76 protein-coding genes and 6 pseudogenes (1 of these 82 only partly in view) are annotated in these 115,343 nt (G+C 73.1%); 41 read left to right on the forward strand and 41 right to left on the reverse strand.

The features are described from left to right. Together IE313_RS20265 and IE313_RS20270 are read right to left on the reverse strand one after the other, a co-directional pair. Positions 1 to 673 carry the 5' portion of a phosphoenolpyruvate hydrolase family protein gene (locus IE313_RS20265; protein ID WP_189934228.1) on the reverse strand. It extends 155 nt beyond the left edge of the window, so the window shows 673 of its 828 coding nt (coding positions 1–673); its start codon is at positions 671 to 673; the stop codon falls past the left edge of the window. A gap of 172 nt (positions 674 to 845) precedes the next feature. After that, positions 846 to 2,069 (reverse strand): Tm-1-like ATP-binding domain-containing protein, encoded by a 1,224-nt coding sequence (locus IE313_RS20270; protein WP_189934230.1) that lies wholly within the window; start codon positions 2,067 to 2,069, stop codon positions 846 to 848. A 115-nt stretch (positions 2,070 to 2,184) separates the two neighbouring features. Between IE313_RS20270 and IE313_RS20275 the strand changes: the two genes are divergently transcribed. The 5 genes from IE313_RS20275 to IE313_RS20295 all read left to right on the forward strand — a co-directional run bounded on the left by IE313_RS20275 (position 2,185) and on the right by IE313_RS20295 (position 7,621). Next, on the forward strand, positions 2,185 to 3,570 hold the full coding sequence (locus IE313_RS20275; protein WP_189934232.1) for an aminotransferase-like domain-containing protein: 1,386 nt from the start codon (positions 2,185 to 2,187) through the stop codon (positions 3,568 to 3,570). Between the two features lie 133 nt (positions 3,571 to 3,703). Then, positions 3,704 to 4,522, forward strand: a complete 819-nt coding sequence (locus IE313_RS20280) for a DUF1028 domain-containing protein (RefSeq protein WP_189934234.1) — start codon at positions 3,704 to 3,706, stop codon at positions 4,520 to 4,522. A 576-nt stretch (positions 4,523 to 5,098) separates the two neighbouring features. Continuing rightward, the gene (locus tag IE313_RS20285) at positions 5,099 to 5,692 is read left to right on the forward strand and encodes a carbonic anhydrase (RefSeq protein ID WP_189934236.1); all 594 of its coding nucleotides are present in this window, start codon (positions 5,099 to 5,101) and stop codon (positions 5,690 to 5,692) included. A gap of 73 nt (positions 5,693 to 5,765) precedes the next feature. After that, complete coding sequence (locus IE313_RS20290; RefSeq protein WP_189934238.1) at positions 5,766 to 7,223, forward strand: SulP family inorganic anion transporter; 1,458 nt, start codon at positions 5,766 to 5,768, stop codon at positions 7,221 to 7,223. Between the two features lie 197 nt (positions 7,224 to 7,420). Next, positions 7,421 to 7,621, forward strand: a complete 201-nt coding sequence (locus tag IE313_RS20295; RefSeq protein WP_189934240.1) for a hypothetical protein — start codon at positions 7,421 to 7,423, stop codon at positions 7,619 to 7,621. Positions 7,622 to 7,799: 178 nt separating this feature from the next. Here the strand turns inward: IE313_RS20295 and IE313_RS20300 are convergent, their stop codons facing one another. Further along, positions 7,800 to 8,180: an antibiotic biosynthesis monooxygenase family protein gene (locus IE313_RS20300; protein ID WP_189934242.1), complete on the reverse strand. Its 381-nt coding sequence runs from the start codon at positions 8,178 to 8,180 to the stop codon at positions 7,800 to 7,802. 287 nt (positions 8,181 to 8,467) lie between these two features. After that, positions 8,468 to 8,944 carry a MarR family winged helix-turn-helix transcriptional regulator gene (locus IE313_RS20305; protein ID WP_189934244.1) on the reverse strand — a complete coding sequence of 159 codons (477 nt, stop codon included), beginning with the start codon at positions 8,942 to 8,944 and terminating at the stop codon, positions 8,468 to 8,470. A 67-nt stretch (positions 8,945 to 9,011) separates the two neighbouring features. Here IE313_RS20305 and IE313_RS20310 point away from each other — a divergent pair, with 67 nt between their 5' ends. Then, positions 9,012 to 9,935: an alpha/beta hydrolase gene (locus IE313_RS20310; protein WP_189934246.1), complete on the forward strand. Its 924-nt coding sequence runs from the start codon at positions 9,012 to 9,014 to the stop codon at positions 9,933 to 9,935. A 69-nt stretch (positions 9,936 to 10,004) separates the two neighbouring features. Here the strand turns inward: IE313_RS20310 and IE313_RS20315 are convergent, their stop codons facing one another. Together IE313_RS20315 and IE313_RS20320 are read right to left on the reverse strand one after the other, a co-directional pair. Then, positions 10,005 to 11,357 (reverse strand): MFS transporter, encoded by a 1,353-nt coding sequence (locus IE313_RS20315; RefSeq protein ID WP_189934248.1) that lies wholly within the window; start codon positions 11,355 to 11,357, stop codon positions 10,005 to 10,007. 124 nt (positions 11,358 to 11,481) lie between these two features. Beyond that, positions 11,482 to 12,234: an IclR family transcriptional regulator gene (locus IE313_RS20320; RefSeq protein WP_229924802.1), complete on the reverse strand. Its 753-nt coding sequence runs from the start codon at positions 12,232 to 12,234 to the stop codon at positions 11,482 to 11,484. Between the two features lie 89 nt (positions 12,235 to 12,323). Between IE313_RS20320 and IE313_RS20325 the strand changes: the two genes are divergently transcribed. The 5 genes and pseudogenes from IE313_RS20325 to IE313_RS20345 all read left to right on the forward strand — a co-directional run. Further along, a complete protein-coding gene (locus tag IE313_RS20325; protein ID WP_189934250.1) occupies positions 12,324 to 13,391 on the forward strand; it encodes a cupin domain-containing protein in 1,068 nt (355 codons plus the stop codon). Beyond that, complete coding sequence (locus IE313_RS20330) at positions 13,388 to 14,239, forward strand: fumarylacetoacetate hydrolase family protein (protein WP_189934252.1); 852 nt, start codon at positions 13,388 to 13,390, stop codon at positions 14,237 to 14,239. The genes IE313_RS20325 and IE313_RS20330 overlap by 4 nt, the downstream gene beginning before the upstream one ends. Further along, complete coding sequence (locus IE313_RS20335; protein ID WP_189934254.1) at positions 14,239 to 14,976, forward strand: maleylpyruvate isomerase family mycothiol-dependent enzyme; 738 nt, start codon at positions 14,239 to 14,241, stop codon at positions 14,974 to 14,976. Before IE313_RS20330 ends, IE313_RS20335 begins: the two co-directional genes overlap by 1 nt. Before the next feature lie 160 nt (positions 14,977 to 15,136). Then, positions 15,137 to 16,381 carry a flavin-dependent oxidoreductase gene (locus IE313_RS20340; RefSeq protein WP_189934256.1) on the forward strand — a complete coding sequence of 415 codons (1,245 nt, stop codon included), beginning with the start codon at positions 15,137 to 15,139 and terminating at the stop codon, positions 16,379 to 16,381. A 295-nt stretch (positions 16,382 to 16,676) separates the two neighbouring features. Then, positions 16,677 to 16,904 (forward strand): annotated as a pseudogene (locus IE313_RS20345) (MFS transporter); the annotation flags it as partial. A 269-nt stretch (positions 16,905 to 17,173) separates the two neighbouring features. Here the strand turns inward: IE313_RS20345 and IE313_RS20350 are convergent. Next, the gene (locus tag IE313_RS20350) at positions 17,174 to 18,076 is read right to left on the reverse strand and encodes a YceI family protein (RefSeq protein ID WP_189934258.1); all 903 of its coding nucleotides are present in this window, start codon (positions 18,074 to 18,076) and stop codon (positions 17,174 to 17,176) included. Between the two features lie 1,013 nt (positions 18,077 to 19,089). Here IE313_RS20350 and IE313_RS20355 point away from each other — a divergent pair. From IE313_RS20355 to IE313_RS20365, 3 genes are all read left to right on the forward strand, one after another. Continuing rightward, complete coding sequence (locus IE313_RS20355) at positions 19,090 to 19,638, forward strand: YkgB family protein (RefSeq protein ID WP_229924803.1); 549 nt, start codon at positions 19,090 to 19,092, stop codon at positions 19,636 to 19,638. Positions 19,639 to 19,832: 194 nt separating this feature from the next. Then, on the forward strand, positions 19,833 to 20,204 hold the full coding sequence (locus IE313_RS20360; RefSeq protein WP_189934260.1) for a hypothetical protein: 372 nt from the start codon (positions 19,833 to 19,835) through the stop codon (positions 20,202 to 20,204). 94 nt (positions 20,205 to 20,298) lie between these two features. Beyond that, entirely contained in the window at positions 20,299 to 23,028 is a 2,730-nt protein-coding gene (locus IE313_RS20365; protein WP_189934262.1) for an ATP-binding protein, read from the forward strand. Positions 23,029 to 23,417: 389 nt separating this feature from the next. Here IE313_RS20365 and IE313_RS20370 read toward each other — a convergent pair whose 3' ends face one another. Beyond that, positions 23,418 to 24,068, reverse strand: a complete 651-nt coding sequence (locus IE313_RS20370) for a class I SAM-dependent methyltransferase (protein WP_189934264.1) — start codon at positions 24,066 to 24,068, stop codon at positions 23,418 to 23,420. Positions 24,069 to 24,399: 331 nt separating this feature from the next. After that, the gene (locus IE313_RS20375) at positions 24,400 to 25,332 is read right to left on the reverse strand and encodes a LysR family transcriptional regulator (RefSeq protein WP_189934266.1); all 933 of its coding nucleotides are present in this window, start codon (positions 25,330 to 25,332) and stop codon (positions 24,400 to 24,402) included. A 70-nt stretch (positions 25,333 to 25,402) separates the two neighbouring features. Between IE313_RS20375 and IE313_RS20380 the strand changes: the two genes are divergently transcribed. Next, positions 25,403 to 26,578: a TDT family transporter gene (locus tag IE313_RS20380; RefSeq protein ID WP_189934268.1), complete on the forward strand. Its 1,176-nt coding sequence runs from the start codon at positions 25,403 to 25,405 to the stop codon at positions 26,576 to 26,578. A 69-nt stretch (positions 26,579 to 26,647) separates the two neighbouring features. Here the strand turns inward: IE313_RS20380 and IE313_RS20385 are convergent, their stop codons facing one another. The 3 genes from IE313_RS20385 to IE313_RS20395 all read right to left on the reverse strand — a co-directional run bounded on the left by IE313_RS20385 (position 26,648) and on the right by IE313_RS20395 (position 29,217). Further along, on the reverse strand, positions 26,648 to 27,076 hold the full coding sequence (locus IE313_RS20385) for an organic hydroperoxide resistance protein (protein ID WP_189934270.1): 429 nt from the start codon (positions 27,074 to 27,076) through the stop codon (positions 26,648 to 26,650). Positions 27,077 to 27,634: 558 nt separating this feature from the next. Next, on the reverse strand, positions 27,635 to 28,435 hold the full coding sequence (locus tag IE313_RS20390) for a S1 family peptidase (protein WP_189934272.1): 801 nt from the start codon (positions 28,433 to 28,435) through the stop codon (positions 27,635 to 27,637). A 377-nt stretch (positions 28,436 to 28,812) separates the two neighbouring features. Continuing rightward, positions 28,813 to 29,217 carry a DUF2255 family protein gene (locus IE313_RS20395; RefSeq protein ID WP_189934274.1) on the reverse strand — a complete coding sequence of 135 codons (405 nt, stop codon included), beginning with the start codon at positions 29,215 to 29,217 and terminating at the stop codon, positions 28,813 to 28,815. Between the two features lie 186 nt (positions 29,218 to 29,403). On the opposite strand from IE313_RS20395, the gene IE313_RS20400 reads away from it, so the two are divergent. Further along, positions 29,404 to 29,817: a RidA family protein gene (locus IE313_RS20400; protein ID WP_189934276.1), complete on the forward strand. Its 414-nt coding sequence runs from the start codon at positions 29,404 to 29,406 to the stop codon at positions 29,815 to 29,817. 163 nt (positions 29,818 to 29,980) lie between these two features. Here IE313_RS20400 and IE313_RS20405 read toward each other — a convergent pair whose 3' ends face one another. Next, on the reverse strand, positions 29,981 to 33,310 hold the full coding sequence (locus IE313_RS20405; protein ID WP_229924815.1) for a GH92 family glycosyl hydrolase: 3,330 nt from the start codon (positions 33,308 to 33,310) through the stop codon (positions 29,981 to 29,983). Positions 33,311 to 33,817: 507 nt separating this feature from the next. Between IE313_RS20405 and IE313_RS20410 the strand changes: the two genes are divergently transcribed. Next, positions 33,818 to 34,381: an aldehyde dehydrogenase family protein gene (locus IE313_RS20410; RefSeq protein WP_189934280.1), complete on the forward strand. Its 564-nt coding sequence runs from the start codon at positions 33,818 to 33,820 to the stop codon at positions 34,379 to 34,381. A gap of 48 nt (positions 34,382 to 34,429) precedes the next feature. On the opposite strand, the gene IE313_RS20415 is transcribed toward IE313_RS20410, so the two are convergent. Together IE313_RS20415 and IE313_RS20420 are read right to left on the reverse strand one after the other, a co-directional pair. Beyond that, positions 34,430 to 36,190, reverse strand: coding sequence for a serine hydrolase domain-containing protein (locus tag IE313_RS20415; RefSeq protein ID WP_189934282.1), 1,761 nt, complete (start codon positions 36,188 to 36,190; stop codon positions 34,430 to 34,432). A 296-nt stretch (positions 36,191 to 36,486) separates the two neighbouring features. After that, positions 36,487 to 37,629: a glycoside hydrolase family 3 N-terminal domain-containing protein gene (locus IE313_RS20420; protein WP_189934284.1), complete on the reverse strand. Its 1,143-nt coding sequence runs from the start codon at positions 37,627 to 37,629 to the stop codon at positions 36,487 to 36,489. Between the two features lie 1,012 nt (positions 37,630 to 38,641). On the opposite strand from IE313_RS20420, the gene IE313_RS35330 reads away from it, so the two are divergent. Next, a complete protein-coding gene (locus IE313_RS35330; protein WP_229924804.1) occupies positions 38,642 to 41,986 on the forward strand; it encodes a glycoside hydrolase family 172 protein in 3,345 nt (1,114 codons plus the stop codon). Between the two features lie 237 nt (positions 41,987 to 42,223). Beyond that, a complete protein-coding gene (locus IE313_RS20435) occupies positions 42,224 to 43,027 on the forward strand; it encodes a DUF427 domain-containing protein (protein WP_189934286.1) in 804 nt (267 codons plus the stop codon). Between the two features lie 48 nt (positions 43,028 to 43,075). Here the strand turns inward: IE313_RS20435 and IE313_RS20440 are convergent, their stop codons facing one another. From IE313_RS20440 to IE313_RS20450, 3 genes are all read right to left on the reverse strand, one after another. Then, positions 43,076 to 44,275 (reverse strand): PP2C family protein-serine/threonine phosphatase, encoded by a 1,200-nt coding sequence (locus IE313_RS20440; RefSeq protein WP_189934288.1) that lies wholly within the window; start codon positions 44,273 to 44,275, stop codon positions 43,076 to 43,078. Positions 44,276 to 44,482: 207 nt separating this feature from the next. Beyond that, on the reverse strand, positions 44,483 to 46,873 hold the full coding sequence (locus IE313_RS20445) for an RICIN domain-containing protein (protein ID WP_189934290.1): 2,391 nt from the start codon (positions 46,871 to 46,873) through the stop codon (positions 44,483 to 44,485). Between the two features lie 265 nt (positions 46,874 to 47,138). Then, on the reverse strand, positions 47,139 to 49,718 hold the full coding sequence (locus IE313_RS20450) for a PA14 domain-containing protein (protein ID WP_373317031.1): 2,580 nt from the start codon (positions 49,716 to 49,718) through the stop codon (positions 47,139 to 47,141). 206 nt (positions 49,719 to 49,924) lie between these two features. On the opposite strand from IE313_RS20450, the gene IE313_RS20455 reads away from it, so the two are divergent. Next, a complete protein-coding gene (locus tag IE313_RS20455) occupies positions 49,925 to 50,956 on the forward strand; it encodes a LacI family DNA-binding transcriptional regulator (RefSeq protein ID WP_189934292.1) in 1,032 nt (343 codons plus the stop codon). A 397-nt stretch (positions 50,957 to 51,353) separates the two neighbouring features. Continuing rightward, complete coding sequence (locus IE313_RS20460) at positions 51,354 to 52,949, forward strand: flavin monoamine oxidase family protein (protein ID WP_189934293.1); 1,596 nt, start codon at positions 51,354 to 51,356, stop codon at positions 52,947 to 52,949. A gap of 149 nt (positions 52,950 to 53,098) precedes the next feature. On the opposite strand, the gene IE313_RS20465 is transcribed toward IE313_RS20460, so the two are convergent. From IE313_RS20465 to IE313_RS20475, 3 genes are all read right to left on the reverse strand, one after another. Beyond that, complete coding sequence (locus tag IE313_RS20465) at positions 53,099 to 53,707, reverse strand: nitrile hydratase subunit alpha (RefSeq protein WP_189934295.1); 609 nt, start codon at positions 53,705 to 53,707, stop codon at positions 53,099 to 53,101. Then, positions 53,704 to 54,405: an SH3-like domain-containing protein gene (locus IE313_RS20470; RefSeq protein ID WP_189934297.1), complete on the reverse strand. Its 702-nt coding sequence runs from the start codon at positions 54,403 to 54,405 to the stop codon at positions 53,704 to 53,706. The genes IE313_RS20465 and IE313_RS20470 overlap by 4 nt, the downstream gene beginning before the upstream one ends. 514 nt (positions 54,406 to 54,919) lie before the next feature. After that, a complete protein-coding gene (locus IE313_RS20475; protein ID WP_189934299.1) occupies positions 54,920 to 56,974 on the reverse strand; it encodes a glycogen debranching N-terminal domain-containing protein in 2,055 nt (684 codons plus the stop codon). A 440-nt stretch (positions 56,975 to 57,414) separates the two neighbouring features. Here IE313_RS20475 and IE313_RS20480 point away from each other — a divergent pair, with 440 nt between their 5' ends. Further along, positions 57,415 to 58,503, forward strand: coding sequence for a LacI family DNA-binding transcriptional regulator (locus IE313_RS20480; RefSeq protein WP_189934301.1), 1,089 nt, complete (start codon positions 57,415 to 57,417; stop codon positions 58,501 to 58,503). A 226-nt stretch (positions 58,504 to 58,729) separates the two neighbouring features. Here the strand turns inward: IE313_RS20480 and IE313_RS20485 are convergent, their stop codons facing one another. From IE313_RS20485 to IE313_RS20505, 5 genes are all read right to left on the reverse strand, one after another. Beyond that, positions 58,730 to 58,897 carry a hypothetical protein gene (locus IE313_RS20485; RefSeq protein WP_189934303.1) on the reverse strand — a complete coding sequence of 56 codons (168 nt, stop codon included), beginning with the start codon at positions 58,895 to 58,897 and terminating at the stop codon, positions 58,730 to 58,732. Beyond that, on the reverse strand, positions 58,894 to 60,867 hold the full coding sequence (locus IE313_RS20490) for an amidase (protein WP_189934305.1): 1,974 nt from the start codon (positions 60,865 to 60,867) through the stop codon (positions 58,894 to 58,896). Before IE313_RS20490 ends, IE313_RS20485 begins: the two co-directional genes overlap by 4 nt. Positions 60,868 to 61,173: 306 nt before the next feature. Next, complete coding sequence (locus tag IE313_RS20495) at positions 61,174 to 62,613, reverse strand: MFS transporter (protein WP_229924805.1); 1,440 nt, start codon at positions 62,611 to 62,613, stop codon at positions 61,174 to 61,176. 441 nt (positions 62,614 to 63,054) lie between these two features. Next, a complete protein-coding gene (gene crcB / locus IE313_RS20500) occupies positions 63,055 to 63,429 on the reverse strand; it encodes a fluoride efflux transporter CrcB (RefSeq protein ID WP_189934310.1) in 375 nt (124 codons plus the stop codon). A 58-nt stretch (positions 63,430 to 63,487) separates the two neighbouring features. Next, on the reverse strand, positions 63,488 to 63,973 hold the full coding sequence (locus tag IE313_RS20505) for a fluoride efflux transporter FluC (protein WP_189934312.1): 486 nt from the start codon (positions 63,971 to 63,973) through the stop codon (positions 63,488 to 63,490). A gap of 431 nt (positions 63,974 to 64,404) precedes the next feature. Between IE313_RS20505 and IE313_RS20510 the strand changes: the two genes are divergently transcribed. The 5 genes and pseudogenes from IE313_RS20510 to IE313_RS20530 form a co-directional block, all read left to right on the forward strand. Then, positions 64,405 to 66,372 carry a serine/threonine-protein kinase gene (locus IE313_RS20510; protein ID WP_229924806.1) on the forward strand — a complete coding sequence of 656 codons (1,968 nt, stop codon included), beginning with the start codon at positions 64,405 to 64,407 and terminating at the stop codon, positions 66,370 to 66,372. A 495-nt stretch (positions 66,373 to 66,867) separates the two neighbouring features. Further along, positions 66,868 to 67,200 carry a hypothetical protein gene (locus IE313_RS20515; protein ID WP_189934316.1) on the forward strand — a complete coding sequence of 111 codons (333 nt, stop codon included), beginning with the start codon at positions 66,868 to 66,870 and terminating at the stop codon, positions 67,198 to 67,200. A 706-nt stretch (positions 67,201 to 67,906) separates the two neighbouring features. Next, positions 67,907 to 69,592, forward strand: a complete 1,686-nt coding sequence (locus IE313_RS20520; RefSeq protein WP_229924817.1) for an IlvD/Edd family dehydratase — start codon at positions 67,907 to 67,909, stop codon at positions 69,590 to 69,592. A 1,134-nt stretch (positions 69,593 to 70,726) separates the two neighbouring features. Continuing rightward, positions 70,727 to 71,770, forward strand: a complete 1,044-nt coding sequence (locus tag IE313_RS20525) for a hypothetical protein (RefSeq protein ID WP_189934320.1) — start codon at positions 70,727 to 70,729, stop codon at positions 71,768 to 71,770. Between the two features lie 411 nt (positions 71,771 to 72,181). Beyond that, positions 72,182 to 72,901, forward strand: a pseudogene (locus IE313_RS20530) (lytic polysaccharide monooxygenase auxiliary activity family 9 protein); the annotation flags it as partial. A 909-nt stretch (positions 72,902 to 73,810) separates the two neighbouring features. Here IE313_RS20530 and IE313_RS20535 read toward each other — a convergent pair. The 3 genes from IE313_RS20535 to IE313_RS20545 all read right to left on the reverse strand — a co-directional run bounded on the left by IE313_RS20535 (position 73,811) and on the right by IE313_RS20545 (position 77,661). Continuing rightward, complete coding sequence (locus IE313_RS20535) at positions 73,811 to 74,248, reverse strand: DoxX family protein (protein ID WP_189934479.1); 438 nt, start codon at positions 74,246 to 74,248, stop codon at positions 73,811 to 73,813. Between the two features lie 270 nt (positions 74,249 to 74,518). Continuing rightward, a complete protein-coding gene (locus IE313_RS20540; RefSeq protein ID WP_189934324.1) occupies positions 74,519 to 75,520 on the reverse strand; it encodes a glycoside hydrolase family 6 protein in 1,002 nt (333 codons plus the stop codon). Between the two features lie 230 nt (positions 75,521 to 75,750). Continuing rightward, a complete protein-coding gene (locus IE313_RS20545; protein WP_189934326.1) occupies positions 75,751 to 77,661 on the reverse strand; it encodes a glycoside hydrolase family 44 protein in 1,911 nt (636 codons plus the stop codon). Positions 77,662 to 78,136: 475 nt separating this feature from the next. On the opposite strand from IE313_RS20545, the gene IE313_RS20550 reads away from it, so the two are divergent. Beyond that, positions 78,137 to 78,625: an ATP-binding protein gene (locus IE313_RS20550; RefSeq protein WP_189934328.1), complete on the forward strand. Its 489-nt coding sequence runs from the start codon at positions 78,137 to 78,139 to the stop codon at positions 78,623 to 78,625. Between the two features lie 576 nt (positions 78,626 to 79,201). Here IE313_RS20550 and IE313_RS20555 read toward each other — a convergent pair. After that, positions 79,202 to 80,572: a glycoside hydrolase family 6 protein gene (locus tag IE313_RS20555; RefSeq protein WP_189934330.1), complete on the reverse strand. Its 1,371-nt coding sequence runs from the start codon at positions 80,570 to 80,572 to the stop codon at positions 79,202 to 79,204. Between the two features lie 476 nt (positions 80,573 to 81,048). Between IE313_RS20555 and map the strand changes: the two are divergent. From map to IE313_RS20575, 4 genes and pseudogenes are all read left to right on the forward strand, one after another. Beyond that, a pseudogene (gene map, locus IE313_RS20560) lies at positions 81,049 to 81,811 on the forward strand (type I methionyl aminopeptidase). A 991-nt stretch (positions 81,812 to 82,802) separates the two neighbouring features. Next, entirely contained in the window at positions 82,803 to 85,424 is a 2,622-nt protein-coding gene (locus IE313_RS20565; protein WP_229924807.1) for a glycoside hydrolase family 48 protein, read from the forward strand. A gap of 31 nt (positions 85,425 to 85,455) precedes the next feature. Next, a complete protein-coding gene (locus IE313_RS20570) occupies positions 85,456 to 86,694 on the forward strand; it encodes a glycoside hydrolase family 5 protein (protein WP_189934333.1) in 1,239 nt (412 codons plus the stop codon). A 236-nt stretch (positions 86,695 to 86,930) separates the two neighbouring features. Continuing rightward, entirely contained in the window at positions 86,931 to 87,746 is an 816-nt protein-coding gene (locus IE313_RS20575; protein ID WP_189934335.1) for a hydrolase, read from the forward strand. A 135-nt stretch (positions 87,747 to 87,881) separates the two neighbouring features. Here IE313_RS20575 and IE313_RS20580 read toward each other — a convergent pair whose 3' ends face one another. The 8 genes and pseudogenes from IE313_RS20580 to IE313_RS20615 form a co-directional block, all read right to left on the reverse strand. Further along, entirely contained in the window at positions 87,882 to 88,499 is a 618-nt protein-coding gene (locus IE313_RS20580; protein ID WP_189934337.1) for a cellulose binding domain-containing protein, read from the reverse strand. A 332-nt stretch (positions 88,500 to 88,831) separates the two neighbouring features. Further along, on the reverse strand, positions 88,832 to 89,863 hold the full coding sequence (locus tag IE313_RS20585) for a LacI family DNA-binding transcriptional regulator (RefSeq protein ID WP_189934339.1): 1,032 nt from the start codon (positions 89,861 to 89,863) through the stop codon (positions 88,832 to 88,834). Between the two features lie 430 nt (positions 89,864 to 90,293). After that, complete coding sequence (locus tag IE313_RS20590) at positions 90,294 to 93,284, reverse strand: NHLP bacteriocin export ABC transporter permease/ATPase subunit (protein WP_229924808.1); 2,991 nt, start codon at positions 93,282 to 93,284, stop codon at positions 90,294 to 90,296. Beyond that, complete coding sequence (locus IE313_RS20595; RefSeq protein ID WP_189934341.1) at positions 93,285 to 95,570, reverse strand: NHLP family bacteriocin export ABC transporter peptidase/permease/ATPase subunit; 2,286 nt, start codon at positions 95,568 to 95,570, stop codon at positions 93,285 to 93,287. Further along, positions 95,567 to 96,373, reverse strand: coding sequence for an HlyD family efflux transporter periplasmic adaptor subunit (locus IE313_RS20600; protein WP_189934343.1), 807 nt, complete (start codon positions 96,371 to 96,373; stop codon positions 95,567 to 95,569). The genes IE313_RS20595 and IE313_RS20600 overlap by 4 nt, the downstream gene beginning before the upstream one ends. A gap of 118 nt (positions 96,374 to 96,491) precedes the next feature. Beyond that, positions 96,492 to 96,710, reverse strand: coding sequence for a type A2 lantipeptide (locus tag IE313_RS20605; RefSeq protein ID WP_189934345.1), 219 nt, complete (start codon positions 96,708 to 96,710; stop codon positions 96,492 to 96,494). A 585-nt stretch (positions 96,711 to 97,295) separates the two neighbouring features. Further along, positions 97,296 to 97,562, reverse strand: coding sequence for a hypothetical protein (locus tag IE313_RS20610; RefSeq protein ID WP_189934347.1), 267 nt, complete (start codon positions 97,560 to 97,562; stop codon positions 97,296 to 97,298). Between the two features lie 282 nt (positions 97,563 to 97,844). Beyond that, a pseudogene (locus IE313_RS20615) lies at positions 97,845 to 98,492 on the reverse strand (helix-turn-helix domain-containing protein); the annotation flags it as partial. A gap of 318 nt (positions 98,493 to 98,810) precedes the next feature. On the opposite strand from IE313_RS20615, the gene IE313_RS20620 reads away from it, so the two are divergent. The 7 genes and pseudogenes from IE313_RS20620 to IE313_RS20650 all read left to right on the forward strand — a co-directional run. Next, positions 98,811 to 99,482, forward strand: a complete 672-nt coding sequence (locus tag IE313_RS20620) for an MmyB family transcriptional regulator (protein WP_189934351.1) — start codon at positions 98,811 to 98,813, stop codon at positions 99,480 to 99,482. Between the two features lie 206 nt (positions 99,483 to 99,688). Continuing rightward, positions 99,689 to 100,696, forward strand: a complete 1,008-nt coding sequence (locus IE313_RS20625; protein WP_189934353.1) for a LacI family DNA-binding transcriptional regulator — start codon at positions 99,689 to 99,691, stop codon at positions 100,694 to 100,696. A gap of 372 nt (positions 100,697 to 101,068) precedes the next feature. Next, positions 101,069 to 102,391: an ABC transporter substrate-binding protein gene (locus IE313_RS20630; protein ID WP_189934355.1), complete on the forward strand. Its 1,323-nt coding sequence runs from the start codon at positions 101,069 to 101,071 to the stop codon at positions 102,389 to 102,391. 10 nt (positions 102,392 to 102,401) lie between these two features. After that, positions 102,402 to 103,382, forward strand: a complete 981-nt coding sequence (locus IE313_RS20635; RefSeq protein WP_189934358.1) for a carbohydrate ABC transporter permease — start codon at positions 102,402 to 102,404, stop codon at positions 103,380 to 103,382. Continuing rightward, entirely contained in the window at positions 103,379 to 104,272 is an 894-nt protein-coding gene (locus tag IE313_RS20640; RefSeq protein ID WP_189934360.1) for a carbohydrate ABC transporter permease, read from the forward strand. Before IE313_RS20635 ends, IE313_RS20640 begins: the two co-directional genes overlap by 4 nt. A 59-nt stretch (positions 104,273 to 104,331) precedes the next feature. Beyond that, positions 104,332 to 105,951, forward strand: coding sequence for a glycoside hydrolase family 13 protein (locus tag IE313_RS20645; RefSeq protein ID WP_189934362.1), 1,620 nt, complete (start codon positions 104,332 to 104,334; stop codon positions 105,949 to 105,951). Positions 105,952 to 106,008: 57 nt separating this feature from the next. Beyond that, a pseudogene (locus tag IE313_RS20650) lies at positions 106,009 to 107,736 on the forward strand (glycosyl hydrolase family 28-related protein); the annotation flags it as partial. 88 nt (positions 107,737 to 107,824) lie between these two features. Here IE313_RS20650 and IE313_RS20655 read toward each other — a convergent pair. Further along, positions 107,825 to 109,096: an MFS transporter gene (locus IE313_RS20655; protein ID WP_189934366.1), complete on the reverse strand. Its 1,272-nt coding sequence runs from the start codon at positions 109,094 to 109,096 to the stop codon at positions 107,825 to 107,827. 486 nt (positions 109,097 to 109,582) lie between these two features. Between IE313_RS20655 and IE313_RS20660 the strand changes: the two genes are divergently transcribed. Beyond that, positions 109,583 to 110,488 carry an LURP-one-related family protein gene (locus tag IE313_RS20660; RefSeq protein WP_189934368.1) on the forward strand — a complete coding sequence of 302 codons (906 nt, stop codon included), beginning with the start codon at positions 109,583 to 109,585 and terminating at the stop codon, positions 110,486 to 110,488. A 74-nt stretch (positions 110,489 to 110,562) separates the two neighbouring features. On the opposite strand, the gene IE313_RS20665 is transcribed toward IE313_RS20660, so the two are convergent. After that, the gene (locus IE313_RS20665; RefSeq protein WP_189934370.1) at positions 110,563 to 111,510 is read right to left on the reverse strand and encodes a DUF2510 domain-containing protein; all 948 of its coding nucleotides are present in this window, start codon (positions 111,508 to 111,510) and stop codon (positions 110,563 to 110,565) included. A 238-nt stretch (positions 111,511 to 111,748) separates the two neighbouring features. On the opposite strand from IE313_RS20665, the pseudogene IE313_RS20670 reads away from it, so the two are divergent. After that, a pseudogene (locus IE313_RS20670) lies at positions 111,749 to 114,419 on the forward strand (ATP-binding protein). 28 nt (positions 114,420 to 114,447) lie between these two features. Here the strand turns inward: IE313_RS20670 and IE313_RS20675 are convergent. Beyond that, a complete protein-coding gene (locus tag IE313_RS20675) occupies positions 114,448 to 115,251 on the reverse strand; it encodes an SDR family NAD(P)-dependent oxidoreductase (protein WP_189934372.1) in 804 nt (267 codons plus the stop codon). Positions 115,252 to 115,343 lie beyond the last annotated feature (92 nt).

Consider the following 115,343-nt stretch of genomic DNA (forward strand, 5'->3'; position numbering starts at 1 on the left):
CGCCGTGGCACAGGACCAGGATGTCGGGGTTGACCGCGGCGGCGGCGTCCCGCATGGCCTGGACGCGTGCGACGCACTCGTCGAGCGAGAGGGCGGTGCTCGCGCCGATGGTGCCCTTGGTGGTCAGGCCCATGTGCGGGACGATGACGTCGGCGCCGGCCTCGGCCATGGCGGTCGCCTGCGCGGTGTCGAACACGTACGGCGAGGTGAGCAGCCCGCGCTCGTGCGCCGCCGCGATCATCTCGACCTCCAGCTCGAAGCCCATCCCGGTCTCCTCCAGGTTCTGCCGGAAGACACCGTCGATCAGCCCGACCGTCGGGAAGTTCTGCACACCGGCGAATCCGGCGTCCCTGACCTGGTCGAGGAAGCGGCCCATCACCCGGAACGGGTCCGTCCCGTTGACGCCCGCGAGCACGGGCGTGTCCTTGACCACGGGCAGCACCTCGTCGGCCATCTCCATCACGATCGCGTTCGCGTCACCGTAGGCCAGCAGGCCCGCCAGCGATCCCCGGCCGGCCATCCGGTAGCGGCCGGAGTTGTAGACGATGAGCAGGTCGATGCCGCCGGCCTCGGCCGACTTGGCGGAGATGCCCGTTCCCGCGCCGCCGCCGATGACCGGGCGTCCCGCCGCCACCGTCGCCCTGAGCCGTTCGAGTGCCGTGTTCCGGTCCATGATCGCCTTCCCTTCCGCCCACACCGTGTGGGCGCCCGCTGCTGAGGCCCCGCCGGGCCAGGCCCGCCGCACCGGCTTTCCCGGCCGCACCGGTCCGGTCGGCCGCACCGGCCCCGATGCCTGTACCAGCCTGGCCGCGCTCCCACGGCCTCGCCCGCTCGCGGCCGCCGCCTCAGCGCGCCGAGGTGATGAGCCGGTGCAGGCGTTGTGCGGCATCGCGCCCGAATCCGGGGTCGTTGATGTGCGCGTCCACCTCGACGGTCCGGGCCGGCGATCCGGAGAGGGCACCGTGCAGCGCGGCGAAGAGCTCACCGTCCGCCGCGGCGTCCCGGAACGGGCCGCCCTCCTTGTCGATGCCGCTCACACCGCGCAGCGGGAGGAGCACGGTGACCGGGCCGCGGGCCCGGGCCAGCTTCGTGCCGATGCGCCGGCCGAGCTCGGCGTTCTCCTGCGGCGTGGTGCGCATCAGCGTGACGGTCGGGTTGTGGATCACGAAGGTCCGGTCGGCGAAGCCGGCGGGCACGGTCTCGCGCGGGCCGAAGTTGGCCATGTCGAGTGCGCCGAGCGAGACCACCTGCGGGATCCCCCGCTCGCCGGCCGCCTCCAGCCGGTGCGGACCCGCGCTCAGCACACCTCCGACGAGGTCGTCGGCGAGTTCGGTGGTGGTTAGGTCGAGCACCCCGGCGAGACGGCCGTCACGCGCGAGTTTCTCCAGCGCGCGCCCGCCGGCACCGGTGGCGTGGAAGACGAGTGGTTCGTAGCCGAGGCTCACCAGCTCCGCCCTCGCCTCGTCGACGGCCGGGGTGGTCAGACCGAACATCGACAGACCGACGAGCGGTCGCCGCTCGCAGGCCGGAGCCGTGCGGCGGGCCTCATGCTCCGCCGCCATCGCGGCGATCGCCGCGGCGGCGTTGCCGAAGATCTGCGCCGAGACCGAGTTGATCCCGGCGACGTCGACCACCGAGTGCATGAGCGTCACGTCGGCCTCGCCGACGTAGGGCGAGACATCGCCCGAGGCCATCGTGGAGACCAGCAGTTTCGGGACCCCGACCGGCAGGGCGCGCATGGCGCGGGAGGCGACCGACGAACCTCCGGAGCCGCCGACGGCCAGCACGGCGTCGAGCCTGCCCTCGGCGTGCAGCGCGAGGACCACCGCCTCGGCCCCGGCGGCCATCGCCTCCATGGCCGCGCCGCGGTCGTCCGCCCGGCGAAGGGCCGCGAGGTCGGCGCCCCGCGCGCGGGCGACCTCGGCGGGACCGACGTCCGCGTCCGAGGCCGAGAACGGGCCGACGTCGACCGTGACGGTGTCCGCCCCGTGCGCGCGTACCCGCTCGGCGATCCAGGCGTACTCCTCGCCCTTGGTGTCCATCGTGCCGATGAGAACGACCGTGGCCATCCTTCCCGCCTCCTGCTCTTCCGCGCGCTTCGTGCTTCGCATTCTCGGCGTGGCGGGGGGACCCCGCGTGGTCCACTTGGGGCCGAGTGGACCACGGTCGAAGGGCGGGCGAGCGGTGCGGACGAACGCGGACACCGAGCGTGTGGCCCGGCTGCTGGGCGCGTGGCGCCGGAGCGGGGCACCGGTGGGCGTGGCACTGCGGGACGCGCTCGCGGAGCTGATCGACGGCTCGTACCTGCCCACCGGGCGGCGCATGCCCGGCCAGCGCGACCTGGCGGCCGTGCTCGGGGTGGCCAGGGGCACGGTGGTCAGGGCCTACACGGAACTGGCCGCGAGCGGCCGCCTGGCGTCCCGGCGCGGCTCGGGCACCTATGTGCGCGGCGCGGCGGGCCCGGCCCGGCCGGCAGAGGGGCGGCTGAGCTCGTTCGGCGGCGGACGGGACGTCGTCGACCTCTCCTCCGGGGCGCTGCCGGGTTCGGAACTGGTGGGCCGGGTGATGCAGCAGGTCGGCCGGCAGTTGCGCGCACACCACCTCCAGGGGACGGGCTACCACCCCGCCGGGCTCGCGGAGTTGCGGGCGGCGCTCGCCGCCCGGTGCACGGAGCGCGGCCTGCCCACGCGTGCGGACCAGGTGATGGTCACCGCCGGTTCCCAGCAGGCCGTCTGGCTGATCGCGACCGCCCTCGCAGGGCCCGGTACGTCGACCCTCGTCGAGGAGCCCAGCTACCGGGGCGCGCTGGAGGCCCTGGCGGCCGCCGGCGGCCGTGTGCGGGGCGTCCCGTGCACCCCGGCCGGCATCGACCTGGACCTGCTCCAGGCCGCGGTCGCCGACGCCGACCTGCTCTACGTGCAGACCGCGCTGCACAACCCGACCGGCGTCCACACGCCCCAGCCGCAGCGCAGGCAGCTCGCCGAGACAGCGGCCAGGCACGGCACCCTCGTGATCGACGACCAGTCACAGGCCGACCTCGCCTGGTTCCGGTCGGAACCGCTGCCGGGGCTCGAAAGGATGGCCGACCCCGATCGTCTGCTGATCGTGGGAACGCTGTCGAAGCTCTTCTGGGGCGGGCTGCGGGTCGGGTGGGTCCGCGGGCCCCGGGAGATCGTCGGGCGGCTGGCGGAGCTGCGCGGCAGCGTGGACCTCGGCGGCCCGGTCACCGACCAACTGGCGGCGCTCCACCTGTTGCCGCACGCGGACCGGCAGCGGGAGCTGCGCCGCGCGTTCCTCCTGCGGCAGTTCGAGGACACCCGCGAGATCCTGCGCACCGTGCTGCCCGGGTGGCGCTGGGACACCCCCGCCGGAGGGTCGGGCATCTGGACCGACACCGGCCGGGACGCGGTCGTGCTCGCGCAACGGGCCCTGGCGCGGGGCATCCGGCTCACCGCCGGCCCCGCGTTCTCCCCGCACGGCGGTCACCGCACCTTCGTACGGCTGCCCGTGTGGCAACCGCAGGGCAGGTTCGCCGGCGCGGCCAGGGTCATCGCCGATCTCGCCGGGTAGGGTTCCCGTCCCGTCCGCATCCCGTCGGCGCTCTCGTGCGAATCCCGTCGGCGCTCCCGTGCGCGAGGGGCCGGGAGCGTCGTCGGCCGCGACCGCTGGTGCGGATGATCGGACCGCTCTACTGTCGGTGCCCATGACGTTCTCGATCGTGGCACGGTCCGGTCCGGCCTTCGGTGTGGCGGTGGCGAGCAAGTTCCTGGCGGTCGGCGCCGTGGTGCCGGCGGCGGAGGCCGGCGTCGGCGCGGTGGCCACCCAGGCGGCCGCCAACCTGCGCTACCGGCCCCAGGGGCTCGCGCTGCTGCGCACGGGCGTGCAGCCCGCGGACGTGGTCGCGGCTCTCGTGGCAGCGGACCGGGAGCACGCACACCGCCAACTGGGGGTCGTCGGCCCGGAGGGCCCCGGAGCCACCTTCACCGGCGGAGAGTGTCTGGAGTGGGCCGGTGGAAGGGCCGGCGACGGCTACGCGGTCCAGGGCAACATCCTCACCGGACCGGAAGTGGTCGAGGCCATGGAGCGGGCCTGGCTGTCCTCGCCGGAGCAGCCGCTCGACCGGCGGCTGGCCGCCGCGCTGGCGGCCGGCGACGCAGCGGGCGGTGACCGCCGCGGCCGCCAGAGCGCGGCGCTGTACGTGCTCTCCCCGGGCGCCGGGTACGGCGGCGGCAGCGACGTTGCCTGCGACCTCCGGGTGGACGACCACCCCGACCCCGTCGGCGAGCTGAGGCGCCTGCTGGACGTCCACGAGCTGCTGTTCGGCACGCCCGACCCGGACGCCCTGCTCGATCTGACGGGTGAGCTGGAAAAGGAGGTCGAGGGACTGGTGGCCGCGCGTGGACATGTCTCGCTGGAGACATGGGCCGGTGTGCAGAATCTGGAGAACCGGCTGGTTCCCGGCAAGATCGACCCGGTGGTTCTGGCCAGTCTGCGGAACGGGGACGTCCGCGAGGAGGCGTGAGGCGCGACGAGAGGGGTCCGTTACCGCTGATGCCAGGTCAGCGGTGTCGCGGCCGGCGCGAGGTGCGGCCCACCCCGCTTTGCTCTGTCCACGGGGCGTACGCCTGGGCGCACGGCAGTCGGTAATGCGCCAATCACCCGTACGAGGTACCACTTTACCGTGGCTTGACCTCCGGCCGTGAGGTAATCTCCAGGCAAAGAGGTGTTCGTGGTAACACCAAAAGGGACTGCCTCGCCGCGTTGACGTGGTGACACGCGTGTGGTCCGGTCGACGGTCACATGTGTGCGGGGGAGACGTGCTGGTGGAGTGGCGGCGGAACACACCCCGTTCCGTACCCCGATCGGCACTGCTGCCCCGGGTTGCAGGCGTTCCCGCTCCCACCGTCATGCGGTGGTGACACGCTCCGTGTCATAGGCGCGAGCGCCGTCTCCCACCTCGGACCACCTCTTCGCGTCGACGATGACGCCGAAAACACCGGTTGCCATGTCCTTCGGGCACGCCGGCACACGTCCCTTCCACTGATGACCTGAACACACCGTGCCCGCACACGCTTGCGGGCGCAGGAGAAAGGCCACCATGAAGTCCCTGGTTGACAACGCACGTTCCTTCACGGCGCACGTGAGGGAGCGTGCCGAGGAGTTCCGCGCCCTTGAGGCCGGTCAGCGCCCCGATGCGCTGTTCATCACCTGTTCCGACTCGCGCGTGGTGCCCTGCCTGATCACCGGCGCGCGGCCGGGCGAACTGTTCGAGCTACGGACGGCGGGCAACATCGTGCCCGAGTACCGCAGCGACCACCCCACCGGCGAGACGGCCACCATCGAGTACGCGGTACGGGTACTGGGAGTCCGCGACGTCATCGTGTGCGGGCACTCCCACTGCGGCGCGGTCAGCGCCCTGGTGAGCGGGGACGACCTCTCCGGCGTGCCCGCCGTACAGGGCTGGCTGGAGCGTGCGGCGTCCCGGCCCGAGACGACCGGCCCGTGCGCGCCGGACCTCGCCGAGGCCGTGCAGCGGCACGCGATCGCCCAACTGGAGAAGCTGCGCACCCACCCCTGCATCGCGGAGCGGGTCGAGGAGGGCGCCTTGGCGGTGCACGCCTGGTACTACGAGGTGCACACCGGAGTCGTGAAGGAGTACGGGGCGGACGGCACCTCGTTCCGGCCGCTGTGACCCGCAACCGCCCGCTGCGCGGGCAGCCGCGTTCCCCCTCCCTTCCGCTTCCGCCGTGCGAGGAAGTCCACTGATGCTCTCCGTGTTCAAGAAGCCCGCAGACCTGCGGCGCGATGTCCTGGCCTCCCTGGTCGTCTTCCTGGTCGCTCTGCCCCTGTGCGTGGGAGTGGCCGTGGCCTCGGGGGTGCCCGCCGAACTCGGCCTGATCACCGGCATCGTCGGTGGCCTGGTCGTGGGCTGCCTGCCCGGCAGCACCCTCCAGGTCAGCGGTCCGGCGGCCGGCCTGACCGTCCTGGTGTTCGAGGCCGTGCAGGAACTGGGCCTCGGTGCCCTGGGCGCCGTCGTCCTGGGCGCCGGTCTTGTCCAAGTCGCCCTGGGCGCACTGGGATTCGGCCGCCTCTTCCGTGCGATAACGGTGGCCGTGGTGCACGGCATGCTCGCCGGGATCGGGCTCGTCCTGATCTTCGGTCAGCTCTACACCATGGCCGACGTCGAGCAGCCGCGCTCCGGGATCGACAAGATCGCGGGGCTGCCCCACCTGGTCGGCGAGATCGCCACGTCGAGCGGCGCCCTGACCGCGTTCGCCGTCGGGGCGGCCACCATCGCCGTCCTCGTCCTGTGGCGGAAACTCCCGGCCCGGGCCCAACTGGTCCCCGCGCCGCTCGCCGCCGTCGCCCTCGCCACGGCCGCGACCGCGGTCGCCGGCTGGTCCGTCCCCCGTGTCGAGGTGCAGGGGCTCCTGTCGGCCGTCCAGCCGCCCGGCGGGGCCGACTTCGCCTCGCTGGGCAGCCTCGCCGCCCTCGGCACCGTGGTCGCCTTCGCCCTCATCGCCTCGGCGGAGAGCCTCTTCAGCGCCGCCGCCGTCGACCGCATGCACGACGGCGCGCGCACCGACTACAACAAGGAGCTGATGGCCCAGGGCGTGGGCAACACCATCTGCGGCATGCTCGGCGCCCTTCCCCTGACCGCCGTCATCGTGCGCAGCTCCGCCAACATCCAGGCCGGAGCCAGGACGAAGCTCTCGCGCATCCTGCACGGACTGTGGCTCGTGCTCTTCGCCGCGCTCCTGCCGGCCGCGATCGGCGTCATCCCCCTGGCCGCACTGGCCGGGGTCCTCGTGCACGCCGGCTGCAAGCTCATCCCCGTCAAGGAGCTCCGGCCCCTGTGGCGGGCGCACCGCGGCGAGGCACTCGTCCTCGCCGCCACCGCGACGGCCATCATCACCACCAACATGTTCGAAGGCGTCCTCCTCGGCATCCTGCTCGCCGTGGTCAAATCCGCCTGGGAGACCTCCCACATCCACCTCGACGTCCACGAGACCACCGACGGCCGTCTCATCGTCACGATCACCGGTTCCGCCACCTTCCTCCGCCTGCCCCGGATGCTTGAAACCCTAGAAGCGCTCCCCGGCGACCGCCCGGTCGAACTCGACCTCTCCGAGCTGCGTCACCTCGACCACGCCTGCCGCACCACCCTGGAGAACTGGGCGCACCAGCGGGGGACCACGATCGGCTCGTTCGCGAGAGCCTGACCGGCCGCCCGCCAGGTGCGTGTGCCCGGGAGCGCCCCGCTCGCGGCGCGCACGCGGGACCGCCCGCGACCACCACCCCCTTGCTCCTTCACCGCAGCTCCTCCGCGCCGTCCTCGTCCGACACCGGGCGGGGGCGGCGGCGGAGGACCGGAAGTCCCGCAGCATCCGCGACCGCACCGAGCTCACAGGAGGCAACGGTGTTCGATCTCAGGGCAGAGGCAGAAATGCGGCTGTACTCGGAGAAGCTGGCCAAGGAACTCGCCCTGAAGAGGCAGTGTGCGCAGGGCGGTGGGCACACCGCCGACCTCCGGGAAACACCTTCGGCCGGCGAACAGCTCGCCACCCCCGAGGACGCCGACTCCGGCCGGGGCACGAGCGATTCCCCGCCCAGGCCGTAGGCGGTGACGGGTGCCGGACCCCGTGCCGCCGGGCGCGGGTCGCCCGCCGGCGGGGTCTCGACTCCCGACCGGGGTCCCGGTGCCTCCCGCCGCGCCCGGTCCACCATCGCCCGGGTGGGGCCGGAGGTCGAGCGGGCCGAACATCCGAACGGCGCGTCACCTCACCACGGGGCACAGATCATCCTGCTGTCGGGTCCTGCGGGACCTGCCTTCGCTTGAACCCGTGGCTCCGCTCCACTTTCGCCACATGCAGTGTGTAGCTCCGGTACCACTCGGCTCGCCCGCGCTCTTGAGCCGCGCGGTGCTCGGCGTTGTTCCGCCACTGGGCGAGGGCGTCGGCGTCGCGGAAGTACCCGACGGTGATGCCCAGCCCGCCAGGAGTCTGCGCGTGGTCCATCCCCAGGAACCCGGGGACGTCCTTCACCAGGTCCTCCATGCGTGCGTTGGTCTCGCTGTAGCCGCTCTGGTCCTGGGTGCGCACCGTGGTGAAGACGGCCACGTAGTAGGGGGGTTCAAAGGCTTCGACAGGTGGGACAGGCCCTTGCGAGCGATCGCTCATGGCGCCACCGTAAAGCGCGGTGCGGCCAACGATCCAGCGTCTGCCCTGAACGGGACACACGACGGACTTCGCTCCTGACCGAAGCTGTCTGCGCTCTCCTCCCGCTCCCGGAGACGGCCACTCGCCGGCCGGCTCACTGAAGGCGCGAGGAGCGGGGGACACCGGGGTGAACACTGCCTGACACGGCACCTGGGCGCGTATCGACTCCTGATGAGTCTGAGGAATTCGCCTCGCGGCAAAGGCTGATCGCACGGCTGGCGGGCGATCGCACCGGACGCACATACCGGTCAGCCCGTGGGCAGGCCGATCCCGTCGCGTTCGAGTACGGAGCGGAGCTCCGAAAGGACCTGTACGGCGGCCGGCCCCGAGGGGCCGCCGAGGACGCCTGCGGTCAGCTCGGTCAGCGTCTCGGTGCAGGTCGCCTCCGCCGCCTCGACGAGTCGCAGGCCGTCATCGGTCAGGTCCAGCAGTGATGAGCGGCGATCCGATGGATTGGTTCGCCGAATGACCCAGGCCCGCTTCTCCAGACGGTCGGTGCCCTTGCTGGTCGCACCGATCCCGATGGCGAACTCGGCGGCGAGGTCCGCCACCCGGGACCCGGGGTGGTCGCGCAGGAAGCGCAGGAACTCGAACTGCGAGGTGACGATTCCGTGCCGTTGGCGAAGACGGTCGTTCAGCGCGTTGTAGAGGCGCGTCTCACAGCGGACGAGATCGGCGAAGAAGTCCTGGAGGTCGACCCGGCCACCGCTTGACTTGGATGCCATGGCATATATCCTAACCTACATGCCTAGGAATATAGTTCCTTGGCATGTAACTGCTGTGGAGGCGGCAATGAGCAGGCAACAGCGCGCGGAGATCGACGCGATGGTCCGGCGGCCCCAGCCCGAGGGCCCGCGGTCGGTGGAGGAGCTCCGTGCCGGGTTCAGGGCGATGATGGCCGAAATGATCGTCCCGGCTGGGATCCGCACCCGGAATGCGACGCTCGGCGACCGGCCCGCGGTGCTCGTCGAACCGGCCGGCTCTGCGAAGGCCGGGACGATCCTGTACTTTCACGGCGGCTCCTACGTGGTCGGCTCACCGGAGACGGCGATGTCGCTGACGGGGAACCTGGTGACCAGAACAGGGTTCAGGGCGTTCTCGCTGGATTACCGGCTTGCCCCTGAGCACCCGTTCCCGGCCGCGATCGAGGACGGGCTGAGTGCCTACCGCGCACTTCTCGACAGCGGCGAGGACCCTTCGGCGATTGCGTTCGCCGGGGACTCCGCAGGTGGTGGCCTCACTGTCGCCACCTGCCTCGCCGCACGCGGCGCGGGCCTGCCCGTGCCCGCCGCGATCGTGGCGTTCTCCCCCGGACTCGACATGACCCGGACGGGCGGGAGCATGGACCGCAAGGCGGGCGTCGACCCGTTCTTCACGCGTGAGGGCCTGGCCCGCACCGGGGCCATGTACCTTGCGGGACAGGACCCGCGCCAACCCATGCTCAGCCCCGCCACCCTCGCCGACCTGACCGGTTTCCCCCCGATACTTCTGCAGGCGGGCACCAACGAAGTACTCCTGGACGACTCCACACGCATGGCCACGCGCGCGCGGGAAGCCGGTGTGGACGTCGTCCTGGACATCACCGCTGACGTCCCCCACGTCTTCCAGGCGTTCGCCGGCGTCCTGGACGAGGCCGACGAGGCACTGGAGCGCGCCGCTCTCTTTCTCAGCCAGCGCATCCGCACGGGGGGCACGGCACACACGCCGGCAAGCTGAAGGCGGCAGACGAACTCATCCGGGTTCTGCCGCGACGAGCGGCGCGGGGGGTGGCGCCGGAGGCGTGCCTCAGGGCGTCGGCACCGTGTCCGGCAGTCCCGCCGCCGCGGGCACCGCGTCCGCGCGGCCCGTCACCGGCGAGGTGGTGGCGACCGCGAGCAGTGACGCCACCGCCACCGCCACGAACAGCACCCGCGTCCCGCCGAACCCGTCGAGCAGCCAGCCGCCGATGTACGGGCCGAGGATGCCGCCGACGCGCCCGAAGCCGAGCATGAAGCCCGCGCCCGTGCCGCGCGCCTGGACCGGGTAGGTCACCGCACAGACGTTGTTGAGCAGGAACTGCCCGCCGATGATGAACAGGCCCGCCGCCCCGACACCGATCATGTTGCCCGCCGTCGTCGCGGTGAACGCCACGGCCAGTGTCGAGATCGCGCCGAGTCCGCACCACACCATCAGAGCGCGGCGCACGCCGAGGTACCGGTCCGCGACGAGGCCGCCCACCACGGCGCCCACGATCGACATGCCCTGGAGTACGGCGCCGAAGACGTATCCGGTGGCGAAGCCCTCACCGCGGTCGATCATCAGCTCCGGAGTCCACGACGAGAGGCCGTACACGCTGAACAGCAGGAGGAACGAGGACGCCCACAGCGCGATGGTCCGCTTGCGGAAGGCCGGGGCGAGCACGAGGCGCCAGTTGGCCTTCTCCGCCTTGGCCACGACGAGGTCCGCCGTCCGGTAGAACGCGGCACGGTCGGGCCGCACCCTGGACATCAGGCGCGCCGCCTCCGCGGAGCGCCCGCGCGCCACGAGGAACTCGGCCGACTCGGGGAAGACCGCAAGGTACACGAGGCCGAGCACGGCGGCGCCGCCCCCCAGGTAGAACAGCACGTGCCAGTTCCCGTCCGAGGTCAGGTTGACCCCGGTGATCGCGGCGAGCACACCGCCGAGGCCGAAGCCGCCGCCGCCGAGCACCGCGAGCCTGTGGTGGACCCGGTCGGGCAGGTACTCGTTGATGTACGCCGTCCCGAGGGGCAGCAGGACCCCGAGGCCGAGGCCGGTGAGCGCCCGCAGTGTGATGAACGAGGCGAACGAGGTGCCCCAGAGCGCGGTCAGCACACTGAACACACCGGACACCAGCAGGCCCGCGATCAGGGTCGGACGGCGGCCGATCCGGTCAGCCACCACACCGTGCACCAGCGAGCCCACCGCGAACCCGATGAGCCCGGACGACACCAGGAAGCCCGCGGAGCTGGAAGACAGGTGCCAGGGCTTCACCACGAAATGGATCACATATGAGGGGATGAGGGTGTCATAACCGTCGAAGAGGGTCGCGAGCGCGACCAGTCCCACCAACATCCAGTGGAAGGGGCGCAGCGGAGCCTCGCCCAGTTCTTCACGCACATCTGCCGTCGCCAGTGACACAGAGTACCTCCATGGGTGCGCCCGACCGGCTCGTCCAGCAGCGGGGCTGCCTCACCGTAGGCACGGCATCCGGCATGGGGAACGACGGTGTGAAGAAATTCTGCTCTACGCAACACCCAGGCGTTCACAGGGTCGCGGAGGCCGCCCGGGCGGCGTCGAGAACCTCCCTGGCCAGCTCGGGAACCCGGGACCGCGGGCAGCGCGCGCTCGGCGCGGCCACCGCGATACCGGCGACCGCACGGCCCGAGCCGTCCCTGATGCAGGCGCCGACGGCGACGATCCCGCGCTCGCTCTCCTCCAGGTTCGTCGCGTAGCCCTTGCGCCTGACCGTGGCCAACTGGCGACGGACGGTGATCCTGTCGACCGCGGGCCCGCCCGCGGAGGCCGGCAGGTTCCGCGGGTACAGGTCGCCGAGTTCCTCCGTGGACAGCTCGGCGAGCAGTGCCTTGCCGCCGGAGGTGACATGGGCGGGCAGCAGCATGCCCACCCGGGTGCCGACCCGCAGCACGTGGGTGGATTCCGCGCAGTCGATGAACCGGGCGCCGTTGCCCTCGAGCACCATCAGGTGACAGGTCTCACCGACCTTCCGGTGCAGCTCCACCACATGCTCGTGCAGCTTGGCGCGCAGGTCCTGCGTGGTGGGACCGGTGCGGACGATCCGCTCGAAGGCGGGACCCGGGCGGTAGGCCCGGTGCGCGTCCTGCGTCGCGAAGTCCCGAGCGCCGAGTGTGCGCAGCAGCCGGTGTGCCGTGGACCGGGCGACGCCCAGGTGCTCGGCCGCTTCGCTCACCCGCACCCGCTGACGTTCCGAGAGGAGCAGGAGCAGGCGCAGGACGTTGTCGGCCGACTCCACGGGGTACCAGGAATTGTTTCGCACAGAGGAATTGTACGGCCACATGATTCTGATCAGCGGGTCTTCGTGCCTACCGTGAGGCAACGCCCCACACAGCACCAGGGAGCTTTCGCATGACCCCCTCGGAAACAGCGCTCAAGCAGCTCTACGAGGACTTCGCCGAAGCGGGACTGCTCCCGCTGTGGACCCAGCGCGAGGACCTCATGCCGATGACCCCGCAGCCCGCGGCGCACGCGCACGTGTGGCACTGGCGGGACCTCTACCCGATCGCGCAGCGCGCCGGTGAGCTCGTCCCGGTCGGCCGCGGCGGCGAGCGCAGGGCCATCGCCCTCGCCAACCCGGGCCTGCCCGGGGAGCCCTACGCGACCCCGACGCTCTGGGCCGCCGTCCAGTACCTCGGCCCCCGCGAGGTCGCCCCCTCCCACCGGCATTCCCAGGGAGCCTTCCGCTTCGTCCTGGAGGGCGAGGGAGTGTGGACCGTCGTGGACGGCGACCCCGTCGCCATGCGCCGCGGAGACCTGCTGCTCACCCCGGGCTGGGCGTTCCACGAGCACCACAACCCCACCGACCGGCCGATGGCCTGGCTCGACGGACTGGACATCCCGCTGGTGTCCGGACTCGATGCCGGCTTCTTCGAGTTCGGACCCGACAGGCTCGCCGACAGCTCGACACCCGATCGCTCCCGCGCCGAACGCCTGTGGGCGCACCCGGGTCTCAGGCCGCTGTCCGGAGTCGGCGCCCCGGCGGCCAACTCCCCGCTGGCGGCCTACCGCTGGCAGCACACCGACGCGGCACTCAGCGCCCAACTGGAGCTGGAGAGCGAGGGCCACCCCGGTACCGCGGGCGAGGGCCACGCGGCGGTCCGCTTCACCAACCCCACCTCGGGCGGCGACGCGCTCGCCACCCTGCGCACCGAGATGCACCGGCTGCGCGCGGGCAGCGCCTTGCCCGTCACCCGCGTCGTGGGCTCCGCCGTGTGGCAGGTGTTCTCCGGCACGGGCACCGTCCGCATCGGCGACAGGACCGTCCGTCTCGCCACCGGCGACCTCGTCGCCGTGCCCTCCTGGCAGCCGTTCTCCGTCGAGGCCGACACCGACCTCGACCTGTTCACCTTCAGCGACGCGCCCGTGTACGAGGCGCTGAACCTGTACCGCACCAAGATCGGAGCCGACGCGTCGTGAGGCTTTCCACCGTCCGTACCCCAAAGGGCACCCGTGCCGTCCGCGTCGAGCACGACCATGCGGTCGACCTCGGCCTGCCCGACCTCGGTGCGCTGCTCGCCCTGCCCGACTGGCGTACCAGGGCCGCCGCCGCGGGACCCGAGATCCCGGGCGCCGACCTGGACTTCGCACCGGTGGTGCCCAAGCCCGAGAAGATCGTCTGCGTCGGCGTCAACTACCGCGCCCACATCGCCGAGATGGGCCGGGACGTGCCCCCGCACCCGACACTGTTTGCGAAGTTCCCGCCCGCGCTGATCGGCGCGTACGACGACGTGGTCCTGCCCGCGGGCTCGGACGCGGTGGACTGGGAGGCCGAACTCGCCCTCGTCATCGGCGAGACCGTACGCCACGCCGACCATGCGCAGGCCACGCGCGCCATCGCCGGTTACACCGTCCTCAACGACGTGACCGCGCGCGACTGGCAGTACCGCACCCTGCAGTGGCTCCAGGGCAAGACGTTCGCCGACACCACGCCGGTCGGCCCCCACCTGGTCGTCCCCGACGACGAGACGGCCGCCGCGGAGCCCGACGTGCGGCTCAGTTGCGTCGTGGACGGCGAGGAGGTGCAGTCCGCCGCCACCTCGGACCTGGTCTTCGGGCCCGTGGAGCTGGTCCGCTACATCTCCACGATCATGCCGCTCTCACCCGGCGACATCATCGCCACCGGGACCCCCGGCGGCGTCGGCCACGCGCGCACCCCCAAGCGCTACCTCACCGACGGCACCGTGCTCACCACCCGCATCGAAGGCATCGGCGAGTGCCGCAACGTCTGCCGCGCGGAGAAGACCCCGGCCGCCGGAGCAGCCTGATGCCCGCCGCCGAAACCCCGCTGGACCGCTCCCTGGGATGGCAGCGCGAGGGCACCGCGCGCTTCGAGGCGGCCGTCGCCGCACTCGGCGACGCGGACCTCGCCGCGCCCTCCGCGCTGCCTGGCTGGAGCCGCGCCCACGTGGTCGCCCATCTGGCCCGCAACGCCGATGCGCTGGCCAACCTGCTCGACTGGGCGCGCACCGGGATCGAGAACCCCATGTACCACGCTCCGGGGCAGCGGGAGAGGGACATCGAGGCGAGTGCCCGGCAGGAGCCGGAGAGCCTGCGTGCCGACCTGGCGGCCGCCGACCTGCGCCTGGCCACCGCCACCGCCTCCCACCCGGCGGTTGCCTGGCAGGCGCGGGTGCGCAGTGCGCTGGGCAGGAGCATCCCCGCATCCGAAGTGCCCTGGCTCAGGACCCGCGAGGTGTGGGTGCACCTGGTCGACCTCGATGCGGGGGTCTCGTTCGACGCCCTGCCAGCCGACCTCGTGCGTGCCCTGCTCGACGACATCACGCAGACGGTGAGCCGCCGCGGGGGAGCACCTGACCTGGTCCTGGAGGCAACCGACGACCCGGGCCCCGTCTGGACGATCGCGGACGGTTCGGCGCCCGGTGCCCGGAGGGTTTCGGGTCGCGCGGCCGACCTGCTGCGCTGGGCCGCGGGCCGGCCGCTGCCCGGGCCCGGCGGGCTCGCCACCGAAGGGCCCCTCCCCGTGCTGCCGCGCTGGCTGTGACAGCGGTCGCGGCGGCACCCGGCCCACCGGAAGCGCCGGCGGGGTACCGCACGCGGCAGGGCCGGGCGACGGAACTGCCGCAGCGACGGACCGGACCCGGACGAGCCCGGCCGTCACCACGCGCCGGCGGCACCACGCCGGCGGCAAAGAACGGAGTCTCATGAACGCGCAACCCCGAGTGGCGATCATCGGCGCCGGCATCGGCGGCCTCACCGCGGCGCTCGAACTGCACGCCGCCGGCATCCCGTGCCAGGTGTACGAGGGCGTCGCCGAGCTGTCCGCCATCGGCGTGGGCATCAACATCCTGCCGCACGCCACCCGAAGGCTGAGCCGCCTCGGCCTGCAGGACGAACTCGCCGCCGTCGCCGTGACGACACGGGAGTCCCTGTACTTCAACCGGTTCGGCCAGCGCATATACACCGAGCCCGCCGGCCTCGCCGCGGGCTACGCATGGCCGCAGTTCTCCATCCACCGGGGCGACCTGCAGAGCGTCCTCGCCCGCGCGGTCCGCGAGCGCCTCGGCGAGGACGCACTCGCCACCGGACACCGCTGCACCTCGGTCGAGCAGGACGACACCGGGGTCACCGTCCACCTCGGTCACCCGGACGGCAGCAGCAGCACCGCGCGGGCCGACGCCGTGGTGGCCTGCGACGGCGTCCACTCGGTGATCCGCAGGCAGTTGCACCCCGACGAGGGCAGGCCCGTCTACTCCGGCTACAACATGTGGCGCGGCGTCGCTCCCTGGCCGAAGATCCTCGGTGGCGCGGGCATGATCAGGGCCGGCTGGCTCGCCACCGGCAAGCTCGTCGTGTACCCGATTCGCGACGACATCGACGACCAGGGGCGCCAGCTCGTCAACTGGGTCGTGGAGATCGAGACCCCCCACCACGCGGATCGGGACTGGAACCGCGCCGGGCGCGTCGAGGACTTCATCGACCGCTTCGCCGACTGGCACTTCGACTGGCTCGACGTGCCCGAGCTGATCAGGTCCTCCGACGGCATCCTCGAATACCCGATGGTCGACCAGGACCCGCTGCCCTGGTGGGGGCGCGGCCGGGTCACCCTGCTCGGTGACGCCGCGCACCCGATGGTGCCGCGCGGCTCCAACGGCGCGGGGCAGGCGATCCTCGACGCGGGCGCCCTCGCCGACGCGCTCACCCGGCACCCCGGTCCGGCGGAAGCCTTCGCCGCGTACGAGGCGGTGCGGCGCCCCGCGACCACCGCCGTCGTCCGGGCCAACCGCACCAACCCGCCCGACGCCATCCTGCGGGAGGTCTACGAGCGCACCGGAGACCGGCCGTTCGACCGTATCGAGGACGTGATCCCCGTCGAGGACCTCGACTCCATCATCGCCGCGTACAAGCGCACCGCGGGCTACGAGGTCGCGGCACTGCGGGACGCATGAGGAGGAGCGCCCGCACCCGCCACGGCGGCCGCCGGCCACCTGGCGGCCGCCACCGGTCACGGCCCGCCTGCCCTGCGGGCGCTCCCGGGGGAGCCGCGGCCGTTCATACAGTCCAAGCTGTACAGGTGAAGCCGGGCCCCTCGTGCCGTGAACCTCAGCGTGGCGGGCATGAGCGAGAACCAGAGCCTGTCCCCTCGGCGGTTCAGGCGTCGCCCGGGGTCCGTTCCGTCGTCAGCCGTCCGCGGCGCCGCATCCTGAACGCCTCCGAGGCCGAGGACATCACCCTGGGCCAGGCATGGCACTGCTGTGCCGTGAGGCCATGGGCACCGGACGGGGCAACCCCGGCGGGGTGCTGACCGCCCTGGCGGTCGCCAACCAGACCATCGCCGTCGTCGGCCCGCTGCTGGGCGGCCTGCTCACCGCGGTGGGCGGTCGGCGCGCCACCTTCGCGCTGAACGTGCCGCCGGCCGTCGCGGCCGTGCTGCTGGGCATGCCGCGGCCGCCCGCGTCGGCGGGCACGGGCGGCCGCGGTCCCGACCTCCCGGTCGACCGGGTCCACCCGGCGGTGGTGAAGGCCCGCCCGGTCGTCATGGTGGACGGGGCGGACGGGATGGATCGGGATGGACGGGGTAAGGGGGTGGACGGGATGGGGGGGTGCACCACCCGTTCACGGACCTCGTCGTCGAGCCGCAGGAGCAGGCGCATGCGGCGCACGGAACGCGGAAGGGCGCCCTCGGAGACCGAGAACGCCCAGGCGCGGCCGCGGCGCGTCCGCGCCGGCGGCATTCGACTCTACTTGAACTCCAGTTCCGTCCCCTTCGGCACGATCTGGATGTCGAGGTCGATCTTGATGCTGGAGCCGACGACGGCGATGCCCCGCGCGAGCATGGACTGCCAGTTGATCGTGTAGTCCTCGCGGTGGAGTTCGGTGGTCGCCTTGACGGCGGCGCGGGTCTCGCCCTCCATGCCGACCCGTATGCCCTGGTACTGGGCGTCCAGGGTCACCGTGCGCGTGACGCCGTGCAGCGTCAGACCACCGTTGACGGCCCACCTGTTGCCGCCGCGGTGCGCGAACTGGTCGCTGTAGAACTCGATGGTCGGGAAGTGCTCCACGTCGAGGAAGTCCGCCGACCGCAGGTGGTCGTCGCGCATCCGGACGTTGGTGTCGATCGAGCTCGCGTCGATGACCACGTGCATCGCGGAGTCCTCGACCGCGTCGCCCACCCTGATGGCGCCCGCGAAGTGGTCGAAACGGCCGTACACCTGGGCGAGACCGATGTGGCGTGCCGTGAACCCGATACGGGTGTGCGCCGCCTCGATCTCCCACTCGCCCGGGTCGGGCAGCGGCAGTGTCGGAGCGATCTGGAGGGTGACGTCGCCCAACGAGACGGCCTTGCCGCCCTCCATGACGGAGACGCTTCCCCGGTAGGGGCTGAAACTGTCGGCGGCCACCGACAGCCGGTAGTCGCCGACCGGGACCATGGCCACGATCCCGCCGAACGGGTCGGTCTCCCCGCCGGCGACCTTGCGGCCCTGGTTGTCGTTGAGCGTGTACTCCGCTTGCCTGACCGGCTCACTGACCGGGTCAAGGACGCGGCAGGTCAGGAGCCCGGCGTTCGGTGGCACGGAGAAGCCGGACAGCGGACTGTTCCTACGGCCCGCGGTGGTCCTCCGACCCAGCAAGCGGCTGATCATCGTTTAAGTATCCCTGTGCGGTAGGTCCTGCGAGGAGGGTTGCTCACCGTGAGACGGACGGGAGCGGACGAAGGGGCATTCGATCATCTCCGCTCCGTCCGAAGCAAACGTAGCGCGGAGAGGCAAGGAGCGACACACCCAGGGGGCCCGGCGCCGGTATTCCGGTCCCGCCGGTGCCCTCTGAAGGACAGGACGGGACGCGACAGGACAGGACAGGACGCGATAGGACAGGACGGGACGCGACAGGACAGGGCAGGGCAGGACAGGACGGGGTGGGACGGCGCAGGGCGGGGGAGAGGAGGGCAGGTCGGGGGCGGTACCGGTCGAAACCAGGCCCTACGGGCACGGTGTGACCGGGAGTGGCGAACACATCACAGCTCGGGGACGGGTCCGCAGGTGCCCCGCCGGAGCGGTGCGCCGGGCTTCCGCAGGCGGTGCACCGGATGCCCCGATGAGAAGCAGTGAGAATCGCCTCACCGAGGCACGCGAGGAGAGGCCGCTCCAGGGCGGACGAGCATCCCGAGTCCCGCCTGACTCAGCAGAACGGCGGGCGAAGGACGAGAAGTGACGAGGACCTGAGCAGCCGTCCAGTCGCGGGTGTCGGCGCCTGGTGCACGGCGCGTAGGCCAGGTGAAGGTGTACGGCGGCAGCGCGAGGCGGCAGCGCGCCCGCCGGGTTCCTGCATCCGCCGCTTGCCGGCAGCACCTGCTGAATGCGCGCCGACAACTCGATGCCCGCCTGGCCGAGCGCTGTCATCAGCACGATCCACACGACACCGCAGAACGTGCGCAACGGCCGTACGGGGCCCGATCCGTGCCGGACCGGGGTCCCTCCCGCGCCGGCGCGCGTGCGCCTCGCCACCGCCGTCCCGGTCCGCGGCCCGCAGGCCGGGCCTGGGCGCGGCAGGGGGAGGTCGCGGCCGGGCGTAAGAAGCACCCGCCGCCCGGCGCACATGGAAGGGAGATACAGCCGCGGAACCGCGGAACACCCCGTCCCGACATAGGAGTTGCGCCTTGCTCGCCCTCGATCCCCCCACGGACCTCCAGCAGAAGATCGCCACACGTGCGGCCCGGGTGGGCCGGTGGGTGAGCCGGTACGGGCTCGTCGTCATACTCGCGTGGTTCGGCGCCGGCAAGTACGTCAAGATGGACAGCCGCGTCCTCATCCAGCAGAGCCCGCTCATGAGCTGGCTCTACGACCTCATGGACTTCAAGACCGTGGCCGTCCTGCTGGGCACCATGGAGATCGTCGCCGCCGTCCTCCTGGCCGTTCGGCCCCTGTGGCCCAGGATCTCCGCGCTCGGCAGCCTCCTTTCCATCGTCCTCTTCCTGGGCACCCTCAGTTTCCTGTTCACGACCCCCGGCGTGTTCCACAGCTTCTCGCACGGTCTGCCCGTCCTGTCGGCGCAGCCGGGTCAGTTCCTGATGAAGGACGTGGTGTTGATGGGAGTCTCCATCTGGACCCTGGGCGACGCGCTGGGCGGTGACCTCGGCACCGCGGGGCCCGCCCGTGCGCCCGAGCGCGTCGACGAGGCGGATGAGGTCGCCCGCGCCACGGCGTGAGACGAGCGTACGCCGGGGCCGCCGGGGCGCGCACGGGGGACGCACGTGTCCTCGGCCGCGCGCTCCGGGGGCGATATGGCGCGGCACCCCACAGAACCCGTACGCTCACTTGACGTGTTGGCTCGGCGGCGTTACGTAGGGGGTACGGGGTGGAGCCGGTCGTTCTGACAGCCGGGACGGCGTTGGTGGGCGCGATGGCCACCGACGCCTGGCAGCAGGTCCGCGAGGCGGTGGTGGCGTGGTGGCGGCGGGTCCGTGCCGACGGAGCCGACTCCCTGGAGAGCGAACTGGCCGCGCTCCGCGACGGCGTCGTCGCGGCCCGGGACCAGGGGGACCGCGACACCGAGGAGGCACTGGCCGCGGTCTGGCGACTGCGGTTCCAGCAGCTTCTCGTACAGCAGCCCGGCACGGCCGCCGGACTGCGGGCGCTGCTCGACGAGCACCTGCTGCCGGCCCTGCCGCCGGCCGAGGGGTCCGAGGCCCGATCGGTGCGGATGAGGGCGGAGGCCCATGACAGCGCGCGGGTGTACATGGCGGCCCGCGACCAGCACATCACCGGCTCATGACCCCTCCTGGCAGGGGCACATCACCGCCCACCCCCGTCGCCACTGACCGCCCGCCGGTACGGCACACCGACGGAGACCGGCGCAGCACACAGCCATGACCCCTTCCGCAAGCAACGACGCGCCCCCGCCGGTGAGTGGCGCAACCGCGCCGGCGAGCATCGAGGCCCGCGCCCAGGACGACGCACGGTCGTACGTCGCAGGACGGGACGTGTACCTGACCCAGCAGGCTGCCATGGCACCCGCTCCGGTGACCGCCCTGCAGACGCTGCCGCGGGACGTGGCCTCCTTCACCGGCCGGCAGACCGAGGCGGACGCCCTCCTCGGCGCCCGCAGGTCCACCCGCGTGGTGACCATCCACACCGTCGACGGCATGCCGGGCGTGGGCAAGACAGCCCTCGCCGTGCACGCGGCCCACCAACTCACCGGGCACTACCCAGACGGACAGCTCTTCGTCCGCCTGCACGCCCATACGCCCGGTCAGCGCCCGGCCGACCCCTCGGACGCCCTGGCGGCCCTGCTGATCAGCATCGGCGTCGACACCCGGCACATCCCCGAGGGCCTGGAGGCCCGGGCCGGGCTCTGGCGCTCCCAGTTGAGCGGTAGACGCATGCTGCTGGTCCTGGACGACGCGGCGAGCCACTCGCAGGTCGAGCCGCTCCTGCCGGGCGCGGAGGGCTGCCTGGTGGTGATCACCAGCCGCCGCAGGTTGGCCGCGCTGGACGGCGCGGCTCCCGTGACGCTGGACACCCTGCAACCCGCCGACGCGGCCCTGCTGTTCCTGCGTCTGGCGGGCCGGGACCCGGGGTCGGCCGATGGCGGGGCGGTCGCCGAGATCGTCAGGCTGTGCGGCCATCTGCCCCTGGCGATCGCCCTGCTTGCCGGGCGCTTCGCGCACCACCCGCAGTGGGACCTGGCGGAGTTCGCCGCGGAGTTCGCGAGGACCCGGGACCGGCTGGGCGAACTCGCCGCGGGCGACCGGGCCACGGCCGCCGCCTTCGAGCTGTCCTACCGTGCGCTGCCGGAGCGGAGGCGGCTGCTCTTCCGCCGCCTCGGCCTGCACCCCGGCCCCGACATCGACGCCCGTGCCACCGCAGCCCTGCACGACTGCGACCTGGCCCGTGCCTGCCGCGAGCTGGAGGCCCTCTACAACGACCACCTGATCGACTCGCCCGTCACCGGCCGCTACCGCCTGCACGACCTCATCCGCAGCTACGCGGGCACCCTCGCACGTTCCGAAGACCCGCCCGGGGACCGGGAGGACGCCGTCGGGCGCCTGCTGGACCACTACCAGCACACCGCGCGAACGGCGGACTCCCTCCTGGCGCACGCCGCCGGCCGCCCAGCGCCGCCGCGGGACACCGGCCCGGCCGGCGCACCCGGGTCCGGACCCGCGACCCGTGCACAGGCCCTGGCCTGGATGCGCACCGAACGCGCGAACCTCATCGCCTGCACCCACTACGCCACCACCGCCGAGCAGTACCCGCGCGTCATAAGCCTCACCGCGGCGCTGGCGACCTTCCTGCGCCGGCAGGGCCCCTGGGACGCGGCAGCCCACCTCCACCGCAGCGCCGCCGCCCTCGCACACCGGATCGGCGACGGCTCGGGCGAGGCGGACGCGCTGTGGGAGCTGGGCCGGGTGCGCCAACTGACCGGCAGCTACAAGGAGGCGGCCGGCCTCCTCCAACAGGCGCTCACCCTGCACAGGTCCCTCGGCAACCAGTACGGCGAAGCGGGCACCCTGCGTGACCTGGGCCGCGTGCGCTACCTGACCGGTGACTACCCTGCGGCGGTCGACCTCACCCAGCAGGCGCTCCTGCTCTACCGGACCCTCGGCAACCGCTACGGCGAGGCCAACGCCCTGCGGGCCCTGGCCTGGGTGCGCTACCTGGCCGGCGACTACGCGGAGGCCGGCGACCTGCTGGGGCAGGCGCTCGACCTCTACCGCGCCCTCGAGTACCGTTACGGCGAGGCGGGCACCCTGTGGGAGCTGAGCCGGCTGAGGCAGTTGGACGGCACGTATCCGGCGGCTGCCGGCCACGCCGAGCAGGCACTGGCCCTCTACCGGGCCCTCGGCAACCGCTACGGCGAGGCCAACGCCCTGTGGGCGCTCGGGCGCGTACGCCACGTCACGGGGAGCTTCCCCGCGGCGGCCGAGCTGGCACAGCGGGCGCTCGACCTCTACCGGGGCATCGGCGACCGGCTGGGCGAGGCGGGGGCGCTGTGGGACCTCGGCAGGGCGCGGCACATGCAGGAGGACCACCTGTCGGCGGGTGATCTGCTCGAACGGGCGCTCGCGATGTTCCGTTCGCTGGGCAACCGCTACGGCGAGGCGGGTGCGTTGCGCGACCTGGGCCGCGTGCGCCACCGCAGTGGGGACACCGGTGCGGCCGCGGAGCTGTTCGACCGGTCGCGGACGCTCTTCGAGAAGGTCGGCGACCTACAGGGCGAGGCCGAGGTACTGAACAGCACCGGCGACCTGCTGCTCGGGACCACGGGGCCGCACGAGGCGTCACAGGCCCACCTGCGGGCCCTCGCCCTGGCCCGCCGGGTGCGGAGCCCGCTGGACGAGGCACGCGCCCTGGAAGGACTCGCGCACTGCCGGGAACGCACGGGCGAGCCGGAGGCCGCCGCCCGGGCACTGCGCGACGCGGTGGCTCTCTACGCACGCCTCGGCGCACCCGAGACCCATCCCGCCGCGACCCGCCTGGCCGCATTACCACGACCGGGCCCGGCCGGGCCGGGTACGGAGGGGCACGGAGGGGACGGGCAGGGAGCGGGCGGGCCCGACGCGTCCGGTACGGCGATCGGGCCGTCCGCGGTGTGAGCAGCGAGCCGTGGAGGGTGGGTGAGGGGTTGCGGGCGGCGACCGAACCGCTGCTTCCGGCGTGGCCGAAGGGGCCCTCGGGGCCGCGTCCGAGCCACGACTGACAGCGCCTACAGGGCAGTCTGTCTGTGCTGTGCACCGGGATCTCGTGACACGTGGAGTCGGCTTCGGAGTCGACCAACCGGGCCCCGGCAGGTCGCCCTGCGTCCGGCCCGCATCCGCCAGGTTGGAGCCGGTGTCGTAGCTACGGCGCGTCAGGTACTGGTTCCTCGCGAAAGCGCGAAGCGCTCCCGGACCGCCCACCGCGGCGACGGGAGGCGGCGGCCTCGGCGCGAGGTGTTCGCACTGCCGCAGGACTTTGGCAAGTCTCGCGCCGGACCCGGCTCCGGTCAGAGGTGTGCGATCAGCGCGTACCGTTCGTCGGTGACCGGACCGCCCCACAACTGGGGGCGGTGGCTGAGGTGTTCGAGGCGCAGGCCCGCCACCAGGGGACGGACCGTGTCGGTAAGGTCCTGCGCGCTCACGCCGCCGTTCCAGGGCAGGCTCTCCGCTCCGGGTACGTACGGGGCAAACTGGCCGGCCTGCCGCCATCGCCCCTCGACCAGGATCAGCGTTCCACCCGGACGAAGCCGCGCGACCCACTCGCGCAGTGCGGCGGCGGGGTTGGGCAGGGTCCACACCAGGTGCCGTGACAGGACCACGTCGAAGGTGGCCTCGCCGGTGGGCGGGTCCATTGCGTCACCCACCAGGAAGCTGCCCGGCAGGCCCGCTGCGGCCAGCTTGGCGCGGGCACGGTCGACCATCCTGGGAGCGAGGTCCACCCCGGTGACCCGGTGCCCGGCCCCGGCCAGCAGACAGGAGAGCGAACCGGTGCCGCAGCCCACATCGAGGAGGTCCGCTGCGGTCTTCGGTATCCAGGAGGACAGGCACGTCGCCCATGCCGCGCGGGTCGCCTCCTGCCGCAGACCGTGATCCGGCTCCGTGTCGAATCCGTCCGCGGCCGCGTCCCAGTACGTCCTGATGGCAGCCGAGTCGGTCATGGGGTCAGCTTGCCCGCGGGCACTGACAGCACCCCATGGCCACGGCAGGTTCGGCAGATCGTCCGACCAGGCGGCACACCCGCGTCGCGCGGGCGTGTCCGCAACGAGCCGTACCGGGTCCCGCATGGCCGGTTGGCGTGGCGGTGATGCAGCCGCTCCGAGGACTCGACCCGAATGCTCAGCGGATGGCTCTGCCCGCGGTCGGCGCAGGCCGTCATCGCGACCTCGTTGCCGTGGCCGGTAGGTGGCGACGCGAGCCGGGAGCGAGCGGTCGGGGCCCGCCCTGGCCGACCGGAGAGGAGTGTGCGACCGGCCCCCGCGGAGCGCCCCCTCACCGGTGCCCCGCCGTCCGCGGGGTGTCGCGGGCGATGGCGGCCAGGGTGCGGGCGGGGCCGGTGAGCTCGTGGCCGGTGGGGTGAATCATCCGAAGGGTTCGGCCGAGGTCGAGGCCGGCCACGGGAACGGCGACGAGGGTCCCGGCGGCGACGTCCCGCTCCACCGCCAGGGAGCTGAGCACGGCCGGTGCCACTCCCTCCGCCACGGCGGTCTTGATGGCCGTGGTGGACGACACTTCCAGTACGGGTGCGGCCAGTGGTGTGTCGGTGCGGGCCTCGACGGCTCGTTGCAGGGACAGCCGGGTGCCCGAGCCGTGCTCGCGGCTGACCAGGGACGTGGCGGCCAGCTCGGCGGCGGTGACGCGCCTGCGCCCGCGCCGCGCCCATGGGTGGGCGGGGTGCACGATCACGGTGAGTTCGTCCCGCCCGACAGGGTGCGCGGTGAGTCCCGGTGGGATGTCGGGGCTCTCCACGAAGCCGATCGCGGCGGTGCCGGCCAGCACGGCGGCGGCCACCTCGTCGGAGTTGCCCGTGGTCAGCGCCACCGCCGTGTGCGCGGCGGCCGCGTGGAAACGGACCAGCCAGTGCGGCAGCAGGTACTCGGCGATGGTGAGGCTCGCGGCCACCGGCAGCCGGGTTCCCGCCGTGTGGTGCAGCGAGGTGATGCCGACCTCCAGGGCGGCCGCGGCGTCCAGGGCGGTGCGGGCCCAGTCGCCCACCAGCGCGCCCTGCGCGGTGAGCCGGGAGCCCTGCGGAGAACGTTCGAGCAGGACCACACCCAGACGCCGTTCCAAGTACCTGATCCGGGAGCTGGCCGCGGGTTGGCTGATGCCGTGCTCACGTGCGGCGGCCCCGACACTCCCCAGCCTGGCGACGGAGAGCAGCAGGTCGAACGGGCCGAGATCGGCGACACGGCTGGGCAATGGCATAAGCCCACCCTATGACCTCATGTCGGATTGCCGTCTAGCGCAACCCTCCTCGCGGCAGGACCGTTGAGCCATGAACCCGCTCGCCACCACCCGCCGCACCGCGCGGCAGCACGGCCGACGCCTGCCCGGCCCGCTGCTGCGCGCACTCGACCGCCCGTCCGACCTGTTCCGGCACCTCGGGCCCAACTGGTACGCCTCGATCATGGGCACCGGTATCGTCGCGAACGCCGCCGCGACGCTGCCTGTGCACATCGTGGGGCTGCGCACGGCGGGCACCGCGGTGTGGGCACTGGCGGCCGTCCTGCTGGTGGGGCTGACCTCGGCCTGGGCGGTGCACTGGACCCGCTACCGCGAAGAGGCCAGAGCACATGCCGGCCACCCGGTGATGGCGTACTTCTGGGGCGCTCCCGCGATGGCGGTGCTGACGGTCGGTGCCGGCAGCCTGTCCCTCGGACGCGACTGGATCGGGCTCCGCCCCGCCGTCGCGGTCGCCGCGGCCCTGTGGTCGATCGGCACACTGCTGGGACTCGTCACCTGCGTCTGGATCCCCTACCGGGTGATGACCGGCCACGAGGTGGCCGCGGACGCCGCGTTCGGCGGCTGGCTGATGCCGGTCGTACCGCCCATGGTCTCGGCGGCCACCGGTGCCGCCCTCCTGCCGCACCTCGCTCCGGGCCAGGGCAGGCTGAGCCTGCTGCTCGGCTGCTACGCCATGCTGGGCATCAGCCTCTTCGCCGCCCTCGTGACCATCACCCAGATCTGGGCCCGGCTCGTCCACCACAAGCTCGGCCCGGCCGCCCTGGTGCCGACCCTGTGGATCGTCCTCGGCCCGCTCGGCCAGTCGGTGACGGCGGCCAACCTCCTCGGCGGTGTCGCCCGCCTCGCGCTGCCGCGGCCCTACTCGTCGGCCGCCGAGGCGTTCGGCTTCCTCTACGGCATTCCGGCCTGGGGTTTCGCCATGATGTGGCTCGCACTGGCCGCGGCGATGACGCTGCGGACCGCCCGCGGGCACCTGCCGTTCTCCCTGGCCTGGTGGAGCTTCACGTTCCCGGTGGGCACCTGCGTCACCGGTACCAGTGCCCTCGCGGCCCGGCTGGGATCGGTGCCGCTGGCGGGGGCCGCGGTGGGCCTGTACGCGGTGCTCGTCGGCGCCTGGGCCGCGGTCGCGGTACGGACGCTCCTCGGCAGTGCCCGCGGTGAACTCTTCCTGCCTGCGTCCCGGGCCCTGCCTCCCCCCGCCGCGTAGCGGCGGGGCCGTTCCTGCCCCGAACGGGGCGCCACCGGCCGGGGAGGCCCGGGCCGGTGGCGGCGGCCGTCAGACGACGGTCAGCAGCACCTCGATGTTGCCACGGGTGGCGTTGGAGTACGGGCAGACCTGGTGGGCCTTCTCGACCAGCTCCCTGGCCGTGGCCCCGTCCAGCGACGGTATGGCGACCGACAGCTCGACGGTGAGCCCGAAGCCGCCCGAGGCGATCTTGCCGATGCCGACCTTGGCGGTCACCCGGGAGCCGGAGATGTCGGCCTTCGCCTGGCGTGCGACGACGCCGAGCGCGCTCTGGAAGCAGGCACTGAACCCGGCGGCGAACAACTGCTCCGGGTTGGTGCCCGCACCGCTGCCGCCCAGCTCCTTGGGCGGGTTGACGGTGACGTCGAGCTTGCCGTCGTCGCTGGCGACCCGGCCGTCGCGGCCGTTCTCCGCGGTGGCGACGGCGGTGTACAGGACGTCTACGGGCTGGATGGTCATGGGCGAGTCCTTCTTCCGGTGGGTGCTGCGCGGGTGACTCCGCGGACACATGGTGCCACCCCGGGCTGACGCGCCTTGCGGGTGATCTCCGTGCGACAGCCTCAAGAACACGCTGACCGCCCGCGGGATTCCCGGTCGCCCGTCAGCCGGCTCCCGGCCGGTCCGCCGGCGGGTTCTCGGGCCGGTCCGTCGGCGGGTTCTCGGGCCGGTCCGTCATCCGGCCGGACCCGGCTCCCCGGCGCGCGCCTCGTCCCGGAGCCCGTCGTGCTCGCATCCCGCGGCCGAGCGTGGCCCTCCTGTTCAGGACGCGGGTGGACGCGGGTGGACGCGTGGATCGCCGGCCGCCGCGGCCGCGTGGGGACGGCCCCGGTGCCCTGCACCCGCCCGAACGCTTGTCACACACCTGTCTGCCTGCACAGGGGGCCGTGCGATGTCCCGGCCCGCTGTGCCGCCGGGCCGGGTGTGCTCGGGGCGCGGGGAAGGGGACCCGCGGCCGGTGGCCGCGGGTCCCCTGGGTGTGGTGTGCGGTTGTGCGGTCGGGCGGGGTGTGCGGCGCCGTCAGCCGCCGAGCGAGGCCGCTGCGGCGTCGATGGCGGAGGCGAAGGTGCTCACCTGGCTGTAGACGCCGGGGTAACCCGGCCTGGCGCAGCCGTTGCCCCAGCTCACGATGCCGACCTCGACCCACTCGCCGCTGCTGTCCGCGCGGAACATCGGGCCGCCCGAGTCGCCCTGGCAGGTGTCGACACCGCCGGTCGACACGTATCCCGCGCATATCTCGTCGCTGGGCACCAGCTCGCCGGAGTACGCGTTGTTGCAGGTGGTGTCGTTCACGAACGGCACCGTGGCCTTGAGCAGGTAGCGCTGCTGCGGCCCGTTCTCGACGGCCGAGCCCCAGCCGGCGATGGTGAACGTGCCGCTGTCGTAGGCCGTGGTGTGCGCGATCGGCAGGGTCGGCAGGCCGGTGACGGGCTGTGCCAGGCGGATCAGTGCCCAGTCCTTGCCCGCACCGGTGTAACCGGGCGCCTGGTAGACGTAGTTGGACCTGACCTTGATCGCGCTGGAGCTCTGCAGGTCGACCACACCCAGCGTGGCCGTGATGCTCGTGTTGGTACCGGTGCGGTCGACGCAGTGCGCCGCGGTCAGCACCAGGTCGGCGGAGTACAGCGCGCCGCCGCAGCCCATGGACAGGCGGACCATGAACGGGAACTCGCCCTGCGCGGCCCGGGTGCCGCCCACCACGGACGGGCCGGGCTGCGGGGCGGTGCTCTGGGCGTGGGCGGGCGCCTGTACGGCGAACACCGCGAGGAGGATGGCCACCAGGGCCATCGGTCTCTGCCAGGAGGTGAACCACTTCTTCATGGGGGGTTCCTTCCGGTCTCCGGCCCCGCCTATGGCAGGGGCATGACAATACAGACCATGACGGGCGTGCATGGTGCCGTGCGGGGCGCTGATCCGGTGTGGCGCGAGGTCGTGAAACGTGACACGTCGGGGTCGTAGCGGCCGGCCGGGACGTGCCGCGGCTGCGCCACGCGCTGGGACGGTGGTGGGGAGCTGGCCGTACGCGTCACCGGGGCCGCGATCTCGCCGTGGTGCGGCGAACCCCGGGACAGCACGTACCCCTGGGAGTGCGTGATGAGGAGAGTATGTGGAGCACGCAGCCGTCTGACAAGAGGCCCTCGCCGGCACCCGACTGCCGGACGCGGCGGGCGGCTTGCCGCCGAAGGCCGGCGGCCTGGTTACGCGGCCGCCGGACCCGGGGGCCCTGCCGCGGCGTCCAGCCGCAGGGTGGCGGAGGCAGGCCCCTCCTCCAGGAGGGCCGAGACATAACCGGAACGGGCGTACTTGGAGCGGTAGGCGTCGTCGATGTCCGAGCGCGTCACCTCGGCGGCGGCCGGGGTGAAGCGGACGGGCCGCCACCGGTCGCCCGTGCGCACCATGCCCTCCCCGCTCGCCCTGGCACGCCTGTACCACGCGCTGTCCGGCCCCCGGTACCCGCGCACGAACACGTTCCCGCCGGCCTCCACCACCCACACCGGCCGCGCCTCGTCGAGGCCACCGTCGACGCGCCGCACCCGCAGCAGGATCTCGTCGCTGCCGCGGAAGTCCTCCAGGTCGTCGCTGTCCCAACTGCCGTCGTGCACGTGCCCTCTCCCAGGTCCGCCTGCGCGCCCCGCCCCTGCGAAGGCCCGCCCGCCCCGATTCAAGAGGACCGCGGGCACCGTCGCAACGAGGCGGAACCGGGCGCGCCCGCCCTCTCACCGGAAGGGGTGTGCGGTCGGACCCGGGCCGCGGCAGCGGGGGTGCCGGGCGACTGCCAGGATGCGGCCATGCACGCATCGAGACTCACACACATCCCGGCCCCGGACGGTGTCGCCCCGGGAAAGGGGTACACGCACGTGGTCAGCGGGAGCGGCCGGCTGGTCGCGGTGTCCGGACAGGTGGCGCTGGACGGGGACGGAGAGGTGGTGGGCGAGGGGGACGCGGTGGCGCAGGCGCGGCAGGTCTTCGAGAACCTGCGGCGCTGCCTGGCGGCCGCCGGTGCGACGTTCGACGACGTCGTGAAGCTGACCTACTTCGTCACCGACGTCGGCCACCTGCCCGCCGTGCGTGCGGTCCGCGACGCGTACCTCGACCCGGACCGCCTGCCCGCGAGCACCGCCGTCCAGGTCGCCGCCCTGTTCCGCCCCGAACTGCTGATGGAGGTGGAGGCGTTCGCCGTTGTGCCGGAGGCGGGGGAGTGAGGGGTACCGGGACACCCTGACCGCCCCGGCGCCACGAGAGCGGACCGGGCCCGCCGGCCGGCGCCCCCGGCGCCGGCGACAGGCACGGAGCCGGCCCACCGCGCCGTCAGGCGCGGCGGACCGGCTCCGTGGCGCGATCCGCTTCAGCAGGCCGTGTGCCGGCTCACCGGCCGTAGGCCAGCGCGAAGAGGTGGACCGTGCCCGAGGCGCCCGTCACCGGCAGGGTGACGGAGGCGACCGTCTTCGACGGGTCCAGGGGCACCTTCGTGGCGAAGACGTAGGCCTTCACGGTGTCCCTGCCGCCGTCGGCGGTGTTCCGGTAGTTCGTCGTGACGGCGGTGGTGTCACCGTCGACGGGCTTGGCGGAGCCGCCGTTGAGCGTCCAGTCGGAGAAGGCGACGTCCGCCTTCGCGGTGGTCCCGTCGGTGTAGGTGACGGTGAGCGTGCCGGGGGTGCCGCTGCCGTCCGTCGGGGCGTTGGCCGCGGCGCCCAGCAGCCCGAGCGAGGAGCCCGAGGTGCCGGCCGGCTGCGCGAGGGTCTGGCCCGCCATCTCCAGGTTGTCGGGCGTGGCGTCGGCCGTCTTCGGCCAGGTGTACGTGATGCCGTCGGCCGTGAGCGTGGAGCCGCTGGTCACCCCGGCGGCCGCCAGTGCGTTCTGCGAGTACGCCCAGCCGCCGTCGTCGAAGCCGCCGGTGAAGGTGGCACCGTCCGGGTACTCCGCCTTGTTCGTCTCGTACGGCCACAGCGCGCCGGGCTGGGCGACGGCCACGCGCAGTGCCGCCGAGCCGAGCTCAGCCCCGCTGGTGTGGTCGGTGAGGGTGAACCCCACGGAGTAGGTGCCCTCCTTGTCGCCTGCCGTGACCTCGACCTGGGCCTCGGCGCTGCCCGCCGCCGGGACGGTCACCGAGCCCGACGCGGTGCCGAGGTCCACGCCGGACGGCGCCTTCGCGGCCCAGTCGGCCGTGACGGCCTTGGCGCCCAGGTTCGTCACCGTCAGGGTGCCCTTGCCGGAGCCGCCCGGTGCGACGATCAGCCCGTCGCTGCCCGGACCGGTCGCGGCCAGCAGCCGGTCGCCGCCGGTGGTGTCCGACGGCGGGACGCTGTCCGGCGAGGCGGCCCAGGAGGTGTTGGGCCGGGTGCCCAGCGTGAAGTCCAGCGATCCGGCCTCGCGGAACTGCCCGAAGGTCAGCCAGGAGTCGTTCCACGCCTTGTGGGCGACGTCCAGCGACTGCACGTACGGGGCGTCCTGGGCCGCCTGCGGAGCGTTGATCGTCAGCTCCCTGCCGTCGCCGAAGGCGACCTTGGCGATCGGGAAGGCCGGGCTGCCCAGCACCAGGGTGTCGGTGCCCGGCGTCTCCGGGTAGGCCCCCAGCATCGACCAGACGTACCAGGAACTCATCGCGCCCAGGTCGTCGTTGCCGAACGAGCCCACCGGCGCGTTGAAGTAGAGCTTCTGCTGCGTCTGCCTGACCGCGGCCTGCGTCTTCCAGGGCTGGGCCAGGTAGGAGTACTCCCAGGGGATCTCCACACTGGGCTCGTTGCTCAGGTCGGCGCTGGTGCCCGACGGGTGCGCGACGTCGTGCAGCAGGCCGTCCAGGTAGGACGCGTAGGCGTCCTTGCCGCCGCGGGCCGTGACGAGCTGCTGCACGTTGAACGGCACCATGGGCGTGTACTGCGCCGACGTGCCCTCCACGAAGCCGTTGGAGGTGCCCGGTGTGAAGGCGCCCGCGAACTGCCCGTCCTTGGTCCTGCCCTGCAGGTAGCCGGTCCCCGGGTTGAAGACGTTCATCCAGTCCTGCGCGCGGGTGGCGAACTTGCGGTACGCCGCGTCGTCGCCGAGCGACTTCGCGAAGGCCGCCAGCGCGTAGTCGGCGCTGTCGTACTCCAGTTGCGTCGAGACCGGGCCGTAGAAGTTGCAGCAGCCGTAGTCGGTCTCATCGACCGGGAGGTAGCCCTTCTCGTCCCGTACCGACTCGCCGGGCCGGTCCTGGTTCGGCACGGTGGCCTCGTGCTTCAGGGCGTCGAGGGCGTGGCGGGTGTCGAAGTCACGGGCGCCGAAGGCATAGGCGTCGGCGATGATGCCGGCCGCCGGGTCGCCGACCATGACGTAGCTCTCGCCGTTGTTGGAGGCCCACTTGGGCAGCAGCCCCGTCTGGTCGTAGCCGTTGAGCATCGAGGTGACGACGTCGCTGGTGACCTTCGGCTCGACCATCGCCATCAGTTGGGTCTGGGAGCGGTAGGTGTCCCAGCCGGAGTAGTTGGCGTACTGCGCCCGCTGCCCCTTGGCCAGCCGGTGGACCTGGTTGTCCATCCCCATGTACTGGCCGTTGACGTCGGAGAAGACGTTCGGGTGCAGCAGCGCGTGGTAGAGCGCCGTGTAGAACTGCACCTGCTGGTCGTGGGTGCCGCCGCCGATCGCCACCCGGCCGAGCAGCTTGTTCCAGGCATCGTGGTTGGCCTGCCGCACCGTGTCGAGGTTCCAGCCCTTGATCTCGCCGGAGAGGTTGGCCGCGGCGTTGTCGTCACTCGTGTACGAGATGCCGACGGCCGCCGTCACCGCCCGGTCCGCGGTGGTGTCGAAGGTCAGGTACATCCCGTTGGCACCGGTGACCGGCGGTGCGCTCTTGGCCGTTCCCGAGGCGGCCGTTCCCGTGGTGCCCGAGCCCGTGGTGCCGGAGTCGGCGGCCCGGGCGCCGTGGATGACGGGTGCCGGTGTGGCCGGGAGCGTGAAGTGCTTCTCGTGCAGCGGCGCGGTGGGACGCTGCACCGGCGCCGGGCGGGCGGGTCCCGCTGCCAGGGAGGTGGCGTCGGGGTGGAGGGTGCTGCCGACCCAGGTGCCGCTGGCCGTGAACGGGTGGTCGAACTTGATGTCGAAGTGCAGCGTGTACCGGTTGTTCGCACCGCAGAAGTGGCCGCTGTCGACCGAGCCGCTGACCTCGTGGTCGCTGACCACCCGGGCCCGGGTGCCGTCCACCGGCGTGGCACCGCCGCTCAGCTTGAGCAGCAGGTTCGACTGCGTACCGGACGGGAAGGTGAACCTGCCCAGGCCCGCGCGCGTGGTGTCGGTCAGCTCGGTCCTGACGCCCGCGGCATCGGTGACGCCGTAGTAGCCGATCCCCGTCTGCTCGTCGTCGTGGCTGAAGGCGGCAGAGGCGGTCGAGGGGTTGCCGGACAACGCCCCGGTGACGGGCAGGATCGGCACGTCGCCCGCGACGCCGCACCCCGGGCCCGAGACGTGGGTCAGGCTGTAGCCGGAGATCTTGCTGTCGTCGTACTCGTAGCCGCCGCCGGAGGGCCGGTCCGGGGTGGTGTCGGGGCCCCACTGCATCATGCCGAACGGCATGTCGGGCCCCGGGAAGGTGTCCACCGCACCGGAGGTGCCGATGAGCGGGTTGACGAGGGCCGCGGGGTCCTTCACCGGCGTCGGGCCCGCCGCTGCCGATGCGCTGCCGACCGCCTGCAGCGGTAGCGCCGCCAGGCCCAGGACGGACACCAGGGCCAAGCGCTGACGGAATCTGCTCCTGAAACGTGGCGCACTCGAACGCCGTCGTCTGACCATCCGTTGCCTCCGTGCTTCATGCCTCGCTCATGGCGTGCCGGGGTACGGTCCCCGATCGGCAACGCCGCGCCCCAGGTCCGCGAGCCATGACTTGACAACGTTGCCAACCTTGCACGAGCGATGAGTAGAACTCCCTTGCGGAGGCGTGTCAATGACCTTGACGCAAGTCCGGACATCTTCGCCCGCGCGCGGCGCCGTCCCGGGGGCCCGGGCACCCCGGGAGAAGCGGGGCGGGCGGAGCCCTGGTGGCGGGTCGGTCCGGTGCCCCGGTGGGTCGGGGCCCCCGCACGGGGAGTTGACCGGCCATCAGGTCGGGGGGAGCCGAAACGCGGCGGAACTCCGCGCCGGCCGGCGGGCGTCGCGGACCGTCCGGGGCGGCAGCGGACCGTCCGGGGACTTCTGCGGGGCGTGGCGGAGGGGCGGGGAGCGGGGCGTGGAAGCATGGCCCGGTGTCAGGCGCCGGATCGGCGGCCGGGCCGTCCCCGCCGCGGGCCGGCCCGCGCGTACCGCGTGGGTGATCCGGCCGACGGGGCGACGCGGCTGGGCCCCCTCGCCTCAGGGGCGCAGCGCCGCCGTGTGACGGGTTGCATCGAGCGGGGTGTCGCCGACGGTGCGACGGTGGTGGTCGGCGGGCCGGGCCGGCCCGAGGGCCCGGAGCGGGGCGCGTATGTGCGGCCCACCGTCCTCGCGGATGTCGATCCCGGTGCCGCCGTGGCCCAGGAGGAGATCTTCGGCCCGGTACCGGTCGTCATCCCCTGCACCGACGACGACCATGCCGTGGAGATCGCCAACGGCACCGCGTACGGCCGCACCGGCGCCGTGTCCGGCGAGCGTGAGCACGCCCCGGCCGTGGCAGGGCGGCTGCGCGCCGGACAGGTCGGCGTCAACGGGGCCGGGACGAACCCGCTCGCCCCCTTCGGCGGCTGCAAGCAGTCCGGCAACGGCCGGGAGATGGGCCGCTTCGGCCCGGAGGAGTTCCTCAAGACCGAGGCGATCCACCGGTGAGCCGCCCCGGGGCCTTCGAGGGCCCCGGAGCGGTCGGGCGGATCCGGCTCAGCGGCGGCCGGCGGCGGGCAGCGGCCTGAACCCCTCGGACGTCAGCGGCGCGTCGGGCTCGTTGCCGTCCAGGAGCACTCCGGAGCTGTCGCTGACGCGCAGTCCGGTGAGGTTCACTCCGCGGCCCTCGTAGGACGGGTCGGTGGTGTAGCGCCAGCGCAGCCGCAGGCCGTCGGACGCCTGGGGCAGCCGGGCGTGCACCCGCCACCAGGCACGGACCGACTGGCCGGAGAGCGTGGAGACCTCTCCGGACGGGGCGCCGGTGCCGCTCACCCGGAAGGTGAGGGGCTGCCAGGTGGCTCCGTCGTCGGTGCTGGCCTCCAGGGAGACCTCGTCCGTGGGCTCGGTGTTGACGAACGCGCTGAAGCCGATGTCGACGGGGCCCGCGGCGTGCAGCGGCCCCGTGGTCAGGGTGCTGGTGGTGGCGCCGCCCTGCCCGGAGTACCAGGACCGGCCGCCGCCCGGCGCCGCGACCGGCATCGCCTGGGCCAGGGCCTGCGCGATGCCCCGCCGGGCGGGGTTGGTCGAGGGGGTGTTGCGGGTCGGGTGGACGCGGTTGGTCAGCAGGATCACGAACGACCGGGAACTGGGGTCGATCACCAGGGAGGTCCCGGTGAAGCCGGTGTGGCCGAGCGTCCCCGGACCCGACAGGCCGCCCATGTACCAGATCTGGTCCAGCTCGAAGCCGAGGCCGTGGGAGTCGCCGGGGAAGTCCTGGTTGAAGTTCTCCTCCATCAGCGTCACGCCGTGCTCGCCGAGGATCCTGTGCCCCTTGTAGACACCGCCGTTGAGGATGGTCTGGGCGAGGACCGCGAGATCGTCGGCGGTGGAGAAGACCCCGGCGTGGCCCGCGACGCCGTCCAGCGCCCAGGCGTTCTCGTCGTGCACGGAGCCGCGCACCATGCCGCGCGGCGGGCTCGTCTCGTACTCGGTGGCGGCGATCCTCGGCAGCTTGGATGCGGGCGGGTTGTAACCGGTGTCCGCCATGTGCAGCGGCCCGGTGACGTCCTCGCGCACCAGGGTGTCCAGCGGCTTGCCGGTCACCTTCTCCAGGACCAACTGCATGGTGAGCATGTTCAGGTCGGAGTACAGGTAGGTGGTGCCGGGCGGGTTGATCGGCTTGGTGTCGAGGATGGCCTTCCTGCGGGAGGCGAGGTCCGGGTAGCCCTGCCACAGCGAGGGGACCGGGTCGGCGTCGAAGCCCGACGTGTGGGTGAGCAACTGCTTGATGGTGATGTCGCCCTTGCCGCCCACCGCGAACTCCGGCAGGTAGTGCGCCACCGGTGTGTCCAGGTCGATGCGGCCCGCCTCCAGTTGCTGCACGGCCACGATCGAGGTGAACAGCTTGGACAGCGAGGCGAGGTCGTAGATCGTGTCCGTGCGGGCTGGGACCCACTGGTCCTCGGGCAGCTCGGTGGTGGCGTCGGCGTACTTGACGGCGTAGCCGCCGGCGCTGCGCTCCACCACCTTGCCGTCGTGGACCATCAGGCTGGTGGCGCCCGGGAACAGGTAGGAGGCCCCGCTCGCCGGGTTCTCCCAGGTGGCGACCTGGTCCTCGAACGCCTTGATGGGGCCGGGATCGAGTCCCGCACTGCCGGGTGAGGCCGGGCGCAGCACGGTGCCGGCCGGCGCGAAGCCGGTGTAGGGCTGGTCGAACCGGCCGGAGCCGGGGACCGGGGCCGGCGCCGCCGAGGCGCTCGCCGGGAACGCGAGCGCGGCCACCAGGACCGTGACCGCGGTGTACGCAGGAATCCGCATAGGAACCTCGTTGGTGAGGAGATGGTGCGGGAGTACGGAGCCGTACTCCGCCGCCTGGACCGCTGGGTGGCGACCACGTCGTCGCGTTCCCGCGCCGCCGGCCGCGGCATGCTGCCGTGCGGGTCGGCCGGGCGGCGCGGGTCGCACCCGGGTACGTCGTGAAGAGGGGAGGGCAGGAACTGGCGGCCGGTCGGGGCGGGTGGCGGGGCCTCAGCGGGGTGGCCGCGCCGGTGGGCCGTCCGCGGCGGCCGGGCGGGCCCGGCCGGTGCGTCCGCGGCAGGGACACACGGGCGGTGTCACGCCAGGCCGTCCCGCAGGGCGGTGACACGCTGGACGGCCGCCTGGAACGCGGCCGCGTCGAGGGTGCCGTCCTGGAGGGCGGCGGCCAGCGCGGTGACGGCGCCCTCGCCCTGGGCGACATCGCGCGCCGAGCACAGCAGCAGGTCCATCCCGGCCCCGGCGGCCCGCACGGCGCGCTCGGGAGAGCCGCCGAAGTTCCTGAGCGCCCCCGCCTCCAGCGCGTCGGTGATCGTCACGCCCCTGAAGCCCAGCCGGCCGCGCAGCTCCTGCTGGACGACGGTGGGTGAGAGGCCCGCGGGCAGACGGGCGTCCAGCGCCGGGTAGACGGCCCAGGACAGCATGACCAGCTTGACGCCCGAGGAGATCGCCGAGGTGTACGGCCGCTCGTCGGTGTCCCGCAACTGGGACAGGGAGACGTTCAGGGTGACGGGGCCCTCGTCGGTGTTCTGGCTCGACGACGCCGCGCCGAGCCCCGGGAAGTGCTTGGCGGTGGCCGCCACACCGGTGCCCTGCTGGGCGGTGATGAAGTCCTTGCCGAGCGTGCCGACGACAGCGGGGTCCGAGCTGTAGGAGCGCTCGTACTGGTCGGCGAAGTCACCGGGCTTGCGGTACACGTCCAGCACCGGGGCGAGGTTGAGGTTCATGCCGACGCCCGCGAGGTTCTCGCCGGCGCCCGTGCCCGCGTCCCGCGCCGCGGACTCCGGGTCGGCCGAGGCGCCGACGTCCTTCTCGGAGAGCACGGGTGCGCCGGGCAGACGGCGTACCAGGCCGCCTTCCTGGTCGGTCATCAGCAGCAGGGGGGAGGACACGGGGCTCTGCCGGTGCGCCTCGTTCAGCCGGTCGACCACGCCGCTGATCTGGCTGAGACCGGAGATGTTCTCCCCGAAGAAGATCACCCCGGCCACCCGGCCCGCGCTGATCGCGTCGAGCAGGCTCTGCGGCGGAGTGAGGCCGGGGTACGAGAAGACGACGCGCTGGCCCGCCTGCTGAAGGGGTGTCAAGCCGGCGCGAGGCCGACGCAGGTGGGCGGGGCGGTCGGCCGCCGCGGCCGATCCGCTCCAGACGAGGCCGCCGGCCACGGCTGCCGTACCGGCGGCGAGTGCGCCGCGTCTGCTCAGGGGCTTTCTCGCTGTGCTCATCTCTCTCCTCACGAACTTCCGTCCCACGTCTCGCCCGGAGCCAACACAGGAGCGCCCGCTCATCCGGGCGCGGCGTCCACGTTGAAGGAAACTTCCCCGATTGCACAAGGGAGAAGAAAATTATTTGCAGAGTCGTCACCATGACGGCCGACCCCCGAACGGCGGCACGCCACCCGGCGCCCCGAACCGGCGGGCCCGGTCCGCACCCCGGCGGCGGAGCGCTCCGCCCGTGGCGGGCCGGTCGTACGCGGCCGGTGCCGATCCGGTGGTGGCGGTCCGGGCGGTCCGGGTGGTCCGGGCGGTGCGCGGGTGCGCGGGTGCGCGGTGGGCGTCTGTGGGAGGAATCGATTTCAGCCGGGCTCGGTGCCCGTCATGAGGATGTCCGTCTCTCGTGACGACTGAAAAGACCACAGAAGTCGACCACTCGCCGATGTGCCCGGTTCGCAGGACGGATCGCCTTGACGCGAACATGTAAGAATACTACGTTCCGGAATGAAATCGATTCCTCGCCCCCGGGGGCCTGGCCCGAGCCACCGGAGAGCGCCGTGCACCCGCCCGCCCGGGTGCGGTTGCGGCGCACCCGCACCCGCGGGTTCCCGGCTGCCACGCCACGGGCGCGCAGGGGCACGGGCCCTCGGTGACGCCGCCCCCGAACCAGGAAAGGCCGTCCATGGGAGTCCCGGGAAGCCTCCGCACCCGCTCGGGAGCGGCGACGGCACTCGGCGCGGGCCTGCCCCCCGCCGGTGCGGCGGTACCCGCCTGCGCCCGTACCGCCGCCGGCCCCGTCCGGTCGCGGACGGCATCCCGGGTCCGCAGGTGAGTTCCCCTGTGCGGGCGACTTCCACGGCCACGGCAGGAACGCCCTCGCCACCTTCACCCACGGCGCCGCCGATGATGTGAGCGACGCCCCCTCCACCGGTTCCGCGTCCGGCAACGGCGGCACCGCCGCGGCACGGCACGACCTCCTCGGTCCCGACGGCGAGACGCCCCCTGTGAGAAAGCGGGAAGAAGCATGAGAAGCCGAAAGACCCACCACGGGCCCTGGCAGCCCCTCGTGGTCCTCCTCGCGGGAGTGCTGCTCACCGCCCTGTCCCTCACGGCACCGGCCCAGGCCGCACCTGCACCGGCCCAGGCCGCCCCGGCACCCGCCCACGGGCCCGGGGCCGGTCCGGACAAGGGGCCCGTCGGCTGGGACACCTACCGGCGGCTCGACCGGCTGCCGTACCTCAGCCCCGGCACCCTGACCCGGCAGTACTCCAGCTTCGACAGGACCGGCGGCAACGGCGACGGATTCGACGGCACCTACTCCTGCCTGAGCACCGCCCCGTCCGGCTGCGTCCTCGCCGAGGACCACGGGGCCGGGGAGATCTCCTCCATCTGGTTCACCCGCGACAACGGGGACGTCACCGCCACCGGCACCCTCACCGTCGAGCTGGACGGCGCCACCGTGCTCGACGCACCCCTCCAGGACGTGGTGGACGGCAGGCTCGGCGCACCCTTCGTGTACCCGCTGGTGGCCGACGCCGACCAGTCCTCCGGCGGTGTGTACGTCAAGGTGCCGATGACCTACCGCGCGTCGATGCGCGTCACGGTCCAGCACAACCCGCTCTTCTACCACGTCACCTACCGGCACTTCACGGACGCGGTGGGCGTACCGCGCTTCGACCCCTCCGACCCCGCCACCGACGTGCTCGACATGCTCAGGGCGGCCGGCACCAGGGACCCCAAGCCCGTCCGTCCCGGCAGCACCACCGCCCGCAGGACGCTCGACCTCCCGGCCGGCGGGCGGAGCGAGGCGGCACGGCTGGGCGGCCCGGGCAGCATCAGCGCCCTGCGGATCCGGATCCCCGACGGCGAGGACACCGACGCGGTGCTGGCCGGTCTGAGACTGCGGCTGGGCTTCGACGGCCGGCAGACCGCCGACGCACCGGTCGGCGAGTTCTTCGGTTCCGGCCTCGGGGAGAGCCCGGTACGGTCACTGCTGTTCGCCATGGACGCCACCGCGGACGGCTGGTACACCACCTGGTGGCCGATGCCGTACCGCAGCGACGCCCGGGTCAGCCTGGTCAACGGCACCGGCCGGGCGCTGTCCGGCGTCGACGTCGAGGTGACCTCCGCGCCCGACGGCCGGTGGGCGGCCGCGCTGGGTGCCGCGGGAGGCGCGGGCCACTTCACGGCTGAGTCCCACCGGGGCGACACCGTCGCCGGCCAGGACTGGCTGTTCTCCGACCGGACGGGACGCGGCAAGTTCGTGGGCGTCTCCGACACCATGCAGGGCCGCATCCCCACCGGCAACACCCGCGGCTACCTGGAAGGCGACGAGCGGGTCCACACCGACGGCCAGCTCAGCCCGCAACTGCACGGCACCGGCACCGAGGACTTCTACGAGTCCGGCTGGTACTTCAACCGCGGCACCTACACCAACCCCCTGAACGGCAACCCGAAGCACGAGAAGACCGCCGACGGCTGCCCCTACGAGTGCGACGGCGCCTACCGGCTGATGCTGGCCGATGCCGTGCCCTACTCCTCCGCGCTGCGCTTCGGCATCGAGCACGGCGCCCAGGACGACGCGGCCGCCGTCTACGGCTCCACCGCGTTCCTGTACGCCAAGGACCCGTCCGAGGGTGCGGGAGTGCACAGGACCACCGTGCTCGACACCGGCGATCCGGCCAGCAGGGCCGCCGCCTCGTACCGGGAGAGCGGCAGCGCCACCCGGACGACCCTCGCCTCCGTGTACGAGGGCGACGCGGACGACGTGTCGGTCGGCGCAGATGTGCGCGCCACCTCCTCGCCGCTCTCCTTCGAACTCGCCCTGGACCGGCGGAACCAGGGCGTACTGCTGCGCCGCACCGGTGACCAGGCCGCGGCCGGCCAGTCGGCGGCGGTGCTCGTCGACGGGAGCGAGGTGGGCACCTGGACGCAGCCGCTCGGCAATCCCGCCCAGCGCTGGCTGTCCGACACCTTCGCGATCCCGGCGAGCGCCACCGCGGGCAGGAGCCGGATCACCGTGGAACTGCGGCCGGCGGCCGGCGCGCCGCCCTGGACGGCGGCACGCTACGCGGCCGACAGCCTCGTCACCGCGTACACCGACGCGGCAGCGCCCGCGGCCGGTGCCGGTGCCGCCACGCTGAGCGGCGGCACCGATCACGCCCTGCACCTGGCCTGGTGGGAACCGCGCGAGGACACCGCGGTGCGCGAGTACCGCGTCTACGGCTCCGCCTCCGCCGACGTCCCGATCGGCACGGCCACGCTGCTCGGTACCGCCCACACGCTGGGCTTCACCGACGGGCCGCTGCCGGCAGGCCGGAGCCGGCACTACCGGGTGGTCGCGGTGGACACCGCGGGCCGCACGGCCCAACTGGGCCCGGTGGTCTCGGGACGCAGCGGCACACCGACCCGCAGCGACCTCGACGCGGACGGCCGCGACGACGCCGTGGCCTTCACCCGGGGCGAAGCGGCCGACGTCCTCGCCGCACTGTCCGACGGATCCTCCTTCACCGGCGACGGCGCGCTCTGGCACGACCACTTCGCGGCCGGTGACGGGATCCCGCTGACCGGCGACTTCGACGGCGACGGCCGCGAGGACGCCGCGGCCTTCACCCGCGGGGCGGCCGCCGACGTGTACGTGGCGCTGTCCGACGGCTCCGCGTTCACCGGGGACGGCACCACGTGGCAGGACGACTTCGCGTCCGGGGCGGCGCTGCCCGCGGTCGGCGACTTCGACGGCGACGGCAGGGACGACATCGCCGCCTTCACCCGCGGGGCGGCAGCCGATGTGTACGTGGCCCTGTCCACCGGCACCTCCTTCGGCGCACCCCGGAAATGGCACGACCACTTCGCGGTGGGCGACGAGGTCCCCGCGGTGGGCGACTTCGACGGGGACGGCAGGGACGACATCGCCGCCTTCACCCGCGGCGACACCGCCGACGTCTACGTGTCCCTGTCCAGCGGCACCCTGTTCCGGCAGGACGGCTGGCTCTGGCACGACCACTTCGCGGTGGGCGACGAGGTCCCGGCGGTGGGCGACTTCGACGGGGACGGCAGGGACGACATCGCCGCCTTCACCCGCGGCGACACCGCGGACGTCTACGTGTCCCTCTCCGACGGCACCCGGTTCGTCCAGAACGCCTGGAAGTGGCACGACGGGTTCGCCGCCGGCGACCAGGTCCCCGGGGTCGGCGACTTCGACGGCGACGGCCGGGCCGACATCGCCGCCTTCAGCCGCGGGGACACCGGCGATGTGCGGGTGGCGCTGTCCGACGGGGGGAGGTTCGCGCCGGGCGCCGGGACGTGGCACGACCGCTTCGCCGTCGGCGACCAGTGGCCGCGCCCCAGCGAGGTGCAGTCCGTGGCCTGACGGCGGGTTCGGGCGTCGGCCCGCCCCGCGCGGCCGGCGCAGACGCGGCGGACGCGGGTCGGCCGGCGCCGGGGCCGTGCCGCCCGCCGTGGGTTGTCCGCCCCCCCTGCGTGTCCACCCCGCCCGTCGGCCGGGGCTCTGATAGGAAGTCAGACGGCGGGACGCCGGACGCTGCCGCCACGCCCGGCCCGTGTGCACCGCCGTCCCCGCCGGGCTGACGAGGCGACGGGAGGGCCCATGCCGGAGTACGTACCCGACTACCCGCAGATGATCGTGCCGATCGGGCACGTCGAGCCCGTGCCGCGCCGGGTGCGCGGATTCCTCGCGGGCCAGCCGGTCTTCGACACCCGGCGGGCCTGGTACGTGTGGCTCTGGCCGGGCTACCCGCAGTACGCCGTTCCGCCGGAGGACATCGCCGAAGGCGCCCTCGCGGACGAGGGCCAGACGCTGTCGCTGGCGGCCGGACCCGCCCGGCGGCACACCCTGATGTTCGGCGAGGAGACCCGCCACGGCGCGGCCTGGGTGTGGGAGCAGGGCGCGCCGGAGGCGGTCGTGGGCCACACCGGCTTCCGCTGGGACGCCCTGGACGCCTGGTTCGAGGAGGACGAGCGGATCTTCGTCCACCCCCGGAACCCCTACACCCGTGTCGATGCGCTGCACTCCAGCACCACCGTACGGGTCGAGCTGGACGGCGCCGTGCTCGCCGACGCACCGTACACGGTGATGGTCTTCGAGACCGGCCTCCCCACCCGCTACTACCTGCCCCGCGTCCACGTCGACTGGACCCGTCTGGCCCCCAGCGACACCGTCACCAGTTGCCCGTACAAGGGGACCACCAGCGGCTACTGGTCGGTCACCACCGACCGCGCGCGCTACACCGACCTCGCCTGGGTCTACGACTTCCCCACCCGCCAGCTCGCCCCGATCGCGACCATGGTGGCGTTCTTCAACGAACACGTCGACCTCTACGTCGACGACAAGCTGCAACCGCGTCCGGTCCCCATCGGCAAGCCGGCCGGCAAGGAGCGCCCCGCCACCTGAGCGGTGCCGTGCGCCGCGCACCCGCGGCCGCCGCGCCGGGCGGCGGCCTCAGATGTCGGGCCCCAGCCACTCGCACAGCAGCACGGTGGCGTCGTCCTGGAGGTGCCCGTCGTGGTAGTCGATGAAGGCGTGCACGAAGCGGCGCACCGTCTCGGGGACGCTCAGGTCGTCGGCGTGGTGCCGGGTGAGGTACGCGATCAGGCGGTGCATACCGAACTCCCTGGCACCGGGCCGGCGGGCCTCGGTGATGCCGTCCGTGTACAGCGCGATCCGGTCGCCGGGTTCGAGCCCCACGTGGCAGACCGTCGTCTCCAGGCCCGGCAGGCCGGTGCCCAGCGGATAGGCCGGCCGGCACTGCAGCCTGACGCCCTCCGCGCCGCGCAGCAGCAGCACCGGATGGTGCCCGAAACTGGCCCAGCTCAGCATGCCGGAGCGGGTGTCCAGGGTCGCGAGGACCGCGGTGGCGAAGCGGACCCCGTCGAACTGGGTGTTGAGCTCGCGCTCGATGGCGTACCCGGCCTCGGCGATGCCCGCGCCGCGGTGCCGGGCGCTGCGCGCGGCGGCGAGCGCGAGGGCGGCCACCTGGCCCGCGGCGGTGTCGTGGCCCATGGCGTCGAAGATCGACAGATGGATCAGGGGGCCGTCCAGCGAGTAGTCGTAGGCGTCACCGCTGATCTGGTACGAGGGCTCCAGGGTCGCGGTGAGGGCCACCCGGGAGTCCTGGTAGGTACGCGGCGGAAGCAGATGCCACAGCGCCTCCGCGGCCACGTTCATCGACCGGGTGCGGTTCAGGCGCGCGTAGGTGTCGCTGTGCCCGCGTTTGCTGACGATGGCCATGGCCACCAGTGGGGCGAGCAGCCGTGCGTCCTCGGCGACCCCGTCACCCGGTTCCGTGCTGATGACGAGCATCAGCCCCACCCGTTCCAGACCGATGGAGAGCGGCACCCAGTACGGGAAGCCGGTCGACGACGGAGCGTGGTCGGCGATCACCTCACCGTACTGGTAGGCCCGGCCGGGCAGGGTGCCGCCGATCGGCACGGTGTGCTGCGCCGGCACGGCGGTGCCGCGACCCGGCAGCAGGTGCAGCGCGCGCCGCTCCACATCGCCGATGTAGAGCCGTACCTCCGCGAAGCCCGCGCTCCTGCCCTGTTCGCTCACCGCGTCCGTGAGATCGTCCAGCGCCGTGTTGCCGATGACGTCCAGCAGGCCCGCCAGCATTCTCCGGGTGCCGCTGTCCCGATCCCTCACCACAGCCCATTCCAGACGCCTGCACATGAATCGCATCTCCAGTGTGCACCGGGTGCGGGGCGAACGAAGAGCGCACGGGCGGGGCGGCGGCCGCGACCGGCCGTCCCCGGTGGCCCCGCCACCTACGAACGCCCTTCGTACCCGGGGTCCACCAGGGCCTTGGCGGGGTCGGCGGGCGTCGGCCGGGGCGGGGCCGCCCCGGGCGCGTCAGAGCAACCGCCACAGGTGGTCGGCGGTGCCGTTGTCGTCGAACTGCACCACCTGGGCGCTGTTCGCGGTGGACATCCCGTCGACGCCGAGTACCTTGCCGCTGTGCCCGTTGCGGATGCGGTACCAGCCGTCCGCGTCCGCCAGCAGCTCCCAGAGGTGGTCGGCGGTGCCGTTGTCCTCGAACTGCACGATCTGGGCGCTGTTCGCGGTGGACATCCCGTCGACGCCGAGCACCTTGCCGCTCTGGCCGTTGCGGATGGCGTACCGGCCCGCGCCGCGGTCGAGGAGCTGCCACGCGTGATCGCCGGTGGGCGTGTCGTCGAACTGCACCACGCGGGCGCTGTCGGCCGTCGACATGCCGTCCACGGCGAGCACCTTGCCGCTGTTCCTGTTGAGGATCCGCCTGAAGGGCGGCTCGGGGGTCCACGGGTCGGCGTCCGGTGCGGTGGTGGGGAAGGCCGTGATCCGCAGCCGGGCGGCGCCCATGGGAATGAGGGTGACCTCCTCGACCGCGGCGGTGCTCCGTGCGGGGCTCTGCTGGAGCGGGGCCACCACGTGCTCGTCGTCGGCGACCCACTCGGGCAGCCGGCGGGCCTCGGCGGTGATGTGGACCGGGGTGCCCTCGTGGGTGAAGGGGTTCTCGGCGAGGGGGCCTGCGGCACGGGAGAAGGTGAGGGCGCCGCCGCGGGTGAGGCCGTAGTTCCACGGGGTGGTGGCGTGCACCTCGTACTCGGGGAAGTCGTCGTCACCGGCGTATTGGACGTACCGTTCGCTGATCCGCAGGGAGTACGCCAGCGGGCCGTGCTCGACGCCGACCGCGCCGTGGCCGCCGGACCAGGTGCGCAGTGCGGTGCGCTGGGCCAGCCGCAGGGTGACCGTGTCGCCGTCGGCCCAGGTGCGGTCGATCCTGGTGAAGGCCGGTCCCTCCGGCGCGGCCACCGGGCGGCCGTTCACCGCGACCTGGGGCGCGCGGCACCAGCCCGGGATGCGCAGGTGCAGCGGGAAGGCGACCGGGGCCGCGGTGGCGAGGGTGAGGGTGACCGTCTCGCCGAACGGGTAGTCGGTGTCCTCGGTCACGGTCACCCGCGCCCCGCCGGCGACCTGCGCCGTCACCGTGCTCGCCGCGTACATCGACGCCACCAGGCCGCCGTCCCGCGTGCCGAGCCACAGCTCCTCGCCGAAGTAGGGCCAGCCCATCCCGTAGTTGTGCGGGCAGCACCGGTACCGGTCGACACCGGGCTGGTAGGACTGCATGGCGAAGCCGTTCTGGAACTGCCCCTGGGTCTTGACCGCGTCGTCGAGGTCCACGCAGTTGGCGCTGGTGATGTAGTGCGTGCTCCTGCCCTCGGGGTCGAGGGCGGCCGGCAGCATGTTGAACGCCAGCTCCTCGCAGCGGTCCGCCCACACCGCGTCGCCGGTGATCCTGGTGAGCAGCTCGTGGCTGGCCATGAACTCCACGATCCCGCAGGTCTCGAAGCCCTGGCGGGGATCGCCGAAGCCGGGCCGGAGGTTCTCGTCCCCGGCGAAGCCGCCGCCCGGGAACTGCCCGAAGGCGTTGCGCACGTCGTCGTACGCGCGGTAGGTGGCCCGCGTCAGCTCGACCGAGCCCGTGCGCAGCGCGTACTGGGCGGGCTCGCGGAAGCCCTGCGCGATGTTGACGTTGTGCGGGGTGGGCAGGGCGCCCGTCCAGTCGGCGCCGTGGGTGTGCATGGTGTCGGCGAGGTCGAGCAGGAAGGCGTCCCCGGTGCGCTCGTACAGCCACAGGGCGATGTCCAGGCCGTCGCCCCACCGGTAGGAGACCCAACCGCTGTCGAACGCGCCCGGGCCCTGGGCGTTCATGTACCGTAGGAAGCGGGTCATCAGCCGGATCACGCGCTCGTCACCGGAGTGCTCCTGATGGGTGCGCAGCGCCATCAGCAGGGGCAGGAACGGCCAGAAGTCCGGCCCACCGTTCAGATGGGTGCGCAGTGCGGCGGGCCCGAAGAAGCCGTCGGGCTGCTGGGTGGCGAGTACCGCGTCGATCCAGCCGTGTGCGGTGGCCAGCGCGTCCCGGTCGCCGGTGGCGATGGCCAGCGGCACGTAGCCGCGCAGCCAGTACGGCACCTCCTCCCAGCCGTCCCGCTCCGGGTGCACCCATCCGGTGCTGTCGAAGTCGAGGAAGTGGGACCGCCCCGGATAACGCCCGCACAGGCCCCGAAGCTGCAGCGCGAGCTGGTGGGCGAGCCAGCCGCGCGGGGTGACGCTGCCGGGCGGCAGGCGGGTGAACGCGGTCGGCACGGGGGCGCCGGCCTCGCCCCGGTCCCCGGCCGCGGCCCCGGTGCCGGGGGTGAGCACGGCGCCGGCGGTCAGGGCGCCGGAGGCCAGCAGGCTGCGTCTGGTGAGAGCCATGGCGAGTGCCTTCCTGTCGGGGGTGAGAGGGAGCTCGCGGTGTGCGGGGGCCGCCGGACGCACAGGAGCGCGGGGGCGGCGGCGAGACGCGGCTGCGCCGCATCGCCGCGCGCGTCCCCACCGGCCGGTGGGGACGCGCACAGCCCGCACGGGCCGCACGCCGGCCGCGCAGGGCGGGACCGGGCCCGCGGGGCCCTGGCTGCCCGCCGAACCGGCGCGCCCGGCGCGCCGGTCCCGCGCCGCGTCCGGGCGCGGGACCGGCTCGTCAGGGGGCGGTGCAGGTCAGCGTGCCCGCCTCGGCGCCCTCGATCAGTGCCCGGTGGGCGGCCTTCAGGCGCCTCGCGTCGGGCTTGAGTACGGCCCTGTCGTAGGTCAGCAGGCCGTTGAGCTCGCCCTCCACATCGGAGATCTGTGTGTAGACGGCGCCGTTGCCGCCGTGGCAGGCGGTGAGCTGCTCCACCTCCCTGAGCCGGTCGAGGTAGGTGTCCGTGTAGACGGCCGGGTCCACCGATACATAGCTCTGCTGCACCGGGAAGGAGTGGCCGGCAACGGCCAGGCCGAGGCCGCCGTACTCGCCGCTGACCAGCGCGCGCCTGCCGTCCGGTGCGGGCAGCAGCGGGCTCGGGTAGCCGTGTGCGTCGGCGATGTCGCCGTTGCCGCCGTCCACGGCGCCGCAGCAGTTGAGCCCGCTCATGTTGTCGACCAGGCGGGTGGGGTCGAGCCGCTTCGCGTAGTCGGCGATCCGGGCCTGGTCGTACTGGCCCCAGCCCTCGTTGAAGGTGACCCAGACGACCACCGACGGGTGGCTGTCGTGTTGGTGGACCATCTCCGCGAGTTCGTGCTCGTACTCGGTGCGGGCGGCCGGCGCGGGGTCGACGGTGTTCATCGCGGGCATGTCCTGCCACACCAGCAGGCCGAGCCTGTCCGCCCAGTAGTACCAGCGGTCGGGCTCGACCTTGATGTGCTTGCGCACGGCGTTGTAGCCGAGCTGCTTGTGCGTCCTCAGGTCGAAGGCCAGGGCCTCGTCGGTGGGCGCGGTGTAGAGGCCGTCCGGCCAGAAGCCCTGGTCGAGGGTGGCCATCATGAAGACGGGTTTGCCGTTCAGCAGGGTGCGCGGGGTGCCGTCCACCGTCCTCACCTCGATGGAGCGCATCCCGAAGTAGCTGCCGACCCGGTCGGCCGGGGCGCCGCGGCCCACCGTGACGTCGAGCCGGTACAGGTGCGGGTCGTCGGGCGTCCACAGGTGCGGGTGGGGCACCGGCACGGACAGCGCGCCGCCCGTGGTGCCGCTCGCCCGGCCCACCTCCCGCGAGCCGTCGTAGGCGACGGCGGTGACGGGCACGCCGGTCCTGACGCCGCGCACCGAGACACCGACCGTCTCGTGCACCGGGTCGGGCGTGGTCGCGATGTCTGCCGCGTGGTCCGGTGCGACGGGCTCCATCCACACCGTCTGCCAGATGCCCGAGGTGGGCGTGTACCAGATGCCGCTGGGGTCCAGGCGCTGTTTGCCGATCGGCGGGTTCTCGCCGGCGGCCGCGTCGGTGGGGTCGTACACGCCGACGAGCAGCTCCTGCGGGCCGCCGCGGGTGAGGGCGTCGGTGACGTCGGCGCTGAACCGGTCGTAGCCGCCCTCGTGCGCGGCGACCCGGTGGCCGTTGACGTAGACGGTGGCCTGCCAGTCGACGGCGTCGAAGTTGAGCTGGAGCCGCCTGCCGTCGCCCACCTGCCAGCCGGCCGGCACCGTGAAGGTGCGCCGGTACCACATGCGGTCCTCGTGCCGCTGTACGCCCGACAACTGCGACTCCACCGGGTAGGGCACCAGGATCCGCTCCCCGAGCTGCCTGCCGAACGGCGGCTGCTCGCCGGCCCCGGCGGCCGCGAACTGCCAGGTGCCGTTGAGGTTCCGCCAGGCGTCGCGGGTCAGTTGCGGCCGCGGGTACTCGGGGTGGGCGTTCGCGGGGGAGACGTCGTCGGCCCACCTGGTGCGCAGCTCGTACGTGGAGTCGTTGCCGCCGCTCGTCCAGAAACCGGCGACCGGCTTGCCCGTGGCGTCCGTGAGGCCGCCCGCGCCGTCGTAGCGGATGTCGGCCTGGCCGCCGTGGCCGCCCACGACCGGCTCGCTCAGCGGCACGATCAGCCGTGTGGGGTCGGCCGGGTCCAGCCGTGTGGTGCCGCGCGGCCAGCGCGAGCCGCCGATCACGATGTCGAGGTGGTCGTCGAGCCCTGCCGCGGGTGCCGCTATCCGCTGGGCGAAGTCGAGTGTGAGGGTCCTGCCGTCCGGCTGGACGGCCACGTCGGTGGGGCCGTCGTAGGCGAAGCCGTCGGGCAGGGTGAAGGCGGACTGCGGCACAGGCTGCTTCTCGCCGCCCGGCGGTGTCCACTTCAGATGGAGATGTGAGCCTCCGGTGTGCTCGAAGTACTCCAGCTCGATGTCGTAGGCGCGGCCCGCCTGGAGGGCGAGCGGAGCGGAGTTCTGTTCGCTGTCCCAGTCGTCGACCCAGTGGTCGATGACGAGGCCGCCGTCGATCCGCAGCCGGAAGCCGTTGTCGGCGGAGACCGAGAGGACGTACTCGCCGGTTCGACCGGGAGAGAGCCGGCCGGTCCAGCGCACGCTCGCGTCGTCGCTGCGGCCGGTGCGGGCCAGCAGCCTGGGTTCCAGGTCGTCGAAGGTGAGGGAAGGGTCGAAGGCGGTCGCCTTGAGCGTGCCGAAGTCGAAGGCACCGGGGGCGCTCTGGGTGTAGTACTCGCCCTTGAGACCATGGACCGCGGTGGCCTGCCCGGCGGCGGCCGCGCTGCTGACCGGGCCACCCAGTGCGGTGGCGACCAGGGCGCACGCCGTGAACAACGCAGCCGCCCAGGCGTGCAGACGGCGCCGTAACGGACGCGGGGACGGGGACGGTGAGTGCACGGTACCTCCGCAACGGAGAAGCGGGTGCTGGCTCTGCCCTTTGCCACACCATCTTGTATATCGTTGTAAACAAGGGCCGTTGGCATGACAGCACGCCTCCTGCACGCTGTCCAGATGCACGACACGTCGCCGGAGGACAGCAGATGAGTGTCAGTCTCAGGGACGTCGCGCAGCGCGCGGGGGTCTCCGTCAAGACCGTCTCCAACGTCGTCAACGACTTCCCGCACGTCACCCCGGCCATGCGGGAACGGGTGCGGCGCGCCATCGACGAGCTGGGCTACCGGCCCAACCTGACGGCCCGTCATCTGCGCAAGGGCCGTACCGGACTGATCGCGCTCGCCGTCCCCGAGCTCGGCAACGCCTACTTCGCGGAGCTGGCCGCGGCCGTGATCGACGCCGCCGCCCGGCACGAGTACACCGTCCTGCTCGACCACACCCAGGGCCGCCGCGAACAGGAGGTCCAGGTCTGCCAGGGCTTCTCCGCCCGCGTCATGGACGGCCTGATCCTCAGCCCGCTGGAGCTGGAGCCGGAGGACCTGGCCGCCCGCACCGACAGCGCACCGCTGGTGCTGCTCGGCGAGCGCCGCTACGACCTGCCCTACGACCACATCGCCATCGACAACGTCGCCGCCGCCCGGGTCGCCGTGCGCCATCTGCTGGGCCTCGGGCGGCGCCGTATCGCCTTCCTCGGCGCCCGCCTCAACCGCACCCACCAGCCCGCCCACCTGCGGCTGCTCGGGTGGCAGACGGAGCTGGCCGCGTGGGGCGTGCCGGCCGAGGAGGCGCTGGTGGCCACCACCCACGGCTGGGACCACGAGGACGGCTCGGTCGCCATGGCCCATCTGCTGGACTCCGGGCAGGTCCCGGACGCGGTCTTCGCCTACAACGACCTGATCGCCATCGGCGCGATGCGCGTGCTGTTCGAACGGGGCCTCCGAGTGCCCGAGGACATCGCGGTGGTCGGTTTCGACGACATCACCGAGTCCCGCTACGGCGCCGTCACCCTCACCACCGTCGCCCCCGACAAGCAGGCCATCGCCCGGCTGGCCGTCGAGTCCGTGGTCGGCCGGCTGAAGAGCGCGCAGAACGCCGAGTCGCCCCGGCCCACCCGTGAGTTGCAGCCCGGATTCACGCTGGTGGAGCGCGAGAGCACGTTGGGCCGCCGGGCGCGCTGACCGGCGGCGACAGCGCTTACCTGTGCCGACCTGCGCCGGTCTCTGCCGACCTGTGCCGGCCGCGCTGACCGGCACGGCAGCGGGGGACCGCGGTGCTGGAATGCCGTGCTGCGCCGGGGATGTGCCCGGTTGTCGCAACGCGTGGACGGCCGTGCCGGCCGTCCTGGCGCGGATCTCCCGCCTCGGCCCGGAACCCGGGGCCCGGATGCCCGAGGCCGCCCGATCCCCCGTCACCCGGTGGTCAGCGGGCATCACTTGGGGGCACAGACGAGTCAGGAGCGGCCTGAAATGTTCGTACGGAGTTTCGGGTCTTACCCGGGTGACATATGCGAAATGATCTCGTGTAACACGGCGCTGCCACAGTCCCCTGCGCACTGCAACGAAAGGGGATCGAAAGATGACGCAGCTCAAGCGCCGTGACTTCCTGCGCGCCGTCGGGGCCACCGCGGGGGCCGGCACCCTCTTCGCCACCATGGGCGCCCTGGGGCTGGCACCGACCGCAGCGGCGGCCGCCCGGCAGGCCCCGTTCCAGGCGCCACGGGCCGGCGACTTCACCCTGACGGGCAGATCCGCCGCCGAGGTCGTCGTGCTCGGCGGCGGCATCGCCGGGCTGACCACCGCCTACGAACTCGGCAAGGCGGGCTACGCGTGTACGGTCCTCGAAGCGCGCGAGAGGACCGGTGGCCGGAACTTCACCGTCAGAGGCGGTGACACCACCGTGGACCTGTACGGCAACCGGCAGACGGCGCGCTTCTCCGAGGGCCAGTACATGAACGCGGGACCGGCCAGGATCGCCCAGTGGATGATCACCCTGGACTACTGCCGTGAACTCGGAGTGCCCGTGGAGGTCTTCACCAACGTCAACGCCGACGCCTACCTGTTCAACCAGTCCGCCGGTATGACCCGGCCCATGCGCTACCGCACGGCCAAGGCGGACATGTTCGGCTACGTCAGCGAACTACTGGCCAAGGCCACCGACTCCGGAGCCCTCGACAAGGCACTGACCACGGACGACCGCGACCGGCTCGTGGAGTTCCTCAAGGACTACGGCGACCTCGGCGACAGCCTCGACTACACGGGCAGCTCACGCCGCGGCTACTCCGTCTACCCCGGGGCCGCGGGCACCCCGGGTGTGGAGTACGGGGACCTGCCCACCGCCTCGGAGATCTTCGCCACCGGCGTCGGCCGCTACTTCGCCTTCGAGTTCGAGTTCGACCAGGCCATGCTGATGTTCCAGCCCGTCGGCGGCATGGACCGCATCCCCCACGCGCTCACCCAGGCCGTCGGCGCGCACAAGATACGCACCGGCTGCGCCGTCAGCGGGATCACGGACCGGGCCGGCGGTGTCACGGTCGCCTACACCCAGGGTGGGCGCGCCAGGACCATCGACGCCGACTACTGCGTGGCGGCGATGCCGCCGAACCTCCTCGCCAAGGTGCCGCACAACCTCGGTACCGGCGTGCAGTCCGCGCTGGAGGCCATCACCCCGTCCTCCGCGGGCAAGATCGGCCTGGAGTACTCCTCGCGCTGGTGGGAGACCGACCACCACATCTACGGCGGCATCACCGAGACCGACCTGGACGTCACCCACATCTGGCACCCGTCCCACGGCTTCCACGGCGAGCGCGGCGTCATCATCGGCTACTACAACACCGGCGCCGCCGCCGACTCCTACGCGGCGCTCAGCCCCGCGGCCCGCGAGAAGCGGGCCGTCGAGGCGGGCGTGCGGATCTACGGCGACGCGTACCGCACCGAACTGGCCTCGTCCTTCTCCCACCACTGGCGGCAGTTCCCGTACCAGGAGGCCGCCTGGCACACCACGCCCGACGGCCCCGACGCACCCCGCTACAAGCCCCTCAACGAACCCACCGGCCACGTCTACTTCGCGGGTGACTGGCTCAGCCATCTGGACGCCTGGCAGCACGGCGCCTTCGCCTCCGCCCGCAAGGCCGTCACCGCACTGCACCAGCGCGTCCTCAACAGCCGGGCCTGATCCGCGCCGGGGCCCGGCAGGCCGACCACGGCAGTCCCCCGGAACCGGGCAGCGCCCCGGGTGCGGCCCCGCGCCCGGGGCACCCGCGCGTCCCGTCCCGGTGCGCCGCTCCGGCGTGCTGCGCACGACCGGCGCTCCCTCTCGGACCGCTACAGCCGGCGCCGGGTGCCGATGAGGGAGTCGACGGTGACCAGCGCGGCGAGTTCGTCCACGGTCAGCCCCTCGGTTCCGGGCGGCCGCTGCGGGAGGACCATGTACCGGCAGTCCGCGGTGGAGTCCCACACCCGCACCGAGGTGCCGGCCTCCAGCCGTACTCCGAACTCGGCCAGCACGGCGCGCGGTTCGCGCACGGCGCGGGCCCGGTAGGCGTCGCTCTTGTACCAGCGCGGCGGCGCCCCGAGCAGGGCCAGCGGGTAGCAGGAGCAGAGCGTGCACACGACGACGTTGTGCACGGCCGGAGTGTTCTCGACCACCACCAGGTGCAGGAACGGCAGGCCCTTGTTGCCCCGCGCCGCATCGCCCAGGTCCTCCTCGCGGAGCACCCCGGTGGCGTCGGCGAGCAGCGCCCGCCGGTAGTCGTCGTCGCACCAGGCGCGGGCCACCATGGCGGCACCCAGGCGTGGGCCGAGCCGGTTGGTGTACAGGTCGACGGTGTCGTCGATGTCGGCGGTCGCCACCTTGCCCGCGGCGGTCAGCGCGTTCTCCAGCGCGGCGACGCGGGTGGTCAGCTCCTGCCGCTTGCCGGCCGGGGTGGTCATCGCGCGGCCTCCTGGAGGTAGGGGTCGTAGGCGTCGAGCGCGAGCACGTCCCTGGGGTCGGCGTCCTCGAAGGCGTCGGTGGCGGGTACCTGCACCGAGTACAGCGCGTAGCGCCAGTGCATCCCCGCCGCACCGCGCCGGTCGACGACGAGGTCGGGCAGCGGGAAGTGCCCGCGGACGCAGGTGACGACACCGGTCAGGCCCCTGGCCCAGGCAGGCATGCGGTGGTGTGCGCCGGGGCCGTCCTCCAGCCGTACCCGGGCGCCGACGGCGAACCGCTCCTCGACGGGCGGTACCTGGACACCGGCCTCGGGGCGCGGTGCGAAGGACGCCGCGGCGGGGGAGGGGTGGGCGTGCGCGTGCGCCGCGGCCCTCGCGTGGCCGGCGGCGAGGTCGGCCGCACTGATGTGGCCCTTCTCCAGGCAGAGCTGCTGGACGGCGTGCAGCCAGCGTTCGAAGTACGTCATGCCGTGGTAGCTCTCGGCGGGCAGCCGCTCGACGGTGTGCCGGAACTCGTCCGTGGTGATCAGGCCGTCGGCCACCGCGGTGCGCATCAGGGCGAAGATCCGCGCCTCCCAGCCCTCGTGGAACCGCGCCGCGTCGTCGATGCCGGGGATCGGGTCGTCGATGTCGTGGCGCCCGCTGAGCTGGAAGGCCGGAAGCGGACCGGCCGCGTTCGGCGGTGGACTACTCTGCACGGCTGCTGCCCTTCTGCGCGGGTGTGCCGGAACGTGGACCGGTGGCTGCCGCGGGAGACGACGGCCCGTGCCGCCGGCGCCTTCAGGGCCGGGCCCGCCGACCTGCCCGGCCCGGGCACCAGAGGGCATCCGCTGCCACCGGCGTGCCCATGCGTCACCAGTCTTCACCTGAACGGCCGGAGCTGCCAGTACGCCCCGCGGGCCCGCGCGGCGCGGCACCGTGCCCGGGGACGACGGTGTACGGCGCGGCGGTGCACACCGCCGTGACACCCACCGCTGTGGGCGCGGCGCCAGCCCCGTTTCCCTGTCGGCTTCCTGCGGCGGCCTCCCGGTCGGCCGGCGCCGTCCCCGGCGGCATGCGCGGGGTGCATGGTCGGGGCGAGGACGCGGGTGAGGGTGTGTTTGAGCGTTCAAAGCCGAGACTGGCTCGGGCCCGGAGCCATGAGGGGACCCGCGGCCGGCGGCCGGGCGGGGGGCGACGCTCCAGGCCCGAGCCGGGGCCGGAGACCGGGTCCTAGCCGGCGCCGTGGAGCGAGCCGGTGCCGGGGCCCGGGTCGCGGGCCGGGGCAGAGCCGCGGCCCGCCGGCCAGCCTTCCAGGTAGCCCAGCACCGCGACCGCGCCGGCCGCGGCCCACGCCTGCGGACGGCAGGCCGTGGGATAGGCGAGCACCGGCTCGCCGTCCCGGGCCGAGGTGCCTCCGTAGAGCTCCGGAAGGCGGAAGCCGAACGGCTCGGCGGCGGCCAGCAGCCCCTCGGCGAGGGACCGGGCCACCGTGTGGTGCCCCTCGGCGGCGAGCCCGAGCACGGCGATGGCGGTGTCGTGCGGCCACACGCTGCCGCAGTGGTAGCTGAGTGGGTCGAACGCCTTGCTGGCCGCCGACAGCGTCCGCAGCCCGTAGCCGCAGTCCAGGTCGGGCTGTGCGAGGCGCGCGGCCACCAGTGCGGCCTCCTCGCCGGTCAGCAGCCCGGTGCCCAGCAGATGGCCCATGTTGGACGCGGCCCCGTCCACCGGGCGCTTGTGCGCGTCGAGCGCGATCGCCGGGTACGTCCCTGACGCGTCGTGCACCCAGAACGCCTCCCGGAACCGCTCCCGCAGCCGGGCGGCCCAGTCGCGCCACCGGTCGGCCCCCGGCCGGCCGAACGCCTCCAGCAGGTCGGCGCCCTGCACGGCGGCCGCGTACGCGTACGCCTGGACCTCGCACAGCGCAAGCGGCGCCTGCGCGTGCCGCCCGTCGGCCCAGCGGACCGCGTCCGCGGAGTCCTTCCAGCCCTGGTTGGCCAGTCCGCCGTGGCCGGAGGGCCGGTACTCCACGAGGCCGTCGCCGTCCGCGTCACCGTGCTCGGTGACCCACTCCAGCGCCGCCCGCAGGTGCGGCAGCAGCGGCTCGACGCGTGCCGGGTCCAGGCCCGCGCGCCAGCCGTCGTGCAGCAACCGCACCCACAGCATGGTCGCGTCGATGGTGCCGTAGTACCGCGGCGGGATGACCATGTCGCGCAGGCGCAGCGTCTCCCGGCGCACCTCGTGCAGGATCTTGCCCGGCTGCTCGTCCGCGGACGGGTCGCTGCGGGTGCCCTGCCGGCGGGCCAGCGCGCGCAGGGTGCCCGCGGCCACCCGGGTGCCCAGCGGCAGCAGCAGGGAGGCGGACCACAGCGAGTCCCGGCCGAAGAGGGTGAAGTACCAGGGACTGCCGGCCGCCACGAACGTGTCAGCGGGGTCCCGCGGGTCGGCGAGCAGCATCGCCTCCAGATCCCGCAGGCTCACCTCGAGCAGCCTGCGCCGCAGCGGGTCGCGTGGCGGCTCGATGCCGTGCGGGAGGGCCGGGAGGACGGGCGGGGCGTCGGCGGCGAGCGGGAGGAAGGACTCCCCCGGGGCCGGGGTGTCGCCGGCGGGCCGCGTGTCCCCGGCGGTCGGGGCGCCCTGGCCGGTGCCGCCGGAGGAGCCGCGGCCGGGTGCGCCGGCCGGGGTGGCGCGCGGGCGGGCGCGCAGGTGGACGGAGAGCGGCTGCCCGGGGGCGAGGGTGAGGGCGAAGGCCAGCTCGGCGGTGCCGTCCGCGGCGCGCACGGAGTCGGGGCGGCGGTCCGCGGTCAGGGTCACCTCCTGCCCGCGGCCGGTCCAGCGGACTCCGTTCGGCAGGGGTTCGGGCGCCACCGGCGCCGGGGGGCGGCCGCCGCGCACCTCGTGCACCGGTGCGAGGTCGGTGGCGCATCGCACCAGCAGCCGGACGGTGACGGGCTCCCCGCCCGCGCTCACCAGCTCGAACCGCTCCGCGAGGCCGTCCGCGTCCACCGTGCGGCGCCGGTGCAGCAGCACCGGGGCGCCCTCGGCGGTGCCGGGCCGTACCTGGGCGCTGAAGACGGCCTCCGCGGCGCCGTCCATCCGCCGTCCCACCGGCACCAGCGTGGCGCCGTCCACTTCGGCCTCCAGGTGGGAGACGGCCCTGCGGTCGCTGTCGTAGAAGCCGTCGAGCCCCTCCCCGCGGATCTGGCCGTCCGCCGCGCTCAGGCACACCGACGGTGCCCGCAGGACGGTGACCAGCTCGTGCAGAGGGGGCTGGCGGTAGTGGCTCACTTCGCCTCCGAGCACCGCGGCCGCCCCTCGGGGGCTGTGCCGCAGCGTAAAATTTGAACGTGCAATATGGCCGGAACCGTACCTGATGGGGAGGGACCGCGCCAGGGCTGCCGCGCCGGGGCCGGGTAGGCCGGGCCTCGCGGAGGGGGCGCCGGATGGGTGGGAGCGTGTGAGCCCGGGCCTGCGGGCCACGGCGGGCGCCCGGCGGACCAGGGCCGCTCGGGCCGCGGCCGCGTGCCGGGTGCGCGGGCGGCCGGGGCAGGTGGGAGCCGGGCCCCCGCGGAGCCGGGCCCCCGCAGAGCGCGGAGCCGGGCCCCGGAGAACCGGGGCGGTCCGCGGAACGGGTCCGGGGCCGCGTCGGGCACGGGACAATGACGTGGGCCGGGTGGCAGCCGCGGCCTGTACGGCGACGGCGCGGGAGCGACGAAGGCGAGGGAAACGTGGCAGAGCAGGAGCGGCCGGACGTGGCGACCGCGGTCCAGCCGACGTTGGTGGACGTCGCCGTGGCGGCCGGGGTCTCCCGGCAGACCGTGTCCAACGTCCTGCACGCACCGGGCCGGGTCCGCGCGGAGACCCGCGAGCGCGTGGAGCACTTCATCGCCAAGCTGGGCTACCAGCCGAACCGCGTGGCCCAGGACCTGCGCGCCAACGCCTCACGGATGATCGGCTACCGCATCAGACCCCTCGCGCCCGGCGCCCTGGCCTCGATCCACGACCGCTTCCTGCACGCCCTTGCGGAGGCGGGCCGCGCCGCCGACCACCATCTCCTGCTGTTCACGGCCGACGACGGCCGGGCGGAGGCCGAGGCGGCGGCCCGGCTGCGCCGCAGCGGCGGCGCGGCCGGCTTCGTGCTGTACGACGTCACCGCGGACGACGCACGCCCCGACGCCCTGCTGGGCCTCGGCGTACCGTTCGTCGCCTTCGGCCGTACCGCGCAGGGCACCGACCGCTACGCCTGGGTCGACGTCGACAACCCGGCCGGCACCGCTGCCGCGGTGGACCACCTGGTGCACCGCGGGCACCGGCGGATCGGCTATGTCGGCTGGCCGGCGGGCGACACCGTCGGCGACCGGCGCGCGCAGGGCTGGCAGGCCGCGATCGAGCGCCACGGCCTCACCGCCGAGTGCCGCTCCCTCGACGTCAGGGGCGAGGACTCGGTCACCGCGGGCACCCAGATGGCCTACGCCCTGCTCGCCCGGCCCGAGCCGCCCACGGCCGTCGTCACCGCCACCGACACCCTCGCCGTCGGCGTGCTGCGCGCCGCCCAGCAGTGGGGTCTCGAAGTCGGCAGGGACATCGCGGTCGTCGGCTTCGACGACACCCCGACGGCCGCCGCACTCGACCTCAGCAGCGTCCGCCAGCCCATCGAACTGGTCGGGCGGCACGTCATGAGCACACTCCTCGACGCCACTTCGGCCGTGGCCCGCCCCCGCCCCTCCGCTTCCACCGCGCCCAGCACCGAACGACTGCTGGCCCCCCGCCTCATCATCCGCTCCTCCAGCGCAAGCCCGGCCCCCGCGCACCGGTAGGAGGGCCACTCGGACGCCCCGATCGCCATGACCGGGGCGTGCGCCTGTTCCGTCCGCCCGGCGACGGTGCCTTCGCGCCGGCGGTGCCGGACGATCCGTGGAGCAGGCGGTGCAGGACGGCCCGGTGCCCGGCCGGCACGGCACCGCACACCACGGCGTGCGGTGCCGTGCCGGCCGACGTTCCCGGCGACGGCTGCCGGCCGCGCCCCGCCGGCAGCCGCCGGCCTCACTCCGCGTCGGGGACCGCGGCCTCGTCGTGCGGATACGGGTAGAACTCGGTGCCCAGCTTCGGCAGCCAGCCGACCGTCGCGATCGGGGCGCTGCCGTCGCCCGGGTGCCGGGGCGGCAGACCCGCGTTGACCACTGGGCCCCAGCCCACCGTCAGAAAGCTCATCGCAGTGCCTCCTCGGCCACCAGCGGGTCGTTGGAGTACTCGGGCGGTGTGCCCGCCGTCTTCAGGGCCCTGGACAGCGGCAGCCGCTCCGCGGACTGGAGCGGCGCCGGGTCGGGCGGGGCCGCGTCGTGGTACTCGGGGTGGTGGTGCTGGTAGTCGATCGCCGCCTGGACGATCGCGGGCTCACTGAAGCGGGGACCCCAGAACTGTGCCGTGATCGGCAGGCCCGCGTCCGTCGAGTCGTGTCCGACGGGGAACGAGACCATGGGCCAGGTGAGCGCGTTCGGGAGCTGGTAGTACGCCCGGTAGACCGGGAAGCCGCCGCCGGACCGCTTGCCTATCTGCGCGCCCAGGCTCATCACGAGCATGAAGTCCACGCCCGCCTGGTCCAGCGCCGCCTGGTAGTTGGCCTGGAGGGCGCGTCTGCGCCGCTCGCCCTCGGCGCGGGTCGCGGCCGTGACTCCGCCGCCGAAGCGGACGGCGGAGTCGAAGGACACCTCGGTGTCGCCGGGCCCCTTGCGGCCGTACTGCGCAAGGAGCGCGGCCGCCTGGTCGGCCGGCCGGGTCGCGGCGAAGTCCTGCACCGCCTGCCAGTACCGGATCTCGTAGCGGTTCGGGCTCAGCACGGCGGAGGACGGCGAGACGGGTGAGCCGTCGACGGTCGCCAGCACGTCCGTGCTGGCGAAGTACGGATCGTTCGCCGGCTTCGTCACGTCGAGGCCGTCGAACTCCTTCACGGTCGCGCCCAGGTCGGTGAGCTGTGCCCGCAACCGCTCGAAGGCCGCACGGTGGTCGTCGTCGTACAACTGCTGGGGCGGTGTGCCGACCTGGACGCCTGCCGAGGTGCGCATCCAGTCCGTCTGCGGGATGCCGATGGTGAGGCCGCTCAGGGGCCTGGGGCCGCCGCGCGGGGCGAGCGGCAGCGCGGGGAACGGATCGGGGGCCGACAGGGTGAGCGGGTCGTTCACCGGGTCGGGGCCGTGGATCACGGAGAGGACCAGCGCGGCGTCCCGCATGGAGCGGGCGATCGGCCCCAGCACGTCGTACCCCGGCGACAGCGGCATCAGGCCGGCCACGGAGGAGGTGCCGAGCGACGGCTTGATGCCGCTCGCGCCGTTGGCAGCGGACGGCATGATGATCGAACCGCCGGTCTCCTCGCCGATGCAGGCCGCGGCCAGCCGGGCGACGGGCGCGACACCGCTGCCCTGGCTCGAACCGCCCGGCACGTACGGCAGGCCCCAGGCGTTTCCCGCGAAGGTGCCGGTGATGGAACCGGAGAACGCCGAGCAGACGGTGTGCCCGAGGATCACGGCGCCCGCCTCGCGCAGCCGTGCGACCACGGTGGCGTCCCGCAGAGCGGTGTTGCCGTCGAAGGCGTGGCTGCCGTCCTTGGCTTCGAGGCCCCGTACGGCCACGGAGTCCTTGACGCCCATCGGGATGCCGAGGAGCGGTGGGAGCGCCTCCCGCGCGGAGCGCGAGTGGCGGGCCTTCGCGAACCGCTCGTCGGCCGCCGCGGCCGCCGCCAGCGCGCCGTCGCGGTCGATCCGGACGAAGGCGTTGTACAGGCCGTTGTCGCCGTAGGTCTCGAAGGCGCCGTTGTAGCGGTCGATGCGGTCCAGGTACGCGCGGGTGAGCTGGAGCGACGTGGTGCGTCCCGCGCGCAGCAGCGCGGCCAGCTCGATCACCTCGTAGTCGACGAGCCTGGCCCTCTTCCTGATGGAGCCCACTGTGGGCAGGGCCGCGTTGAACGCGGCTGCCGCGCCGCCCGGCGCGGTGTCGGCGGGTGCGGCGGTGGCGGGTGCCGCGGTGGTGGCGGCGACGGCGACGGCGCCGGTCACCGCGGCGGCGCCGCCGAGCACGGCGCGGCGGCTGAACCCGCGGGCGGTGTGTGCGACGGGGGAGGAGTCCGGGGTGGCGCCGCGGTGTGCCCGGTCTGGTCTCGGCAGGTCCGAAGGGCGTGTCTCTGGCATCGGAGCGTGCTCCTTGGGCGTGGTGGCCGGTGTGAGGGCGCGCTGGGGGACGCGAGAAGGGAACGAACGGAATGAACGGGAAGGGAACTGATCGTTCCGGCGAAATGATAAGACTGGCCATATTGCCGTCATGTTCCAGCCAGATGACGGGTCGTGACGCCTTGAACTGCCGGTTGCGGGTCGCGGGTCGCGGGTCGCGGGTCGCGGGTCGCGGGTCGCGGGTTGTGGGCCACCGGTTGCCCGGTCGCCCGGTGCCCTGTGGCCTTCTGGCCCCGTGACCCTGCGGATGCCCGACGGCGGGTCCGGCTACCCGGCGTTCCCGGACGGCTGCGCGGGCCGTTCCGCCACCGCCTCAAGGCCCCGGCCGGTGCTGCGCGGCCCGAGCAGGCCGATGTCCAGGCAGAGCAGCACGATCAGCGCCGCGGAGCCGGTGAACACGGCGGTCGGACCCGCGGAGTCCAGCACGCGGACGGCTGCGAACGGCAGTAGCGCCGAGGTGAGCCGGGAGAGGGAGTAGGCGATGCCGACCGCCGAGCTGCGCATCCCGGTGGGGAACACCTCGGTCTGGTAGGTGTGGAAGGCGTTGGAGAAGACGTTGCTGCACACCGTCAGCAGGAACCCGGCGGCGACGATGAGCCACGGCACACGGGCCGCGGCGAACACGATGCCGAACACCCCGATGCCCGCCGCGGAGACGATGATGAGCAGCTTGCGCTCGATGCGGTCGATCAGCGGCACGGCGAGCGCCGAGCCGATCGGGTAGCCGAGGAAGCTCAGCGCCGCGTACGTCAGCGACTCGGTCACCTCGTAGCCCTTGGACACCAGGACCACCGGCGCCAGCGAGCCGAAGCCGTAGTACGCCACCGTCTGCAGCACCTGGAAGATCCACAGCATCACGGTGCGGCGCCGGTAGGGAGCGCGGAACATCTCACCGAGCGGGACGCTCCGCCTGACCGGCGGGGCCGGTTCGGCCGCGGGTACGGGGGGCAGCCCGGCCGCGGAGCCGGCCCGCACCCGCTCCTCGATCCGGTCGACCACCGCCGCCGCCTCGTCACCGCGGCCCTGGGAGGCCAGCCACCGCGGTGACTCGGGCAGCCGGCCGCGGGCGGCCCAGATGAGGAACGCGCCGATGGCACCGAAGACCAGCAGCCACCGCCAGCCGGCCAGGCCGAGCAGCTCACGCGAGGCCGCCAGCCGTGCCCCCAGCAGGGCCGCGATCGGCACGCCCACGAAGCCCACCGTGTATGCCCAGGAGATGTAGCGCCCGCGCACCCGCCGCGGCAGGAACTCCGCCAGGTAGGTGTCGACCAGCACGAGTTCCGCGCCCAGCCCCAGCCCGGCCAGGAAGCGCAGGGCGAGGAGCACACCGAGGTCCGGCGCGAAAGCCGCGCCGAGCGAGAAGAGCGAGTACAGCCCCAGGTTGACCAGGAACATCCGGCGCCGGCCCAGCCGGTCGGCCGCCACCGACAGGACGTTGGCGCCCACGAACATACCCAGGAACGCGGCGGCGATCACCATCGACTTCTGTGTTCCGCTCAGCGACCAGGCGTCCGTGAGCACCGCACCGAGCACCCCGCCGAGGAAGACCTCGTACAGGTCGAAGAACGCGCCGAGCCCGACGATCACGATGAGGCGCCGGTGCCATCGGGATACGGGCAACCGGTCGAGGCGGGCGGCGACGGAGGAGGACGACGCGGTGGATGCTGATGCGGCGGACGCACCGGAGGCGTCGGATGCGGTGGACACGGGGGCCTTCCTGCTCGGGGCGTGCGCGCGGCACCGCCACGGCCGGTGGCCCGGCGGCGGTACGAAGCGGTGCGCGCCGTGCCCGAGCAGGGTGCCGTCGCGGGCACGGGAGTTCGTGCGGCGGTGCAGGGCACGGTACTCCGTGCGGGGGCGGCCCGGGAGGGCGGAGCCGGCGCCCCGATGCTCCGCCGGGACCCCGCGGGGCGGCCGGGGTCGGGGCACCCTCCCCTCGTACCGTCCCGCTCCCGGGGCGTCGTCCGCGGCCATCCTTCCGCCGACAGCCGACAGCCGACAGCCGACAGCCGACAGCCGACAGCCGACAGCCGACAGCCGACCGAGACCGTGCGGGAGCGGGAGCGGGAGCGGGAGCGGGAGCGGGAGCCGGAGCCCGGAGCCGCGGCCCCGTGCCGGTGGCGCCGCACGTGCCGGTCGCGGCGCCCCTCATCCCCAGAGCGCCCTGGCCAGTGCCGTACCCGCGAACGCGGCGCCCAGGCCCGCAAGCACGCTGCCCACGGCATTGGCCACGGCGAACAGGCGCGCCCCGTCCTCCGCGAGACGCAGGGTCTCGTACGAGAAGGTCGAATAGGTGGTGAGCGCACCGCACAGCCCGGTGCCGAGCAGCAACTGGACCTGGGAGGAGGCGGCGCCCTCGGTGACCGCGCCGGTGACCAGGCCGAGCACCAGGCAGCCGATGACGTTGACCGTGAAGGTGCCCCACGGGAAGACGGAGTCGTGCCGGGCCTGCACGGCACGGTCGGTGAGGTACCGGGCCGGCGCGCCGACCACCGCACCGGCGATCACCAGCAGCCAGTGCACGGACGCCTCCCCTCCCGGCCGGTCCCCGCGGGTCCCCATCCGGTGGCCGCGCCCCCGGTCACCGCGGCCCCCACCGCAGCGCGCGGCGGGTCGCGACGGCCGCGGCCCACACGGCCGTCAGGGCCGCGAGGAGTGTCAGCACCAGGTAGGTGAGGCCGAGACCGGGGCGCCCTCCGTCGGTGAGGCGTTCGACGTCCACGGCGTAGGTGGAGAAGGTGGTGAAGCCACCGAGGACCCCCGTGCCCAGGAAGGGCCGGACCAGCGGGTGCGCCGCCCCGGCCTCGGCGACCACCACCATGAGGACGCCGATGAGTCCGCAGCCGGCGACGTTGACCAGGAGTGTCGTCCACGGGAAGGCGCCGGGAGGGGTGGGCCACAGCAGACCTGTTCCGTAGCGGGCCGTGGAGCCCAGGACGCCGCCGAGCGCGATCACCGCCACCACCGCCCCGTGGCCGCGGCGCAGCTCGCCCCGTTGGGCGGGCAGATGCAGATCGACGTCGGAATCAGTGGATTCGCCCCCGACGAGGGGTCGGGCCTTCGCCATGCGTGTCTCCTACTCGCCGGCACGGGGATGTATCAGATGCGTGTCGCAAGTAGGGACTGTCGGCGGCGTCGTCGCCGCGGTTCGGGTACGGCGAGCCCCACCGCCGTGCGGCGCCAGGGGCACCGCCTGGCTCGATACTACCTGCCGCCCCTGCTCCGGGACGGCGCGGAGACCGCGGCGGGCCGGGCCCCGCCGCGCGCGTGGGGGAGTCCATGGCCAGGACCGGCGCGCGGGACCGGCCGCGGGTCCGGGCGCCGAGCGCGCAACGGCCCGGCCCTCGCGCGCCGTGGCGGCGCCCGGGCCGGTCCCGAGCCGCAAGACCCCCGTCCACGGGCGCTCACGCTCCGCTCGCCACAGGAGTACGCTCCGTGCCGGTGCTGGGTCCGAGGGCTACGGGGTGACGCGTGCTGGCAATGGCAGAAGGCGACAGGGTGGCCGACCGCTATCGCATGGAGGAACCCCTCGGCAGAGGCGGCATGGGCGAGGTCTGGCGGGCCTGCGACGAGTTGCTGGAGCGCTCGGTCGCCGTGAAGTTCGCCCGTCTGGAGGACGCCTTCGCCGCCGAACGCCTCAAGAAGGAAGCACGCAACGCGGGCCGGCTGCACCACCCCAACATCGTGGGGGTCTTCGACTTCATCGAGGACGGGGCCACCTGCTGGATCGTCATGGAGTACGTGCCCGCACCGAGCCTCGCCCGGGTGATGGTGGAGCGCGGTCCCCTCGCCCCCGACGAGGCGGGCGCGATCGGCTGCCAGGTCGCCGACGCCCTCGCCGCCTCCCACATCGAGGGCGTGGTGCACGGCGACGTCACTCCGGAGAACGTCCTCGTCCGGGACGACGGAGTGGTGAAGCTGACCGATTTCGGCATATCCCGCGCCCTGTGGTCCGACCCCACCGTCGACGGCAGCCGCAGCATCGGTGTGCGCGGCAAGCCCCGCTACCTCCCGCCGGAGGTGGCGAACGGCCGGCTCGCCGACAAGATGTCCGACATGTTCGCACTGGGCGCGACCCTGTACGCGGCGGTGGAGGGCCGCTCGCCGTACGGGGACGCGGAGAACGCCATGGCCTATCTGGCCCTGGCCGTCCGGGGCGCGGTCCAGCAGCCGCGGCGCGCCGGCCGGCTCACGGAGCCGCTGCTCGCGCTGCTGGCGGCCGAGCCGCGCCGCCGCCCCGACGCCCCGAGGGCCAGGAAGCTGCTGAGCAGCGCGGCACCGATGCCCGCCAGCGTCCAGGAGCGCCTGCACGACGAGCGCGGTCCGCTGCCCCCCGAGCCTGCCGCGTCCCCCGAGTCCGTCGCGTCGCCCGAGCCTGCCGCGCCCCCCGAGTCCGTCGCGTCGCCCGAGCCTGCCGCGCCCCCCGTGCAGGGGTCGCGCCCCGCGGCGGGGGAGCGGCGCTCGGTCCGCGCCTTCCCACCCTCCGGCCGCCGCCGGCGGTCCTGGGCGGTCGGCGCAGCCTCGCTGGCGACGGCCGCCGCGGTGGTGGCCCTCGTCGTCCTCGGCCCGTGGGGCGCGGACGACGGCGATGCCGGAGCCGGGGGCCCGGCCGCCCCTGCGGGGGACGCCGGGGCCATGGGCGACGTTCGGGGTGCCGACCCCTGCGCCCTGCTCGACACCAAGTCCTTCACCGGATTCGGCGACCCGTACGTGGACACCGACTACGGCGAACCGGACCGCTGCGACATCCTCATCAACAAGGGGGACACCGACATCGCGGACGTACAGGTGAACTTCGCCTCCGACCAGGCGGAGCCCGACTCGCAGTCGAGCAGCGAGCGGATCGGCCGGATCACCGTCGTCGAACTTCCCGGCGCGGACGGCGAGTGCGACAGGAATCTCCGGCTCGCCGACGGCAACCAGGTCTGGATCATGGCCAAACAACTCGACTCCCCCCGGATCGACCCGTGCGCACTCGCCCGGGCCGCCACCGACCACGCCGTCACCGTCCTCAACCGCGGTCCTGTGCCCCGTCGCCCCGCGCCCTTCCCCACCGGCTCCCTGGCCCTGCTGCACGCGTGCGACCTGCTGGATTCCGCGGCCCTGAGTGCCTTCCCCGGCGTCGGGGCGCAGAGCCAGGACCCCGACTTCGCGGACTGGGGGTGCACGTGGGAGGACAGGTCCTCGCGCACCGGAGTGCACCTGAAGTTCGACCGCGACGACGACCTCACGGACGACGGCGACCCCAAGACGCTGGGCGGCCGGCAGGCGTACGTGGCACCGGAGTACGAGGGCCCGCACACCTGTGTCGTCATGTCGGTGCACCGCACCTACCTGGACACCGCGGGCGACGACACCGTGGAGTACGTGTACCTGGAGACCTACGGTCCGCAGCCGGGCGAGAAGCTGTGCGACACGGCCGAGGCGCTGACGACCGCCGTGGTCAGGAAGTTGCAGAAGGCATGAGCGCCGCCCGGCACCCCGGCCCCCGGCCGAACCCGCCGCCGGCGGCCCGCGCCGGGCACCCGGCGGCTGCGTCCTGCCCGCCTCCCACGCCAGCCTCGCCCGCGGCGTTGCCCCCTCCGCCCCCGGTACCGTCCTCGCGCTCTCCCCGTACGGCGGCATGGCCCCGGGGCCCGGAGAGGGACGCGAGGTCGTCTTCGGCCGCAACCGCCCCGACGTCCACGTCTGCCCGGGCGAGGACGACGCCCAGGTCAGCCGCGGGCAGGGCGCGCCGACGTACCGCGGCGGCCGGTGGTGGGTGACGACCACCGGGCGGCTGCCGATCCGCTGCCCGGGCGGTCGGCTGCTCTTCGGGGGAGAGGAACCGCTTCCCGCTCGGCACCGGCTACACCCCGCTCTTCGTGCGCGGTTCGGGAGACCGCACCACCTGATGGAGGTGTACGTCTGCGATGCCGGGGGCGCGCGACCCGCACCGAGGCACGAGGACATCGACAACATGTGCCTGGTGGCGGGGGCCCCGGCGACGGCGAGGGCGACGGACGGGGCCGCACCTTCGACTGCACCGTCCGGGACAACTGCTGCAAGACGCTGGAGGCATCCCGGACCCTGATGTTCGAGGACGTCCAGCACGCCACCGTCACCGCCAACACCTTCGCCGCCGCACCCGACCACGCCGTCGGCCTGGCCATCGGTTCGACCGGCGCGCACGTCGACGGCAACGAGGTCGGCGAGGACATCGGCTACGAGGTAGGCATCGACGCCTCCTCCCGGCCCGGCTACCGGGGTCCGAACCGGGTGGCCCGCCCTGACGCGCACCGGTGGGCCGCCTGACGCGCACCGGTGGGCCGCCGTGACCCGGACCGGGCCGTGGTGACCCGGACCGGTGGGCCGCCGTGAGCACGGCCCGGGCGGGCCCGCCTTCCCCCGGGCCCGCCCGTCCCCTGCTCCGGGGCCCTGCCCGGCGGCCCCGCTCCCTGAAGCCCGCGGAAGACTCCCCGCGACCACCCCTGCGGGGAGTCCCCCACGCCTGTGCCCGTGCGGGAGAGCACCCCCCTCCTCCCGCCGCGGTGCGACCGTACGGCCCCGAGCGGGGCCGTCGCCGGGGCCGCGCTCCGTACCGTCGCCTCTTGACCCTCGTGGAAAGCGAGTTCTACGGTTGCGGCGAAATTCCCGACACTGTTCGAAACTCCTTCTGTCGAGGGCCCGAGCCGCACCCCGGCACGGGAACCGGGTCCGGACGGCATCCGCGTCATCCGCGTCGTGCCCGGCCGGGCCGGCGGCGGCGCACTGTGCACCGGGCAGGACCGGGTGGTGGACTGCGGATGGATCCGAGACGGAAGGCAGGGGCCGCGACAGCATGAGCAGCAACGGCACGAACGGCACGGACACCCCGGCAGGCGACGCCTCTCCCGGCGCCGGGGCCGGCGGGGCCCCTGCCGGGGACACAGCGGGCGGGAACCCTCGCACCGCAGGTCCGGGCGCACCGCGCGCCGACCGCCGCAGCCAGGCGTGGTTCGGCGCCTCCGGGCGCGCCGGCATGATCCACCGTTCCTGGATGCGCAACCAGGGCTACGGGGACGAGGTCTTCGACGGCCGGCCGGTGATCGGCATCGCCACCACCTGGTCGCAGCTCGCGCCGTGCAACGCCCATCTCGACGAGGTGGCCGAGGCCGTCAAGCGCGGCGTCTGGCAGGCGGGCGGCTTCCCGCTGGAGTTCCCCGTGCTGTCCACCGGCGAGACCATCATCCGGCCCACCGCCATGCTCTTCCGCAACCTGATGGCGATGGACGCCGAGGAGCTGATCAGGAACAACCCGCTGGACGGCGTGGTGCTGCTGTCCGGCTGCGACAAGACCACCCCGGGCCTGCTGATGGGCGCGGCCAGCGTCGACCTGCCCACGATCATGGTCACCGGCGGACCCATGCTCAACGGCAAGTTCCGCGGCCAGGACGTCGGCTCCGGCACCCATGTGTGGAAGTTCGAGGCCGAGATGGCGGCCGGGCGGATGAGCGAGTGCGAGGCACGCGCCGCGGAGGGCTGTATGGCCCGCTCCAAGGGCCACTGCATGACCATGGGCACCGCGTCCACGATGGCGTGCATGGTCGAGGCGCTCGGCATGCAACTGCCCGGCGGCGGTGCCTACCCCGCCGTGGACGCCCGCCGTATGGAGCTGGCCCAGGAGTCCGGCCGCCGGATCGTCGACCTGGTGGACAAGGACATCAGGCCCAGCGACATCCTCACCCGCGAGGCCTTCGAGAACGCCATCCGCACCAATGCCGCGATCGGCGGCTCCACCAACGCCTTCGTCCACCTGATGGCCCTCGCCGGCCGTCTGGAGGGCGTGGAGCTCGACCTGGACCTCTTCGACGCACTGGGCCGCGACGTGCCCACCCTCGTCAATCTGATGCCCTCAGGGAAGTACCTCATGGAGGACTTCTGCTACGCGGGAGGACTGCCCGTCGTCCTGCGGCGGCTGGTGGAGGCCGGCGTGATGCACGCGGACAGCCTGACCGTCACCGGCCGCAGCATCGGCGAGAACGTCGCCGGGGCCGAGTGCTTCGACGACGACGTGATCCGCACCTGGGCAGCCCCCTACCAGCCGGCGGGCAGCGGCACCGCCGTGCTGCGCGGCAACCTCTGCCCGGACGGCGCGGTTCTCAAGCAGTCCGCCGCCAGCCCCGAACTGCTCGTCCACGAGGGCCGGGCCCGCGTCTTCGACTCACCCGAGGCCTACCACGCGGTCAGCGACGACCCCGACCTCGACATCACCGCCGACGACATCATCGTGGTCAGGGGCGCGGGCCCGAAGGGCTACCCGGGCATGCCGGAGGTCGCCAACGTCGCCCTGCCCACCAAGCTCCTCAAACAGGGCGTCAGCGACATGGTGCGCATCAGCGACGGGCGGATGAGCGGTACCGGCTACGGCACCGTGGTGCTGCACGTCAGCCCCGAGGCCGCGGTGGGCGGGCCGCTCGCCCTGGTGCGCGACGGCGACCGGATCAGGCTCGACGTACCGGCACGCGAACTGTCCCTGCTCGTCGACGACGCCGAGCTGGAGCGGCGCCGGGCGCGGACCGACGCCGGCCCGGTCCCCGCCGCGGCACAGAGCCCCGGCGGCTACGCCTGGCTCTACCGGCAGCACGTCCAGCAGGCCCATCTCGGCGCCGACTTCGACTTCCTCACCGGCACCCGGGGCCACGCCGTGCCCCGGGACTCCCACTGACGCGGCGCGGGCCCGAGGGCGGAACGGGGCCGGGCGACGGCCGTTCCGGTGCCCGCCGCGCCGGCCCCCGCTCCCGGGCTGCCCGTCACGCTCCATGGGTCCGTACGGCCCCGGCCTGCCGCTGCGTTCGGGGGATCGCGGATCCGCGACAGGGGGACGGCACCGACGGCGCCGCCGACCTGACGTAGCCGAACCGCGGGCCGCGCGGCGCGGATGGCGCGGCGGGGCCAGGCCCGTGCCGCCTCTCTCCCGCGGGCCCGGCCGAACTCGGTCGGGGCGCGGAAGGCTGCCTCGGGCTCCCGTCCCAGCTCCGGGTGCGGCCCCCGGGCCGTGCCGGGCGGCAGGAGCCTGACCACGCCGAAGCCGGCGGCGTCGAAGTCGTGCTCCGGTGGTCGCCAGATCCCGGCGGGCGAAGGTGCAGACGAACGCGGCATCGACGACCGCGTTGGTGCGCGGACGCGTGAGCTTCCCCCGAGGCCGGGACACAACACCTCGGTGCCGGCGGATGCGCCATCGCCGGGACGGCGGCACCCGCCGGGGCCCCGGCCCAGGTGAGCGGGGAGCCGGGCGGGGCGGGAGGCCGAGCAGGTGCCTGGTCACCCACGAGCATCACAGGACCGCGGCGCACGTGCTGCACCCGGCGCCCCGACGCGATCGCCGAGCTGCTGACGGGACCGTGCGGCGGTCAGGTGTTCTCGCGAGACGGGCGCTATGGAAGGGCCCGGGGGTGGAAGCGCTTCCATAGCGGAGACCACCATAGCGGTGCCGTGTGCTCGGGGGAAGGGCTGAGGACTCATCGGGAGCAGGCGGGTGGTGCGGGCCGTTTTCGGCGGGAAACGCGGGGTTTACTGCTGTGCAGGGCAAGGATGTCTCCCGTAGGTGTTCCCGGGGCGTTCCAGTACCCGTACAGTCACGCACGGCGACGCTTTCTGGAAGCGCACCCACAGCGCGGCAGGGGTGTGCTGCGGACGGCGCGTCCAGGCAACGGCACGGTGTCCCCGGAGCGGCGGTCAAAGGCGCAGGACGGCCGGTCGCGGTCGCGGCGGCCGGGTGGCGGCACTCGGCCGCCGCGCCGCGCGCCGCGGCCGTGCGCCGGACGGCACACCGTGTCCCGGAGACGAAGGGAACACTCGGATGCAACGCGTGAGGCTCGCCGCGGCGGCGGCCGCGGTTCTGGCGGCGCTGGCCACCGCCGGGTGCTCGGGCGGCGACGGCGGCGGTGACGTCCCCAGGGCCGCCCCGGTGGGGACGCACAGCGCTCCCCTGGTGAGACAACTGGACCAGGTCCGCAGCACCGAGGCGTCCCGGGCCTGGACCACCTACGGCGACCTGGCGGCACAGCGGGCCCTCGGCGGGGGGAGGACGCCCGCTCAGTTGCAGATGATGTCGGGCTACGGCTGGGCCACCACCCAGGAGCGCGGCGCGGAGGCCAGGGCGCAGCTCGGCCTCGACGGCGGCACGGCCGACCAGGTGGTGGAGGTCGGGGAGTCGCACGGCAGCGGCCGGTTCGCGGGCGGCATCGACACGTCGGCGGTGGTGTCCAAGGCCAGAGGGCTGGGAGCGCGCAAGGACGGCAGCGCGGGACCGCTGACGCTGTGGCGGCTGGCCGGCGACGACCGGACCCACTCCGCCGGGCCGCTCGCCGAACTCTCCCGGGGCACCGCGGACTTCAACGTCCTGGCCGCCGCCGACGGCACCCTCGTGCGCGCCGCAAGCCGGGCCGGTGCCGAACTGCTCAGCGCGGACGGCAGGGGCCGCACCCTGGCCCGCGACCCCGGGTTCCGGGCCGTCGCCGACTGCCTGGGCACACCGCTCGCCGCGACACTCACCGACACGCACGTGGCCACCGGGGCGGCGGCACCGCAACCCGTCGACTTCGTCACCGGCGCCGGAGTGGTGGGCACCGACCCCGCCCGTCTGACCCAACTGGCCTGCCGCACCGCCTCCTCGCAGGACGAGGCCCGCGAGGTGGCCGCCGCGGTGCGGGAGGCGCTCGAGCACGGCAGGACCCGGCTGAGCGGAATGCGCTGGCGCGACCTGCTCTCCGGCACCGAGGTCACGGTCACCGGCGGCGGACACGTCGTCCGCCTCACCGGCACCTCCGAGAAGAGCCCCCAACTGGTCCTGGAGATGCTCCGCTCCGGAGACCTCTCCGACCTGCTGGACACCTCCGGCTGACCGGCCCTCGGGCCGCGGCGTCCACCGGGCGGACGCCGCGGCCGACCCGACCGGCCCGAAAACGGGCCGCGGCGCGGCCGAAGGCTCCCCGTCCGGTGTGCCCGCTGCCGCGAAGCGGCCTCCAGCTCGTATTCCTGCGGACATCTCGTGAAAATACTGCGGACATATGGTGGAGCCTCGAAGAGTCTCCGCAAGAGCATTTACGCGTCATGCTGCGCGCGCTACGTTATGGGAGCGCTCCCATTCAGCGGCGCGGCCCCATCACCCCCCATGTGCTGCGCGCCGCGAATGGAGGCGCGCAACCAGCACGGTCACCCGTACTCGCGTCAGGCGGGCCGCACCCTGCCGGTCCCGTGGTCCGTGGGCCAGGCCGCCTGCCGCGGTGGTATCCACCCCCAAGGAGACTCCTTCATGGTCATCCGACCCCTCGACAGAGCGAAGGTCCCGGTCCGCCTGCAACTGCTGGGCGTGCTCGGGGCCGTGCTGCTGGCTCTGGTCTTCGTGTCCCTGCCCTCGCCGGCATCGGCCCACGGCGTCGCCATGTCGCCCGGTTCCCGTACGTACCTGTGCTACAAGAACGGCCAGTCGTCGACCGGCGCCCTCAACCCGACCAACCCCGCCTGCAAGGCGGCGTTCTCCCAGAGCGGCGGCACCCCGCTGTACAACTGGTTCGCCGTCCTCGACTCCAACGCGGGGGGCAAGGGCCAGGGATACGTCCCCGACGGGAAGATCTGCAGCGCCGGCGACAAGTCCCCGTACAACTTCTCCGCCTACAACGCCGCCCGCAGCGACTGGCCCAAGACCCACCTGACGTCCGGTGCGTCGATACAGGTCCAGTACAGCAACTGGGCCGCCCACCCGGGTGACTTCCGGGTCTACCTCACCAAGCAGGGCTGGTCGCCGACCACCCCGCTGGCCTGGGGCGACATGAGCCTGATCCAGACCGTCACCAACCCGCCGCAGCAGGGCGGCGCCGGTCAGGACGGCGGGCACTACTACTGGAACGTCTCGCTGCCGTCCGGCCGCAGCGGCAACGCCCTGCTGTTCATCCAGTGGGTGCGCTCGGACAGCCAGGAGAACTTCTTCTCCTGCTCCGACGTGGTCTTCGACGGCGGCCACGGCGAGGTCACGTTCTGACGCGGCACGCCGCCGCGCACCGTGCACCCAATGAACCGTGACATCCCCCGCCCGCGCGGGTCACTCGCGCGGGCGGTTGCACCCCGGGTCCCCGCGCCACCGGGCGCGGGGACCCGTTTGGTCACGGCCGGGACCGGTATCGCACCTTTCCCTGAGGCCGGCCGGTCCGCGGCCCGCACCAGGCCACCGTCCTCCCGCATCCGCCCCGGAGCCGCAGTAGGGGCGGAGCGGGAGGACGGTCGTGTGCGCCCGCCGACCGGACGGCGGGCGCGGGCGGTCGGCGGGTGTGCGCGATGCGGGGTGTGCGCGGTGCGAGGGCCGGCGCAGCCGCGCGGGCGGCGCGGCCTGGCCGGGTCCGGCGAGGTCCGCGGGCAGTGTTGCCGGTGGTGTCGACGGTGGTGTCGACGGTGTGCCGGAGGCGTCGACGGCCGCGGTGCGCACCGCGGACGCGGCAGTGCCCTGCCGCGGCCGAAGACTGGTCCGGTCGGCCGGGCGCGCCCCGGAGGCGGCTCGGCCGTGCGGCACCGCACGGGTGTGCCCTCACCCGGGCCGGCCGGGGGCATGCCGCACGGGCGCCCGGACGCGGGCGGACCCGTACACGAGCGGTGAGTTCTGCCGCGGGGCGGTCCTGCACGGGCCGAAGGGCCGTTCGGCGAGGCGATCGGCGTGCCGACGCTCCGCACCGCCGAGGAGCGGGAGGCGGCGCCCGGGCACGCACCCGGCACTGCCCCGGGTTCGAGGGAACCGCCGAGTGCCCGCGATCGTGCATCCGGTGGCCCGGTGGCCCGGTGGCCCGGTGGCCCGGTGGCCCGGTGGCCCGGTGGCCCGGCGGGAGCGCGGGAGGCCGCCGGCGGGACCCTCGGCCCGCCGGCGGCCGGTCTGTTCAGCCGCTCGGGGGAGCGGTCACCCCCTCGTGGCCGGTGCGGGCACCGCGGCGTCGCCGCGCACCCGTAGGACCGCCGAGCTCAGCGCGAAGCTGCCGGGTCCGAAGAACGCGATGAGCAGGAAGGCCCAGCAGAACATCGCCGCGGGCTCCCCGCCGTTCTGGATGGGGAACAGCTCGTGCGGCTGGTGCTGGGTGAAGTACGCGAACGCCATGGAGCCGGAGCAGAGCACGGCCGCGCTGCGGGTGCCGAACCCCACCAGGACGAAGACGCCGCCAACGAGTTGGATGACCGCCGCCCACCAGCCGGGCCACTGCCCGAAGGGGGGAGTGCCGCCGCCGTGCCCTCCGGCGAGCACACCGAACAGCGACGAGGCGCCGTGGCAGGCGAACAGCAGCGCCACGACGATGCGGAAGAGTCCGAGTACATGTGGTCTGTGCTTGTCCAACTGATCCATCGATAGGCCCTTTCTCACGTGCGCGATGATCAGGAAGGACCACGGAGCGACCCGCGGGCCCTCCGTGGCGGTGCGAAGCGCGCATCCCTCGCCCTGCGGGAGGGCGGGGCTGCGTGCGCCCCCGGCCGGTCCCCGCACCGGGTCACCGGCACACGGCACGGTGCGGTACGGGGCCCGACCGGTGGTCGTGGTGGGGGCCGCATCACAGCCGGGAAGCGTCGGGCGGGCCGGCTCGACGGATGTCCGGGGGCGGGTCCTCGACCCGCCCGTTCAGTGACGGGCGGCGGCCCCGGTGGCGAGGTCGTAGGCGAGCTGGGGATCGAACTGCCCGGCGGGCCCCGCGCATCCGTCGGCCTCCCCCGGCAGCTTGACCCAGAGGAACGCGTCGATCAGGGCGTCGCCGGTCCGGTCGGTCGAGGGGGTGCCGATGGCGCGCCCGGCCGGGTCGCACCACTGGGCGTTCGGCGCGGGGCCGTTGCCGTTGCGGCTGGTGTCGACCACCGCGTGCAGGTCCGGGTCGCCGACCGCAGCGAGGATCTGCTTGCCGTAGGCGACCTCGTTCGCGGTGCGGTTGTAGTTGGAGACGTTGGTGGAGATGCCGTCCGCGCTGTTCGCGACGTCCGCGGCGCGCAGCCTGGCGGCGATGGCGGACGGCGACAGCCAGCGGGAGTGCCCGGCGTCGAAGTACACCTTCGCCTGCGCCGAGGCCGCCTTGAGGGCCTTGCCGGCGTACGCGAGCGAGGCCTCGGTCTCGGCCTGCTGGCCGGAGCTCTGGCACTGGTCCATGATCGAAAGGACGTCGGGCTCGACTATGACGGTCGCGGGCCGCCCTGCCAGCCCGGCGGCGAACTCGTTGATCCAGGAGCGGTACGCGGCGTGGTTCGGGGCGCCGCCGGTGCTGGCGCCCGAGCAGTCCCGGTTGGGGATGTCGTAGACGACCAGGATCGGGATCCTGCCCGCGGTGGCGGCCGCACCGACGAGGGCGTCCACCTCACCGCGGACGGTGGCCGTGTTGGTCTCGGTGAACCAGCGCGGCTGGGGAACCGCGGCGATCCTGTCGGCGATGACCTGGGCGCGCGCGTCACCGGGGTGTTCCGCCACCCATTGGGCGGCGTTGGTGTCCGGGTTGACGTAGAACGGCGAGTCCGCGGCCGCCGCGGGCCCGGGGGCGCACAGGAGGGCGACGGTCGCGGCGAGCGCACAGAGCGCCGCCTGTGCGGAACCGGCCCCGGCGCCCTTTCGGCGGTGGGAGCGGAAGGTGCTGCTGGCCATGGGGGGCTCTCCTTGGAGGGGGAGGGGCGGGCAGCCTGGGGCCCACCGGGAACGGGCGGTGCGCGGTGCACGGTAGGGCGGGCGATGGGGCGAAGTGTCCGGCCCGAGCGGGGCGGGAGGTGTTCGGGCCGGACGGCCTCGGAGCGGGACCGCAGGCCCTGGCGGACGCTGGGGAACGGTCCCGGGTGCCGGGCCCGGTGGGGGACCGGGGCCTGGCGCGGCGCTCGGCTCTACCGCGTGGGGGAGGTGAGCGTGTGCTGAGCGCCCGGTCGCGGTGTGCCGGAGGGTGTCTGCCGCGGCAGCGTGCTCCCGGTGACGGTGTGCACGTTCCTGGTGGACACCGGCCGCGCGGCCGGCACCGCACGGTCGTCCGCCGGCTGCCGGGCCTCGTGCACCGGTGCGTCGGGGGAGTCCTGGCCTTGGGCCGGAGCGGCGTGGTGGGCCGGGGCGCCGTGCGCGGCCCCCGCCGCCCGGTCCGCGGCGGGGAACACCAGCTCGGTGAGGGAGTAGCCGGGCAGGGTGAGCGACGCCCGGCCGTGCCGCACGCTCTGGTCGGGCAGCCGGGTGATGGCGGAGGTGTCCCCGCCGCCGTAGCGGAACACGTGGGCGTGCGCGCGGTCCGCGAGGCCGGTGACGCTCAGCGGAGCGGTCAGTTCGTCCGTGGACTTGTTGACCACCATCAGCGTCAGGGCGCCGTCCGAGGAGCGCCGTGCGGCGAAGACCGACACCTTGTCGGGGTCGGCGCTCGCGGCCGTCAGGCTGGTGTCGCCGAACCGCGAGCCCTTCCCGTCGTAGTCCAGGTACATCCGGAACGCGTACGCACCCGGGTCGGTGGGGGCGGGCGGCGACCAGAGGGTGGCGAGGTCGAGGCCCTCGCGCCCGAAGATGCCGAGCACGTCGGCCTCGGCCAGGGCACCGTCGATGTGGTCCAGCGCACCCCAGTTGTACTCGCTGACGGCGATCTTGGTGCCCGGGTAGTTCTCGTCCACCAGCCGGCGCATCCGCGGAATCAGGTCCACCGGCTGGCCGATCCAGCTCTCGTCGGTGTACTGCGGGTCCCACAACTGCCGGGTGGAGCGCAGCCGCAGCGCCCGGGTGGCCTCGTCCTCGCCGCCGCCGGTGATGCCGGTGCCCTGCGGGTACCAGTGGTTGTCGTAGTAGTCGAGGATCCGCGAGCCGTGCCGCCGCTCGTACGCCGCCATCTGCCGCAGGTACCACGTGGCGTAGGGCACACCGTCGTGCGCCGTCCGGTCGGGCGGGTTGGACCAGCAGTCGCCGCCCTGCTCGTTGCAGGTCTTCTGGTCCAGGCCGGAGAGCAGGATGGAGTTCCAGCCCCAGCCGACCGGGCCGAGGGTCCGGGCGCCGGGGTCGGCGGCCTTGACCGCGCCGGCGATGGCGTAGGTGCTGTCCCTGATCTCGTCGTAGCCCGCGCCGTCCGGGTGCACGTCGCGATGGGTGGCGTGCCAGATGTCGGCCTCGTTGTCGAGGTCGTAGTACTTCACACCGCCCTGCGCGGCCGTCCCGTACCGGCTGGTGAGGTGGTGCAGCCAGTCGGTGACGTACCCGGCGCCGGCCGGAACGCTGGTATCGGCGGGGTCGTTGCCCGTGACGGGGGAGCCGTCCGCGGCCACACCGTTGCCGCAGTCCGGCATCCACTGGTCGGTGCTCTGCTGGGGGCCGTACTTCTCGACGCTGAACCCGCACGCCTTCTCGCGCGCCTTGGGCACCCATCCGATCAGCGGCACCGTCAGGATGGTGTCCGCGCCCGCGGCCTCGTCCTTCGCCACGAACTGGTCGGTGCTGGAGCCGTCGGGGAGCCGCGCGGGGTCGGCGACCTCGTCGGGGATGTTCTCGAAGTACCAGTCGCCGGCGCGGTTGCTGGTGCTCGTCAGGTAGTTGTACCGGGTGGTGGCGTTGCCTCCCCACCGGTCCACGGGAAGTCCCAACTCCTCGGCCAGACCGGCGTCGGCGAAGTTCATGCCGTAGATGTCCGGGCTGATCGGGTGGCCGCCCGCCCTGGCGTCCACGGTCAGCGCGGGGCCGGCCGCCGCGTGGGCGAGCGGCGATCCGGCCACCAGGGTCGCCGCGGTGACCACCGCCGCGGCAAGCAGCGGCAGGACCGGCGGCCGTTTGGGGTGCATGACGGGCTCCTCCCCGAAGAGGACGGGAACGGCGTGGACCGCACCGCATCCGCGGCACACCGTAGCCATGGCCCGGTGGCGCCGGATGCGGCGGCGGGAAGAGCGGTGGTGCACGGTCCCGTACGTCCCGGCCGTGGCAGGACAGGCCACCGGCGACGGAAGGACAACAGGATCTGGGAGCGCTTCCAGAGAACAGCCAGTAGCCCGACCGCGTCAAGAGGATGTTCAACTCTTGTTTCAACGGGGTGGCGCCCGGAGGCTCCTGCGTCGTGATCCTTCAACTCTTTGCGGTTGCCTACTTCCGTAGGGGGTTACCACTCGTTACAGTCATGATTATGGGAGCGCTTCCATAGCCTGCTTCCAGGTGCGCGCGGAGCACGGCGCGCCACCCGGAAGGCACCATCGGGTGCCGACGGAGCAGGGGCGCCACCGGATGCCGACGGAGCAGGGGCACACCGAGCCGAGGAAGGTCCCGATGACCGCAGTTGATGCGCCTGTGCAGGTGGGAGACGATAGGGAGCCGCTGACCGGCGCTCCCGGCGAGTGCCTCGTCCTCTCGTGCGACTTCTCCCTTCCCACCGACCCGGTCTCCGTGTCCGCCTCGCGCGCCATCGCCGGCCAGACGCTGGACGCCTGGGGTTTCGCGCGCGGCGACGCGCTCCGCGAGACCGCCCTGCTGGTGCTGAGCGAGCTGGTCACCAACAGCGTGCGGCACGCCGCCGCGCTCTCGCCCCAGGTCGACATCGGGCTCAGCCTGACCGACGGCGAGCTGACCGTCGCCGTGCACGACCGCCACCCGCACCGCCCCGTGCCCCTGCCCGGCCCCCGCGCCGACGGCGACGGCGGCTGGGGCCTGCGCCTGGTGTCCGACCTGGCCGCCGGGACGGGCGGTGCGATGGCCGTCAGGGCGGACCGGGACGGCCCGGGCAAGACGGTGGCGGCCCGCCTCGCGCTGGGCGCCTGACGGCGCGGCGGGAGGGGCTGACGCCTCGTGGGGCGGCGCGCACGACGCGCCGCCCCACGAGGCATCAGCCCTGCCCCGGCCGCCCGGTCCCCCGTCCCGCCCTGCCCCGGTCGCATACCATCCGCCGCGGCATGCGTACACCTCTCCAACGCACGTGCACCGCAGGGGATCCGCCCGGCGGGACGTCCATCCGACGGGGCGTCCGCACCGCGGAGGCCCACGCGGCGCCGTGCGCCCACCGCCTGAGTCCCGCAGGCGCGGCCCCCGCACCGCCCAGGCCCACGCGGCGCCGCGCGCACGCCTGCGGCGGGTGCGCAGCCGTGTCGCATCCCCCGCGCACCCGTGGCCGGGGCGCCGCTTCCGCCGCTGGTCGTGGTTGCCGCCACACCCCCGCGCACCCGTGGCCGACGTCCGGCCAGGGGCGTCCGGCTACGGGCGTCCGCACGCCGCGGCCCTTCCCCGGGGTCTCCGCGGGGCCCGCCAAAGGCCCCGGGGGAACCGTCCGTGCACGCCGAAGGACCCCGTGCGGTCCGTGAGGACCGCGCGGGGTCTCGGTGCGGTGCCGTGCGGCCCCGTCTACTGGACCGGCGGGTAGGCGTTCTTCAGCAGCTCACGGAACTGCGCGGAGAACCAGTCACCGGAGAGCGGGGCGTCGGCCAGCGCGCCGGACATGTTGTTGCCGTTGCGCGGGTTGCCGGTGTACGTCGGGTCGCACATCCGGTCGAAGCCCTTGCCCTCGTCGTTCGAGATCTGCTTGCTGGCACCGTCGGACTCGCCCGGCGGCTTCATCCAGACGTAGGCGTCGATGCCCGTCGCGGGAGACGCCTTGGGCCGCTCGCCGAGCCCCGCACCGGACTGGTTGCACCAGTTGCCCAGATGAATGCGGCGGTCGAGGCGGCCGCCGTTGACGTAGGTGTCCGCGCTGGTCTTGGGGCCGGGGCCCGTCGGACGCGCGGAGCCGCCCCAGCCGTTGCGGGAGGTGTCGATCAGCGCACCGATGTCGCTCCTGAACCCGTCCCTCTTCATCTCGGCCAGGAATGCCTGGGCGAAGGACTGCTCGTCGACGTAGTTGTTCCAGTCGATCCACTTGGACTGCGAGCGCACCGGCTGGCCGTTGATCGTGTCGGTGATCTTGAAGTACGGCTCCTGGGTCGCCGAGTAGTTGGCGGTGTTGGTGATGATGCCCGCCACGTCGTCGACCGACGCGCCCGCGGTGGTGGCGGCCTGGTGGAGCAACTGGGCGGTGGCGCCGAAGTTGTCCTCCCAGCCGATCCAGCCGTGGTGTCCCGCGTCGATGTAGTTGTACACGTTCTGGGCGGCACCGAGCTTGCCGAGCGCGTAGCCGACGCCGGTGACGTAGTTGCCGTTGGCCTTCATGGTGTCGCACGCGGGCGTCGCCGTCTCCCGGCTGCCCGTGTTCGTCACCAGGTTCGGCAGCGAGTCGATCTCGACCGTGTTCACGATCCGGAGGTTGGCGTAGGCCGGGTCGGACTCGATCTCGGCGATCGGGTCGATGTAGTCCGACTCGTACTTGCCGATCTCGTCGGGGCCGAGTTCGCCGTTCGAGGCCAGTGCGGAGCAGTCGCGGCCGGGGAGGTCGTAGATCACGACCTGGATCACGTCGGCGCCCTGGGAGATCGCGTTGTCGAGGTGCTCCCTCAGTCCCATGGCCTCGTCGCTGCCCTCGATGGCCGCGATGCGGTCTATCCAGACACCGGTGGGCTCATTGGCGACGGCCTCGCCACCGGGCTCTGCGGCGGCCTTCGAGGACCAGTCCGGGTTGACGTACACGGTGGCGCCCGCATACGGGTTGTCCACGCGTGCCGCGGCGGCACCGCTGGCGGTGCCCCCGCCGACCACCATGAGTCCGGAAGCGAGCGCCGTCGCGGCCAGGGCGGCGAGGCTGCCGCGGCGGTAGCGCGAGCTGTGTGGGGGGCCTGATCTCATGCTGAGCTCCTTCGTTGTGACCCGACGGAGTTGTCGTGATCATGACATAAAGCCAGGAACGTCGCTCCATGAACGGGCGGGGGGGATTGGGAGCGCTCGCATGGAAGCGCTTCCAGATTTATGACCGTACCAGCGCCGTAACACCGTGAAAAGAGCCAGTAACAATCTGACGTCTTCTCGGGGTGCCGCGGCAGGTCGAAGGGGTGCGGAGGGTGCGCGGGCCGGGGGAGCGGGCGGGGTCTACGCCCGTGGACAACCCGGAAGCGCCCGATGGAACGTCCCTCCATCCAGGCGTCCGGACGACTCTTCCAGACCTGTGGACGGGCGTCCATACCCTCACCGCGGTCGTGTCCGGCGCGGCGGCGCACCGAACCGCTCACCGCGTTCCCGCTCCCGTGGAACCGAAGGAGTCCGTGCTGCGACTGTGATACTAATACCGGTATAAGTATTGGTGATCGAGGTGGGAGCCACAGCACATGGTGGAGATCAAGTCCGACGCCGCGATGGATGCGATGCGGGAAGCCGGGCGTGTGGTGGCCCGGTCCCTGGCGGCGGCGAAGGAGGCGGCCCGCATCGGGGTGTCCCTGCGGGAACTCGACGATGCGGCCCGCACGGTGCTGGCCGAGGCGGGGGCCGACTCCCCGTTCCTCGGGTACCGGCCGTCCTTCGCTTCCCTTCCCCGCGGTGGCCTGCACCTCCGTCAACGACGCCGTGGCGCACGGCGTCCCGACCGGCTACCGGCTGCGCGACGGTGATCTGGTGAGCGTCGACTGCGGTGCCCGGCTCGACGGCTGGGCCGGTGACGCCGCCATCACGTTCACCGTCGGAACCCCGCGCCCCGCGGACCTCGACCTGATCGACGCCACCCGGCAGGCACTCGACGCCGGTATCGGCGCCGCCCGGGTGGGCGGCCGCATGGGTGACATCTCCCATGCCATCGACACCGTCGCCCGCGGGGCGGGCTGCGGTATGCCCGCGGACTTCGGCGGCCACGGCATCGGCCGCCGTATGCACGAGGATCCCCACGTCCCCAACCGCGGCCGCCCCGGCCGCGGTTTCCCCCTGCGCCACGGCCTGGTCCTGGCCATCGAACCCATGCTCATGGCCGGCGGGCGGAACACCTATCGCACCGACGCCGACGGCTGGACCCTGCGCACCACCGACGGCAGCCGGGCCGCCCACTTCGAGCACACCGTCGCCATCACCGACCAGGGCCCCCGCATCCTGACCCTGCCCTGACCCTCGTGCGGCCCGGTGGTCGCGAAGCTCGGGCGGGTGCCCCGGGTCCTGGCGGGGCCGGGGTCGAGCGTGCCGGGGCTGACGCACGCCTCGTGCGGAGTGCCTCGATCGCACGGGCGCCGTATACCGCCGGGCAGGCCGGGGAGCCGGAAGGGGAGCGGCCGGGCACGCCGACGGGGGCGGGGAGCGAGGCCGCCCGGGTGCGGGGGCCCGGGTCCCCGGGGCCGCCCTCCCGGGTGCGCCCGGCGTGGCCGTCCTCCGTGACGGCGGCCGCTGCGCCGGTCCGGGTCGCCCCGGCGCCACTGCTCTGGGAGCGCTCTTAGGGCGGGTGCCCGCGGGCCCTCGTCCACAGGGGCACGCAGGGGAGGCATCGGCTCCGTGCCGACCGGGGCGCGGTCCCGCCGCAATCCGGGTGCGGATCGCGGTCCCTGACGAACCCGCTGGTCACCGTGAGGGTGGGGGCCGGGCCGGCGCGGGAGCGCGGGCCGGACGGGCAGTGGATTGCTACAGCGGGGTTTCCAGCCTGTCATGTCCCCGCTACAGTCCAATCCTGGGAGCGCTTCCATAGAGTGCTTCCAACCGCCCCGCGCACAAGCCGAGCTCTTTCTCCGCCCCACAGGAGGAACGTCGTGCGAGACCGAGTGGCAGACCAGATGCACACGATGCCGCCGCCGTGCCCGCTCCGGCGTCCTTCCGATCCGCGCCGTGCCGGTGGCCCTGGCCGGCGCCGCGGCGCCCGGTGGGCCGGCGGGGAGCCGGCCGTCCGCCGGTCCTGGGGCTCACCCGAGGTGTTGTGCCGGGCCTTCGCCCGCCCCTGAACCCCGGCTCCGAGTGGCCGCTCACCAGCCCATTCCGGAGCCGGCTCTCATGTGCGAGGCCCCGGCGGCCCGCCGCCGCGGCGTTCGCCCCGGTGTCCCGTGCGCGCGGGACACCTGCGCGCGGTTCCTTCCGGGGACCGCCCACCCCCACAGAAGAGAGGCACCATCTCGCGATGAGACCACATAGGAAACGCCGGCTGCGGCCCGGCCCGGCCACCGGCGCGGTGGCACTGGCCGCACTTCTGGCGGGCGCGCTGCCCGCCGTCTCGGTGGCCTCGCCGGCCGACGCCTCGCCGAAGCACACGGGCGGACTGTCCACGGGCAGGATCAGCTCGCTGAAGCCGAGCGGCAACTACTTCCTCGGCGAACACGCGACGGTTCCGCTGAAGACGGCGACCGAGGGCGACGTCAGCAAGGTCGAGTACTTCGCCGACGACACCCTGCTGGCCAGGGACACCACCGCGCCGTTCACCGGCAACTGGAAGGACGTCCCGGCGGGTCAGTACGCCATCACCGCCAAGGTGTTCAACAGCGACGGCAAGGCGTCGACGACGGCGCCGGTCAACGTCACCGTGCTGGCGAGGCCGACCATCCTCGCCTCGCCCATCACCAAGCAGGTGCGCCAGGGCGGGTCGACGTCGTTCGGGGTGCACCTGGCCACCAGGCCGGCGCACGACGTCACCGTGACGGTGGGCCGCGCCGACGGAACCGAGAACCTGACGGCCGCGCAGCGCAAGCTCACCTTCACCCCCGAGAACTGGAACGCGCCCCAGCAGGTCGAGGTCGTCTCGGCCCGAAAGGGCGGCGACCTGGAGAACGCCACGTTCCGTGCGAGCGCCGAGGGCTACAAGTCGGGGCTGGCCAAGGTCCAGGAGCTGGCGCCCGAGGCGTCGGACTACGAGCAGGCGTTCCTCGACCAGTACAACAAGATCAAGGACCCGGCGAACGGCTACTTCCGCGACTTCGGCGGGATCCTGGTGCCGTACCACTCCGTCGAGACCCTGATGGTCGAGGCGCCCGACCAGGGGCACGAGACCACCTCGGAGGCGTTCAGCTACTACCTGTGGCTGGAGGCCGAGTACGGCAAGATCACCGAGGACTGGGGACCGCTGAACGACGCGTGGAAGTCCATCGAGACCTACGCGATCCCGCCGCACGACGCCCAGCCGACCAACGACAAGTACGACGCGAACAAGCCCGCCACCTACGCCCCCGAGTCGCCGAGGATGTCGGACTACCCGGCCAGGCTGGACTCCGGTGTCGCGGTGGGCAAGGACCCGATCGCGGCCGAGCTGAAGTCGGCCTACGGCACCAGTGACATCTACGGCATGCACTGGCTGCTGGACGTCGACGACGTCTACGGCTACTCGAGCTGCACCGACGGCAACGGCCCCTCGTACATCAACAGCTACCAGCGCGGCTCCTCGGAGTCCGTCTGGGAGACCATCACCCAGCCGTCCTGCGACGACTTCAGCTACGGCGGCAGGAACGGCTACCTGGACCTGTTCACCGGCGACTCGCAGTACGCCACGCAGTGGAAGTACACCAACGCCCCGGACGCCGACGCGCGTGCGGTGCAGGTCGTCTACCAGGCGAAGAAGGTCGCGGCCCAGCAGGGCAAGAGCGCGGACGTCGCCGACGTCGTCGCCAAGGCCACGAAGATGGGCGACTACCTGCGGTACTCGATGTTCGACAAGTACTTCAAGAAGATCGGGAACTGCACCAGCCCGAGCTGCGCGGCCGGCTCCGGCAAGGACAGCGACCACTACCTGATCTCCTGGTACTACGCCTGGGGCGGTGCGCTCGACACCAACGCGGGCTGGGCCTGGCGGATCGGCGACGGCGCGGCCCACCAGGGCTACCAGGACCCGCTGACCGCCTACGCGCTCTCCACCGACCCGGACATGAAGCCCAAGTCGGCCACCGGCGCCCAGGACTGGGCGACCAGCCTCGGCCGGCAGCTCGAGTTCCTCCGGTGGCTCCAGTCCCCGCAGGGCGCCATCGCGGGTGGTGCCACCAACAGTTGGGACGGCCGGTACGCCACCCCGCCGAGCGGTAGCCCCACCTTCTACGGCATGTACTACGACCCGCAGCCCGTCTGGCACGACCCGCCGTCCAACCGGTGGTTCGGTTTCCAGACCTGGGGCATGGAGCGCGTCGCCGAGTACTACCAGGTCACGAAGGACAGCCGGGCCAAGACCATCCTCGACAAGTGGGTCGCGTGGGCGCTGGCCAACACCACCGTCGGCACGAACGGGAGCTTCACCATCCCGGACAGCCTGGAGTGGAGCGGCAAGCCGGACACCTGGAACGCCAGCAGGCCGGGCAGCAACAGCGGCCTGAGCGTGCGGATCGTCTCCACCGGCCATGACGTCGGTGTCGCGGCCTCACTGGCCAAGACGCTGCTGTACTACGCCGCGGGCTCCGGAAACACCCAGGCCAGGACCACGGCCGAGGGCCTGCTGGACGCGCTCAACGCGAACCAGGACGCCATCGGCATCGCCCTCCCGGAGACCCGGGCGGACTACAACCGGTTCGACGACAGGTACAACGCGTCCACGGGCGAGGGCACGTACGTCCCGCAGGGCTGGACCGGCACCATGCCGAACGGCGACAGGATCGACTCGAACGCGACCTTCGAGTCCATCCGCTCCTTCTACCGGGACGACCCGGACTGGCCGAAGGTGCAGAGCTACCTGGACGGCGGTGCGGCTCCGACCTTCACCTACCACCGGTTCTGGTCCCAGTCCGAGATAGCCACGGCGTTCGCGATCCACGTGGACCTGTTCGGCTGAGCCGGCGGGCGAAGCTGCGGAAGGAACGGCAATGAAGCGGTTCCGTATCGTCCGATACGTGATCGCCGCGGTGTGCGGGCTCGTCGTCATGACGGCGGCGAGCCCGTCCCCCGCGGCCCAGCCCGGGGCCGTGCGCCCGGCCGGCGGCACCGGCACCGGCACCGGCTACTGGCACGCCGACGGCTCCCGGCTGCTCGACGCCGGCGGCACGCCGGTGCGGATGACCGGGATCAACTGGTTCGGCGCGGAGACCGGCAACTACCTGCCGCACGGTCTGTGGGCGCGGAACTACCAGGACATGATCGACCAGATGGCGGACCTGGGGTACAACACCCTGCGCCTGCCGTACTCCAACGAGATGCTGAGGCAGGGCTCCACGCCCAACGGCATCGACTACACGAAGAACCCCGACCTCAAGGGCCTCAGCGGCCTGGAGGTCCTGGACAGGATCATCGACCACGCCGGCTCCAGGGGCCTGCGGGTCGTCCTGGACCGGCACCGCCCCGACGCGGCCCAGCAGTCCCCGCTGTGGTACACCGCCGCCTATCCCGAGAGCGTCTGGATCGACGACTGGAAGTCGCTCGCCCGGCGCTACGCGGGCAACACCACGGTGATCGGCGCCGATCTGCACAACGAGCCGCACGCCGTGCAGGGCGGCACCGGCGCCTGCTGGGGCTGCGGCGACCAGGCCACCGACTGGCGGCTCGCCGCCGAACGCGCCGGCAACGCCATCCTCTCCGTCAACCCGAACCTGCTGGTCATCGTGGAGGGCGTCGACTGCGTACCGGGCACCGGCGAACCGGGGTGCGGCTGGTGGGGCGGCAACCTCTCCGGCGCCCGGCAGTACCCGGTCAGGCTCGACGTGCCCGGCAGGCTGGTGTACTCGGCACACGAGTACGCGACCTCGGTGTCACGGCAGCCCTGGTTCGACGACCCGTCCTTCCCGGACAACATGCCCGCGCTCTGGGACCACTTCTTCGGCTACCTGGAGAAGGAGGACATCGCACCGGTCCTGGTCGGCGAGTTCGGCAGCACCCTCCAGGACCCGCGCGACGGCGAGTGGCTGGCCGCCCTGATGCGGTACATGGGCACCGGCACCGGCGGCATGGACTTCACCTACTGGTCCCTCAACCCCAACTCGGGTGACACCGGGGGCATCCTGCAGGGCGACTGGACCACCGTCGACACCAGGAAGCAGTCCTACCTGGACCCCTATCTGATACCGCCCGTGCCGCCCGCCGGCCCGGCGGCCGCCCGCACCGGCGGCTGACCCGGCACGACCGAAGCCACTGAGCGCGTCCGAGCCGTGGCGGCGGATCTCCTCGCTCACGCCGCCGCTCGTGAGGAACGGCCGGACGCGCGCCCCCGGTGGTGGTTCCGCGACCACCACCGACGCGGTGGAGGGCTCGGTGGGAGCCCTCCACCGCGGCCCTCCCGGCGGGAGCCGCACAGACACCCGACACCTCCCGCCGGCATCAGCCCCGCCCCGTCCCTCCGGAGGATCACATGGCTTCATCACCCGCACGTCCCGGCCGCCGCCGCGCCCGTGCGTCGGCCGCGACCGCGCTGGCCCTCGCCGCCGTCGCCGCGGCCGGGCAACTGGCGCTCCAGCCCGCGGCCGCCGCGAGCCCCGGCGCCCCGAGAGCGGCCGTCTTCACCGACGGCTTCGAGGACCAGAGCGGCACGACGCCTTCCGGGCGGTGGAACACCACCGTCCGCGACTGCTCGGGCACCGGCACCGCCACCGTTGACTCCGGCAAGGCGCACTCCGGCACCAAGTCGGTCCGGGTCGACGGCAGAACGGGCTACTGCAACCACGCCTTCGTGGGCACGGACCTCTCCGCCGTCTCCGGAGGCTCCCTCTACGTGCGCTTCTGGATCAACCACAGCACGCCGCTGCCCACCGGCCACGTCGCCTTCGCGGCCATGCGGGACGCCAACGACGGCGGCAGGGACCTGCGCATGGGCGGCCAGAACCAGGCACTCCAGTGGAACCGCGAGTCGGACGACGCCACCCTGCCCGCGCAGAGCCCCGTCGGCGTCAGCAAGAGCATCCCGCTGCCCACCAACACCTGGTCCTGCATCGAGTACGGCATCACCGGCGGCAACCTGACGACCTGGGTGAACGGCAGGCAGATCGAGGGCCTGATCGCCGACGGCACCCCCACGCAGGACGTCGACCAGCAGTGGCGGTCCAGGTCCGGCTGGAGCCCGCGCCTGCAGAACCTGCGGCTGGGGTGGGAGAGCTACGCCGACGGCAACGACACGCTCTGGTTCGACGATGTCGCCGTGGGGACCTCCCAGCTCGGCTGCGGGTCCTGAACCACCGCAGGCGACACGACGCGGGGCCCGCTCGTCCTGAGCGGGCCCCGCGCCGTGTTCCCCGGTGCGCGCCGCGCCCGCGTCCCGCGGCTCACGGGCCGCCGGCCCCGGCCCCGCGCGACGGCCCCGCACCCGTCAGGGGCTGGTGCAGCCCATCGAGCCGATCGGGAAGTCGGCGCCCGTGGAGTCGGCGGTGAAGGTGAAGACGACCTCGTCGTCCGGCGGAACCGTGGCGTTGGACTCGACGTTGCGCACCGAGACGGTGCCGTCGCCGTGGTGCGCCAGGGTGCCGTCCTGGACCGCGGTGATCTCCGTGCCCACACCGGGCTGCCAGGTGACCGTCCACCCCACCATGGGCTCCGTGCCGTGGTTCATCACCTCGACCTGGCCCGTGAAACCGCCCGGGTGCTCCTCGGTGACGTTGTACAGGGCCATGCAGGTCATCGGCTCGCCCGGGTCGGTGGGCGGCGGGCCACCCGGGTCGGTCGGCGGATGCGGGTGGTCATGGTGGTGATGGTGATGGTGGTGCGGCGGCCGGTGCCCGTGGCCCGGCGGGTGCCCGTGTCCGTGGTGCCGCCCTGCCGTGCCGGTCGCGTGCCGGTCCTGGCCGACGGCGGTGTCCGCGGGGGCCCGGGTCGCGCCCGTCCCCTGGTGCGCCTGGGCCTGGCCGGGGCTGAGGAGGAGGACGCCGACGGCGGTGGTGGCCAGGGCGGCGACGGCCGCGGGCAGCGGGAGCTTGCCTCGTCTTCGCACGTGTGCACCTTTCGGTGGGGCCCGGCACGGTCCGCCACCGCCGGACAGCGGCGGACCGCCTCGGGCACGAGTCGGAGCCCTCCGGGCGGGCCGACGGCCGTGGCGCAGGCGGGACGCGTGCATACAGCATTGCTGGGAGCGCTTCCAGAAGCACGATACCCATGGCCTCAAGGCGTGTAAACGGCCCCGCCGCACGCCATGCCGAGGCCGTGCGGCATGTGCTGGAAGCGGTCTCAGGGGCGCGGTCGCCGAAGCGGGAAGGGCGGCAGGCCCCGCACGGTGCGGGGCCGTGCGGGTCCGTGCCGTGCCGGCCTTGTGCCGCCGCGTCCCGTTCAGGTGGTGGCGCGCCCCACGAACTCCGTGGGCAGCAGGATCGACGGCGGCAGGTCGGAGTCGCCCGCGAGCTGCGCCAGCAGCCGCCAGGCCATCGTCCTGCCCAGCTCCTCGACCGGTTGACGGATGGTGGTCAGCGGTGGCACCGCGGTCGCGGCGACGTCGGAGTCGTCGAAGCCGACCACGGCGACGTCCTCGGGCACCCTCTTCCCGATCGCCTGCAGGAAGCGCATGGCGCCCACCGCCATCAGGTCCGAGGCCACGAACACCGCGTCGAGGTCGGGGTGCGCCTCCAGCAGCCGGCGCATGGCGGCCTCACCGCTCGCCATGGTGAAGTCGCCGTGCTCCACGGCGTCCGTGGGCTGCCCGGACGAGGCCAGGCCGCGGCGGAACCCGCTGAGCCGGTCGATGCCCACGGACATGTCCCGCGGTCCCGCGATGGTGGCCACCCTGCGCCGTCCGATGTCGACCAGGTGACGGGCCGCCATGCTGGCGCCGTTGAAGTTGTCGGCGTCGACATAGGGGACGTCGGCCCTGGTCAGCGGCCGACCGCAGACCACGAGCGGCAGCCCCGACGCCAGTAGCTGGCCGGCCAGCGTGTCCCAGCCGTGCACACTGACCAGCAGCACGCCGTCGACGTGGCCCTCCCGCAGGGAGCGCAGCGAACCGTCGTCCCCGTGCTGCTCCTTGGCCATGATCAGCGACAGTTGCAGCCCGTTCTCGCCGAGGCTGCCCGAGATGCCCCGCATGATGCGGGCGAAGAACGGGTCGCTGACGACGAACTTCTCCGACTCGGACACCACCAGCGCAATGGAGCCGGTCCGCTTGGTTGCCAGCGATCGGGCCACCTGGTTCGTCCGGTACCCGAGGTTCTCCACGGCCCGTTCCACCGCGGCCCTGGCGGTGGAGCTCACATAGGGCAGGCCGTTGATCGCCCTGGAGGCCGTGGCGCGGGAGACCCCGGCCGCCTTCGCCACCTCGTCGAGCGTGGGCGGCCGCCCCGCCGTGGGGGCCTTAGCAGGATCATTCACCGGTTCTCCACTAGTGACAGGGTCAACTGTCGTCGTACGCGTGCCGCACGGGACCGCGTCAGGCGGTCCCGTCCGCTCGGCATCCTCTGGCTCTTCCCACGCCCGACCATGGTATTCACCTGCGAACACGCTTCCTCCCTGCCTCTCCCGACGCCGTGCGGGCGTCGGAGGTGCCCCAGGCGGCAATGCGAGAGCCACCTTCCGCCCGAGCGCGAGTGCTCGCAAGATCGATCCGGCGGTCCCGTCCGTCCTCCCCCGACAGCGGGATCGGCCTCCAGAACCAGTGGGGTGTCGCGCCTGCGTACGGACTCTGGAAGCCGTTCCAGATTACCTGCCGGTCAGGGCCGTTCACCATATTGGGCAGAACCCGGAACGGGGTGATTGCGATCACGAACCGTGCCACGAGTCCGCCCTCCGGGCGCGCGGCGCCTCACTGCATCTGCCGTCGTACCAGCTCATGGAGCCGGCCGCCGGGGTCGGCGAGGAGCTGGGAGGGCGGCCCGACCTCCGTGATCCGGCCGTCCGCCATCACGACCACACGGTCGGCGTCCAGCACGGTGGACAGCCGGTGGGCGATCACGACCCGGGTGGCCTTTAGAGCGCGGGTGCTGTCGATCACGGTGCGCTGGGTCTCGTTGTCGAGGGCGCTGGTCGCCTCGTCGAAGAAGAGGATCCTCGGGCGGCGGATCAGCGCCTGGGCGATCATCAGGCGCTGCCGCTGCCCGCCGGAGACCGCACCGCTGCCCGCGACGATGGTGTGCATGCCCATCGGCATCCGCCTGATGTCCTCGGCGAGCCCCGCCATCTCGGCCGCCTGCCAGGCCTCCTCCTGGGTGAACGGCTCCGCGCCGCAGATGCAGTCCAGGATCGATCCGGTGAACGGCTGGGCGTGTTGCAGCACCACCCCGCACTGCCGCCGCACCGCCGCCTGGTCGAGCGCGGCCAGGTCCTGCCCGTCGTAGAGGACGCTGCCCGAGACGGGCTTGTCGAAGCCGATGAGCAGCCGCAGCAGCGTCGACTTGCCGCAGCCGCTCGGGCCGACGATCGCCACGAACTCACCGGGGCGCACCTCGAACGTCACGTCGTCCAGCACCAGCGGACCGTCGTCGGTGTAACGGAAGGAGAGCTTGCGTGCCTCGATGGCGCCGCTGAGCTCACCCGGCCTGGTGCTCGCCTCGCCGACCTCCGGTGCCTCGTCGAGCACCGGCCTGATCTCCTCGAACATCGGCAGCACGGCGACCACCGAGACCAGGGCGCCGGTGAGCTGGGTGGCCGAGGTGAGCATCATCGTCATGGCGGTGTTGAAGGTGAGGAACGACCCCGCCGACATGCTGCCCCGGGCCGGACCGGCCAGCAGCATGAACATCAGCAGCGAGCACAGCGGCAGGTAGAGGGCGCCGGCGACGGTGGTGACGTTCTTGATCCGGCCGACCCGCTGCTGCATCTCACGGCTGCGCGCGAACTCCCGCGCCCAGGCCGCGTAGGCGTAGTTCTCGGCCGCCGCGATGCGCAGCTTCGGCAGCCCGCGCAGCGTCTGGAACGCCCGGTTGTTCAGCTTGTTGGTGAGCACCACGAGGCGCCGCTGCCAGCGCACCTGCCACAGCCCGAGGGCCAGGAACACCGCGGCGATCACCAGCAGCATCGCGCCGGCCGCCAGCGCCATGGGAACGCTGTAGCACAGCAGCAGGACGAGGTTCATCGCGCCGATGGTGCTGGACTGCACCGCCACCGGGGCGACTCCGGCCAGCATCCTGCGGATCGCGCTGACGCCCATCGCCGCGCTGGCCAGCTCTCCGGTCGAGCGCCGGGTGAAGAACCTGGTGGGCAGCCTGAGCAGCCGGTCCCACACGGCGGGTTGCAGGGTGGCCTCGATCCGCCCCTCGATCCGCAGCATGGTCAGGTTCTGCAGCAGCGTGAAGGCCGCGGAGACCAGGCTGGCGACCATCACCGCGAGGCAGACCTGCACGATCAGGCCGCGCTCCGCCTGCGGTACGAACTGGCCGAGCACCTTGCCCGTGGCGATCGGCACCAGTGCGCCGAGGCCCACCGTCACCAGTCCGCTCACCACCAGGTTGCGCACGTCGAACGCGGTGCCCCGCAGGCTGAAGCGCATCAACCGCAGCAGGTCGAGCCGGCGCTCGGGGAGCGGGCGGTAGAACATCGCCCCCTGCGCCTCGAACTCCCCGGCGTTGCCCGCGTCGACGCGGGTGCCGCGGCCGGACACCGCGCTCACCGCCGTGTATCCGCCGCGCCGCCACAGCAGCGCCACCGGCACCCCGCTGCCGGCCCGCCGGCCCACCAGCGGGCCCATGTCATCCTTCCACCAGCGCCCGGTCAGGCGCACCACCCGGGTGCGGATCCGGGAGGCCTGCGCGATCCGCTCCACCGGATCGGTGCGGTCGCCGACCGCCCCGCTCGCGGCCGGCTCCGTCAGCCTGATCCCGGCCGCACCGGCGACCAGCCGGCAGACGGCGTAGGTGACGTCGTCGCCCGCGCCCTGCCCGCGCCCGGCACCGCCACGCGCGCTGCCGATGGACGCCAGCAGCGCCCGGTCGGCCTGCTCGCGCACCGCCTCACCGGCCCTGATGCCGGCCGCCGTGCGGTCCTCGTGGGTGCGCTCCAACTGCTCGATCCAGCGGTCCAGCGCGGACAGCAGCCGTTGCTGCTGGTCGACCATGGACTGCCACAGCCCCGGGTCGACCAGCAGATCGCCCGCGGCCTCGGCGCTGTACGCGGCCCCGTACTGCACGCTGCCGGGCGGCACCTGCATCCACAGCACGTCCGCCTCGGCACCGGGTTCGGCGGGCTGCCCGCTCAGCGGCGCCTCGAAGACGATGCCGAGACCCCGCCCGACGCCCAGCGCGAAGGCGTACTCCAGCGCGCTGAGCTGCTCCGGAGCCCCCTGGTCCCGGGTGCCGTACGGATCGCCCTGCCCGGCGGCCGGGTACGCCCCCGTGTCATAGGCGGGGTAGGAGCCGGTGTCGTACGCGGCGGCCGGGTACGCCCCTGTGTCATAGGCGGTGTCGTAGGCGGGGTGGGAGCCGGTGTCGTACCCGTCGCCGTACCCGCCCTGGTAGGCGGCCGGACCGGTCTGCCGGGACAGCTCCCGCAGCGGGATGCGGCGCAGGACGCAGCCGCGCACCGGCCTGCCCACCAGGGTGTGCTGGGGCCCCTGCACGGGCCCGAGCAGCAGCGAGCCGGGTTCCAGGCGGCCGAGGTGGTGCCAGTGCCCCTGCTGCGCCGCGTCGACCGCGAACAGGTCGAGCGCGCCCGCCGCCACCAGCCACAGCACCACCGGGCCCTCCAGGGGCACGCTGGGCAGACCGGTGCAGTCCACCTGCTCGCCCAGCGAGCCCAGCGCCGCGAGGACCGCGTCGTCCCCGGCCGGCTGGGCTGTCACCGGGTCGTGTACGGAGGTCACTCAGCTCTCCCTGACCAGTTCGGCGTACGGGCCGCCCGCCGCGACCAGTTCTTCATGGCGTCCGCGCTCCACGACCGTGCCGTGGCTCAGCACCACGATCTCGTCGCTGTCGCGGACCGTGCTCAGCCGGTGGGCGATCACCACGCAGGCGCAGCCGCGACGGCGCAGGTTGTCGATGATGACCAGCTCGGTCTCCGCGTCCAGCGCGCTCGTCACCTCGTCGAGCACCAGCACGCTGGGACCGCGCACCAGCGCGCGGGCGATCTCCAGGCGCTGCCGCTGGCCGCCGGAGAAGTTCTGGCCGTCCTGCTCGACACGGCTGTGGATGCCGCCGGGACGGCGCGCCACCACCTCGTACAGCGCGGCGTCCTTGAGCGCGGCGATCACCGCGTCGTCCGGGATCGAGGGGTCCCACAGCGCGATGTTGTCGCGGACCGTGCCCTCGAAGAGGAAGATGTCCTGGTCGACGAAGGAGACCGAGGAGGCGAGCGCGCCGCGCGGGATGTCGTCCAGGCGCTGCCCGTCGATGCGTATCTCGCCCTCCCACGGGGTGTAGAGGCCCGAGATCAGCCGGGAGACGGTCGACTTGCCGCTGCCCGAGCCGCCCACCAGCGCCACCTGCTGCCCGGGGCCGACCGACACGGAGAATCCGGTGAGCAGCGGCTTGTCCAGCGGACTGTAGCCGAAGGTGATGTTCTCCAGCGTCACGTGCCCGCGCAGCCTGCGGGTGCCGCCGCCGGTCCCGGGGCGGGCGTAGAGCGAGTCGGCAGGGAAGTTCTCCACGTCCTTGAGCCGCGCCACGTCGGCGGCGAAGTCCTGGATGCGGCCCGCGACGCCGTTCAGCCGGGTGATCGGGGCGGTGAAGCGGGTCACCAGTGCCTGGAAGGCGACCAGCAGACCGATCGAGATGTGCCCGTCCACCGCGCGCAGCCCGCCGACCCACAGGATCAGCGCGCTGTTGAGCGTGGCCAGCGTCGGCGCCACCATGCCCAGCCAGGCGCTCGGCACACCGAGCCGCTGCTGCTCCTCCAGCGTCGTCGCGTGCTGGCCCGCCCAGCGGCGGAAGTAGCCGTCCTCGCCGCCGGTGGCCTTCATCGTCTCGATCAGTTGGAGTCCGGTGTACGAGGTGTTGGTCAGCCGTGCGGTGTCCGCGCGCAGTTTCTGCGTCCGGGTGGCCCGCAGCTTCACCACCACGCGCATCGCGACCACGTTCAGCAGTGCCACCAGCACCCCGATGACCGTCAACTGCGGATCGTAGGTCCACAGCAGCACCGCGTAGAGCAGCACCACCACCGCGTCCACACCGGCGGCGGCCAGGTCGCGGGCCAGCGTCTCGGCGACCGTGTCGTTGGACTGCAGCCGTTGCACCAGGTCGGCCGGGCTGCGCTGGGCGAAGAACGTGACGGGCAGCCGCAGCAGGTGGCGCAGGAAGCGGGCGCTCGCGAGCGTGGACGAGATCAGCCGGCCGCGCAGCAGGTTCGACTGCTGCAGCGCCGTGAGCACCCCGGTCAGCACCACCATCGCGGCCATCGACGTGAACAGCGCCCCCAGCAGCGAGGTCTGGCCGCCGATCAGGAAGGTGTCGATGTACGTCCTGCTGAGCGCGGGCACGGCGGCGCCCACCGCGACCAGCAGCAGGCTGGCCAGCACCGCGGCGGGCATGGTGCCGAAGGTGCCGCGCAGCCGGGCCGGCATCGCCCCGAGGACACCGGGCTTGCGCCCGCCCCTGCTGAAGCCGTCGCCGGGCTCGAAGACCAGCACGATGCCGGTGAAGGAGCTGTCGAAGTCCTCCATGGGAACGAACCTGCGGCCCTTGGCGGGGTCGTTGATGTGCACACCGCGCTTGCCGAACCTGCGGCCCATGCCGTCGTAGACGACATAGTGGTTGAACTCCCAGAACAGGATCGCCGGGCCCTGCACCTCGGCGAGCGCGGCCACGTCCATCTGCATGCCCTTGGACGTCAGGCCGTAGCTGCGGGCCGCCTTGAGTACGTTGCTGGCCCGCGAGCCGTCGCGCGAGACACCGCAGGCGATGCGCAGTTCCTCCAGCGGGACGTGCCTGCCGTAGTGGCCGAGCACCATGGCGAGGGAGGCGGCGCCGCACTCCACGGCCTCCATCTGCAGCACGGTGGGGCTGCGCACCGTTCTCGGCCTGCGGCCCTTGGGCGCGGGCCCGGGCGGTGCGGGCGTGCGGCGCCGGCCGCCGCGCTCCTCGGCGGCGGGGCGGTGCCTGCCGCGGCCGGCGGGGGCGGGAAGGCGCGGGGGAGTGGATCCGGGCGCGCTCATGGCAGCAGCCAATCGGCCGGTCGCTGGTCGGCGAGGCGGATGCGGGCGACGGCTGCGGTCATGGACTGCACGGTGAAGGGCGGGCCTTGGGGTGAGGACCAGCGGTAGCCGGACTTGGTGTGCTGGGAGGTGTCGAGCCTGACCACGACGGGGACGGGGCTGCCCTGGCGGGTGAAGGCCCTGCCCAGCTCCGCGTCGCCGAGGAAGGCGGTGACCTGCTGGCGGCTCTGGGCCGCCTTGCCGACGGTCTGCACCCGGCCGCGGAGCACGCCGTAGCGGTCGACCGGCACCGATTGGAGGGTGAGGTCGACCGGAGCGCCCTGCGGGACGCTCGCGGCGCGGGCCGCGGGCACGTAGAGGACGGCCAGCAGCGGGTCGCCCGGGTGGTCGACCCGCTCGACGGTGGCGACGTCGGTGCCGGTGGTGACCACCGCGCCGATGGTGACCGCGAGGGTGGTGAGGCGTCCCGCGGCCAGGGTGCGCACGACGCTGTCGCCGTGCGGGGTGCGGATCTTGAGGAGCGGGGTGCCGGTGGGCAGGTTCCTGCCCGCTTCGGCGAGTACGTCGGTGACCTGGCCCGCGACGGGGCTCTGCAGGACGTAGCTGCCCTCGGCGTGGGTGAGGACGCCGTCCGCTTCGAGGGTGGAGGAGACGGTGCCGGTCAGGGCCCAGAACGCACCGGCCGCCATGACGACGACCGTGACGGCCAGCACGAGCCACCCCTGCGGCCGGGCGAACCGTACCGGCAGGTCGAGCTCTTCCGGCGCCTGCAGTTTGGAAAGGGCCTGTTTGCGGAACTCCACCGAACTCTTCCCTCAACTGCCTGTTGCTGCGTCCGACTGTCAGTGTTCGGCTGTCCACGTCACGACAGCCGAGAGCCCCGGAGCCACCCGGCTCCGGGACTCACAGCAGTATCGCGTCTCAGAGACCGGAGACCACACCGGTGGCCAGACCGGTGACGTCGAGACCGACGGTCGACTGGACGACACCGGAGACGGCGCCGACGGTGCCGCTGACCGGGGCAACCGAGTCCGCCGTGGCGACGACGTTGCTCACCAGGTCGCCGACCAGGCCGCCGGAGACGTTGTCCAGCTCGCTGTCGGAGATTTCGAGGGTCTCAACCTGGGGGGTGCGGTTCATGATGGGAGTTTCCCTTCGTAAGGATATTTCTCAACAACGGCCGGACGAACCGTTCGGAGCGGGACCGCCATGCCGTTCGCGGCCGCCTGCTCCCCTGGGGTGGGTTCTCAGGGGTGGCTGCCGCGGTGCTGAGGATCCAAGCACGCCGTCACGTCGGGCTGCCAACTCCCGGCACCGCGATCCGGTGGTCGGGGGAGCGCCGACTTTCCCTGAGGTGCAGGTGTGTGCACGGGTTGGTGGCGAATCCTTCACGTGGCCCGCCGTCATGACCCCTTCCCGCGGCGTCCGGTGTCGCGGAAACCGGACACTCCCGTCACGAGAAGGCGGTGGCCCCACCTGTCCCTCGGTTTTCTGTCGGGATCCGTGCCCTGCCTGCGCAATCGGTGTGCAGATTTACTGAAGGTGCGCTTCCGCTTGGCCTGCGTGAACGCATAGTCACCGGTCCGTCGCGCTGTGCTCTCCCGGTGTGCCTGCTTGCCGTGCCTTGTCGTGCATGGCACTGCATTGCGGGTGAAAACAGTCATGCCCCCGCACGGGGCGGTGAGCGCCGGTGCGGGAGCAGGTGAGGGGGGCAGGCCGTGCTGGTCAGCCGCCCGCCGCACCCACCGCGGGGCACCAGGACCGCAGCAGCGCGAAGAACTCCCCCTCGTTGCCCGCGAGTCCGGCCGCGGCGAGTGCCCGGTCGGCGTCGGCCAGTAAGGAGGGCGCGACCACGGGCGGGTGACCGATGCCCGCGCCGCCCGCGGGGGCCGTGGGGCCGGCGAGGTCGAGGGCCGCCCGCACCGTCTGGAGCAGGCGCAGGTACGCCTGGACGGCGGCGCGTTCGCGGTCGGTCATCAGGGCCATGGGCATGGCTGCTCCCCGGTGTGCTCGGCGCCGCCCCGCCGGTCGGTGGGCGGTGCGGCATCGGTCGGCTGCGCACGGTCGTTGCGCACTGCCAGCATGCCGTCCTGCACTGACAACGGCGCTGCGTGCGCGGTGCGTGCCGGCCGCTCAGCAGCCGCCCGGCAGTCCCGGCGCGTCGCCCTGTTGCGCGGGCCCGGGCGGGCCCGGTGCCTCGTGCCCCGCGGGTTCGGGCTGCGCGGGCTCGCGCCCAGCAGGCGCGTACCGCCCGCCGGCGTCCTCGAACAGCATCTCCAGCAGCATGTCGAGCCACTCGGTGACCTTGTCGCGGTGCTGGTCGCTGGGCAGTCGTGCGGCGCGCAGCGCGATGTCGCGCACGCCGTGGTGCCGGAGCAACTGCTCCAGCGGGTCACGCTCCCGGTCCTGGGGCGGCGCCGGGCAGCGCACCGCACGCCACTGCCGGTCGAGCCGGTGCAGCAGCTCCTGCTCGGTGTGCTGCAGGGCCATGGCGAGCGCTTCGGGGTCGTCGGCGGTCAGGAAGCCGGCGTGCACGCCGAAGAAGCGCTGGATCGCTGCGCAGTGCTCCATGGTGGGCCGCCGGTCGCCGTTGATCAGCGCTCCGGCCTGCTGGCGCGACATGCCCGCCGCGTCGGCGATCTCCTGCTGGGTGTAGCGGCGGCCGTCCGGCTTCCTGCGGGTGCGGCGCAGCAGGGCGAGCCGCTGCACGAAACGGTCCTGGAGGCAGACGCAGCCGCGCGTGCGGCCGCCGAGCAGCGGTTCGACCAGCTCCTCGGGAACGCCCGAGGCGACGGACAGCCGTGCCGCGTCGAAGACCTCGGCGCGGGGGATGCGGAGCCGGTCGGCCAGGGCACTGACACGGGCGGCCAGGGCCGGCAGCGGGCCGGTGTCAGCATCCGGAACCGAAAGGCCATCCGTCACCGAGAGAGCTCCTTGGTCACACCGGCGGGATCGGCGGGACCAAGGCATCCGAACTCCCGCCACCGCTTGATGGATCGCGCCGCCCTGCACGTGCCGTCCCGTAGGCGGACGTCGGGAGGTTAACCGGTGGCGGACGGGCGCATCCAGAACCGCCACAACTGTGGCGTGAATCGGCCCTCAACAGACCTTAAATGCCACGATAATTGACATGTATCTGCGGTGGCAGCAGGATCGCGGGGCGGATGTGAAGATCCGTTTTGCCGCCGCGACCGCAGGGCAGTCGCGGGAAAAGAGCTGTAGTTGGGGGTTGGTGCACCGATGGCACACCGCGCGGGCGGGTGGCGGTCGGGGACCGGGCACGACCCCGGCGATCCGGAGGTGCGCGCCTACCTCGAGGACTACACCGTTCTGCTGAGCACGGTTCCGCACCCGTCCGTCGTCTACGACCACCGGTGGGACGTGGTTCTCGCCAACCCCGCCTTCGACGCGCTCTTCCAGGGCATCGCGCCGCACCCGACCGCGATGCCGCACGACAACCTCATGCGCTTCGTCCTCTTCCATCCCCAGGCCGGCTCGGTCCTCGGCGAGCACGAGTCGAGCTGGTGCCTGCCGATGCTGGCGCACCTGGCCAAGGGCCTGGAGGAGCACGGGCAGGACGCCGGACTGCTCGCGATCCGCAGGGAGATCGAGGACGACCCCATCATGGAGGCCGCCTACCGCCAGGGCCTGCCGCACTGGCTGCGGACGGTCGGCCCGGACGCGGCGGAGCACGACGGCTCGGTCCGTCCGCTGTGGCATCCGGATCCGCGCTGGGGCCGCACCCACTGCCGGGTCGTGGCCGACACCCCCCGGATGCTCCAGGCACTGGGCTACCACCATCTGACGCTGGTGCTGCGCGAGCCCCGCGGCGGCCCGCGCGGTATGCGCGCGGCGCCCGGCGGCCGACGGGCCGCGGGCCACCTCCGGGCGGTGCCCGCCGCGGAGGCCTGACGCGGAGGCCTGACGCGCCGGCGCCCGCGCGCTGGAGGCCGGTTCGAGCAACGGGGATCCTTTGCTGTTGCTGTTGCTGTTGCTGTTGCTGTTGCTGTCGGTGTCGCCGCCGTCGTCACCGGCTGTCCTGCACGGCCTGCACGGCCTGCACGGAGGCGCCCGACCCACGCAAGCTGCTTGCAAGAGCTTGCGCTATTCTTGCGTGCATGACGCGACGACTTGCTCAGGTGGCCAAGAAAGTAGGGGTCAGCGAGGCCACGGTCAGCCGGGTGCTCAACGGCAAGCCGGGGGTCTCGGAGGCGACCCGGCAGGCGGTGCTCTCCGCGCTCGACGTGCTCGGCTACGAGCGCCCCACCCAACTGCGCGGCGAGCGCGCCCGTCTGGTGGGCCTGGTGCTGCCCGAGCTGCAGAACCCGATCTTCCCCGCGTTCGCCGAGGTGATCGGTGGTGCGCTCGCCCAGCTCGGCCTGACGCCCGTGCTGTGCACCCAGACCAAGGGCGGGGTCTCCGAGGCGGACTACGTCGAGCTGCTGCTGCAGCAGCAGGTGTCCGGCGTGGTGTTCGCGGGCGGCCTGTACGCGCAGGCCGACGCGCCGCACGACCACTACCGGCAGTTGGCCGACCGCAGGATCCCGGTGGTGCTGGTCAACGCCGCCATAGAGCACCTGGGCTTCCCCGGTGTCTCCTGCGACGACGCCGTCGCCGTCGAGCAGGCCTGGCGGCACCTCGCCTCGCTCGGCCACGAGCGCATCGGCCTGGTCCTCGGCCCCGCCGACCACATGCCCTCGCAGCGCAAGCTCGCCGCCGCACGGGCCATCCGGGCGGCCGCCGGCGCCGGGCTGCCCGACGAGCACGTCGCACGCGCCATGTTCTCCATCGAGGGCGGCCAGGCCGCCTCCGCCCGGCTGCTGGACGCCGGCGTCACCGGTTTCATCTGCGCCAGCGACCCGATCGCGCTCGGCGTGGTGCGCGCCGCCCGCCGCCGCGGCCTCGCGGTGCCCGGGAACGTGTCGGTGGTCGGCTACGACGACTCGGCGCTGATGAACTGCACCGAGCCTCCGCTGACGACGGTCCGCCAGCCCATCGAGTCCATGGGCCGGGCCGCGGTCGAGATGCTGTACGCGCAGATCGGCGGCGGCAGCGTGGCCGCCGAGGAGCTGCTGTTCGAACCGGAGCTGGTGGTCCGCGGCTCCACCGGCCAGGCGCCGCGCTGACCCCGTGGCGGCCCCCGGCCGGCCGCACCCCGCGGCCGGCCGCCGTGTGCCGGCCGTGTGTCGGACGCCGCCATGAGCCCGCAGCCGCGTGGCATCCGGATGGCAATGGTGCGGTATGGACCAACAGTGAGCTGTTCAGTATTTACGAGATAGGCGCGACATCTTGCGTCTCACTATCGGTGGTGGTTGAGTGGCGTGCGCCACGCAGCGCACGCGTCCACCACGGCGTGCCGCGCGGCGGGGCCTACCACGCGCCTGCCCAAAAGGGGTCCACCGATGAGAAGTCCCGGGTTCCGTCGCACCTTCTTCCTGGGGGCACCCCCCAGGCCTTCCGGCCGCCGGGGGAGCATCAGGGGCCTCGGGGGCGCCCCCATGGCCGCCATGGCCACGGCCCTCGTCCTCACCACGGTCTCGGCCTGCGGTTCCGGTGACGACGGGGCCGCCGACGGCAGGACCCACATCACGGTCAACTGCGAACCCCCGAAGAGCGCCAAGGTCGACCGCGGCTTCTTCGACCAGGACGTGGCGTCCTTCGAGAAGCAGCACCCGGACATCGCCGTCACCCCGCACGACGCCTTCCCCTGCCAGGACCCCAAGACCTTCGACGCCAAGCTCGCCGGCGGGCAGATGGAGGACGTCTTCTACACGTACTTCACCGACGCCGCGCACGTCGTGGACATCAACCAGGCCGCCGACCTCACCCCGTACGTCAAGGACCTGAAGAGCTACCCGACGATCCAGAAGCAGTTGCGCGACATCTACACCGTGGACGGCAGGATCTACGGCATTCCGCGCACCGGCTACTCGATGGGCCTCGTCTACAACAAGAAGCTCTTCAAGAAGGCCGGCCTCGACCCCGAGAAGCCGCCGGCGACATGGCAGGAGGTGCGCGCCGACGCCAAGCGGATCGCCGCGCTCGGCGGCGGCACCGTCGGCTACGCCGACTACAGCGCCCAGAACCAGGGCGGTTGGCACTTCACCGCCGAGCTCTACTCCCAGGGCGGCGACGTCGTCAGCCCGGACGGCAAGAAGGCACGCGTCGACACCCCCGAGGGCCGTGCCGTCCTGCAGAACCTGAAGGACATGCGCTGGAAGGACGACTCCATGGGCAGCAAGCAGCTCCTCGTCCTGAACGACGTCCAGTTGATGATGGGTTCGGGCAAGCTCGGCATGTACCTGGCGGCGCCGGACAACATCCCGATCCTGGTCAAGGAGAAGGGCGGCAACTACAAGGACCTCGCCCTCGCGCCCATGCCCGGCGGCAAGGGCACCCTCATCGGCGGCGACGGCTACATGTTCAACAAGAAGGACAGCCCCGCGCAGATCAGGGCCGGGCTGAAGTGGCTCGACCACATGTTCCTCACCCCCGGCAAGGGCTTCTTCGGCGACTACGCCCGCGCCAGGAAGCACGACGCGCCGGTCGGCCTGCCCGAGCCGCGGCTGTTCACCGGTGCGGCCGACGCAGAGGACCAGCAGATCAAGAAGGCCAACGCCAACGTGCCGGTGGACAACTACCAGCGCTTCCTCGACGGCAACAAGCAGCTCGACCTCAAGATCGAGCCGCCGCAGGCGCAGCAGATCTACTCGGTCCTGGACGGCGCCGTCTCGGCCGTGCTCACCAAGAAGGACGCCGACATCGACCAGCTCCTCAAGGACGCCTCCGGCAAGATCGACGGAATTCTCGCCCGGGGCTGACGGGAGCGCCATGAAGACCGCACCGAATCCGGCCGCGCCCGCGCGGCCGCCGGCCGTGCCACCCGGCCCACCGGGCGCAGGCGCGGCGGGCGGCGCCGCGGCCCGCACGGGCCGCCCGCTGAGCCGCAGGATCGCCGAGCAGGCCCGCGCCTACGCCTTCCTCCTCGGCGGCCTCGTCTGCTTCGCGCTGTTCTCCTGGTACCCGGCGGTGCGTGCGGTCGTCATCGCCTTCCAGAAGTACACGCCGGGCTCCGATCCGCAGTGGGTGGGCACCGCCAACTTCACCCGGGTGCTGCACGACCCCGAGTTCGGCGCGGCCTGGCGCAACACCCTGGTGTTCACCCTGTTCGCGCTGCTGCTCGGCTTCGCGGTGCCGTTCGTCACCGCGCTGGTGCTCAACGAGCTCCGGCACTGGAAGGCGTTCTTCCGGGTCGTGGTCTACCTGCCCGTGATGATCCCGCCGGTGGTCAGCGCCCTGCTGTGGAAGTGGTTCTACGACCCGGGGGCGGGCCTCGCGAACGAGGTGCTGCGCTTCGCGCACCTGCCCACCTCCAACTGGTCCAACGGCGCGGACACCGCCCTCGTCTCCCTGGTCATCGTCGCCACCTGGGCCAACATGGGCGGCACGGTACTGATCTACCTGGCGGCCCTGCAGGGCATACCCGGGGAGCTGTACGAGGCGGCGGAGATCGACGGGGCCGGACTCCTGCAGCGGGTGCGGCACGTGACGATCCCGCAGACCCGCTTCATCATCCTCATGCTGATGCTGCTCCAGATCATCGCCACCATGCAGGTCTTCACGGAGCCGTTCGTGATCACCGGCGGCGGTCCGGAGAGCGCCACCGTCACCGTGCTCTACCTGATCTACAAGTACGCCTTCCTCTACAACGACTTCGGCGGCGCCTGCGCGCTCAGCGTCATGCTGCTCGTCCTGCTCAGCGCCTTCTCCGCGCTCTACCTGCGCCTGACCCGCTCGGGGGAGGACACATGAGGCCCTCAGGTCCCCGCGGCACCCGCACACTGATCTCGCCGCACACCCTCGGCCGCCCGCGCGGCAGGGCCGTCTACTGGACGGTGTTCTGCGGCGTGGTGCTGCTCTTCGCACTCGCCTTCCTCTTCCCGGTGTACTGGATGGTGTCCGGCGCGATGAAGTCGCCGGACGAGGTGACCCGCACCCCGCCCACCCTGGTCCCCGAGTCCTGGCACACGGCCGGCTACACCGACGCCTGGGACCTGATGCAGTTGCCCGCGCACCTGTGGAACACGGTGGAGCAGGCCGCCGGCGCCTGGCTGCTGCAGATCGTCTTCTGCACCGCGGCCGCCTACGCCCTGTCCAAGCTGCGGCCCGCGTTCGGCAGGATCGTCCTCGGCGGCATCCTGGCCACCCTCATGGTCCCGGCGCAGGCCCTGGTCGTGCCGAAGTACCTGACCGTGGCCGACCTGCCCGTGCTGCACACCAGCCTGCTCAACGACCCGCTCGCGATCTGGCTGCCCGCCGTGGCCAACGCCTTCAACCTCTACCTCCTCAAGCGGTTCTTCGACCAGATACCGCGCGACGTGCTGGAGGCGGCGGAGATCGACGGCGCCGGGAAGCTGCGCAGCCTCGTCTCGATCGTCCTGCCGATGTCGCGGCCGGTGCTCGGCGTGGTGTCGATCTTCGCGCTCGTCGCCGTCTGGCAGGACTTCCTGTGGCCGCTGATGGTCTTCTCCGACACCGACAAGCAGCCCATCAGCGTGGCACTGGTCCAGTTGTCCCAGAACATCCCGCTGACCGTGCTGATCGCGTCCATGGTGATCGCCAGCGTCCCGATGGTCGTGATGTTCCTGGTCTTCCAGCGGCACATCATCGCCGGCATCAGCGCCGGCAGCACCAAGGGCTGAGCGCCCACCCGAACCGCCCCGCCCCTGCCCCTGACCGGCACCCTCGAAAGGCACGCACCGTGGGACAGCCCTCCCCTGCCCAGAAGCGGACCCAAGACGACGACCAGTGGTGGCGCTCCGCCGTCATCTACCAGGTGTACGTGCGCAGTTTCGCGGACGGCGACGGCGACGGCACCGGAGACCTCGCCGGGGTACGCGCCAAGCTCCCCTACCTCGCGGAGCTGGGCGTGGACGCCCTCTGGTTCACCCCCTGGTACCTGTCACCGCTCGCGGACGGCGGCTACGACGTCGCCGACTACCGCACCATCGATCCCGCCTTCGGCACCCTCGCCGAGGCCGAGAAGCTCATCTTCGAGGCCCGTGAGCTGGGCATCCGCACCATCGTGGACATCGTGCCCAACCACGTGTCCGACCAGCACGCCTGGTTCCGGGCGGCCCTCGCCGCCGGGCCGGGCAGCCCCGAGCGGGAGCTGTTCCACTTCCGGCCCGGCCGCGGCGAGCATGGCGAGCTGCCGCCGAACGACTGGCCCTCGCAGTTCGCCGGCACACCCTGGACCCGGGTCGAGGACGGCGAGTGGTACCTGCACCTGTTCGCACCCGAGCAGCCCGACCTCAACTGGGCTCACCCGGCCGTCCACCAGGAGCACGAGGAGATCCTGCGCTTCTGGTTCGACCGGGGGGTGGCGGGCGTCCGCATCGACTCGGCCGCCCTGCCCGCCAAGGACCCGGCGCTGCCCGACTTCGTCGAGGGCAGGGACCCGCACCCGTTCGTGGACCGCGACGAGCTGCACGACATCTACCGCTCCTGGCGGCGGGTCGCCGACGCCTACGGCGGCGTCTTCGTCGGTGAGGTGTGGCTGCCCGACTCCGAGCGCTTCGCCCGCTACCTGCGTCCCGACGAACTGCACACCGCCTTCAACTTCAACTTCCTCACCTGCCCCTGGGACGCCGCCAGGCTGCGCTGTGCCATCGACGAGACGCTCGCCGAGCACGCGCCCGTCGGCGCCCCGGCCACCTGGGTGCTGTGCAACCACGACGTCACCCGCACCGTCACCCGCTACGGCCGCGAGGACACCGCCTTCGCCTTCGCCACCAAGGTCTTCGGCACCCCCACCGACCTGGACCTCGGCACCCGGCGGGCGCGCGCGGCCGCACTGCTCTCGCTGGCGCTGCCCGGCGCCGTGTACATCTACCAGGGCGAGGAGCTGGGCCTGCCGGAGGCCGACATCCCGAGGGACCGGATCCAGGACCCGATGCACCACCGCTCGGGTGGCCGGGACCCGGGCCGCGACGGCTGCCGGGTGCCGATGCCCTGGCAGGGCGGCGCCCCTTACGCCGGCTTCGGCTCGCGCGAGGAGCCCTGGCTGCCGCAGCCGGCCGGCTGGGACTCCTACGCGGCCGACCGGCAGGCCGGCGACCCCGACTCGATGCTCTCCCTGTACCGGACGGCGCTCGCCGTACGGCGCGGCCGGCCGGGCTTCGGCGACGGCCCGCTGCGCTGGCTGCCCGCGGAGCCCGGAGTGCTCAGCTTCGCCCGCGCCGACGGCCTGATCTGCGTCGTCAACCTCGCCGGGCGGGCCGTCGCCCTGCCCGGCCACACCGACGTCCTGCTGACGAGCGGCCCCCTGGACGACGCGGGCCGCCTGCCGAGGGACACGGCGGCCTGGCTGCGGGCCTGACCCGCGGCCGGCCGCCGCGAGCACCTGTTCCACCTCCCCCCACGAAAGGGAACAGCCATGCAGAAGAAAGCCACGCGCCCCTCACCCCGCTGGGTGGCGGCCGCCGCGGCCGTCGCCCTGGCCGGCGGCACGCTCACCGCGACGGCCTCCACCGCGGGCGCGGCCCAGATGGCCGGCGCCGACCTGCCGGTGCACTCCGTGGAGGCCGAGTCGGCCGACTTCGACGGCTCGGCCGTCGGCCCGGACTACACGCAGGGCAGCCTCGCCTCCGAGGCGTCGGGCCGCCGGGCGGTGCGGCTGGACGCCGGCCAGAAGGTCGAGTTCACCCTGCCCTTTGACGCCAACGCCGTGAACGTCTCCTACAGCGTGCCCGACGGCCGGACGGGCTCGCTCGCCGTGTACGTCAACGGCACGAGGACCGACAGGACGCTGGCGCTCACCTCCAGGTACTCCTACGTCGACACGCCCTGGATCGCCGGAGCCAGGACCCACCACTTCTTCGACAACAGCAGGGTGCTGCTCGGCCAGGACCTCAAGGCGGGCGACAGGGTGGCCCTGGAGGCCTCCGGCGAGGTCACCGTGGACGTGGCCGACTTCGAGCAGGTCGCCCCCGAGGGCGCAGCGCCCGCCGGCGCGGTCTCGGTGGTGGACCAGGGCGCGGACCCGACCGGGCGGTCGGACTCCACCCAGGCGTTCAACGCCGCGATCGCCGCGGCCCAGGGCGGCACGGTGTGGATCCCGCCGGGCGACTACCAGGTCTCCTCCGCGCTCCAGGGCGTCGCGAACGTCACCCTCCGGGGCGCCGGGAGCTGGTACTCGGTGGTGCACTCCTCGCACTTCGTCGACCAGCAGAGCTCCGCCGGCAACGTCCACATCGAGGACTTCGCGGTGATCGGCGAGGTCACCGAGCGCGTCGACGCCAGCCCGGACAACTTCGTCAACGGTTCACTGGGCCCCGGCTCGTCCGTGTCCGGGATGTGGATCCAGCACGTCAAGGTCGGCCTGTGGCTGACCGGGAACAACGACAACCTGGTCGTCGAGGACAATCACATCCTCGACACCACCGCCGACGGGCTCAACCTGAACGGGAACGCCAACGGCGTCACCGTCCGGAACAACTTCCTGCGCAACCAGGGTGACGACTCGCTCGCCATGTGGTCGCTCAACGCCGCCGACACCGGCTCCAGCTTCGAGAACAACACCATCTCGCAGCCCAACCTGGCCAACGGCATCGCCATCTACGGCGGCCGCGACATCACCGTCAGGAACAACGTGGTCTCCGACACCAACGCCCTCGGCAGTGGAATCGCGATCTCCAACCAGAAGTTCGCCGACCCGTTCTTCCCGCTGGCCGGCACCATCACGGTCGCGGACAACACCCTCGTCCGCACCGGTGCCGTCAACCCGAACTGGCAGCACCCGATGGGCGCGCTGCGCGTCGACTCCTACGACAGCGCCATCGAGGCCCGGGTGGACATCACCGGCACCACCGCGAAGGACAGCCCGTACAGCGTGTACGAGTTCGTCTCCGGCGGGGGCGCGGGCCTCGCCGCGAAGAACGTGACCATCGACGGCGGCACGGTCGACGGCGCGGGCACGGTCGTCGTCCAGGCGGAGACCCAGGGCGCGGCCACCATCAGCAACGTCAAAGCCAGTGGCGTGGGCGCCGCGGGCGTCTACAACTGCCCCTTCCCGCAGGGTTCCGGCACCTTCACGCTCACCGACGGCGGCGGCAACTCGGGCCTGGACACCACCTGGGACGACTGCTTCGCCTGGCCCCAGCCGAAGTAGCAGCACCGCTGCGGTCCCGGGGGCACGGGACGGGAGGCGGCCCCGTCCCGTGCGCCCGCACAGCCGGCCCCTCCGCGGCCGCTCACCTCTCCAACTCGCCCCACGCCGTCTCCGGCAGCCGCAGGTACACCACCGACGACACGAGGCAGAGCGCCGCGACGTACCACGGGAAGAGGCCCGCGTTCCCGATCTGCTTGAAGAGGGTGCCCACATATGGCGCCGTGCCGCCGAACAGCGCCACCGTGAGCGAGTACGGGAACCCGATCCCGGCCGCCCGCACCCGCGCCGGGAACACCTCCGCGTTCACCGCCGCCGATATCGAGGTGAACCCGGACAGCAGCACCAGACCACCGCTCTGCACCAGCAGCAGCATGAGGAACGAACCGTCCAGCGCATGCAGCAGCGGCACGCTCAGCACGGCGAACCCCACGCCGAAGAACAGCAGCAGCGGCCGCCGCCCCCAGCGGTCCGACAGCATCCCGGCCACGGGCTGGAGCAGTGCGAAGAACGCCAGGGCGATGGTGCCGGCCCACAGCGCGTCGTCCTTGGCCACGTCCGCGTTCAGTTCGGCGTAGGTCGGCAGGTACGACGTCCAGGTGTAGTAGGCGAGGGTGCCGCCCGCGGTGATGCCGCAGATCAGCAGCGACGCCCGCGGATGGCGGCGCAGCGCGTCGAAGAGGCCCGGCCGCACCTCCTGCCGGCCGGCGCTGCGGGTCTCCACCGCGCCCTGCCGGATCCAGAACCCCACCAGGCTCAGCAGCGCGCCCAGCACGAACGGCACCCGCCAGCCCCAGCCCGCCATCTGACCGCCCGACAGGGCCGCGACCAGTGCGGCGGAGACGCCCGACGCGATGAGCTGGCCGGCGGTGGTGGACACGTACTGGAAGCTGGAGAACAGGCCGCGCCTGCCGGGCCGCGCGGACTCCACCAGGAAGGTGGTGGACGCGGCGAACTCGCCGCCCACCGAGAGCCCCTGGAGCAGCCGGGCGAGCACCAGCACCAGCGGCCCGAACACCCCGGCCGCCGCGTATGTGGGCGTCACCCCGACCAGCAGGCTGCTGCCGCCCATCAGCAGGATGGTGAGGGTCAGCGCCGCACGCCTGCCGTGCCGGTCCGCCACCGCCCCCATCACCAGCCCGCCCACGGGCCGCATGAAGAACCCCACCGCGAAGACCGCGAAGGTGGACAGCAGCGGCACCAGCGAACTGCCCGAGCCCTTGGGGAAGATCTGGTCGGCGATGTACGTCGCCAGGAAGGTGTAGGCGTACCAGTCGTACCACTCCACCGCGTTGCCCACGGAGGCCGCGAGGAGCTGGCGCACCGGCCGGTGCGTGGGCGTGAGCGTCTCTGTCATGACCGCGACTTTCCCCCTGTTCCAACCGTCGCACACGTGTCCGCCGGCACGTCCTGCCGCGCGGGCCGCTGCGCTCGGCGGCCGGCGGTGACGATTTCATCCGGACGTCACACTCCGCACCGCGCCCGCCCCCCGCCGGGCGCCCCGCCTGCCGCCTGCCGGGCGCGCCGCCTGCCGTCCGCCCGGCGCGCCGCCTGCCGTCCGCCCGGCGCGCCGCCTGCCGCCCGCCGGTGCCCCGCCGCGCGCCGTCCGCCCAGGCCGCGCCGGGCCACGGCCCGCGACCCACCGCCCGTGACCCACGTGCCGCACCGCGGGACGTGCTCGACCGCTTCGCGCCGGTCGCCGGGGACGTGCGGGCCGGCGGGCGGATCCGCGTGCTCGAAGAGGCCGGGGCCCCGGCGGAACCACGGCTTCCGTCGGCCCCGCGGTGAGGCCCACGTCACATGTACTGGTTGTCCCCGGGGAGCCGCGCGATAGTGTGCTTCGGTGACGACGCAATCGAACACCCCTGCGGGCTGGTATCCGGACCCGTACGGTACGCCCCAGTTGCTCCGGTGGTGGGACGGGTCCCGGTGGACCGAGCACACCCACGCGAACCAGCAGGCCGCCCCCGGTCAGCAGCAGATGCCCCAGCAGGCCCAGCAGTTCGGTCAGCACCCGGGCGCAGGGCAGCACCAGGGCCCCGGGCAGCCTCCGGCGTACCAGCAGCCCGCCCAGGCGTCGCCCGGCGCCGCGAGGGTGCAGCGGCAGGTGCGGCAGCAGGCCGGCGTCGGCCAGGCCGGCCCGGGCGGCGGCACGCTCTTCACCGAGCCCGTGCTGGTCGTCAACCAGAAGGCCAAGCTGATCGAGCTGACCAACGAGTACAGCGTCTTCGACCAGCAGGGCAACACCATGGGTTCCGTGGTCGAGGTCGGGCAGAGCGCACTGAAGAAGGCGCTGCGCTTCGTCTCCAGCGTCGACCAGTTCATGACCCACCGGCTTGAGATCCGGGACGCCCACGGCCGGCCGCAGTTGGTCCTGACGCGGCCCGCGAAGCTCATGAAGTCCCGGGTGGTCGTGGAGCGCCCGGACGGGCAGCCGGTCGGCGAGATCGTGCAGCAGAACGTGATCGGGAAGATCAACTTCGGGATTCACGCCAACGGCTCCCAGATCGCCGCCATCAAGGCGGAGAACTGGCGCGCCTGGAACTTCGCGATCGTGGACCACGCCGACAACGAGGTCGCCAGGATCACCAAGACCTGGGAGGGCCTCGCCAAGACGATGTTCACCACCGCGGACAACTACGTCCTGCAGATCCACTACCAGCTTCCCGAGCCGCTGCTGAGCCTGGTCGTGGCGACGGCGCTGACCGTGGACACGGCGCTCAAGCAGGACTCGCGGGGTTTCGGGTGAGCGCCTGACGGGGCCCACGCACCCCGAAGGAGCGGCGGCCGGTGCCCGTTCGGGCCCCCGGCCGCCTCCCGCGCTCAGACCTGCCTGCCGTTGCCGCCGCCCTGGCCCGCGGCCTTCTTGATGCCCTTGGTGATGTCGTCCATCGCGCTCACCTTCGGCGCCTTGTCGTTCACGTCGAACCCGAAGCGCACCACCACGAGCATGTCCTGGCTCGCGGGGGAGGGGAACACCAGCGACTCGACGTAGCCGTCGTCGCCCTTGCCCGTCACCACCTTCCAGCGCACCAGGTAGCCCTGCTCGCCCGCCACCTGCACGGCACGCGACGCGAGCTGCTGGTGCGAGGAGATCTTGCCGTAGGTCTTCCCGCCGTACGACTCCTCGGCGTTCTTCGCGATGTCCGCCTCGGCCGCCGCCTTCGCCGACGACTGCTCCAGCTTCAGCGCGAGCGCGGGCGCGGAGAACGCCCCGCCCCGCACACAGGTCTGCTTCGTGTCGCCGGGGCACGTGTAGGTGCCGGTGGTCACCTGGGCACCGACGGCCCCCGACTCGCCCTTCCAGCCGTCGGGCACCGGCAGGCTGATGCCGCTCGCGGTGTCGGTGGCGTAGCCCTCCTCCGTCTTCGGGGCCGGCCCGTCGGGTGCACCGGGTCCGTCCGGCCCGCCCGGGACGCCCGGCCGGCCCGGCGACCCGCCGCCGTCCGATCCCCGGGACGGGGCCCCCGACGGGGCGGACGACGCGCTGTCCTTGCCGCCGCCGTCGGTCAGCGCGTACACCCCGCCGCCTATGCAGGCCAGCACGACCAGCACCACCAGCGTTCCGATCACGATGCGCAGCCGGCGCGGTCGTGCCTCGGGCACCGGATAGGCGCCCGGCGGATACCCGGGCGGCCCCCACCCGGCCGCGGCCTCGGCGGGGCGGATGCGGTCCGTCCACGCACCGCCGTCCCACCAGCGCTCGGTGCGCGGTCCGTCAGTCGTCTGCCCGGGGTCGGGATACCAGCCGGGAGGAGTCACCTGGGTCATGACGCCACAGTAGGAGCCGACCCTGAAAGCCCGATGAGAGGGGCGGCGCAAACCGCCGCCGAACGGCCCCGGTCCACCACCCCCACGAGCGCCGTGCGCCGTCTTTACCACCCTTTGCGCGTCCGCGCGGGCGGAACACGGCATGTGCCCGCGGCCTCATTCCACCGGCACTACGGCGGTGTGTGCCCGGCTAGTCTCGTTGGGTGTACGCGCTTTGACCGACCAGGGAGGTAGCGGGATGACGCAGGGCCGGCCGGACGACGCCGCCCCGATGGCACTGTGGGAGCGGGACGGCGAACTGGCCGCGATCGCGGTCGCCGTCGACACGCTCTGCGCGGGTGCCACCTCCGGTAGCCTGCTCGTCTTCCGCGGCGAGGCCGGCATCGGCAAGACGGCACTGCTGGCCGAGGTCGGCCGTATGGCGGCAGGCCGCTGCACCGTCTGGTCCGCACGCGGCGGCGAGACCACGACCTCCGTCCCGTTCAACGTCGTGCGCCAGTTGCTCGCGCCCGCGCTGGTGGGACTCGGGCCGGCCGAGGCGCGGGAGTGCTTCGGGGACCGGCTGGAGACGGTGGGGGCCCGCGCTCGGCATCACCGAGCCGGGCGGCCGGCAGGCCGACCCCCAGGGCGTGTGCGAGGGCCTGGTCGTCGCGGTCCGCCGGCTCGCCCGGCTCAACTGGCCGCTGGTGCTGCTCGTCGACGACGCCCAGTGGGCCGACCTGGAGACCCTCCAGTGGCTCGCCGCGTTCACGCAACGCCTCGACGACCTGCCCGTCGTCGCCGTCGTCGCGCACCGCCCCGGCGAGGCCACCGATCCCGGCACCGACCTGCTGGAGCGGGTGGGTGCGGCCGCCCGCCCCAGCACCACCCTGCGCCCCCTCACCCCGGATGCCACGGCCGGCCTCACCCGCGCCTCCCTCGGCGCACACGCCGACGCCCCGTTCTGCCGCGAGGTGTGGGCGGTGACCGGCGGCAACCCGTACGAGACCGTGGAACTCCTCGCCAAGGTGCAGGACAGCGGGCTGTCGCCCATCGAGCCGGCGGCGCAGGAGCTGCGCGCGCTGAACAACTCGGCCCGCGGCCACGGCCTCGTCACCCGCCTGGAAGCGCTGGGCACCGACGCCACCCGGTTCGCCTGGGCCGCTGCCGTGCTCGGCGCCGGGATCTCGCTGGACCTCGCCGCCACGCTGGCCGGCATGGGACCCGAGGAGGCCCGGCGCTGCGCCGACCGGCTCCAGGCCGCCCGCATCCTGCGCCCCGCGGCCGGCGGCCCCGGCGGCGCCGACGAGCTGGAGTTCGTCCACTCCCTGATCGCCAGCGCGGTCTACCGCTCGATCCCGGTCGCCACGCGGACCGCGATGCACGGGCAGGCGGCCTGGGCCGTCACCCAGTCGGGCCTGGGAGCCGCGGCAGCCGCCCGCCACCTCCTGGAGGTCCACCCGGACGACGACCCGGACCTGGTCGAGCAGATGCGCCAGGCGGCCCGTGAGCACCTGGCCGTCGGCGCGCCCGACGCGGCACGCCGCTGTCTGGAACGCGCGCTGCGGGAGCCGCCGCTGCCCGAGGTGCACGCGCGGGTCCTCTACGAGCTGGGCTGCGCCACCCTGCTCACCTCGCCCGCCACCACCATCGGCCATCTGCGCAACGCCCTCGGCATACCCGGCCTCGAGGACGACGTGCGGGTGGACGCGGTCTGCCGCCTCTCGCAGGCACTGGTCCACAACGGCCAGTTGGAGGAGGCGGTGGCCGCCGTGGACGCCGAGGCCGACCGCCTCGAACCCGGCCCCGCCCGGCTGCGGCTGCAGGCCGTGCACTACATGTGGGAGGGCATCCACGCCGCCGAGGAGGACTCCCCGGGCCGCTCCCGCAGCCTGGCCGCGCTCGCCGGACCGCTCACCGGGCGCGACAACTCCGAGCGTGCGCTGCTGATCCTGCGCGCCTTCGACGCGATGACCCGCGGGGAGAACGCCGAGGAGGTCGTCGAACTGTGCGACCGAGTCCTCGTCAACGGCCGCCTGGCGCCGGGGCTCGGCTGGACCGACACCGAGTGGGGCTTCGAACTCCTCGTGATGCTGGGCAGCTCCTACACCTTCACCGACCGGCTCGACCGTGCGGAGACGCTGTTCAACGAGGCGTTGCTCGCCTACGAGAGCGCGGGCTGGAACGGCGCCCACCTGGCCCTGGCCCATGCGTTCGTGGGCTATGTGCACCGCAGACGCGGGCGGCTCGCCGACGCCGAGGCGTACCTGCGCGAGGGACTGCGCCTGGCCGACGGGGTCGGCAGCGGTCTGCCCATGCACTGGGACGCCGCCTGCATGCTGATGGACACCCTGCTCGCACGCGGCCGCCCGGAGGCCGCACAGGAGATCGCGGAGCGCTACGACTTCGCACCGCCCTACCCGGCCACCATCGTGCTGCCCGACGCGCACTCCGTACGGGGCCGCCTGCTGCTGGCGACCGGTCGCGCCACGGAGGGGCTGGGCGAGCTGGAGGCGGCCCAGAAGGCGGCCGCGGCGCGCGGCCGGCACAACACCGTCATGGCGCCCTGGGCCGGTGACCTCGCCCGCGCGCTGGCCGGGCACGACCCCGCACGCGCCGCGGCCCTGGCCGCCGACGCCCGCGCGCAGGCCGAGCGGTTCGGCACCGACACCGCCGTGGGGGAGGCCCTGCGCTGCACCGCCGCCCTGGCCCACGGCCAGCGCCGCACCACCCTGTACGCACGCGCCGCGGCCTACCTGGAGGCGTCCCCGTGCGCCTACGAGCACGCCCTCGCGCGCGTCGAGTACGGCATCGCGGCCCGCTCCGCCGCCGAGCTCTGCCGCGGTCTCGCCCTGGCCCGTGCGTGCGGGGCGGACGGCCTGGTGGCCCGCGCGGAGGAGGTCCTGGGCAACGGACGGGGGCTGCGCTGACGAGCGCGGCCGCCCGGGCCAGCGCCGGTCAGGACGTGAGCATCCGGTCCGTGGCCGACAACAGACGGCGGCGGACGCCGGGATCGTAGGCCTCGGGGTGGGCGCGGGAGGGGGCGGTGCCGTCGAAGTAGGTGCCGTTGTGGTGCAGACCGGTGTCGGTGGCGGCCAGGGCCAGCACGGCGGCGGTGCCCTCCTCGACCGTCGAGAGGGGACTGACGCCGGCGTCCCGCACCAGGGAGGTGTCCATGTAGGTCGCCGGGTGCACCACGTTCACCGACACACCGCTGCCGGCCAGCTCGTCGGCCAGGGCGAAGGTGTGCACGGCGAGGGCGAACTTGCTCCTGCGGTACGCCTCGACGCCCACGTAGCCGGAGGTGAACTCGATGTCGTCGAGGTCCACCGGCACCTGGCCCGTCGAGCCGACGTTGACGATCCGCGCGGGCGCGTTCTTGCGCAGCACGGGAAGCAGCGCGCGGGTCAGGGCGACGGGCGCGAGGTAGTTCACGGCCATCCTCAGCTCGTGCCCGTCCGCACTCTCCTCGCGCCCGGCACCCGGGGCGCCGAAGCCGACGCCGGCGTTGTTGACCAGGACGTCAAGGTCCGGGTGCGCGGCCGCCACCCGCACGCCCAGGGCGCGCACCTCGGCGAGCGAGGAGAGGTCCGCGACGACGGCGTCCGCCTCGCCGCCCGCGTCGTCGATCTCGGCGGCCAGCCGCGCCGTCCGGTGCCCGTCGCGGCCGTGGACCACGACGACATGGCCGGCGCGGGCCAGCTCGAAGGCGAGACGGCGCCCCAGGCCCGAGGTCGAGCCGGTGAGCAGAACGGTGGACATCTCGGTTCCCTTCCCGTGTCCCGTGCGGAACACGATCCTCACCCTGGGTCGTGACCGGCGCACGGCACGGCACACCTAACGTCGCCGTCCGT

The sequence above is a fragment of the Streptomyces sulfonofaciens genome, from assembly GCF_014656295.1.
GTDB lineage: Bacteria > Actinomycetota > Actinomycetes > Streptomycetales > Streptomycetaceae > Streptomyces > Streptomyces sulfonofaciens.

Bases quoted from the DNA above. Each gene is read 5' to 3' on its own strand.
- IE313_RS20290 (WP_189934238.1), top strand. From the start codon at position 5,766: ATGCTCTCCGTGTTCAAGAAGCCCGCAGACCTGCGGCGCGATGTCCTG.
- IE313_RS20445 (WP_189934290.1), bottom strand. From the start codon at position 46,873: ATGGCTCTCACCAGACGCAGCCTGCTGGCCTCCGGCGCCCTGACCGCC.
- IE313_RS20540 (WP_189934324.1), bottom strand. From the start codon at position 75,520: ATGGCCAGCAGCACCTTCCGCTCCCACCGCCGAAAGGGCGCCGGGGCC.
- IE313_RS20490 (WP_189934305.1), bottom strand. From the start codon at position 60,867: ATGCCAGAGACACGCCCTTCGGACCTGCCGAGACCAGACCGGGCACAC.
- IE313_RS20565 (WP_229924807.1), top strand. From the start codon at position 82,803: ATGAGACCACATAGGAAACGCCGGCTGCGGCCCGGCCCGGCCACCGGC.
- IE313_RS20400 (WP_189934276.1), top strand. From the start codon at position 29,404: ATGCACGCATCGAGACTCACACACATCCCGGCCCCGGACGGTGTCGCC.
- IE313_RS20555 (WP_189934330.1), bottom strand. From the start codon at position 80,572: ATGAGATCAGGCCCCCCACACAGCTCGCGCTACCGCCGCGGCAGCCTC.
- IE313_RS20505 (WP_189934312.1), bottom strand. From the start codon at position 63,973: ATGGCGAAGGCCCGACCCCTCGTCGGGGGCGAATCCACTGATTCCGAC.
- IE313_RS20605 (WP_189934345.1), bottom strand. From the start codon at position 96,710: ATGAACCGCACCCCCCAGGTTGAGACCCTCGAAATCTCCGACAGCGAG.
- IE313_RS20620 (WP_189934351.1), top strand. From the start codon at position 98,811: ATGGCACACCGCGCGGGCGGGTGGCGGTCGGGGACCGGGCACGACCCC.
- IE313_RS20340 (WP_189934256.1), top strand. From the start codon at position 15,137: ATGAACGCGCAACCCCGAGTGGCGATCATCGGCGCCGGCATCGGCGGC.
- IE313_RS20635 (WP_189934358.1), top strand. From the start codon at position 102,402: ATGAAGACCGCACCGAATCCGGCCGCGCCCGCGCGGCCGCCGGCCGTG.
- IE313_RS20460 (WP_189934293.1), top strand. From the start codon at position 51,354: ATGACGCAGCTCAAGCGCCGTGACTTCCTGCGCGCCGTCGGGGCCACC.
- IE313_RS20550 (WP_189934328.1), top strand. From the start codon at position 78,137: ATGACCGCAGTTGATGCGCCTGTGCAGGTGGGAGACGATAGGGAGCCG.
- IE313_RS20375 (WP_189934266.1), bottom strand. From the start codon at position 25,332: ATGCCATTGCCCAGCCGTGTCGCCGATCTCGGCCCGTTCGACCTGCTG.
- IE313_RS20285 (WP_189934236.1), top strand. From the start codon at position 5,099: ATGAAGTCCCTGGTTGACAACGCACGTTCCTTCACGGCGCACGTGAGG.
- IE313_RS20525 (WP_189934320.1), top strand. From the start codon at position 70,727: ATGCAACGCGTGAGGCTCGCCGCGGCGGCGGCCGCGGTTCTGGCGGCG.
- IE313_RS20350 (WP_189934258.1), bottom strand. From the start codon at position 18,076: ATGATCAGCCGCTTGCTGGGTCGGAGGACCACCGCGGGCCGTAGGAAC.
- IE313_RS20335 (WP_189934254.1), top strand. From the start codon at position 14,239: ATGCCCGCCGCCGAAACCCCGCTGGACCGCTCCCTGGGATGGCAGCGC.
- IE313_RS20520 (WP_229924817.1), top strand. From the start codon at position 67,907: ATGATCCACCGTTCCTGGATGCGCAACCAGGGCTACGGGGACGAGGTC.
- IE313_RS20675 (WP_189934372.1), bottom strand. From the start codon at position 115,251: ATGTCCACCGTTCTGCTCACCGGCTCGACCTCGGGCCTGGGGCGCCGT.
- IE313_RS20465 (WP_189934295.1), bottom strand. From the start codon at position 53,707: ATGACCACCCCGGCCGGCAAGCGGCAGGAGCTGACCACCCGCGTCGCC.
- IE313_RS20300 (WP_189934242.1), bottom strand. From the start codon at position 8,180: ATGAGCGATCGCTCGCAAGGGCCTGTCCCACCTGTCGAAGCCTTTGAA.
- IE313_RS20570 (WP_189934333.1), top strand. From the start codon at position 85,456: ATGAAGCGGTTCCGTATCGTCCGATACGTGATCGCCGCGGTGTGCGGG.
- IE313_RS20455 (WP_189934292.1), top strand. From the start codon at position 49,925: ATGAGTGTCAGTCTCAGGGACGTCGCGCAGCGCGCGGGGGTCTCCGTC.
- IE313_RS20535 (WP_189934479.1), bottom strand. From the start codon at position 74,248: ATGGATCAGTTGGACAAGCACAGACCACATGTACTCGGACTCTTCCGC.
- IE313_RS20545 (WP_189934326.1), bottom strand. From the start codon at position 77,661: ATGCACCCCAAACGGCCGCCGGTCCTGCCGCTGCTTGCCGCGGCGGTG.
- IE313_RS20640 (WP_189934360.1), top strand. From the start codon at position 103,379: ATGAGGCCCTCAGGTCCCCGCGGCACCCGCACACTGATCTCGCCGCAC.
- IE313_RS20280 (WP_189934234.1), top strand. From the start codon at position 3,704: ATGACGTTCTCGATCGTGGCACGGTCCGGTCCGGCCTTCGGTGTGGCG.
- IE313_RS20385 (WP_189934270.1), bottom strand. From the start codon at position 27,076: ATGACCATCCAGCCCGTAGACGTCCTGTACACCGCCGTCGCCACCGCG.
- IE313_RS20575 (WP_189934335.1), top strand. From the start codon at position 86,931: ATGGCTTCATCACCCGCACGTCCCGGCCGCCGCCGCGCCCGTGCGTCG.
- IE313_RS20310 (WP_189934246.1), top strand. From the start codon at position 9,012: ATGAGCAGGCAACAGCGCGCGGAGATCGACGCGATGGTCCGGCGGCCC.
- IE313_RS20360 (WP_189934260.1), top strand. From the start codon at position 19,833: ATGGCCACCGACGCCTGGCAGCAGGTCCGCGAGGCGGTGGTGGCGTGG.
- IE313_RS20655 (WP_189934366.1), bottom strand. From the start codon at position 109,096: ATGACAGAGACGCTCACGCCCACGCACCGGCCGGTGCGCCAGCTCCTC.
- IE313_RS20325 (WP_189934250.1), top strand. From the start codon at position 12,324: ATGACCCCCTCGGAAACAGCGCTCAAGCAGCTCTACGAGGACTTCGCC.
- IE313_RS20390 (WP_189934272.1), bottom strand. From the start codon at position 28,435: ATGAAGAAGTGGTTCACCTCCTGGCAGAGACCGATGGCCCTGGTGGCC.
- IE313_RS20380 (WP_189934268.1), top strand. From the start codon at position 25,403: ATGAACCCGCTCGCCACCACCCGCCGCACCGCGCGGCAGCACGGCCGA.
- IE313_RS20415 (WP_189934282.1), bottom strand. From the start codon at position 36,190: ATGCGGATTCCTGCGTACACCGCGGTCACGGTCCTGGTGGCCGCGCTC.
- IE313_RS20410 (WP_189934280.1), top strand. From the start codon at position 33,818: ATGGCCCGGTGTCAGGCGCCGGATCGGCGGCCGGGCCGTCCCCGCCGC.
- IE313_RS20370 (WP_189934264.1), bottom strand. From the start codon at position 24,068: ATGACCGACTCGGCTGCCATCAGGACGTACTGGGACGCGGCCGCGGAC.
- IE313_RS20665 (WP_189934370.1), bottom strand. From the start codon at position 111,510: ATGACCCAGGTGACTCCTCCCGGCTGGTATCCCGACCCCGGGCAGACG.
- IE313_RS20610 (WP_189934347.1), bottom strand. From the start codon at position 97,562: ATGCCCATGGCCCTGATGACCGACCGCGAACGCGCCGCCGTCCAGGCG.
- IE313_RS20420 (WP_189934284.1), bottom strand. From the start codon at position 37,629: ATGAGCACAGCGAGAAAGCCCCTGAGCAGACGCGGCGCACTCGCCGCC.
- IE313_RS20625 (WP_189934353.1), top strand. From the start codon at position 99,689: ATGACGCGACGACTTGCTCAGGTGGCCAAGAAAGTAGGGGTCAGCGAG.
- IE313_RS20595 (WP_189934341.1), bottom strand. From the start codon at position 95,570: ATGAGCGCGCCCGGATCCACTCCCCCGCGCCTTCCCGCCCCCGCCGGC.
- IE313_RS20365 (WP_189934262.1), top strand. From the start codon at position 20,299: ATGACCCCTTCCGCAAGCAACGACGCGCCCCCGCCGGTGAGTGGCGCA.
- IE313_RS35330 (WP_229924804.1), top strand. From the start codon at position 38,642: ATGAGAAGCCGAAAGACCCACCACGGGCCCTGGCAGCCCCTCGTGGTC.
- IE313_RS20435 (WP_189934286.1), top strand. From the start codon at position 42,224: ATGCCGGAGTACGTACCCGACTACCCGCAGATGATCGTGCCGATCGGG.
- IE313_RS20270 (WP_189934230.1), bottom strand. From the start codon at position 2,069: ATGGCCACGGTCGTTCTCATCGGCACGATGGACACCAAGGGCGAGGAG.
- IE313_RS20305 (WP_189934244.1), bottom strand. From the start codon at position 8,944: ATGGCATCCAAGTCAAGCGGTGGCCGGGTCGACCTCCAGGACTTCTTC.
- IE313_RS20630 (WP_189934355.1), top strand. From the start codon at position 101,069: ATGGCCGCCATGGCCACGGCCCTCGTCCTCACCACGGTCTCGGCCTGC.
- IE313_RS20485 (WP_189934303.1), bottom strand. From the start codon at position 58,897: ATGAGCTTTCTGACGGTGGGCTGGGGCCCAGTGGTCAACGCGGGTCTG.